Origin of the sequence: Streptomyces sp. NPDC058470, from assembly GCF_042721055.1 — a bacterium.
In the GTDB taxonomy this organism is placed as follows: Bacteria; Actinomycetota; Actinomycetes; order Streptomycetales; family Streptomycetaceae; genus Streptomyces.
In genome coordinates this window covers 1-99,781 of the sequence record NZ_JBHXMF010000036.1, presented here as the reverse complement: position 1 = coordinate 99,781, position 99,781 = coordinate 1, and the positions used below count along the sequence as shown (strand labels likewise).

Here is a 99,781-nt window from a genome sequence, read left to right as displayed (position 1 = left end):
CAGACCCCCGCTGTCGGCCTGAACGGCCTCGTCCTCAAACGCCGGACGGGCTGAAAGCGCCGCCCCCGTGGGGTGGGTGGGGGATCGGGATGGCGTCGCCTCGTGGTCAAGTGCCGGAGAGATCTTTCAGCCCCTCCGGCGTTTGAGGAGCGGGGGTCCGGGGGCGGAGCCTCTTGGCGGGGTCCGGGGCGGAACCCCAGAGGTAAGGGTCGGGTAGGGGCGGAGGGGGCGAGGAAATTCTCTAGCGCGTCACCCGCAAACCCACCGAGGCCGCAGCCGTCGCGGCGAATGCCCCCGCGCTCAGCGCGAGACTCACCCGCAGGCCCGCCTCGAAATCACCGGCCACGAGCGACCCGAACGCCGCGACGGCCAGCCCCCCGGCCACCTGGCGGGCCGAGTTGAGGACCCCCGCCGCCAGCCCCGCCCGGTCGGAGGGCACCGCATCCATCATCACGGCCGTCAACGGCGGAACCGTCAGAGCGCAGCCGAGAGCCATGGGGACGAGAAGCACGGCGACCAGCGGGGCGGGCGTCGAGGCGTCGACGTACAGCAGGACCAACAACCCCACCGCGGCGAGGGACTGGCCGAGGAGCATCGGCAACCGGGGCCCGAAGCGCCCCGCCAGCTTGCCCGCGGTGATGTTGGTGACGGCGATGAGAGCGGTCATCGGGAGGAACATGAGCCCCGCGTACAGCGCCGAACGCCCCTGGACCTGCTGGAAGAACAGGGAGAAGAGGAACACCACGCCGTAGAAGGCCACGCTGCACGCCGCCCCGGCCGCGACGGCCACGGTCACGGTCCGACTGCGGAACAGACCCAGCGGCACGACCGGGTGCGCCTGCCGCGCCTCGACCCGGACGAAGACCACAGCGGCGACCACGGCCACCACCAGCGAGACCACCCCCGCCGTACCGCCCTCGATGACCGCGAACGTCACCGCCGTGAGCGCCACGACCGCCGCCAGCTGACCGGGCAGATCCAGCGGCGCGGGCCGCCGCTCCGAACGCGGCGCCCGTACCAGCAGCGCCAGCGCCACCGCCCCCAAGGGCACGTTGATGAAGAAGATCCCCCGCCAGTCCCACACCGTGGTCAGCGCACCGCCGGCCACCGGCCCGAGCGCCACCGCGACCGACCCGCCGGCCGCCCACAGGGCGACGGCCCGCGCCCGCTTCGCGGCATCCGCGTACGCCTGCCGCACCAGCGCGAGCGAGGCCGGCAGCACCACGGCCGCCGCGGCCCCCTGGACGACGCGCGCGCCGATCAGCACCGGCAGCGTCGGCGCGAGACCGCACGCCACGGACGCCAGCGTGAACACCGTGATCCCGATCCCGTACGCCCGGCTCGCCCCGGCCCGGTCCGAGAACGCCCCGGTGGACAGCATCAGCGCCGCGAACGACAGCGTGTACGCGTCCACGACCCACTGCAGCCCCGACATCCCGGTCCCGAGCGTCGACCCGATCGACGGCAGCGCCACGTTGACGACGGACGCGTCGAGCGTGGTCAGCGCGAAGCCGAGGAGGGCGGCGGTGAGGGTGAGGGCGGGGGAGGAGGGGGCAGGGGGAGGCGCCAACAACTCCCGGCTCCCGGCGGGGGCTTGATGTGCGTCGGACAGGGGTTCGGCGGTCGAGTCGCTTGCCATGCCTCCATACTCCGGATCTGTGTCGGCGTAGAGTAGTGGCCCGAACGCCATACCTCCGGAGGTTCTGGCCATGCCCCGACCGGCTCGACCGGCTCGATCGGTCCTACCGACCCGGTCGAGTAGCCCCCGCCGCGTCGCCGTCATCGCGGCGACCCCCGTCTCGATGTTCAACCTCGCCATCCCGGAGCTCCTGCTGGAGAAGGTCGAGGTCGACGGCGGTCCTGGCTACGAGGTGGTCATCTGCGCCCCGGACCCGGGCCCGGTCCCCACCACCGGCGGCCTGGACCTGTATGTCCGGCACGGTCTCGACGTCGTGCGGGACGCGGACCTGGTCGTCGTCGCGGGCACGGGGGAGCGGAACACGCCCGATCCGCGTACGGTCGCGGCCCTCCGTACGGCCGCCGCCGCGGGCAAGCGAATCGCGTCCATCTGCAGCGGCGCCTTCGCCCTGGCCGAGGCGGGCCTGCTGGACGGCCGCCGGGCCACGACCTACTGGAACCAGGCCGAGGAACTGCGCAGGCGCTACCCGCGGATCGACCTCGCCGCCGACGTCCTCTACGTGCAGGACGGCCAGATCATGACCTCGTCCGGGTACGCCGCAGGAATCGACCTCTGCCTCCACATCATCCGCACCGACTACGGCGCCGCCGTCGCCAACGAGGTGGCCCGCACCGCGCTGGTCGCCCCCGTACGGCCCGGCGGCCAGACCCAGTTCACCCAGACCCCGCTGCCGCCCGAGCGCGGCACCGTGTGCGCCGACACCCGGGGCTGGGCGATGCGCAACCTCGACAAGCCGCTCACGCTTACCGACCTCGCCGGCCACGCGGGTGTCAGCGTGCGCACACTCACCCGCCGCTTCCACGCCGAGAGCGGGGTCAGCCCGCTCCAGTGGCTGCTCCACCAGCGCATCGAACGCGCCAAGGAACTCCTGGAGACGACCGGCCTTCCCATGGACCAGGTGGCCCGCGCCAGCGGCCTGGGCACCGCCGACTCGCTCCGCGCCCACCTGGTCCGCCGCGCCGGTCTGACGCCGAGCGCGTACCGCACGCAGTTCAGCCGCCTCGGAACCACACCGGATCCCGTCCCGTCTTCCCCTGCATGATCAGAACCCACCGCAGCGTCGGCTCCCTCGTGATCAGGACCGCGCTGCCCAGCGAGGCCGCCGCCATCGCAGAGCTGCACGGCCGGGCACGCGCGACCTACTACCCGGACGGCCTGCCGGAGGACGGCTTCGACTGGCCCGCGCGCTGGCGGACTGTTGTCGAGCGCCCGGACGCGCACGTCCTGTGTGCGGTCCGCGACGGGCGTCTCGTGGGCATCGCCTCCTTCCGCACCGCCGAGGCCGCACCCGCCGACACCGTGACCCTCTTCCAGTTCCATGTCGACCCCGGAAACTGGCGTACCGGCATCGGCGCCGACCTGCACGCGGCCTGCCTGGAACAGTGGCGGGCCGACGGCAAGCGGACCGCCATCCTCGATGTGCACGTCGACAACGAGCGGGCGCGGGCCTTCTACGCCCGCCAGGGCTGGACCCCGGACCGGGAGCCCGTGGCGGACGAGCACCATGTGACCCTCCAGCTCGTGGTGGCCGGGGAATGAGCGGGGCCGCTTGAACGTTCACGTACTGCGCGGAGGGCGCCTCCGTACCTACGACCTGGAAAGAGCCGAAGACATGCGCGTCGAGATCTGGAGCGACATCGCCTGCCCCTGGTGCTACGTGGGCAAGGCCCGCTTCGAGAAGGCGCTCGACGCCTTCCCGCACCGTGACGAGGTCGAGGTGGTGCACCGTTCCTTCGAGCTCGACCCGAACCGTGCCAAGGACGACATCCAGCCCGTCCTGAAGATGCTGACCAAGAAGTACGGCATGAGCGAGGCACAGGCGCGGGCCGGCGAGGAGAACCTCGGCACGCAGGCCGCCGCCGAGGGCCTTGCGTACCGCACCCGGGACCGCGATCACGGCAACACCTTCGACATGCACCGCCTGCTCCACTTCGCCAAGGCGCAGGGCAGGCAGGACGAGCTGATCGGCGCCCTCTACCGGGCGAACTTCGCCGAGGAGCGGTCCGTCTTCGGGGACGATGAGCGGCTCGTGGAGCTGGCCGTCGCCGCGGGGCTCGACGCGGACGCGGCCCGCAAGGTGCTCGCCGACCCGGCCGCGTACGCCGAGGACGTCCGCGCCGACGAGCGCGAGGCGGCCGAGCTGGGCGCGAACGGTGTTCCGTTCTTCGTCCTCGACCGCAAGTTCGGCGTCTCCGGCGCCCAGCCCGCCGAGGTCTTCGCGCAGGCGCTGACGCAGGCGTGGGGCGAGCGCCCGCCGCTGAAGCTGATCCAGCAGGGTCCCGCCGACTCCGAGGTCTGCGGGCCGGACGGGTGCGCCGTACCGCAGAACTGAAAAGACCAGGTCGGAGGGCATGTATAAGCGCCCCTTGGCGGATCTGAGAAGAAAATGGCAATGGACGGGGAGTTCACGGGGCCGCAGAGTAGTCCCATGGAGACCTTCGAGACTCTCGTACGAGCCGAGTTCGCCCCGAAGAACACCTACCTGAACACCGCGAGCACCGGGCTGCTCCCGGCCCGCGCGGTCGCCGCCATGCGGGCCGGCATCGAATCCGTGGCGGCAGGGCAGCCGCAGGACATGTTCGCGGACGTGGAGGCGGCCAGGGCCGGCTTCGCCCGCCTGGCCGGCGTCCCGGACCGCCGGGTCGCGGCCGGGGCCTCGGTCGCCGTCTACACCGGCCTGATCGCCGCCTCGCTCCCCGAGGGCGCCGAAGTCCTCACCGCCGAGGCCGACTTCGCCTCCGTCGTGAACCCGTTCCACATACGCCGCGACCTCAAGGTCCGCACGGTGCCGCTGGAGCGGATCGCCGAGTCGGTACGCCCGGACACCGCGCTCGTCGCGGTCAGCGCCGCGCAGTCGGCCGACGGCCGGATCGCCGACCTGCCGGCGATCCGCGCGGCCGCGCGCGAGCACGGCGCCCGTACGTACGTGGACGCGTCCCAGGCCGCGGGCTGGCTGCCGATCGAGGCGGACGCGTACGACTACGTCTCCTCCGTCGCCTTCAAGTGGCTCGTGTGCCCGCGCGGCGTGGCCTTCCTGGTCGTTCCGGAGGACCTCGGCGACCTCGTTCCGGTCTTCGCGGGCTGGGTCGCGGGCGAACATCCCTGGGACAGCTGCTACGGCCCCGTCCAGGAACTCGCCCACTCCGCACGGCGGTTCGACGAGAGCCCCAGCCTCTTCTCGTACGCGGGTGCCCGGCACTCACTGGAGCTGATCGAGGAGCTGGGCGTCGACACCGTACGCGCCCATGACCTCGGCCTGGCCGACCGCTTCCGCGCGGGCCTGCACGGACTGGGGCACGAACTCGTCCCCGCCCCCGGCTCGCCCATCGTCTCCGTGCCCGGACTCGGCCACCGGCAACCGGAGGTGAGTCGCGCCGGAGTCGAAGTCTCGGACCGCGCGGGCAACTTGAGGGCCGCCTTCCACCTGTACAACACCACCGCCGACGTCGACCGGCTGCTGGACGTCCTGTCCGGCTGAGCCCCTCTCCCACTGGCGCCGGTTCCCCGGGCACGCCAGGAAGGGCACCGCGAGGTGGTGGCGCCGGTGGAATCGACGCTCGTGGTGAGCGGCAGGCACGCACCCGGGGACCGGCTCTGCCGACCGGAAAGGACTCACTTCACCGGCGTGAAGTCCCGCGCCCCGATGAACTCCGGCCGCCGCACCGGCGCCGCGAACGGCTCGACCGCCGCGTTCTCCACGCTGTTGAAGACGATGAAGACGTTGCTGCGCGGGAACGGGGTGATGTTGTCGCCCGAGCCGTGCATGCAGTTGCAGTCGAACCAGGTCGCCGAACCGGCCTTGCCCGTGAAGAGTTTGATGCCGTGCCGGGTGGCGAAGCGGGTGAGAGCCTCGTCGGAGGGGGTGCCGGCGTCCTGCATCTGGAGGGACTTCTTGTAGTTGTCCGTCGGCGTGGCGCCCGCGCACCCGAGGAAGGTCTTGTGCGACCCCGGCATGATCATGAGGCCGCCGTTGGTGTCGTGGTTCTCGGTCAGCGCGATCGAGACGGACACGGTCCGCATGTTCGGCAGACCGTCCTCGGCGTGCCAGGTCTCGAAGTCCGAGTGCCAGTAGAAGCCGCTCGCGCCGAAGCCGGGCTTGACGTTGATCCGCGACTGGTGGACGTACACGTCGGAGCCGAGGATCTGCCGGGCCCGGCCGACGACCCGCTCGTCGCGCACGAGACGGGCGAAGACCTCGCTGATCCGGTGCACCTCGAAGACGGACCGGATCTCCCGCGACTTCGGTTCGATGATGGACCGCTCGTCGGCGCGGATCGCTGGATCGGTGACGATCCGCTCCAACTCCTGCCGGTAGACGGCGACTTCGTCATCGCCGATGAGCTCCCCGACAGGAAGGAAGCCGTCGCGCTCGTACGCCTGGAGTTCGGACACCGCGATCGGTCCCGGTGTGCCGGGGGCACCCCAGACGACCGGGTCCCGGCGGGGCGCCGACACCTCGGTGGCGGCGCGGCTCGGATAGAGATCGGTGAGCGTGGTCATGGGATTCAGACCTCCTCGGGTTCGGTCAGCAGGGGGTAGACGCCGTTCTCGTCGTGGTCCTCCCGTCCGGTGACGGGCGGGTTGAAGACGCAGACGCACCGGAAGTCGGTCCTGGGACGCATCGTGTGGCGCTCGTGGCCGTTCAGGAGATACATCGTCCCGGGCTCGATCCAGTGGATCTCGCCGGTCTCGTCGTTGGTCAGTTCGGCCTCGCCCTCGACGCAGAGCACGGCCTCGATGTGGTTCGCGTACCACATCGACGTCTCGGTACCCGCGTACAGCGTCGTCTCGTGAAGGGAGAAGCCGACCTTCTCCTTGGCGAGCACGATGCGCTTGCTCTCCCAGGTACCGGATGCCGCCTTCACATGCCGGTCGGTGCCTTCGACGTCCTTGAACGAACGGACTATCACGGTGGTGCGCTCCCTTTCTCTCGTGCTCTCTCGTGCTGTGTTGCTTGTTTCTCTCGTGTCTCTCAGACGGTTTCCCGTACGGCGCGGGCGAGGGTGCGCAGTCCCTCGTCCAGCTCGTCCGGCGTGATTGTCAGTGCCGGAAGCAGCTTGACGACCTCGCTCTCGGGGCCCGAGGTCTCGATCAGCAGCCCGAGTTCGAAGGCGCGCTGCGCGATGCGCCCGGCGCGCTTCTTGTCCTTGAACTCGATGCCCCAGACGAGGCCACGCCCCCGGTACTCCTTGATGTCGGCGAGGTTCTCCTCGGTGATGGAGATCAGCGCCTGTTCGACCTGCTCGCCGCGGGCGCGCGTCTGCTTCTCCATGGCGGAGCCGTCGGTCCAGTACGTCTCCAGGGCGGCGGTGGCCGTGACGAACGCCGGGTTGTTGCCGCGGAAGGTGCCGTTGTGCTCGCCCGGCTCCCAGATGTCCAGCTCGGGCTTGAACAGGCAGAGCGACATGGGCAGTCCGTAGCCGGAGATGGACTTGGACACGGTGACGATGTCGGGCACGATCCCCGCCTCCTCGAAGGAGAAGAACGCCCCCGTACGGCCGCAGCCCATCTGGATGTCGTCGACGATCAGCAGCATGTCCTGCCGCTCGCACAGCTCGGCCAGCGCCCGCAGCCACTCCGGGCGCGCGGCGTTGATGCCGCCCTCGCCCTGCACGGTCTCGACGATCACGGCGGCGGGCTTGTTGAGCCCGGAGCCCTGGTCCTCCAGGAGCCGCTCGAACCACAGGAAGTCCGGGACCTGGCCCTCGAAGTAGTTGTCGAACGGCATCGGGGTGCTGTGCACCAGCGGGATGCCGGCGCCGGCCCGCTTGAACGCGTTTCCGGTCACGGCGAGCGAGCCCAGTGACATCCCGTGGAAGGCGTTGGTGAAGGAAACGATGGCCTCGCGCCCCTTCACCTTCCGGGCCAGCTTCAGCGCGGACTCGACGGCGTTGGTGCCCGTCGGGCCCGGGAACATGACCTTGTACGGCAGATCGCGCGGCCTCAGCACCACCTTCTGGAAGGACTCCAGGAACGCGCGTTTGGCAGTCGTCGACATGTCGAGGCCGTGGGTGACACCGTCCCGCTCCAGGTAGTCGATCAACGCCCGTTTGAGTACGGGGTTGTTGTGCCCGTAGTTGAGTGACCCGGCGCCGGCGAAGAAGTCCAGGTACGCATGGCCGTCCTCGTCGTACATACGGCTGCCCTGCGCACGGTCGAAGACGGTGGGCCAGCTGCGGCAGTAGCTCCGCACCTCCGACTCCAGGGTCTCGAACACGCTCAGGTCGGGCTGGGTGATGGTCACAGTGAATCTCCTCCTGGAGACGAAGTCGTGGGCGGTCGAAGACGCCGTGTAGTCGGTTCGGATAGACGGGGGGGAGCCGTGCGGTTCGTAGGGACAGGCGAAGCCGTGGGGTTCAGAACGCCAGGGGCCCGATGCGGTACAGCACCTCGGGGTCGTGCGAGCCGTCCGGGAACTGCCCTGCCTGGAACAGCACTTCACGTTCGACGTCCGCGCCGTGGCGACGCGCGTACGAGGTGAACAGCCGCTCGGAGGCGGTGTTGCCCGGCGTGATGGTGGTCTCGACGGTCGTCATCGGCTGTTCCTGGGCGACGCGTGCGGTCAGCCCGTCGAGCAGCGCCGCGGCGAGACCGCGCCCGCGGTGGTCGCCGTCGACGGCCACCTGCCAGACGAGCAGCGTGTCCGGGCGGGCGGGCCGGACGTACCCGGTGACGAAACCGACGGGCACGCCCTGTGCGTCCCGTGCCACCGCCGACGTACCGGCGAAGTCACGGCACCACAGCAGATAGCTGTACGAGGAGTTCAGGTCGAGGGTTCCGGAGTCCTTGGCGATACGCCAGAGAGCGGCCCCGTCGGCCACCTCCGGGCGGTCGATCCGAAGGCTCTCCGGCATTTCCAGGAATTCCTCTTGCGGGTCTGCGTGTGCGGCGGTCATGCGGAGTGAATTTACCCAGGGAAATTCTAAATTGCATGGCCGGGTGGGGTTACATGCGTGGCGCTCACGTGTTATCACGCAGGCGCGGACGGCACACGGATGGGTAATATTTAGTACCTTTTGCCCGGAAAATAGTCCAGAAAACGGACACTTTGTGGAGTGCGTCACAGTCGCGTAATCACCACGAGATGTGCCCGAATTGTGAGATCGCCGTTCGCCAAATCTTGGCGTTTACGTACGAAAAAAGCGGGCAGGAGAATATGGGAAGCTGCGCCGAATTAATATCGGAATGCGCCTCCGAATAAGCCCCGCAAATCAGGCCTCGGTGACCCGTCGACGGCCTCGGTGACCCGTCGACAGGTCGTGTGCGATGCCGGACGGGCACCCGGAGCGGGCCGGCATCCAGGCCTGCCATCCCCGGCCTGGGTGTCCGCGACTGATCGAGTTCACCTTCTCGTTGCCGGGCGTGCGTTTACTCTCTCTGTGGTCCTAGTTGCCTGATGACGAACTGCCCCAGTGCGATGTGGAGTTCATGTTCACACTTGCGGCGGCCGGACAACCCTTCCGAAGGGGTGCGCATCTAGGACGGCGAATCGAGGAGCCGGGGAGCACTCCCCGGCCCAGGGGCCTTGCGCCCCACAATTCTCTGGGGGCTTGTTGAGGATGGTTTGTTCGGTCGTGCGCACGGACGGGCTTCTCCGTGGTGGGGGCATCGCTCGCGGGACCGCGGCGCGTCGATCGGTCGGGGCCAGGGTGTGAAGCACATAACCCGTCCCGAGCCGCTGACCGGAACCGTCCACCGTGCCGACCGGTCGCCCGCTCCCGCGCCGCGCCCGCCGGCCCGGTCACTGTCCGGCCGGGGCCATGGCCGGTGGACGTGGCTCCGGCTGCCGGGCTCGACCGGACCGAGGCCGACCGCCGCCCTGCTCGCGGCCGTCATCACCGTCAGCGTGTTCTGCGCCGGTGACGTCGTCGCCGGCAGCTACCCGTTCGGCTCCCGGACCCGGAGCGTCAACGACCTCGGAAACCAGTACGTGCCGTTCCACGCCCACCTGTGGGACCTGCTGCACGGCAGGACCGACGGCGGGTTGCTCATCAACTGGCAGTCCGGCTTCGGCTCCAGTTTCCTTCCCGACCTCGGTACGTACCTCAGCAGCCCGTTCGCCCTGCTCGTGGTGGTTTTCCCACGGGACGAGATCGACCTCGCGGTGTATGTGATCACGCTGCTGAAGATGGCGTCGGCCGGGGCCGCCATGGCCTGGCTGCTGCTCAGGATGCGCCCCGGCCGCTGGTGGGCGGCGGGACTGCTGGGCGCGTCCTACGCCCTGTGCGGCTGGACGCTGACGAGCGCCGCGTACAACCCGATGTGGCTCGACGGCCTCGTCGCCCTGCCGCTGCTGTGCCTGGTCGGCGAGTGGATGCTGAACGAGCGGCGCCCGGTCCTCGGTGTGCTGATCGTGGCGCTCGCCTGGATCGCCAACTTCTACACCGCGTACATGGCCACGCTGGCCGCCGGTCTTGTGCTCCTGCTCCGGCTGTGGCTCGCAGACCTCCCGCGCCGGCGGAGCCTCGCGGTGGCGGGCCGGGCAGCTCTGACGGTCGGGCTCGGCATGGGCCTGGCCGCACCGCTGGTGACGGTGGTGTACTTCGGCACCACGCACGCCTACCCGGGCGCGGCCGGACAGTTCGAGCCGGCAACGACGCAGGACCTGCTGGCCCGCCTGCTGCCGACGACGCACAGCGTCGGTTCGCCGGCCGTGTACGTGGGCACCACGGCGCTGCTGCTCGCCCTCGCCCTGCCCTTCCACCGGGCGGTACCCCGACGGGTGCGCACGGGGTGGACCCTGCTGGTGGTCGTGGTGGCCCTGTCGTTGCAGTGGGGCCCGACCCATCTGCTTTGGCACGCCTTCACCACCCCCCAGGGAAGTCCCTACCGGCAAGCCTTCGTGCTCTGCGCGCTGCTGGTGATCGCCGCCTGGCACGCGCTCTCCTACGGCGTGCCCGACCGGCGTGCGCTGTGCGCGGCGGGTGTTCTGCTCGCCCTCATCACCGCCGTCGCGAGCGCAAGCGGGGCGACGGATCCGCCCTATGTACTGCCGCTGGTGGCACTTGCCGCCGTGGGCGCGCTGGGCGGACTGGCCCTGCTGGCGATCCAGGACCGCGGCTCTGGCTCCGGCCTCAGCTCCCGCCCTGGCCCTGGGCCTGGCTCCGGCGCTGGCTCCGACTCCGGTTCCGGACTCGGCCCTGGCTCCGGCCTCAGCTCCGGCCCTGGCTCCGGCTTCGGATCCGGCCTCAGCTCCGGTGCAGGCGGTCGGCGCCGCGCCGTACTGACCGGGCTGGCCGTGACGCTCCTCATCGGTACACAGCTCGGCGAGGCCACCGCCACCTCCGCCGTGGCCACCCGACTGCGGTTCGGACACCTGGACGACTACGCGCCCTGGGGAGCACGACAGGAGCAGCAGGCGGAGCAGATCGCCGAGGCCGACGGCTGGCCCCGGTACCGCACCGACCCGGGCCGTGAGCAGACCGTCGGCAACGACCCGCTGCTGGTGGGCGGGCAGGGTGCCCAGTACTACAGCAGCCTCACCGCGGACGTCCTCAGCCGCACGCTCATCGCTCTGGGAGACGGCTGGACCTCGCGGGGCCGCAGCGTGCAGAGTCTGGACAACGCCGTCACGGACGTGATTTTCTCGGTCGGCGCGCGGGTGCACTCTCCGCCGGACCCGCATCAGAAGTGGTTCCCGGATGACGGCGGCCGGGTGAGCGTGACCCGCCAGGACGTACCACCGCTGGTCACTGTTCGGCCCGCCGGTTCCGACCAGCAGGCCGCCACAAGCCCCGCCGCCTTCGGAGTGTCGCCGTACCGGAATCAGGAACTGCTGCTGGGCACCCGCGTCTACACCGTGCCTCCCTTCGCGGTGCGGGACAGCGCCGGGAAGACACCGAAGCGCAGTGACGACGACCGGCCCGGTCTGCTCATCGGCGTTCCTCGCGGGACCGCCGCCCGGAATGCGACGATCACGGCCAACTGCCGGGCCGGCAGCGAGGTGTATCTGTGGGCGCCGCACTTCTCGGGCATCGCACAGCTCACCGGCGCGAGCGCGCAGGGCCTGACCGGCCGCTTCAGGTCCGACCATCCCGTCACCAAGGTCGCCTCGATGCAGCGGCTCGGCACGGTTCCGGCGTCGGGACAGGTCCGGATCGAGCTGTCCCCCGACACGACGGGCGTCATCCCCGACGGCGCGGTCGGCTGCCTGGACACCGCCCGGCTGAACACCGCGGTCGAACACCTCAAGGCCACCGGCGCCACCGAGGTGACCGTGTCCGACGGCACCGTCCGGGCCCAACTCCCGGCGGGCAGCACGGGAATCGCCGTCCTCGCGGCCCCTCGCATCGCCGGGTGGCGCTGTGCGCCGGGTGACGGTCCCGCCGTACCCGCGGGGGAGTACTACGGGCTGATCGCCGTACCCCTCGACGGTTCAGCGACCAGCGTCACCTGCACGTTCCACCCGCCCGGCCTGCGACTGGGCACGGCTGCCGGGGCAACCTCGCTGCTGGGCGTGGTGCTGCTCGGTGCCCTCACAACCGTCCGCCGACGGCGTGCCGCGGGCCGCCTCGCAGCGTCAACGCCCGCACACCGACACGACGGTACGCCCGCATGACCGGCGCTCGCCAAGTCCCAGGGAGAGAACCATGCTGATCTCGATCGTCGCACCCTGTTATGACGAAGAAGACGTCATAGGACGATTCCACGACCAGGTCATGAGAGTCGCGGAGGAACTCCTGCCGCTCGGGCACGACATGGAGTTCGTGTACGTCGACGACGGCAGCGGCGACGGGACCCTCGCCACCCTGGAGAAACTGGCCGAACTCGATCCGCGCGTGCGCTACGTCTCCTTCAGCCGCAACTTCGGCAAGGAGGCGGCGCTGCTGGCCGGCCTGCGGCACGCCTCGGGAGACTCCGTGATCGTCATGGACGCGGACCTCCAACACCCGCCCGAACTGATAAAGCGCATGGTGGACGTGCGCGGACAGGGCTACGACCAGGTCATCGCCAGGCGTACCAGGAGCGGCGACAGGATCAGCCGCACCGTCACCGCCCGCCTGTACTACCGGCTCGTCAACCGGCTCGTCGACGTGGAACTCGTGGACGGTGTGGGCGACTTCCGGCTGCTGTCCCGGCGCGTGGTGGACGCGGTCCTGGACCTCACCGAGTACAACCGGTTCTCCAAGGGCCTGTTCGCGTGGGTCGGTTTCCCCAGCACCACCGTCGAGTACGAGAACGCCCTGCGTGCACAGGGCAGTAGCTCGTGGACCTTCCGAAGCCTGCTCAACTACGGGCTCGACGGACTGCTCTCCTTCAACAACAGGCCGCTGCGCGCCGCTCTCTACCTCGGTATGGGGCTGCTGCTGTGTACCGGGCTGTACACGGCGTGGATCGTGGTCGCCGCACTCGTCCGCGGGGTGGAGACTCCCGGCTATGTCACGATCATCACCGCCGTCACCGCTGCCGCCGCGATGCAAATGATCATGCTCGGAATCATGGGGGAGTACACCGGCCGGATCTACTACGAGGTCAAGGGCCGCCCGCACTTCCTGGTGAAGGCGACCAACGTCGAACGAATACCGGACCGACCGAAGGATCGACTACAGGAACGAACGCCGGACAGAACGCAGGAACGAACTCAAGACCGAGCGCCGGACGGAATGCAGGACCGAACGCAGGACCGAACGCAGGAACGAACTCAAGACCGAACGCAGGAACGAACGCAGGAACGAACCCAGGACCGAGCGCCGGACGGAACGCAGGACCGCGCACCGAGCCCCGCGACCAAGGACCTCATTCCCTGATGCGCACCGGACCCGCTCGCCCGATATCGCGACAGATCATCGCCTTCGCGCTGGTCGGCGTCGTCAACACGCTGACGTACTACGGCTTTTACCTGCTGTTCCTGACCCGGCTGCCGTATCTCGCCGCACATGTTCTCGCGTCCGTCCTCAGCATGATCGGGTCCTTCTTCCTCAACGCGCGGTTCACCTACCGGACGCGGCCGACACTGCGGAAGTTCCTGCTGTTCCCGCTGACGAACGCGACCAACTTCCTGGTCACGACGGCGGGTGTGTACGTGGTCGTCGGCGTCTTCCATGTCGGGGACCGGTTCGCTCCGTTGCTCGCCTCCGTGGTGGCGATTCCGGTGACCTTCGTGGTCTCCCGCATGATCATGCTCCCGCAGGGCGCACCCGTTACCGCCACGCCTCCGTCACCGCACGCCGAGCCCCCTCCGTGTCCACCGGCACTCCCTGCTCCGCCAGTGCAGCCCCCAGCGCGGTGAGGCAGGAGCGGACCACCCGCTCACTCGCGTCCGCCCCGTAGTGGTTGACCCGGATCATCTCCTTCGCGAGCGCACCCCCGCCCGCGGCCAGCGGCAGCGCCGGATCCGCGGCCAGCGCCCTGGCGACCAGCGCGGACGCGTCGAGCCCCGGCGGTGTCCGCAGTGTCGTGGCGACGGGCGCCGCGTCGGCGGCCTCGTGCACATACGGCTCAAGCCCCCCGCCCAGGGCGAGGATCCCCGCCCGGGTGGCCGTCGCGGCCGCCGCGTGCCGTGCCATCACCACGTCGAGCCCCTCACCCTCGATCCGCTCGACACACGCATCGAGCGCCAGCATCTCCAGCTGTGCGGGGGCGTGCAGCAGCGCCTTGCGGCCCCCGTCGATCCACCGCTCCTTCCAGTCGAGGAGCGAGAGATACGACCGGCGCGGCGCCCGCGGGTTCGCGGCCATCCGTGCCCACGCCCGCTCGCTCACCGACACCGCCGACACCCCGGCGGGCCCGCCCATCGCCTTCTGCGCCCCGATCACGCACAGGTCGACGCCCCACGCGTCCGGCAGCACCGGCTCGGCGCCGATCGAGGCGACGGCGTCGAGAGAGAAGAGGGCGCCGTGTTCCCGTACGACCTCGCCGATCTCCGCGACGGGGTTCGTGTTCCCGGTCGCGGCCTCCGCGTGCACCAGCGACACGAAGTCGATCGAGGGATGCCCGGCGAACGCCTCCCGCACCTGCGCGGCGGTGACCGCCGTGTGGAACGGCACCGCCAGGTCGATCACCGTCGCCCCGCAGTCGCGCAGCCAGTCACCGAAGGTCTGCCCGTACGGGCCGGTGATCACGTTGAGGGCGGTCGTGCCGGGCGCCGCCGTGCCGCGGATGGCCCCCTCCAGGGGAAGCAGCGCCTCGCCCTGCATGATCACGACATCCTGCTCGGTGGAGAGCAGGCGCGCCACACGGTCCTCGATCGCCGCGAAGTGCGCCGCGCCGAGCGGGGCCAGGTCCAGGAAGGGGTGGGTCACGACGGTGCTCTCTTCGCTCACAGGTTCTGACGAGGCCCACGAGGGGCAATGAATCGGATGGGTCAGAGCGTAACCGGCGCTGTTGTTCAGCCCCGGACCGGCGACTTCTGAGGCCGGACGGCCCAGTGACCATCGGATCGGTTTGAGCCCCCCAAACCTTTCCTTATAATCAGAACCCATTGTTCCCCCACAGGAGGTTCCCTTGAACTCGGTCCGCGGACGCCGATCCCGCTTTCTGGCCGCCACCACCGCGACGGCCGGGCTGCTGCTCGTGGCCGGCTGCTCCTCGGACGGCGGAGGCTCGACCACCGTCAAGGGCGTCAAGCTCGTCAAGGCGGGACAGATCACCACCTGCACCCACCTCCCCTACCCGCCCTTCCAGTCGGAGATCGACGGCAAGGTGCAGGGCTTCGACGTCTCGCTGATCGACCTGGTCGCCAAGGACCTGGGTGTGAAGCAGGAGTTCATCGACACGCCCTTCGAGAACTTCAAGACCGGCGCGTTCCTCAACTCCGGCGAGTGCGACCTCGCCGCGGCCGGCATGACGATCACCGACGAGCGCAAGAAGAACGTCGACTTCTCGGACCCGTACTTCGACGCGACGCAGGCCGTCCTCGTCGACAAGAAGAGCGGCATCACCTCCTTCGCCGACCTCAAGGGCAAGAAGGTCGGCACCCAGGCCCAGACGACCGGCGAGGACTACGCCACGAGCCACGGCATCGACCCCGTCTCCTTCGAGTCCTCCGATGCCGTCCTCAACGGCCTGCGCACCGGCCAGGTCCAGGCCGTCATCATCGACTACCCGGTTGTCCAGGGCTGGTTGAAGGACAAGGCCAACGCGGACGCCTTCCAGGTCGCCGACAACATCAACACCGGTGAGCAGTACGGCTTCTCGGTGAAGAAGGGCAACACCGCGCTCCTCGACGCCATCAACAAGGCGCTCACGGACGCGAAGGCGGACGGCACGTACAAGACGCTGTACGAGAAGTGGATCGGCCCGTACGACGAGGCCGCGTCCTCCGCGTCCCCGTCGGCCTCGGCGTCCCCCTCGCCGTCCGACCCGGCTGCCTCCACCCCGTCCGACTCCACCACCCCGACAGACGCCGTCTCGGCCTCCGTCTCCGCCTCATGAGTGGTACCGACGCACAACTCCAGCCCCGCAAAAGCGGGCTGACCCGGCGTCAGAAGCGCACACTGTCACGCGGCGCTCAGTACGTCGTGTTCGTCGCGGCCGTGATCGCCTTCGCGCTCACGGCCGACTGGGCGCAGTTGAAGAACCAGTTCGCGCAGTGGGACCTGGTCACGCAGATGTTCCCGGACGTCATCACGATGGCGCTGAAGAACACCGTGCTCTACACGATGTCCGGCTTCGTCTTCGGCCTCGTGCTCGGCATGGTCGTCGCCCTGATGCGGCTGTCCCCGGTGGGCCCCTACCGCTGGGTCGCCGGCATCTACATCGAGATCTTCCGCGGCCTGCCCGCTCTGCTGATCTTCGTGTTCGTGGGCGTCGCCGTGCCGCTCGCGTTCCCGGGCACGGAGATCCCCGGCGGCACCTACGGCAAGGTGGCGCTGGCCCTCGGCCTGGTCTCGGCCGCGTACATGGCCGAGACGATCCGCGCGGGCATCCAGGCGGTGCCCAAGGGGCAGATGGAGGCGGCCCGTTCGCTGGGCTTCTCGCACACCCGGGCCATGGTCTCGATCATCATCCCGCAGGCGTTCCGCATCGTGATCCCGCCGCTCACCAACGAACTCGTCCTCCTCTTCAAGGACTCCTCGCTGGTGCTGTTCCTCGGTGTCACGCTGGAGGAGCGCGAACTCACCAAGTTCGGGCGCGACCTGGCGAGCCAGACCGCCAACTCCACGCCGATCCTGGTCGCGGGCCTGTGCTATCTGCTGGTCACGATCCCGCTCGGCTTCGTCGTGCGCCGCCTCGAGACGAAGGCCGGGGAGGCCACCAAGTGAGCAGCACTCCAGAAATCCAAGTAAAGGGCCTGCACAAGTCCTTCGGCGACAACGAGGTGCTGCGCGGCATCGACCTGGAGATCGGCTCGGGCGAAGTCGTCTGCGTCATCGGCCCGTCCGGTTCAGGCAAGTCCACCCTGCTGCGCTGCGTGAACCTCCTTGAGGAGCCCACCAAGGGCGAGGTCTTCGTCGGCGGTACGGAGGTCACGCACCCCGACGTCGACATCGACGCCGTACGCCGCCGTATCGGCATGGTCTTCCAGCAGTTCAACCTCTTTCCGCACCTGTCGGTCACCGACAACCTCACGCTGCCGCAGCGCCGGGTGCTGAAGCGGGACAAGGCCGAGGCCGCCCGGATCGCCGCGGAGAACCTGCGGCGCGTGGGCCTGTCCGAGAAGGCCGACGCCTACCCGGCCTCCCTCTCCGGCGGCCAGCAGCAGCGCGTCGCGATCGCCCGCGCGCTGGCCATGGGCCCCGAGGTGATGCTCTTCGACGAGCCGACCTCGGCCCTCGACCCCGAACTCGTCGGCGACGTACTCGCGGTCATGCGGATGCTCGCCAACGAGGGCATGACGATGATGGTCGTCACCCACGAGATGACCTTCGCCCGCGAGGTCGCCGACCGCGTCGTCTTCATGGACGGCGGCGTGATCGTCGAGGAGGGCGCCCCCGCCCAGGTCATCGGCAACCCGCGCCATGAGCGCACCCGCCACTTCCTGTCCCGTCTTCTCGACCCCGCGATGGCGGACGTGGAGGAAGAGGTCCCGGACCAGGTGGGCAAGGGAGAGCAGGGCCCCAATTAGGGTGCAGTCCATGAGCGATCGCACCGTGCTGCACGTGAGGGGACGGGTCCTCGTCGGGCCCGAGGACGTCCGGGACGAACTCTGGGTCGTCGGCGGCCGGATCTCGTACGAGCGCCCCGTCGGCGCCCGTGACATCCGCACCGTCGACGGCTGGGCCCTGCCCGGCCTCGTCGACGCGCACTGCCACGTCGGGCTCGGACTGCACGGCCCCGTCCCCGCCGACGTGGCCGAGAAGCAGGCGCTGACCGACCGCGAGGCCGGCACCCTGCTCCTCCGGGACGCGGGTTCGCCCTCCGACACCCGCTGGACCGACGACCGCGAAGACCTCCCGAAGATCATCCGCGCGGGCCGCCACATCGCGCGCACCCGCCGCTACATCCGCAACTTCGCCCACGAGATCGAGCCGGAGGATCTCGTCGCGTACGTCGCCCAGGAGGCCCGGCGCGGTGACGGCTGGGTCAAGCTGGTGGGCGACTGGATCGACCGCGGCACCGGCGACCTGAGCGCCTGCTGGCCCCGGGACACGGTCGAGGCCGCGATCGCCGAGGCCCACCGCCTCGGTGCCCGCGTCACCGCGCACTGCTTCGCCGAGGACTCCCTGCGGGACCTGGTCGAGGCCGGCATCGACTGCGTCGAGCACGCGACGGGCCTGACCGAGGACACCATCCCGCTCTTCGCCGAGCACGGAGTGGCGATCGTCCCGACCCTCGTCAACATCGCGACCTTCCCGCAGCTCGCCGACGGCGGCGAGGCGAGGTTCCCCCAATGGTCCACGCACATGCGCCAGTTGCACGACCGCCGCTACGACACCGTGCGCGCCGCCTACGACGCCGGGATCCCCGTGTACGTCGGCACCGACGCGGGCGGTGCGCTGGCGCACGGGCTGGTGGCGGACGAGGTCGCCGAGCTGACGAAGGCGGGCCTCCCGCCGGTCGAGGCGCTGTCGGCCACGACGTGGGGTGCACGGCGGTGGCTGGGGCGGCCGGGGCTGGACGAGGGGGCACCCGCGGACCTCGTGGTGTACGAGGGGGATCCGCGGGCCGACGTACGGGTGCTGGCCGATCCTCGTCGGGTGGTGCTGAACGGGCGGGTTGTGGGTTAGGTCCAGGGGCAGAGGTCGTGGGTGGGGCAGGGGCCGTGGCTCGGGCCTTGGGGCAGGGGTCGTGGCTCGGGCCTGGGGGCAGAGGGGCTCACTCGCCTTCAATGAGGGAGCGCGCGCGGGGATGATCGATTCGGCAAGCGTCGACGGGGCCGAATTCATCGAGCGCCGGTAGGGAGGGCATCGCCCGGCGTCTCATCCTCCATTCTGGTCGTCGAGCAGGACGCGCATGTTGTCGACGGCCCGTACCGCCTGTTCCGATGTACGGCGGCCCAGGCCGCAGGCGGTGGCGATGTCCGCACGGCGGCCGAGTGCTCCATCCACCAGGGCCCGGACCGCCACCTGGTCACCCACCGACTGCTCCTCGTGCGCGATCCCGGCCACCACCGGGACGTCTGCCGGAACCCGCAGCCGACGGAGCGGGTCGTAGTAGGCGGCGGAGGTGACGGGGGGTTGATCGCCGCCGGACAACGGGAGGTGGACGAACTCCAGCGGCCGATCCCGGGGCCAGCGGCGTACCAGAGCGTTGGCCAGGAGCACCTGGGGGGCTGCCGACGACGGTATTTTCAAGGCCCGGTGACCGAGATCTCCGAGGCACAGGTGGACACCGAAGCGGCTGCCCCGTGGCGCCTTCGCGACCTGGCTGGTGACCAGGCGCGCCATCAGCCGGGCGAGCAGCGGACGCAGCGGGCGGGGCGCCGACACCACGGCGATGAGGGCGGCGGGCACTTCCAGCTGGAAGACCACGGCGTCGCCGGCCGCGCGGTGGACGTCCGCGATCTGCTCGGCCGTCGCGTCGCGGAACGCACGGGCGTGGCGGAAGACACCGACCGGTCCGAAGATGAACAGGGCCATGTCGAGGTAGCCCGGTACGCCGACCTGTAGGGGCAGGTCGGCGGATGCCGGCGTGCCGAGGGCGTCCAACGCGACCAGTTCCTCCCGCGCGTACTCGCCCAGCCGCATCGGGATGTCGCCGGGCGTGAGGCGGCTGCCGCGCTGGACCTTCAGCCGGTCCGTGTCGTCGTAGCCGGTCCACTCACCGTCCTGCACGGTACGGATGTGCGCCAGCCCCTTGAGGGCCTTGACCAGCGGCACGAACCACTGCAGTCGCGGCCCGGTCTCCCCGCCGGACAGGCGCCGCACGCATCCCGCGAGCTCATCCTGCTGCCAGCGGAAGGCGGACTTGGCGTCGTCGAACTGCGGCAGGCTGCCGACGAAGTGCAGACGACGGCGGTCGGTGGAAGCCACCTGGGAACGCTCCTGGTGTCGTGATGATCGTCGAACAAAGAGACAGTCGGCTCACCCTAGGACATCGTGCGGCACGCACTTCCGGTCGCCCCTCGTCCAGCGCCGCCCGTCCGCGGAGCCACAGATCGCCCAGGACGCTCTGGTTGACGGAGCGTGACGAGCAGATGCGTTGACTCGTTGTGCACTCCGTCCCGCGCGCCCGACAACAACCGGCGTGTTCGCGCAGGGTGGTCGAACGGGTGACGGTGGCGAACAGTCGTGTCGTGTGATTCGAAGAAATGTGCTGAATCTCCACGTTGGAGTGAAGTCACGCCGGATTACTGCCTGTTCACTCTCAGTGCGTAATTCTTGCCGGGTCCCGAGCTATCTCTTATGGGGGTCCCACCCTTGAACAGCAACAACTTGCCCATGTCCGCGCGCCGTTGCGCCGTCGTCGCCGCGGCCACCGTCCTCGCCGCCGGTCCTGCGGTGCTGGCCGGAGCGGTGTCCGCGCACGCGACCGACGACACGGCCGAGCAGGGTCGAGCGAGCGCCGTCGTGCTGCGCACCGGGCTCGACGTGTCCCTGCTCAACAAGACGGTGCACGTTCCGCTCGCCGTCTCCCTCAACGAGGTTCAGGCGCCGCAGAGCGCCGAGAGGACCGCGCTCACCGCCCGCCTGGACGGCGTCGACGGCGGAAAGGCGTTCACCGTGCTGGGCGCGGAGGTCGCCACCGCGCGGGCGACGGTGTCCGCGACGAAGGCCGAGGGGTACACCAACCTCGCGCACGCGAAGGTCCATGTCCCCGGGCTTCCGCTGCTCTCCCTCATCGAGGTCGAGTCGGTCACCTCGAAGGCGACCTGTGAGGCGGGCAAGAAGCCCGTGGCCACCTCGAATCTGCTGGGCGCGGTCACGGTGCTCGGCAAGAAGGTGACGCTGTCCGCCGGCGGCCCGACGGTGGTGAACGTGCCCGCCGTCGGCGAGGTCCGGCTCGACCTCTCCAAGACGCAGACCACGTCCCGTACGGCGGCTGCGTCCGCGCTCGAACTCAGGGTGTCCATCAACCCGTTGAAGCTGAACGTGGCCGAGGTTGAAGGAACGTTGACCCTGGCGGGGGCGACCTGCGAGGCGCCGGCCGTACCGGCGACCCCCGAAAAGCCGGTGGCCGACGTGAAGCCGCAGGGGGCACCCGCGGAGGCGGGGCTCGCCGAGACTGGAGGCGGGTCGATGACGCCGTACGTCGTGGGTGGGGCGGTTGTGCTGCTTGCGGTGGGTGGGGGAGCGGTGCTGGCGGGGCGGCGTAGTCGGGGGTGACGGGGGAGGGTTTTCGCTCCCTCCGCCCCTACCCGTCCCAACTTTCCGGGGCTACGCCCCGTTTCAGCCTGTCCGGCGTTTGAGGACGAGGCCGTTCAGGCCGAGGCGGGGGCCTGGGGGCGGCAGCCCCGGAGACGGGACGGGTAGGGGCGGAGGGGGCGAACAGACCCCCACCTCAACCCCCCACCACCGTCACCGCCCGATCAAGCGCCAGCAAGAACCCGTTCACCGTCACCCGGTCCCGGACCGCCACCCGTATCCACTCCTCTCCCAGCCCGGGAAAGGTGTCCCCCCGCCGCACGGCGAAACCGAGCCCCCGCAGCTGACGCCGTACGAGGGCGGCCCGTGGCAGCCGCACCAGCACGAACGGCCCCTCCGCAGGCCCCACCACCCGCACCCCGTCCGACTCGAACTCCTGGAGCCCGGCCACCAGATGGGCCCGATCCGCCGAGACCCGCCGCGCCGCGCGGGCGGCCTCCGCGAGCGCCCCGGAGGACACGCACGCCGACGCCGCGGCGAGCGCGGGCGTGGACACCGGCCACAGCGGCTGGGCACGCTCCAGTTCCACGATCGTCTCGGGGGCGGCGAGGACGTAGCCGATACGAAGTCCGGCCAGCCCCCACGTCTTCGTGAGGCTCCGCAGTACCACGAGACCGGGCACGTCCGTCCGTCCCGCGAGCGCTTCCCGCTCGTCCGGCACGGCGTCCATGAACGCCTCGTCGACGACCAACGTCCGCCAGGGCCGGGCGAGTCCGGCGATCAGGGCGGCCGGATGCAGCACGGAGGTCGGATTGGTCGGGTTCCCGATCACGACGAGATCCGCGTCCTCGGGAACGGCCGCGGGGTCGAGCCGGAAGCCGTCCTCCTCGCGGAGCAGTACCCGGTCGACGGAGTGCCCGGCGTCCCGCAGTGCCGCCTCCGGCTCGGTGAACTGCGGGTGCACGACCACCGGCCGGCGCACCTTCAGGGCGCGCGCGAGCAGCACGAAGGCCTCGGCGGCACCCGCCGTGAGCAGCACCCGTTCGACGGGCAGCCCGTGTCGTTCCGCCACCGCGGCCCGCGCGTCCCGTCCGTCGGGGTAGGCGGCAAGCCCGGTCAGCGAGGCGGCGATCCGCTCGCGCAGCCACTCCGGAGGCGTGCCCGCGCGGACGTTCACCGCCAGATCGGTGAGCGCCGAACCGTCGTCGCGCACCTCGGCGTCCCCGTGATGGCGCAGATCGTGCCCGTCGCCCACGCCCGCCGAGGGCGCCCCCTCAGTGGGCGTGGGCATGGCCGTCATGGTGGTGCCCGTGGTGTCCGTGGTGGTGGTCACCGTCGTCGTCCGGGTGGAAGTGCGGCTGCTGGGGCAGACCGACCTTGTCCTCGAAGCCGGGCAGGGCGACGCGGTACACGCAGGAGTCGCAGTTCATCCGCAGGTCCCCCCGCACCGCCTCGCGGTAGCGCTCCATGACGAGGTCGAGCAACTCCGGCTCGGGGCCGATGACATCGGCGGAGCGCACCTCGACGTCCGGGTGCGCGGCCGCCCAGCCCTCGGTCTGCCGGCGTACCCGGTCCGGCAGGATGCCGGTGAAGAGGAAGTAGGGGAGGACGACGATCCGGCGCGCCCCCAGCTTCACGCAGCGGTCGAGACCGGACGGCACGTCCGGCGCGGCCAGCGACACGAACGCCGTCTCGACGCCCGCGTACCCCCGGCCCTCCCACAGCAGTCGCGCCGCCTTGAGCACCTCGGCGTTGGCGTCCGGGTCGGTGGAGCCGCGGCCCACCAGCAGCACGGTCACATCAGCCCGGTCCTGGGGACTGCGGGAGGCGGAGCCCAGGACCTCGTCGAGCCGCCGCTCAAGGACGCTGAGGAGCGCCGGGTGCGGACCCAGCGGACGCCCGTAGGTGTACGAGATCCCGGGGTGCCGCTCCTTCTCACGGGTCAGCGCCGCCGGGATGTCCCCCTTGGCGTGCCCGGCGGAGACCAGCATCAGCGGTACGGCGGCGAAACGTCGTACCCCCTGCTCGACCAGCTCGGTCACGGCGTCACCCAGCGGCGGTGGCGACAGCTCGATGAAGCCGCCCGCGACGGGCAGTTCGGGATTGCGGCGCCCCAACTCCCGTACGAAGGCGCGGAAGGCATCGGCACCGGCCTCGTCCCGGGTGCCGTGTCCAGCGATGAGCAGGGCGGGGGGCGGGGTGGTCACGACTTCTCCTCAGGTACAGAAACAGAAACAGAAACAGGTACAGAGACAGAAACAGGTTGGTACAGCAGGGCGTTGAGCGCCGCCGCGGCGACCGCGGAGCCGCCCTTCTCGGACACGTTGCTGACGGCGGGCAGCCCGCTCGCGCGCAACGCGGCCTTGGACTCGGCAGCGCCGACGAAACCGACGGGCAGACCGATGACGAGCGCGGGATCGGCGTCCAGGGTGAGCAGTTCCTCCAGGGCGGTCGGCGCGCAGCCGATCACCCAGAGCGCGCCGGGCCCGACCTCCTCGTACGCGAGCCGGATCGCGTGCGCCGAACGGGTCAGCCCAGGTCCGGACTTGGCGTCCTTGAGGCGACAGACCGTGTCGCGGCGGGTGATGCCCGCCGCGACCATCTCGACGTCGACGACGACGGGCGCCCCGGCGTGCAGTGCGATATGCCCGCGCTCCAGGGCACGTTCGTCGATGACGAGATCGTCCGCGTACTCCAGGTCGGCCGCGGAGTGGATGACCCGCTCCACGACCGCCCGCGTCAGCGGCGGGAAGTGTGAGGTGTCCAGGCGCGTGCGCAGCCGCCGGAAGGACTCCTGCTCGATGGGGTGCACCACACGGGGCACCCCGGTCGTAGCGCTCACTTGGTCTCCTCCTGCCAGCGGTAGCCGCGCGGTGTCACCATGCGGCCGGCGATCTCACGGGTCGCCGTGTTGCCCACGGTCACCACGGTCATCATGTCCACCGTCGCCGGGTCGAGTCCCGAGAGGGTGGTGAGGCGGCTGGACTCGTCGGGGCGGGAGGCGTTCCGTACGACACCCACCGGCGTCGTCGGTTCCCGGTGCTCGGCGAGGACCGCCAGCGCCTTCGGAAGCTGCCAGTCACGGCCCCGGCTGCGCGGGTTGTAGAACGTCACGACGATGTCGGCCTCGGCCGCCGCCCGTACCCGCCGTTCGATGACCTCCCACGGCGTGTGCAGATCGGAGAGGCTGATCGACACATGGTCGTGCCCGAGCGGCGCGCCCAGGATCGCCCCCGCGGCCAGCGCGGCGGTCACCCCGGGCACCCCGACCACGTCGATGTCGTCGGACGCCTCGGCCAGCGCGGGCGACGCCATCGCGTACACCCCCGCGTCCCCGCTGCCGATCAGTGCGACGGCCTGCCCGCGCCGGGCCTCCTCGACCGCCGTACGCGCCCGCTCCTCCTCGGCGCCGAGGCCCGACTCCAGGACGCGGGTCCCCGGCCGCAGCAGATCGCGGATCTGGTCGACGTACTGGTCGAGCCCGACGAGTACGGACGCCCGCCGCAGCTCCGCCTTCGCGCGCGGCGTCAGCAGGTCGCGGGCGCCGGGGCCGAGCCCGACCACCGCGAGCCGGCCGCGCGTGGCCCGGCGTACGACCGCACAGGTCGCCATCGCCGGGCGCCCGTCCGCGCGTACCGACTTCTGCTTGGGGACGAGGAGTTCACCGCCGCCCGCGAGCGCCGCGGCCTCCGCGACCGAGGGGGTGCCGACCGCGGCGAGCGGCGCGTCGGAGGGGTTCGGCACGTCGACCTTCGCCAACTCCTCGGCGCTGTACGTCACCACGGGCACCCCGAGCCGCTCGGCGGCCCCGACGATGCCGGGCTCCTGCGCCTTGGCCTCGACGGTCGCGAACCCGGCGACCGACTTCACCGACAACCCGGCGTCGAGCAGTGCGCCTTGGACGAGATCGAGGACTTCGTCGACGGGCGCACCTTTGGAGGCGCCGACACCGACGACGAGGGAGGGCGGACGCAGCACCACGTTCTGGTCGGCGGACGGAACCAGACGGTCGGTGACCCGGATCGCGTGCACACCTCCCGACGCGACCGGCAGCGGCGGGAGAGGCCACGCCAACTCGGCGTGCAGAGCGACGGGTTCACCGTCGAGCAGAGCCCGGGTGACCCCGGCGACATCCCCCTCCACGGGGAAACCGAGCGTGTCGAGCCCCGACATCCCCACCGAATCGGTCGCCGTGGTCACCACCGGCTCCGCCCCGAGCAACTCACCCACCTCGCGGGCGAGTTCATTGGCACCCCCGGCATGCCCTCCGACCAGCGACACGGCGAACCGCGCCGCCTCGTCGACGCACACGACCCCCGGGTCCGACACCTTGTCGCCCAACAGCGGTGCGATCAACCGCACCACCGCCCCGGTGGCGAGGAAGCACACCACCTGCTCGCACTCGGCGAACGCCCGCCGCACGGCGTCCCCGACGGACCCGTCGTACACCTGCGCACGCGTGGGCCAGGCCGCGGCCAGCCGGTCACGGCCGGCCGCACCAGCCGCCGTGGCGGAAATCAGGCCGATCACTGGGGGACTCCTTCGGTACGCGCCGGAGGCCGGACGCCCCACAGCAGGAACACGGGATTGGTGGCCGAGAGCCGGTCGACGCCACCGGGTAGCGGCGCGAGCCGGGACGACTGCAACAGCACGCCCTCGCAGTCGAACCCGGCACCGGTGAGCGCGTCCCGTGCCGCGGGCACCCGGTCGAGGGCGGCCATCGCGACCACGACGGCCCGCCGGGCCCGCCGCGCGCAGGCCGTGACGATGGCGGGCAGTTCGCGCCCCCCGCCGCCGATGAAGACGGCATCCGGGTCGTCCAGATCGGACAGCACCGTCGGCGCGGCCCCGTGCACGACGTGTATGTCCACGCCGTGCGCCTCGGCGTTGGCGCGGACGCGCTCGCAGCCGTCCCGCGTCTTCTCGACGGCGGTGACGGCGGCGCCGAAGCGCGCGCACTCGACGGCGATGGAGCCGGAGCCCGCGCCGATGTCCCAGATCAGCTCGCCGAGCCGCGGACCTATCCGGGCCAGTGCGAGCGCCCGTACCTCGAACTTGCTGATCATCGAGTCGCGGTGAGTGAACTCCCGCTCGTCCAGGGCCCATTGGGCGGGCCCGGCGGACGGTCCTGCGACGGTCCGCACGGGGGCGAGGGCGCGCGACTCGTCCAGGCACAGGACGACGCTCACCGCCGTACCCCAGTCACGGGCGGCGGCCTCGGCGGGCGTGACCCGCTCCACGCGCTCGTGCTCGGGGTCGCCCAGGGCGCTCGCGACGACGAGGACGCGTTCGCGGGAGTGGTAGGCGAGCGCGGCGCCCAGTTCGGCGGGCCCGGAGCCGGGACCGGTCAGCACGGCCACCTTCGGCCGCGACCGGCAGACGTTGACGGCCGTACGCAGCTCGCGACCGTGAGCGCTGACCACCACGGCGTCGTCCCAGGGCAGCCCGATCCGGGCGAAGGCGGTGGCGACGGACGAGACACCGGGCCGGACGTCCAGCCGCTCCGCGCCGAAGCGGTCGGCCAGTGCCCGCACGATCCCGAAGAACCCGGGGTCACCGGAGGCGAGCACGACGACCCGGCCCTGCTTGTCCACATACCGTTCGATCACGTCGAGCGCGGGCACGAGCGGACCGAGCACGAGCTGCTCCGCCCCCTCCGGCAGCCGTGCCGCCGCCAGATGCCGCCGGGCCCCGACGACGAGCCCGGCCTCGGCGAGGGCGGACTCCGCTTCGGGAGGCAACGGCGCCCCCGTACCCGTACCGACGACGGTGATCGCGGCTGCACCTTCGACGGCCGTCACGACGGACTGTCCTGCCGCGCCGCACGCCGCTCCGCGCGCAGTTCCGCCCGCGCCCGAGGGTCGGCCTTGCGGAACTCGTGGAAGTGACCGGGGTGGTAGAGGTGCGAGCGCGTGCCGCTCGCGTCCAGGGCCGGGCCGACCAGGAAGAGGGTGTGCTTCCAGAGCTTGTGCTCCTTGACGGTCTCCTCCAGCGTCTCGATCGTGCACCGTACGAGGAGTTCCTCCGGCCAGGTCACCTGGTAGGCCACCACGACCGGCGTGGACGTCGGGTAGCCGCCCTCAAGGAGCTCGCGCACCAGCTGGCCGCTGCGCGCCGCCGACAGGAACAGCGCCATGGTCGTCCCGTGCCGGGCGAACTTCCGTACTTCCTCACCCGGCGGCATCGGTGTCTTGCCGCCGCCGAGCCGGGTGAGGATCACCGACTGCGCGACCTCGGGAATCGTCAGCTCGCGTTGCGCGAGCGCGGCCACGGCGGAGAAGGAGGAGACGCCCGGGATGATCTCGGTCTCGACCCCGATGTCCGCACACCGGTCGAGCTGCTCCTGCGTACCGCCCCACAGCGCGGGATCGCCGGAGTGAATGCGGGCCACCTTCAGCCCCTGCTCGGCGGCGCGCTCGTACACGGCCACCACGTCCTCCAGTGACATCGTCGCCGAATCCAGGATCTCCGCGCCCGCGCGCGCGTGATCCAGGACCTCCGCCTGCACCAGGCTGGCCGCCCAGATCACGACGTCGGCCTCGGCGATGGCGCGCGCGGCGCGGAACGTCAGCAGGTCGGCGGCGCCGGGCCCTGCCCCGACGATGGTCACCTTGCCGGTGGGGGCGTCGGCCATGGGATGGGGTCCTCTCCTACAGAGCATGCGAATCACGTGGAACATGCGAATCACGTGGAACGTGTGGAACATCAGTGCGCTCGTACGGTGTGTGCGTTGCGAAACTTCGGGGCGTACCCGCGGACACGGGCCCGCGGAGGTGCGTGAACGGCGGTTGATCGGATAGCAAGGGCTTATGGCGGTCCTCGTCGCGCTCGGCGCGTTCCTGATGACGCTGGCCGGCGGCTGGACGGCACAGCGGGTGACCGACCGCCGTCATCTGGTCCTGGGCCTGGCCGGCGGCCTGATGCTCGGCGTGGTCGGCCTCGATCTGCTGCCGGAGGCGCTGCGTGCGGCGGGCGAGGAGGTCTTCGGCGTACCGGCCGCGCTGCTGCTCTTCGTGGCCGGGTTCCTCCTCGCCCATCTGGTGGAACGTCTGCTGGCGGCACGCCAGGCGGCGCACGGCGGCGAGGAGAAGGAGGGCCGGGCGCCCGAGGTGGGCCTGACGGCGGCTGCCGCGATGGTCGGCCACAGCGTGATGGACGGTGTGGCGATCGGTGCGGCCTTTCAGGTCGGCGGCGGAATGGGCCTGGCCGTGGCCCTCGCGGTGATCGCCCACGACTTCGCGGACGGCTTCAACACGTACACGATCACGAGCCTGTACGGGAACGACCGCCGCAAGGCGATCATGATGCTCGTCGCCGACGCGCTGGCCCCCGTGGTCGGCGCCGCCTCGACGCTCTTCGTCACCATCCCGGAGCAACTGCTCGGCTGCTATCTCGGCCTCTTCGGCGGCGTACTCCTCTATCTCGCGGCCGCCGAGATCCTCCCCGAGGCACACCACGAACACCCCGCCCGCTCGACCCTGCTCTGCACGGTCGCGGGCGCGGGCTTCATCTGGCTGGTGGTGGGCCTCGCGGGCTGAGGAACCGCTTGTCATAGTTTCCCGCCGCGTCCGCTCTCGCGCCGCGCGGGCGCGATGAGCGTGGAGAGGTAGGGCAGCGGTCCGTCGTCGAGTTCGGCCGCGGGCCGGATCGACTCGTTCTCCAGGCCGAGCGCGGACCCCCATACGGCGTCGTCGAGCCGCCCGGTCTCGCGCAGCGCCTCGGCCACCTCCGCGGCCTGCCGCCCGAACTTGTACGCGACGACGGTGCCCGGCCCGTTGAGGGCGTCCTTGAGGACAGCGGCCCCGGCCGTCACCGGTACGAGGGTGAGCGGTTCGGTCCCCTCGGTGAGTACGGCCCCCGACCGCGCGGCGAGATCCTGCATGGCGGTGATACCGGGCACGGTCTCGACGACGGTCCCCGGCACCAGCTCCGCGATGGTCTGCGCGAGATAGGTGAAGGTGGAGTACACGTTGGGATCGCCGATGGTGGCGAAGGCGACGACGGCGTGCGCGCCCAGCAGTCCGGCCACCCGCTCCCCGGCCGCATCCCAGGCGGCCTCCCGCCGCCCCCGGTCGGTCCGCTCGTTCAGCGCGAACACGACCCGTACGACCTTCTCCTCGGGCACGTAGTGCAGGACGGTGGCCTCGGCCCGCCCCCGCTCGCCCCCATCTTTTCCATCAGACGCAGCCATCACGGGTACGACGACGACCTCGGCGGCGCGCAGGGCGTTGACGCCCTTGACGGTCACCAGCTCCGGGTCACCGGGCCCGACCCCGACTCCGATCAGCTTGCTGCTCATGACGGCAGGCACCTCTCCACGAACCGACGGGCGACACCGGGCTCGGACGCCCAGTGCGTGTGCAGATAACTCGCGTGCACACCGTGTTGTACGAAACCTTCGACCCGCTTCCGAGGCGCTCGCACACCCCAGGCGGGAGCCGCCCCGGCGCCGGGCTCGACGACGGTCCGATGGAACTCGTGCCCCCGCATCCGTGTCCCGGCCACGGCCAGCACACTGTCCGAGACGGCGACGGCGTCCCGGTATCCCAGGGTCAGCCGCTCGTCCATACGGGCCTTCGCGTCGATGACCCCGCACATCGGCTGCCCGTCGAGCTCACGCGACAGATACAGCAGCCCGGCACACTCGGCGGCGACCGGCGCCCCACTCTCAGCGAGCGCCGCAACAGCCGTCCGCAAGGTCTCATTGGCGGACAACTCGGGCGCGAACACCTCGGGAAACCCACCCCCGATGACCAACCCGCCCGTCCCTTCGGGCAGTCGCTCATCGCGGAGAGGGTCAAAGGTGACAACTTCGGCTCCGGCGGCGCTGAGCAACTCGGTGTGTTCGGCGTAAGAGAAGGTGAAGGCAGGTCCCCCGGCCAGGGCAACGATTTTCAGCCCGTCCGGCGTTTGAGGACGAGGCCGTTCAGGCCGATACGGGGGTCTGGGAGCAGAGCCCCCAGTGACGGGAACGGGCAGGGGCGGAGGGGGCGAAACACCCACAACCTCAGCCGCATCCCAAGCCGCACCCGACAACGCAGGCGCACTACGCGCCAACGCAAGCAGCGCCCCGAGATCACAGCCTTCGCGCACCTGCGAAGCCATGGCGGCGACAGCCTCAACCGCTTCCACCCGCCGCTCGGCAACAGGCACCAGCCCAAGATGCCGAGAAGGCGTCTCCACCTGAGGAGCCCGCCGCAGAACCCCGAGCACAGGCACCCCCGACTCGTCGAGAGCCTCCCTCAGCATGCCCTCGTGCCGAACGGACCCCACCTTGTTGAGAATCACCCCGGCCACCCGCACCTCGGGATCCCACGAAGCGAACCCGTGCACAAGCGCCGCCACGGACCGGGACTGCGACGAAGCGTCGACAACCAGCACCACTGGCGCCCGAAGCAACTTCGCCACATGAGCCGTGGAGGCCAACTCCCCTTCTCCCGCGGCCCCGTCGTACAGCCCCATCACACCCTCGACAACAGCGAGATCGCACCCCCGGGCCCCGTGCCCGAACAACGGCGCGACCAACTCCGCCCCACACAGGTACGCGTCGAGATTCCGCCCCACACGCCCGGTGGCGAGCGCGTGATACCCGGGATCGATGTAGTCGGGCCCCACCTTGTGCGGGGACACGGCAAGGCCCCGCGAGGCGAACGCGGCCATCAGCCCCGTGGCAACGGTGGTCTTACCGCTGCCCGAGGAAGGCGCGGCAATGACCAGCCGAGGAACGGAAATCACCACTCGATGCCCCTCTGGCCCTTCTGGCCGACGTCCATCGGATGCTTGACCTTGGACATGTCGGTCACCAGATCGGCGAGTTCCACCAGCTTCTCGGGAGCGTTGCGCCCGGTGATCACCACATGCTGGGTCCCGGGCCGGTCCCGCAGCACACCCACCACCTCGTCGACATCGATCCAGCCCCAGTGCATGGGGTAGGCGAACTCATCGAGCACGTACAGCTGGTACGTCTCGGCGGCCAGGTCCCTCTTGACCTGCTCCCACCCCTCGCGGGCCTTCTCCTCGTTGTCCATCTGGGAGTCGCGCTGCACCCAGGACCAGCCCTCGCCCATCTTGTGCCAGTCGACGGTCCCGCCCTCACCGCTGGCGCCGAGCACCCGCAGCGCGTTCTCCTCGCCGACCTTCCACTTCGCCGACTTGACGAACTGGAACACGCCGATGGGCCAGCCCTGATTCCAGGCGCGCAGCGCAAGCCCGAACGCGGCTGTGGACTTGCCCTTCCCCACGCCCGTGTGCACCACGACAAGCGGCCGGTTCCGCCGCTGCCGTGTCGTCAGCCCGTCCTCCGGTACGACACTCGGCTGCCCCTGCGGCACTACGCGGCCCTCCTGTTGTTGCCCTGCACGTCCCTGACCAGACCGGCGATGGAGTCGGCCCGCAACTCGTCCAGGGTCACCGCGGTACCCGCCAGCTCCACGGCGAGCTGCCCGGCGAGACCCAGCCGAACGGCCCCCGCCTCGCAGTCCACGACCACGGAGGCGACCGAGTCGGCCGCGAACAGCCGCGCCGCACGCCCGGCGAGCGCCACCGGCTCCGGACCTCCGGTGGCCCGCCCGTCCGTCACCAGGACGACCAACGGCCGCCGCGCGGCATCCCGCAGCCGCTCGACCCGCAGCACGTCATGCGCCTTGAGCAAGCCCGCCGCGAGCGGCGTCCGGCCACCCGTCGGCAGGGACTCCAGCCGTGCCGCCGCCGCGTCCACCGAGGAGGTGGGCGGCAACGCGAGCTCGGCCGCGGACCCGCGGAAGGTCACGAGCCCGACCTTGTCCCGCCGCTGATAAGCGTCGAGCAGCAGTGACAGCACCGCACCCTTCACGGCACTCATCCGCTGCCGCGCCGCCATCGACCCGGAGGCGTCCACCACGAAGAGCACGAGGTTCCCCTCACGCCCCTCCCGGGTGGCCTGCCGCAGATCGTCCCGCCGTACGACCAGGCCGCGCCCCGACCGCCCGCGCGCCAGCTGATGCGGCGCCGCCGCCTGCACGGTCGCCGCCAGGTGCAGCTTGGTGAGTGCCCCTCGGGGCCGCCGGGATCCGGTCGTCCGCCCATGCTCGGTCCGCGCCCGCGAGCGCCGCCCGGCGGCACCTTCCCCGAGCCCCGGCACACTCAGCACCTTGGTTCGAAAGGGCTCGGCGGCCCGTACGGGGGACTGCTCGCCGCCGCCCTGAGGCTGTCCACCCTCACCGGGCTCGGCCTGGGCAGGAGCGTCACCCGGCGCGGAACCGTCCTCGGGCCCGTCCTGCGGAGGCGGTCCGCCGCCACCGGGCCCGTCCGGATCCGGGTCGGGGTCGTCGTCGGATCCCCCGAACTCCTCCAGCGTCTCGTCGAGCTTGTCCTCGTCAAGTCCCGGCGCGTCGAAGGGATTCCGCCGCCGCCGGTGCGGCAGCGCGAGCAGCGCCGCCTGCCGTACGTCCTCCGGGAGCACCTCGGTGCGCCCGGCCCACGCGGCCAGCGCGGTCGCCGTCCGCGCCATCACGATGTCGGCGCGCATACCGTCCACCTCGAAGGCCGCGCAGGTCGCCGCGATCTGCCGCAGCGCCCCGTCCCCGAGACGCACGGACGGCAACAGCTCACGCGCCGCCACGATCCGCGCCCGTACGGCGGACTCCTCGTCCGCCCACCGCGCCGCGAAGCCGTCCGGATCGTCGTCGTACGCGAGCCTCCTGCGCACCACCTCGACCCGCTGGTCGGGCTCCCGCGAGGCGGCCACCTCGACGGTCAGCCCGAAGCGGTCGAGCAACTGCGGCCGCAGTTCCCCCTCTTCGGGGTTCATGGTGCCGACGAGCAGAAAACGGGCGGCATGCCGTACGGAGACGCCCTCGCGCTCGACGTAGGAGGCACCCATCGCGGCCGCGTCGAGCAGCAGGTCGACCAGATGGTCGTGGAGCAGGTTGACCTCGTCGACGTAGAGAATCCCGCGGTGCGCGTCGGCCAGCAGCCCCGGCTCGAAGGCCTTCACGCCCTCCGCGAGGGCCCGTTCGATGTCGAGGGCGCCCACGAGCCGGTCCTCGGAGGCGCCGACGGGCAGTTCGACCATCCGGGCCGGACGCTTCGTACCGGGACCGACCTCGTGCGGCCCGTCAGGGCAGGCGGGATCGGGAGAGGCCGGCGCGCACGAGAACCGGCACCCGGCGACGACGTCCACCTCGGGGATGAGCACCGAAAGGGCGCGTACCGCAGTGGACTTGGCGGTGCCCTTCTCGCCGCGTACGAGCACACCGCCCACCGCGGGCGACACGGCGTTCAGCAGCAGCGCGAGCCGCAGGTCGTCCTGGCCGACAACGGCCGTGAACGGAAAGGGAGTACTCACTTGTCGTCGCCCTCCAAGTCGCCTTCGAGCTCCAGATAGGTGGCGCGCAGCCGCTCCAGCGTCTCCGCGTCGGGTTCGGCCCACAGCCCGCGGTCCGCCGCCTCCAGCAACCGCTCGGTGATCCCGCGCAGCGCCCAGGGATTGGACTTCTTCATGAAGTCCCGGTTCTCGGGGTCGAAGACGTACTCCGCGCTGAGCTTCTCGTACATCCAGTCGTCCACGACCCCGGCCGTCGCGTCGTACCCGAAGAGGTAGTCGACGGTCGCCGCCATCTCGAAGGCACCCTTGTAGCCGTGCCGCCGCATCGCCGCCATCCAGCGGGGGTTGACCACCCGGGCGCGGAACACCCGGTGCGTCTCCTCGCCCAGCGTGCGGGTCTTCACCTGGTCGGGCGTGGCGGAGTCGCCGACGTAGGCCTCGGGGCTGGTGCCCGTCAGATGGCGGACCATGGCGACCATGCCGCCGTGGTACTGGAAGTAGTCGTCCGCGTCGACGAGGTCGTGCTCGCGGGTGTCGACGTTCTTGGCGGCGACAGCGATGCGCTTGAACGCGGTCTCCATGTCGCCGCGCGCGGCCCGCCCGTCGAGCCCGCGCCCGTAGGCGTAGCCGCCCCACACCGCGTACACCTCGGCGAGGTCGGCGTCCGAGCGCCAGTTCCGCGCGTCGATGAGCGGCAGCAGCCCGGCCCCGTACGCGCCCGGCTTCGAGCCGAAGATACGAGCCGTCGCACGCCGCCGGTCGCCGTGCTCGGCGGTGTCCTCGTCGGCGTGCTTGCGCACGTAGTTGCCCTCGGCGGGCTCGTCCAGCTCGGCCACCGCGCGCACCGCGTCGTCGATGAGACCGACCACGTGCGGGAACGCGTCCCGGAAGAACCCGGAGATTCGGACGGTGACGTCGATGCGCGGCCGGCCCAGCTCCTCCAGGCCCACGATCTCGAAGCCGGTCACGCGGCGCGAGGCGTCGTCCCACACCGGGCGGCAGCCGAGCAGCGCGAGGATCTCCGCGATGTCGTCGCCCTGGGTGCGCATGGCGGAGGTGCCCCAGACGGTCAGGCCGACGGACGTCGGGTATGCGCCGGTGTCGCTCAGGTACCGCTGGATCAGTGAGTCCGCCAGCGCCTGGCCGACCTCCCAACTCAGCCTGGACGGGATCGCCTTGGGGTCGACGGAGTAGAAGTTGCGGCCGGTCGGAAGGACGTTGACGAGTCCGCGGGTCGGGGACCCGGAGGGGCCCGCCGGGACGAATCCGCCGTCAAGTGCCTTGAGGATGTGGTCGATCTCGTCCGTCGTCTTGGCGAGCCGGGGGACGACCTCGTCGCAGGCGAACGTCAACACCGCGACGGCGTCCGGCAGTTCGACGCCCACGACCTCGCGCACGAGAGCGGGGACGGCCGCCGCATCCCAGCCGCGCTCCTCCATGCCCTCCGCGAACCGGCGGCACAGCTGCTCAAGAAGGTCGATGGCGTCGGCGCCGGTCCGGGCGGGCCCGTCGACGAGATCCGTCAGCTCCACCGACACCTTCACCGGTGCACCGGGCTCGCCGAGCAACTCCTTCTCCACCAGGCCGAAATGCTCGGCGAGGCAGGCCCGCAGACCGGGAAGTGCGTTCGCCTTGCCGCCCCACACCTGCGAGGCACGCAGCACGGCCAGTACGAGGTTCACCCGCGGTTCGGCCTCCGGGCCGCCGCCGAGGATGTGCAGGCCGTCCCTGATCTGCACGTCCTTGATCTCGCACAGATAGCCGTCGATGTGCATGACGAACGAGTCGAAGGCGTCGTCGTCCGGCTGGTCGTCGACATGCAGGTCGTGGTGCAGCTCGGCCGCCTTGACCAGCGTCCAGATCTGCGCGCGCACGGCCGGGGCCTTCGTCGGGTCCAGGTCGGACACGAGCGCGTACTCGTCGAGGAGCTGCTCCAGCTTCGCCAGATCGCCGTACGTGTCGGCGCGCGCCATCGGCGGTACGAGGTGGTCGACGACCGTGGCGTGCCCGCGCCGCTTGGCCTGGGTGCCCTCGCCGGGGTCGTTGACGATGAAGGGGTAGATGAGAGGGAGTTCACCGAGCACGGCGTCGGGCGCGCAGCCGCCGCTGAGGCCAAGTCCCTTGCCGGGCAGCCATTCCATCGTGCCGTGCTTGCCCATGTGGACGACCGCGTCGGCGCCGAACGAGTTCTCCAGCCACCGGTACGCCGCCATGTAGTGGTGCGAGGGCGGCATGTCCGGGTCGTGGTAGATCGCGATCGGGTTCTCGCCGAAGCCACGCGGCGGCTGGATCATCACGACGACGTTCCCGAACTGGAGGGAGGCCAGCACGATGTCGTCGCCGTCGATGTACAGGTTGCCCGGCGGCTCGCCCCAGGCCTCCAGCATGCCGTTGCGCAGCTCGGGGTCGAGCTTGTCGAACCATGCCTGGTAGTCGGCGAGCGGCACGCGTGCGGGGGCCGAGGCGAGCTGTTCCTCGGTCAGCCACTCGACGTCGTGGCCGCCCGCCGCGATGAGGCGGTGGATCAACTCGTCGCCGTTGTCCGGGTATTCGGTCAGGGCGTAACCGGCGCCGCGCAGCGCGTCCAGCACCCGCACCGCCGAGGCGGGCGTGTCGAGCCCCACCGCGTTGCCGACCCGGGAGTGCTTGGTCGGGTAGGCGGTGAAGACGAGCGCGAGCTTCTTGTCCTTGTTCGGCTTGTGCTTCAACCGGGCGTGGCGCACGGCGATTCCGGCGACGCGCGCGGCCCGCTCAGGGTTGGCGACGTACACCGGGACGTCGTCAGGGCCCTGCTCCTTGAAGGAGAACGGCACGGTGATGAGCCGCCCGTCGAACTCCGGGATCGCGACCTGCATCGCCGCGTCCATGGGGGAGAGGGCGGCGTCCGAGGCCTCCCAGGCGGCATGCGAGGAGGTGAGGCAGAGTCCTTGCAGCACAGGGATGTCGAGGTCGGCGAGCGCCCCGATGTCCCAGGCCTCCTCATCACCGCCCGCGGAGGCCTGCGAGGCGTGGGTGCCGCCGGCCGCGAGCACGGTGGCGACCAGCGTGTCGGCCCTGGCGAGGATCTCGTACAGTCCCGCGTCGGCGTCACGCAGCGAACCGCAGTACACGGGAAGGGCGTTGGCCCCCCGCGCCTCGATCGCGTCGCACAGCGTGTCGACGAAGGCGGTGTTGCCGGACAGCTCGTGCGCCCGGTAGAAGAGCACGCCGATCGTCGGCCGGCCCTCGACGAACGTACGCTCGCCGCTCACGCCGAACTCGGCCATCTTGCGCGGCTCTTCGAATCCCTCGCCGGTGAGCAGCACGGTGTCGGAGAGGAAGCGGGCCAGCTCGGTCAGGTTCTCCGGGCCGCCCTCGACGAGATAGCGCAGCGCCTCGGCGACCACACCGGCGGGCACGGACGACTCGGCCATCAACTCCGCGTCGGGGACGGCCTCCCCGCCGAGCAGCACGGTCGGAATGCCGGACGACTTGAGGAAGGCGAGCCCGTCCTCCCAGGCCCGCTTCCCGCCAAGGAGCCGTACGACGGCGACGTCCGCGCCCCTGACCAGCTCGGGGAGTTCGGTGGTGACGTCCACCCGGGTCGGATTGCCGATCCGGTACGCGGCGCCGGAGGCCCGGGCCGCCAGCAGATCCGTGTCGGCGGTCGACAACAACAACACTGTGCTCATGCGGGCGCTCCCGGTGGAATGAAAGGCAGTCCTGACGGCGCGCCCGACTCGATGAGCCGCCACAGCGCGTCCGTATCCGCGTGTTCCTCGATCAGATCGCCGAGCAGGTCCAACTGTTTCTCGCGCAGCGCCGCGAACGACGTGTCGGCGGCCGGTACGAAGCGGCGCCCCGCGGCGGCCGCCACCTCGCGTAGAAAGGCACGCCGGAACCCGTCCGACTCCAGCGAGCCGTGCCAGTGCGTGCCCCAGACCTCACCGACCCGGCACCCGTCCAAGAAGGCTTCCCCGCCGGTGACTTGGGCAACGCCGTGATGAATCTCGTACCCCTCGACATGCTCGCCGAGCGCCTCGCCCACGGGCCGCGTGAGCGTCTTCTCCCGCGCGAACCGCACCCGTACAGGTAGCAGCCCGAGCCCGTCGACATGACCGGCTCGCGACTCGACCTCGTCCTCGATGTGCTCGCCGAGGAGCTGGAAGCCGCCGCAGATACCGAGCACGGGCCGTCCCTCGGCCGCGCGTCGCGCGATCGCGTCGGCGAGCCCGCGCTCCCGCAGCCACTCCAGTGCCTTCACCGTCCCCCGGGTGCCGGGTACGACGACGAGGTCCGCGTCGGCCAGTTCCTCGGCCCGGTCCACGAAGCGCACGACGACACCCGGCTCGGCCGCCAGCGCGTCCACGTCCGTGAAGTTGGACATCAGGGGGACCGCGCAGACGGCGACGCGCAGCACGTCCTCGCCGACGGGCGCGACGACCACGGACTCCCGCACTGCCCCCCTCAGCGAGACCGCCATCCCGTCCTCCTCGTCGATCCCGAGGCCGTGCCGGAAGGGCAGCACGCCGTAACTGCGCCGCCCGGTGAGCCCGTGGAGCATGTCGAGCCCCGGCTCCAGCAGGGAGACATCCCCGCGGAACTTGTTCACCAGGAACCCGGCGACGAGCTCCTGGTCCTCGCGCGACAGCAGCGCGACGGTCCCGAAGAAGGACGCGAAGACGCCCCCACGATCGATGTCGCCCACGACCAGCACGGGCAGTCGCGCGTTCCGCGCGATCCCCATGTTCACGATGTCCGTCCGCCGCAGATTGATCTCGGCAGGACTCCCCGCCCCCTCGCAGATCACCGCGTCATACGTGCCCCGCAACTCGGCGAGGCACTCCAGCACGGTCCCTAGCAGCGCCTCCTGCCGCCCGCCGTGGTAGCCGCGCGCACTCATCTCACCCACGGGCTTCCCCATGAGCACGACCTGACTGCTCCGGTCACTCCCCGGCTTCAGCAGTACGGGATTCATGAGCGCGGTCGGCTCCACGCGCGCGGCCTGCGCCTGCATCGCCTGGGCCCGCCCGATCTCGGCGCCCTCCCGCGTCACGAACGAGTTCAGCGACATGTTCTGTGCCTTGAAGGGCGCCACCTTGACGCCCTGCCGCACCAGCCACCGGCAGATCCCGGCGGTCACGACACTCTTGCCCGCGTCGGAGGTGGTCCCGGCGACCAGCAGCCCGCCGCTCACGAGGCACGCCCCTTCATGAGGAGCCGTCCGGCAGCACACACACCCAGCGCGAGCCAGCTCACGCGCCGCGACAGCCGTACGGCCCGCTCGATGTCACCGACCGCGACGGCGCGCCCCCCGCCGTTCAGAACGGGCCGGTGCTCGACCCGTCCGCCGTACGCGAGGGTCCCGCCCAGCCGTACCCCGAGCGCCCCCGCGAACGAGGCCTCCACCGGCCCGGCGTTCGGGCTCGGATGCTTGCAGGCGTCCACCCGCCACGCGCGTACGGCGCCCCGCGGATCGCCTCCGGCAGCGCCGGCGAGGGCAGCGGTGAGCCGCGCCCCCGGCCAGCCCGCGACATCGTCGAGCCGCGCGGAGGCCCAGCCGTAGCGCCGGTACTTGGCTGACTTGTGCCCGACCATGGCGTCGAGCGTGTTCACGGCCCGAAACCCGACAAGCCCGGGCACACCACCAACGGCCCCCCACACGAGGGCCCCCACCACGGCGTCGGAGGTGTTCTCGGCGACGGACTCGACGACGGCCCGCGCGATCCCGTCCGCGTCGAGCGCCTGCGGATCCCGCCCGCACAGATGCGGCAGCCGCTCCCGGGCCAGCTCGACATCGCCGGCTTCCAGCGCGCTGCCGATCGCCCGGGCCTCTCGGCCGAGCGAGGTCCCCCCGACGACGGCCCAAGTGGCGGCGGCGGTCAGCGCGAGGGAGGCGGTACGTGATCCCCGTACGGAATGACTCGCGAGCGCCGCGAGCACGGTGGCACCGCCCGCACACACGGCCGTGTGCAGCGCGCCCCACCCGCGGTCGTCCCGCCACAGCACCTGCTCCACGGCTCCCGCGGCCCGCCCGAACGCGGCGACCGGATGCCCGTGGCGGGGATCGCCGAGCAGTAGATCACCGAGGAGGCCGGCGGCGGCGCCGTACGCGAAGACGCGATCGGCACGCACCGGTTCAGCCGACCGTCAGGTCGGGCACAACCGTCGTTCGCAAGGCACCTGGGCAGCCGCGCATGGCGATATGTCCTCACTCAGGGTGTCCACGCCCTGGTTCGAAGAGACCGACGGTGGGAGTTCCTGGCTTCCGGGGACTACCTTCCCCGGTGACAGTGGCGGGACCGCGCCGGATTCGCACCGGCTTCCTCTCGTGCCGTCGTACTTGGCTCCGGCAGTCCACCACGGCGTTGGAAGACCCGTCAACTTGCTGTTGACCTGCGGAGGGAGAGTGTGCGAAGGCCCACATACGGGTGGGGCGTGGGACGTTGACACATCCCACGCCCCACCCGAGGCGATGCCTTGCTTGTGCGGTTCGGTCCCGGAATGGCCGTCAGGCGACGATCAGATAGATCCCGTACGCCACCGCCGCCGCGCAGGCGGCGAAGCAGGCGTACGCGCCGGTGACCGCGAGAGCGGCGGAGCCGCCCTGTGCCGAGGCCGACTCGCGCCTGGAGAGGCCGACGATGCCCAGGGTGAAGAGGCCGACGAGGGCCACGGTGGTCACGAGGCTGACTCCGAAGACGGAGCCGAGGGCTGCCCAGTCGATGTGCATGCTGTTCGTTCCTTACACCGTGGCCGGAGAGGTGGGCTCCGCGTCCGGGGACGGGATGGTGGCCTTCAGTTCGCCGGTCAGCTCGCCGGTGAGCGGACCCGCGGGCGGCGGGGTGACCGCGGCGATCGCCACGGTGACGACGCCCGAGGGCTCGGCGGTGACCTCGTTGACGTTGTCGATGGTCACCGGCTGGCGGCGTGACAGCTTCCAGATGGTGCCCGCGCCGGCCACCAGGAGTGCGCCCGTCAGGACGATGCCCCAGGTGCCCTGCTTGGTGAGGAACTCCGCGCCCGCGCCGACCAGGCCGGCCGCCGGGAGCGTGAGGCCCCAGGCGATGAACATGCGGCGCGCGGTCGACCAGCGGACGACACCGCCCTTGCGGCCGAGACCGGAGCCCATCACGGCGCCGGAGCAGGACTGCGTGGTGGAGAGCGAGAAGCCCAGGTGGGAGGAGGCCAGGATGACCGTGGCCGCGCTGGTCTGGGCGGCGAAGCCCTGCGGCGGCGCGAGGTCGGTGAGGCCCTTGCCCATCGTGCGGATGATGCGCCAGCCGCCCAGGTAGGTGCCGAGCGCGATGGCCATACCGGCCGAGACGATGACCCAGGTGGGTGGGTTCGAGTCCGGCGCGATCACACCGCCGGTGACCAGCGCGAGGGTGATGATGCCCATCGTCTTCTGCGCGTCGTTCGTGCCGTGGGCCAGCGAGACGAGGCCCGCCGAGGCGATCTGCCCGGCGCGGTAGCCCTTGGCCGTCGCCTTCTCGTCGGCGCGGCTGCCGATCCTGTACGTCAGCCGGGTGGCCAGCATCGCGGCGAGTCCGGCCACGACGGGCGCGGCGATCGCGGGAAGCAGCACCTTGGTGACGACGGTCGAGCCGTTCACCGACGACCAGCCGGCCGACATGACCGCGGCGCCGATGAGGCCGCCGAAGAGTGCGTGGGAGGAACTGGAGGGCAGACCCAGAAGCCAGGTCAGCAGATTCCAGAGGATGGCGCCGACGAGCGCCGCGAAGATCACTTCGGTGCGGATGCCCTCTTCGTTGATGATCCCGCCGGAGATCGTCTTGGCGACCTCCACGGAGAGGAACGCACCGACGAGATTCAGCACGGCGGACATGGCCACCGCCGTCTTGGGTCTGAGAGCACCGGTCGAAATGGTCGTAGCCATCGCATTGGCGGTGTCGTGGAAACCGTTCGTGAAATCGAACACGAGAGCGGTAACGATCACGATTCCGAGGAGGAGCGTGATGTGTTCCATTTACCCAGGCTTCTCTTTGACGTCAGTGGCACGAGGACCGTAGGCAACCTGGGTGAACGGAAGATGAACTTGGGCGGGCTTTCGAGTGTCTCTACGGCGAGCGCTCCTCCAATTGTGCTGGAGGGGCGGCTCTGGCCCGGTCCGATGTCTCGAACACAGGCGGAATGCTGGGTTCCGATAGTTCCACTAGGTCCTGTCGGCCTAGCCCTTCGCGAGCTTCTTGAGCTGGGTCGTGGATCCGTTGAAGAGATTCTGGTCGCCCGGCAGGCTGCCGCTGTTGTCGTACTGCCAGAAGGTCCAGAAGGACCAGCCGGCCGGCAGGGTGCCCGCGGTCGCCGAGTCGTAGCGCGCGAGCCACAAGGAGTGGTTCGCGCCGAAGGCGCTGCTGCTGCCGGTGCAGGTGTTCCACCAGTGCGTGGTCGTGTAGATCACCGGACGGCGTCCGGTCTGCCGCTTGACCTCGTCACTGAAGGCCTTGATCCAGCTCACCATCCTGGCTTTGGTCAGGCCGTAGCACTTGTTCGTGCCGTACGGGTTGTACTCGATGTCGAGCGCGGGCGGCAGCGTCCAGCCGTCCGCCCGCCACGCACCGCCGTTGCGCACGAAATGTGCGGCCTGGGCGGTGCCGGACGACTTGTTCGGCAGGGCGAAGTGGTAGGCGCCGCGGATGATGCCCGCGTTGCGTGCCCCGTTGTACTGCTGGCTGAAGTACGGGTTGCGGTAGGTGTGGGACTCGGTCGCCTTGACGTAGACGAACTGTGCGCTCTTCGCCTTGGCGCTCTGCCAGTCGACGTTCTTCTGGTGCGAGGAGACGTCGTGCCCCTTGGGCTTGCCGGCCGCGGAGGCCGGAACCTCGGCGAGAGCGGTCCCCCCGACGGTGAGTGCTGTGACGGTGGCCGCGACGACGCGGGCGCGATGGCGGGACGGTCTGTTACCACGGGCCATATTTCCCCCGGAATGGCGACGTGCGTGACAAAACCCCCAGAGGCTACTGGAAGATCATCGAAAACTCGTCGATCTCCGGCCAATTGCCCTCAGGGGGCGATGTATGCCCCTATGCGATCTTACGGACGAAGGGATTCCGCCCTAAAGTGCCCTCGCCGCCGCCGTGTTGACTCCGGGGCCTGGCAGGATCGCGGCATGGCTGAGCAGCGGCGGGACGCACGGGGCGATCGGGGCGGACGGGAGGGCGCGCAGGTGGCGCGTGAGCGGCACGCTCCGGACGCCCGGGGCGCGGAGGAGCGGGCGTGGGACGAGCTCGTCGCCACGGCGCGGCGCACGGTGGCCGAGGGGCTGGTCGTCGGTACCTCGGGCAACGTCTCGGTACGCGTCGGGGACACCGTCCTGGTCACACCGACGGGGGTGCCCTACGACAGGCTGACGCCCGGCGACGCCGTGGGGGTCGACCTCGACGGGCGGCAGGTGCGCGGTTCGCTCCTTCCGACTAGTGAACTGCCCATGCACCTCGCCGTCTACCGCACCACCGACGCACGCGCCGTCGTCCACACCCACGCCCCGCACGCGACGGCCGTCTCGACGCTCGTCCCCGAACTCCCCCTGATCCACTACATGGCGGGCGACCTGGGCGGCCCGGTCCGTGTTGCCCCCTATGCGACCTACGGCACCCCAGAGTTGGCCGAGAACATGCGCCAGGCCCTCACCCACCGCACGGCCTGCCTCCTCCAGAACCACGGCACGATCGCCTACGGCACGTCCCTCGGCCAGGCCTACGACCGCACCGCCCAGCTGGAATGGATGTGCCAGGTCTGGCTGACCGCCTCCTCCGTACCCGGCCTGTCACCCACGCTCCTGACACGAGAGCAGGTGGAGGAGGCGGGGGACCGGCTGAGGGGGTACGGGCAACGGGAGTAGGGGGTGGGGGCTGCGCTCCTGGGGTGCGGAGTTCCTTGTCGGGCGGCCGGTGGGCTGCGCCCGGGGGCGGGCGGGCGAGGCGGTCGGCGACGCGGGTCCGCGGGCCCGCGGGTCGGCGGGTGCGCGGGCTGGCGGGCGGGTCGGCAGGGCAGCGGGTCGGCGGGCGGGTCGGCAGGGCAGCGGGTCGGCGCGGCGGGTCGACAGGTCGGCGGGCCAGTAGGTGGGCAGGCCAGCGGGCCTGTAGGTCGCTGGGCCTGTAGGCCTGTAGGCCAGCGGGCCAGCGGGCCAGCGGGTCGGCTGGGGTTCGCTCCCCGTGCGGGGGCGGGGGCTGCTGCTGCCTCTGGCTGCCTCCGCCGAGCGGCGCTCTGCTTCGTCCCGCCGGTGGCAGTTCCTCCCGCCGCAGCGGTGCTCGGCCCAGACGCACCGATCCGGCGGTGCCGAACCATCCGGTGGCCCGGGGCCTGCCCGCCCCACGCGGGCGACGGTGTGCACCCTGCCCGGGTGTCCTGGTGGGAGGTCGGCTCTGGCGGCTTGGTGTCGGTGAGTCATGTGCGGCGGGTCTACAGGTCTGGTCGCCCTGCGTGGGCGACGGTGTGTGGCTTGTGCGGGTGTTCTGTTGGGAAGGTCGGTTCCGGCGGCTTGGTGTCGGTGAGTCAGGTGTGGCGGGTCGGTGGGTCTGCCCGTCACGCGGGCAGGCGGTGCCGGAGCCTGCCGCGGGTGCCGGAGCCTGCCGCGGGTGCCGCGGCGGTGCGTCGGCAGGGCGTCGGCGAAGCATCAACTCCGGCGGACCGGCGTCGGTGAATGATGCGCCCCGGGTCTGCCCGCCACGCATGGGCGACGGCAGGCTGCCGACGCCGGACGGCCCCGGTGTACAGCCGACCTCTCCGCCCGCCGCCGAATCACACGCGCCGCCGGAAACAGCAGCCCCATACCCGCCGGGGAGACGTCATCCCAAGCCCCGCCCCCGCTGGCCGATAACGAGCTCCCCCGGGAGACTGGACGCGTGCGCACTGTCAAAGCGACGGCCGCAGCCGTCACCGTAGCCATCGCCGCGGGCGCAGCCTCCGTCGTGGCGGGCCGGTTCGCCAGCGACGCCGCGCTGAAGGCGCCGCCCGGCAGGCCGTTGCCCACCGAGCCCCGGCTCACCGTGCACGCCACGGCAGCGGGCGGGATCACGCTCACCCGTGACCTGGCCTCGCTGCGCCCGGGCAGGTACGGTCTCGCCGGCGACGGCTCCCACGCGGTCGTCGGCCCGGTCATGGAGAGCGTGCCGCACTCCGCCGACACCGTCGTACGCCGCCTGGAACGCGTCACCCACGGCACCCTGGAGCCCGGCGACAAGGTGTGGTTCACCCCGAACGTGCACCTCGGCAACCCGAGCGCCGCCCTCGGCCTCGACCACGCCGACGTCGACGTCCCCGGCGAACTCGGCGCCCTGCCCGCCTGGTTCGTGCCCGGCTTCCGCGACACCTGGGTGATCACCGTGCACGGCCTGGGCGCCACCCGCGAACACCCCATGAACGTGCTGAAGTTCCTGAACCGCCACCAGTTCCCGGTACTCGACCTCGCCTACCGCGGCGACCTCGGCGCACCCCGCTCCCCGGACGGCCTGAACCACCTCGGCGAGACCGAGTGGCGCGACGTCGACGCGGCGATCCGCTACGCCGTGCGCTACGGCGCCGACCAGGTCGTCCTTTTCGGCTGGTCCACCGGCGCCACCATGGCCCTGCGCGCCGCCGCGCACTCCGCGCTGCGGGAGCGGATCTCCGGCCTCGTGCTGGACTCGCCCGTCCTCAACTGGGAGACCACGCTGCGCGCCCTCGCCACCGCCCGCCACACCCCCAGTGCTCTGCTGCCGCTCGCGGTGCGTGCCGCCCAGGGCCGAACGGGAGTGCGCGGCGACCGTATCGAGAACGCCGCGCATCCCGACCACCTCAAGGTGCCGACCCTGCTGATGCACGGCCCGGACGACACCATCGCCCCGTGGGGCCCCTCCCGCCGCCTCGCCGAGCGCCGCCCGGAGCTGGTCACCCTGCACACGGTCCCGGACGCCCCGCACGGAGCCATGTGGAACGCCGACCCGGCAGGCTACGAAGAGATCCTGCGCCGCTTCCTCACTCCGCTGATGTAGCAGCGGCCCAGGGGCTGTTTTCAGCCTGTCCGCCGTGCGTGGACCGGCCCGTTCCGGGCGAGCGGGGGCATACGGGCAGGGCCCGCGGAAGCGCCAGGGCTCATTCCGTTTGGGTTTTCGGACGGTCAACCGGAAGACTGCACCCGTGACGTCCCGTAACCCGCGCGACTCCAGGCTCCGACTCGTCCGCCCGCGGTCCCTGGCCGCCGCCCCCCGGGCGGCTACCCAGCGCCGCTCGCAACGCCCGGCACCGCGCCCGCCCGAGGGCACTCCGCCGCCCGCGGAACTGGCCCGCATGGCACGCACCGGCCTCTCCGACGCGGCCCGCGTGGCCCGCTGGGCCGACGCCGCACTCGGCCCGGGCCGCGACGGCGCGATGCCCGACGACAAGGGCACCCTCTCCGACGCGTCCGCCGAACGGGCCGCCGCCGAAATGGGTCTGACCCCGGCTCAGGTCCGCGCGGACTGGGACACCGCACGCCTGGCGGGCCTCATCGAGGTGCACGGCGGCAGCGCCCGCCCCGGCTGGCGGCTGCGCGCCTGGAACCGCGACGACAGCGCCGTACTGCGCGGCTGGGTCGCCCTCTTCGACGCCTGGTCGCTCGCGTACCCGGAGCCCGCCGACCGGGAACCGTCCGCCGTCGCCGAGGTCGTCTCCGCGATGCCCCAGGTGCTCTCCTTCCTTCAGCTCTCCGCCGGACCCGTCCCCGTGGAGCAGCTCCTCGACCTCCTCGAACAGCGCGTCACGGAACTCCGCACCGAGCGCTGCGAAATCCCCTACGGCCCCCAGCCGGAACCGGTCGCCCAGGCAGCCGCCGAGGACACCCCCCTCGCCCCCCTCCTCGACTGGGCCCTGCACGCCCTGGCCTCCGTGGGCGCGCTCACCTGCGCCGACGGACAGGCCACCCTCACCCCGCTCGGCAGCTGGGCGGTCTGGGTCAAGCTGGAGCAGATCTGCGTCGCCGCGCAGAGCCCCGCCGGGAACATCGAGGCCTCCGCCGAGGACATGCTCCGCGGCTGCGCCCAGCTGCGCCCGAACGCGGCCCGCGCCGAGTACCGCGCCTGGCTCGCCGCCCGCCCCGTCGGCAGCGCCATCACCGAACTCCTCGACGCAGCCCGTGGCGAGGACGCCCTCAGCCGCGGCCTCGCCTTCGAGGCGCTGCGCGTGGTCGGCGCCCCCGCCGAACCCGACGTACGCGCGGTGGCCGAAGAGACCTCGCTGCGGCCCTACGCGCTGCTGTGGCTCGCCGTGCACGACGGCCACGACCCCGAGGACGCCCACGAGGTGCTCACCCGCGCGGAAGCCACCTGGCTGTGGGTCGACACCGCCGCCGCCGTCGCCGACCACGGGGAAGCACCGCTCCTGGTACGCCACTTGGAGTCGGCCGTGCAGCCCACCGTGCCCATGCTCCTCGACGAGGTCCGCGCCGTCGGGCACCCGCGCACCGTGCAGGTCCTGGTCGCGCTGGCCGCCGCCCACCCGGACCCCGCACTGGCCAAGGCCGTACGCCGGGCCGCCTTCCAGGTGCACACCGGGGGGAGCTGACCGGAACCCCGGTGAAGTGCCCGCACAGGCGCGGGCTCCTGCCCGGGGGCCCTACGCCCTACGCCGCTATCTCGGGGGCGTACGTCCCGAAGCTCCAGATGTTGCCCTCGATGTCCCGGGCCATGTAGTCCCGCGAGCCGTAGTCCTGGTCCGTCGGAGGCATCAGGATCTCCGCGCCGTGGTCCACGGCCTGCTGGTGGTGGGTGTCGACGTCGGCCACGACGACGTACACCCCCACCGGGCCCGCGCCCTTCATCGCGCTGTCGAAGACGCCGCCGCGGCCCTTGGAACCGAGCATCACCGCGCCGTTCCCCTGCGTCAGTTCGGCGTGCATCACCGCGCCGTCCTCGCCCTCGTACACCGAAAGCTCGGTGAAGCCGAAAGCCTCCGTGAGCTGCCTGATCGCCGCCTTGGCATCCGCGTACAACAGTGTCGGATAGATGCTCGGGCGCCCGCTGTCGATGCCTGTCATGCCGGTCACTCCCTCTCGTCCCGCCGCCGGAATCCGATCCGCTGTCCAGTCTGGCACCGGGCACTGACAACGCCCTGCCGAGCGGCCACGACAGGTCAGCGGAAGGTGTTGCAGCGGGCCATGTCGCCGGTGCTGTAACCCTGGTGGAACCACTGCTGTCGCTGCCCGGCCGAGCCGTGCGTCCAGGTCTCCGGCGTCACCTGGCCCTGGAACCTCTCCTGGATCCGGTCGTCGCCCACGGCCGCCGCCGCGTCCATGCCGTCGCGGATGTCGGCGTCGGTGAGGCTGGTCAGCAGCGGCCTGCCCGTCGACGGGTTCTTCGTGGTCGTCGCGTGGTGCGCCCACACCCCGGCGTAGCAGTCGGCCTGCAGTTCGACCTTCACCGAGTCGCTGTTCGCGCCGGTCACACCGTCCTGCGCTCTGCCCAGCGTCCCCATCAGGTCCTGCACATGGTGCCCGTACTCGTGCGCCACCACGTACGCCTGCGCGAACGGGCCGCCACTGGAGCCGAACTTGGTGCGCAGCTCGTCGAAGAAGCCCAGGTCCAGATAGACCTTGCGGTCGCCCGGGCAGTAGAAGGGCCCCACGGCGGACGTCGCGGTCCCGCACGCGGTGCCGACGCGGCTGCTGAAGAACACCGTGGGCGAGCGCGTGTAGGTGCCGCTGCGGCGCGTGAACTCCTGCGTCCAGTACGTCTGCACGCTGTTGACGACCGCCACGACGCGGCAGTCGTCCTTGGCGTTGGCGTCCTGTCCCGTACGACAGGTCTGCTGCACCTGCGCGAGGGAGGAGGCGGTCGCCGCGGGCTCGTCGTTGCCGGAGGAGAGTCCGAGCTGGTCGGGTCCCACTCCGAAGAACAGGCCGAGGAGGAGGGCGATGAGCCCGGCGACGCCGCCGCCCACGGTCGCCCTGCCGCCGGGGATCCGGCTGCCGCGCACATCCTGCACCTCGGAGGTGTCCAGGTCGGCGTCGTCGTCGAACTGCACGGACACACCACCCTCTGCCGTACGGCCGTCACTCTGTGGCGCCATCCTGATATGCCCCAAGGACCCCGGCCCCGAGCGGAGGTCCGAACGGGGGACGCACCCTCACCCATCCGCCGTGTCCCGAGCACCACCCCGCCGACCCGCGCCTACGCTCTGCGCCTGATCCGTGGACCGAGTGGGCGAAGAGGGGAAAACGTGGCTGTTGCACCGGTCGAGGTGACGGCTCCGTACCCACAGGACGTCTTCCGGGCCGTCACCGCGCCTGCCGCGGTGGCACCGGCACCGGGCCGCCCGGCGCCCCGGCACTCAGCGACGGCGCGGCACCACTTCCTCTTCCTCCGCCGCTTCCTTCCCTCAGCCCTCCTTATCCCCCCCGGCGCCCCCCCCCCCGCCGCCCCCCACCAGCCGGGCCCCCCCCCCGTCGCGACCCCTCTCCCCGACCACGCGCGCGTGGACGGCGATGCGCGGCCCTCGCTACGTACGGCGAAGGACGCCGTCGAGGCGTACGACGAGGCGACCGGGCGCCCTCGCTGGAGCTACGCACGGGAGGGGCACCGTCCGCTGGCCGTGGTCCCCGCGCGCGGGGACGCGATCGCGCTCTGGGACGACGGGCTGGTCACCGACACCGCGCCCGGCGGCAACGCGGTGCGCTGGCACCGGGCCCTCCCCGGCGCCGCCCCCTGGCTCGGAACCCAAGGCGGCAGCGGCGTACTGCGGCCGCTCGGCGCCCGTATGCTCGCCGTCGTCACCCCGCAGCGCATCACCGCCTACCGCATCGCGGACGGCGATCTGCGCTGGGTGCTGCCCGCCCGTCGCGGATGTGAGTTCGTCCCCACGCGCGCGGTGCGCCACGGCAGGGCGCTCCTGATCGCACAGCCCTGCCCCGATGACGGCGGCACCGACGACTGGACCGCCGAGATCATCGCGGTGGACGACCTCGGCCGGATCACCCCGGACCGCACGCCGCTGGGCAATGAGCGTCACAGTGCCGAACGCCCCAAGGCAGAAAAAACGGTTGCACGGCCCCGTTAGACTTGGCCCATGGCCATTCTCCTCGCGCATTAGACGGCGGGAACGTCCTCAGCCGTCCACCCCGCCAACCACCCTGCCCTGGAGTCTGTCCGTGATCTCCGCCTCCGGTATCGAGCTGCGCGCCGGCGCCCGCCTACTCATCGAGTCCGCCACCTTCCGTATCGCCAGGGGCGACCGCATCGGTCTGGTCGGCCGCAATGGCGCGGGCAAGACGACGCTCACCAAGGTCCTCGCAGGCGAGGGCACCCCCGCCGCGGGCAATGTCACCCGCTCCGGCGAGGTCGGCTACCTCCCGCAGGACCCGCGCACCGGCGACCTCGACATGCTCGCCGGCGACCGTGTCCTCTCCGCCCGCGGTCTGGACACCCTGATCCGCAAGATGCGCGAGAACGAACAGCGCATCGCCAACGGCTCGGGCGCCACCCGCGAGAAGGCCATGCGGCAGTACGAGCGCCAGGAGACCGAGTTCCTCACCAAGGGCGGGTACTCCGCCGAGGCCGAGGCCGCCACCATCGCCGCCGCGCTCAACCTGCCCGACCGGGTGCTCGGCCAGCCCCTGCACACACTCTCCGGCGGTCAGCGCCGCCGTATCGAGCTGGCCCGCATCCTCTTCTCGGACGCCGACACCCTCCTCCTCGACGAGCCGACGAACCACCTCGACGCCGACTCGATCGTCTGGCTGCGCGACTACCTGAAGACCTACCGCGGTGGCTTCATCGTGATCTCCCACGACGTCGACCTCGTGGAGACGGTCGTCAACAAGGTCTTCTATCTGGACGCCAACCGCGCCCAGATCGACGTCTACAACATGGGCTGGAAGCTCTACCAGCAGCAGCGCGAGGCCGACGAGAAGCGCCGCAAGCGCGAGCGGCAGAACGCCGAGAAGAAGGCCGCCGTACTGCACTCGCAGGCCGACAAGATGCGCGCCAAGGCCACCAAGACGGTCGCCGCGCAGAACATGGCCAAGCGGGCCGACCGGCTGCTCGCCGGACTCGACGCCATCCGGGTCTCCGACAAGGTCGCCAAGCTGCGCTTCCCGGAGCCGGCGTCCTGCGGCAAGACCCCGCTGATGGCCGAGGGCCTGTCGAAGTCGTACGGCTCCCTGGAGATCTTCACCGACGTCGACCTGGCCATCGACAAGGGTTCGCGCGTCGTGATCCTGGGCCTGAACGGCGCCGGCAAGACGACCCTGCTCCGGCTGCTCGGCGGGGTCGAGACCCCCGACACCGGCTCGGTCGTCGAGGGCCACGGCCTCAAGCTCGGCTACTACGCGCAGGAGCACGAGACCCTCGACCCGGAGCGCACGGTCCTGGAGAACATGCGCTCCGCGGCCCCCGACCTGGACCTCGTCGAGGTCCGCAAGACGCTCGGCTCGTTCCTGTTCTCCGGGGACGACGTCGACAAGCCGGCCGGTGTTCTCTCCGGCGGCGAGAAGACCCGTCTCGCGCTCGCGACCCTCGTGGTCTCCTCCGCGAACGTCCTCCTCCTCGACGAGCCGACCAACAACCTCGACCCCGCCAGCCGCGAGGAGATCCTCGGCGCGCTGCACACCTACAAGGGCGCCGTCGTCCTCGTCACCCACGACGAGGGCGCGGTCCAGGCGCTCGAACCGGAGCGCATCATCCTGCTGCCCGACGGCGTCGAGGACCTGTGGGGCTCGGACTACGCGGACCTGGTGGCCCTCGCCTGAGCCCCGGGACGCCGTCGGCCGAGCTCCTGGCGGCCGGTCAGCGCCGCTTGATCGAATGACTGATCCACTGCGTATGGATCATTCGGCCGATCCGTGATCCATCAATGGTGTGAGATCTCCTCGTACCGAGGTGTGTCCTACACCGATTTTCCGGCCGAGCTCTTTGATCCCAGGGGCTCGGCCGTTCTGCGTCTCTGACCTGGCACTTCACGGATGAACCCGTTCAGCGGTATGAACGCGACACGTCGGAATCACAGGTTCCACTTGTGGGGACGGGCTCCTGTCGTCAAAACCTTGTCTTACGGACCTTGCCGAATGGGTGGCCATGAAGCCCGGGAGGGGTGATCATGAGAGTCCAGAGCGCACTTCCGCTGAGGAGGCACGGGTGGCCGAGACTCTGAAGAAGGGCAGCCGGGTAACCGGCGCCGCGCGCGACAAGCTCGCGGCAGACCTGAAGAAGAAGTACGACTCCGGTGCGAGCATTCGAGCGCTGGCCGAAGAAACCGGCCGTTCGTATGGCTTTGTACACCGGATGCTCAGCGAATCGGGCGTCACCCTTCGTGGGCGTGGCGGAGCGACGCGGGGCAAGAAGGCCGCCTCGGCCTGAGGCCGGGCGTCCCCATCGGCTTCGGTGGTGACCACCCGGTCGGTCCTGTGATCGGCCGGGTGGTTACTGTGCAGTCACTTAAGGATGCCGTCCCACGGCATCCACCGTGACCGCACGCATCGGAGGCGTCCATGGTTTCGCTCGAACCGGTTCTCGACAAGGACGGCGTACGGCTCACCGTCGACGAGTCCGTCGCCACGGTGACGCTGACCAATGCGGCCAAGCGCAACGCCCAAAGTCCCGCGCTGTGGCGGGCGTTGACGCAGGCCGGTCGGTCACTGCCGGGCACCGTCCGGATTGTTGTGCTGCGCGCCGAGGGCAAGTCCTTCTCCGCGGGGCTCGACCGGCAGGCGTTCACGCCCGAGGGCTTCGACGGCGAGCCGTCGTTCGTCGATCTCGCGCGCGGTTCAGAAGCCGACCTCGACGCGACCATCGCCGAGTACCAGGAGGCGTTCACCTGGTGGCGGCGCAGCGACATCGTGTCCATCGCCGCCGTGCAGGGACACGCCATCGGCGCGGGGTTCCAGCTCGCCCTCGCCTGTGACCTGCGCGTCGTCGCGGACGACGTGCAGTTCGCCATGCGCGAGACGAGCCTGGGCCTGGTGCCCGACCTCACCGGTACACATCCGCTGGTCAGCCTGGTGGGCTATGCCCGTGCGCTGGAAATCTGCGCGACGGGGCGCTTTGTGACGGCTGAGGAGGCCGAGCGCACCGGGCTTGCCAACCTCGCGGTGCCCGGCGGGCAGCTTGATGACGCGGTACGGGATCTGGTGGCCGCGCTGGTGGCCGCGCCGCGCGATGCCGTCATCGAGACCAAGGCGTTGTTGCGCGGGGTGCAGGGGCGGTCGTACGAGGAACAGCGCGTCGCCGAGCGTGCCGCTCAGGGGCGTCGGCTGCGGGACCTCGCCGGGGTGGGGGACTAGCTAAGGCTGTAAGGGGGGCTCCTTCAGTGCGCGGCGGTCACCAGCACCGCCACCGACGGGCTGTCCGGCAGAGCGTTCGTGACCGCCGTTCTGACCGCCCGCGCCACATCGACGGCTCGCCCGGAGACCGCCACCTCAACGCGGACATGGCGGCGCGGCAGGGCACCCTCCCCGCCCCGGCCGTCCTCGATACGCACCGGGCGGTCCAAGACTTCCGTCAGGTGGAGCACCCCCGGCACGGACAGCGCGGCCGTGGCCACCAGTGCCTCCTCGGCAGCGGTGGGCTCGGCGGCCGGCCGTACGTCATCAGGGCGTACGACGGCTGGTTCCCGATCCCCCTCCAGAAACCCCGCCACCCGCAGATCCACCTCAGTGACCTTCAGGCCGAGCCGTTCCGTCGCCGCCGTGGCCAGGGCCCGGCGCAGACGGGCCGCCGTCGTCGGGAGCGGTTCGGCGCCGGGGGCCGTGGGGTCCGCCGAAGCAGTGAAATCGGCGCTGACACGGAGCGGGCCGGGCGGCAGTGCGCTGGGCGGCGCGAGCACGGCGGGGTCATACGACTGTTCGGGGTCCGCGAGCGCGATCCGGAGCGTGCCGAGCCGGACTCCGCGGACGGGAGCCGCCGCGCGCCGCAGCAGGGAGTCGGCGGCCTCCTCCGTGATCCACGCGCCGTCTCGCGGGCCGCCGAGGGGCAGCAGCCTGCCGAGCCCGAGCTGATGTCGTACAACCTGCGCCCACCCGTCCGCCGTCATTGCTCCAGCCTGCCGTATCCCCGGCGCGCGAGCGCGCGACCCCACTTACTGTGGGTGAAGGACGACGACCGAAAGGAATGTACGGCGATGACCGACATGACGGAGCGGAAGCGGCCGGAGACCCCCGAGGGCGAGAAGGAGCCGCTGGGGACGCGCAGGACCACCAAGCGTGGCGGTGGCGACCCCGCGACCCGGGGACGGACCACCATCGCGGACGGAGTCGTGGAGAAGATCGCCGGACTCGCCGCCCGCGACGTACTCGGCGTGCACGCGATGGGGAGCGGGCTGAGCCGGACCTTCGGGGCGGTGCGGGACCGGGTGCCCGGCGGTACGAAGTCCGTCTCGCGGGGTGTCAAGGCCGAGGTCGGGGAGCTGCAGACCGCGCTCGACCTGGAGATCGTCGTCGATTACGGCGTGTCGATCGCGGACGTCGCCCGCGCGGTGCGGGAGAACGTCATCGCGGCCGTCGAGCGCATGACCGGACTCGAGGTCGTCGAGGTCAACATCGCTGTCAGTGACGTAAAGCTGCCGGACGAAGAGGACGAGGAGCCGGAGACGCGGCTCCAGTGACACCTCGGTCTCCGTACCGCTCAATCCGGCCACCGAACTGCTGAGGAGCGCATCATGAGCTTGGCCGTGATCGGCATGATCGCCGGAATGGCGCTGGGCTTCGCCGGGTACTTCGGGGGTTTCGGGGCCTTCCTCCTGGTGGCCGCCCTCGGCGCGATCGGCTTTGTCGTCGGGCGGTTCCTCGAAGGGGACCTGGACCTCGGCGACTTCTTCCGCCCCCGCAACGACCGGCGGCGGTGACGCGTGCCCGCACAGCCCGGCCGGCTCGGTGAGACACGTCGGCCCGTGACGAACGTCGCGCCGGCCGAGCGAGGAGCGACCCGGATCGCCGACCGGGTGGTGGCGAAGATCGCCGGGCAGGCGGCGCGCGAGGCACTGGAGGCGCTGCCCCCGGACGCCATGGCCCCGCACGCCACCGTCGTCGTCCACCACGAGACCGCCCGCGTCCGCGTCAGCCTCGAACTCGACTACCCCTGCGACATCGGCGGGCAGTGCGGTGCGGTGCGTCGACATGTCGCCGAGCGGGTAGGTGCGTTGGCGGGGATGGAAGTACCGGAGGTGGCCGTCCAGGTGGAGCGGCTGCATCTGGCACAGGCACCCGGCGCCGCACACGGGAGGACGCAGTGAGCGAGTCCCAGGGATCCGAGGGCAGCACCCAACGGCTGCCCGTGCTGGAGAAGGCCGCCGAGAGCGAACTCGGCCAGTCCGCCTCCGCGGCGGCATACGAACCGCTGCCCACTCTTGACGAGGAGGGCGGCGGAGAGGGCCGCTTCTGGTCGGCTCGCCGCGTCCCCGCGGGGATTCTCGCCCTGCTGGTCCTCGTCGGCGCGGGAGGCTTCCTGTACGACGTCGCCGCCGTGCGGGCCCGCCGGCCCGCCATGCACTGGCGCAGGTCGCTGGCCCGACAGCTCACCGAACGTCCTCTCGACGACACCTGGGTGCTGCTCGGCGCCGGAGTGGCCGCCGTCGTCGGGCTCTGGCTGATCGTCCTGGCGGCGACGCCGGGGCTGCGTGACGTACTGCCGATGCGCCGCCTCCACGCCGACGTTCGGGCCGGGCTGCACCGGGGCGCCGCCGCGACCGCGCTGCGCGACCGGGCCATGGAGGTCGCCGGTGTGCAGTCGGTCCGGGTCCGTATGCGACGGACGAGGGCCGACGTCCGGGCGGTCTCGCACTTCCGTGAACTCGACGACGTACGGGCCGACTTGGACGCCACGCTCGCCGACGGCATCAGCGGGCTCGGCCTCGCCCGGCCGCCCGCCCTGTCGGTGCACGTCGGACGCCCGGGCCGGAAGGGGTGAGGCGGATGTTCCGGATCGTCAACCGCGTGCTGCTGGGCGTGATCGGCCTGGCGCTGGTCGTCATCGGCGGCTCCGTGCTCGCCGTGGGGCTGGGGGCCGGTCCGCCTTCGTGGTGGATCCACGACGGGCGGCACGACGTGCTGCTCAGCGACGCGGACCGCGCACGGTGGCGGGACGAGGGCTGGTGGTGGCCGGTGGTCATCGCCGTCCTCGCGGTGCTTGTGCTGCTCGCCCTGTGGTGGCTGACGGCCGTGCTGCGGCGCCGCCGGCTCGCCGAGGTGCTCGTCGACACCGGCGACGGCGAGGGCGCGCTGCTGCGCGGGCGGGCCCTGGAGGGCGTACTCGCCGACGAGGCAGGGCAGTTGGACGGCGTCCAGCGGGCGCAGATCCTGCTGACCGGACGGCGCAGCGGCCCCGAGGCACGCGTGCAGCTCGTGCTGGAGCCGCATGTGGACCCCGGGCACGCGCTGCACTCCCTGACCACGGAGGCGCTCACGCACGCGCGCGACTCGGCGGGCCTTGCCGCGCTCCCCGCGGAGGTACGTCTCCGCGGGGTCAAACACCGTGCCGAGCGCGTGAGTTGAGCCTCTGAACGGAGTCTCCCGGAAGCTCTGGAACCGGAAAGGCCCGAGGTCCTGTCGTCACATTCCCGTCGTCGCCCGGAGGGCGTGCATGGCGTCGCGAGGCAGACGGGAATGTGACGACAGGACCTAGAACCCGCTCCGCACGCCGCCGTCCACCGGCAGCATGATGCCCGTCAGGTAGGACGCCGCCGGGGAGAGCAGGAACGCGGCCGTGCGGCCGAACTCCTCCGGGGTGCCGTAGCGGCGCAGCGGAATGCGGGACTCGTTGGCGGCGCGGGTGGCCTCCGGGTCGGCCGAGAGGCCGTCCAGCTCGCGGACGCGGTCCGTGTCGATGCGGGCCGGGAGCAGTCCGAGGACGCGGATACCGCGCGGTCCCAGCTCGTCCGCGAGGGATTTGGCGAAGCCCGCGAGGCCGGGGCGCAACCCGTTGGAGATGGTCAGTCCCGGGATCGGCTCGTGCACCGAGGTCGAGAGCACGAAGCCGATGACACCTCCCTCGCCGAGCTCGGCGGCTGCCGTGCGGGCCAGCCGCACCGCGCCCAGGAAGACGGACTCGAACGCGGTCGTCCACTGCTCGTCCGTGTTGTCCGCGAGGAACCCGGGCGCCGGGCCGCCGACGCTGATCAGGATGCCGTCGAAGCGGCCGAAGTGCAGCCGCGCGGCCTTGACGAGCTGCTCGGCGACCGCAGGGTCGGCGTTGTCGGCGGCGACCCCGACCGCGCCCGGGCCGAGAGCCTTCGCCGCCTCGCCGGCGGTCTTCTCGTCGCGACCCGTGATGATCACCTTCGCTCCGTCGGCCACAAGCTGGCGCGCGGTGGCGTTGCCCAGGCCGCGGGTCGCCCCCGTGACGACGTACACACGGTCCTTCAATCCAAGATCCATGCTCCTATTTTGCCCCCTCGCCCCCGAACAGTACGAAGGCGGCGCTCACCAGGCCGATATGGCTGAACGCCTGTGGGAAGTTGCCGAGCTGGCGGCCGGCCAGCGGGTCGTACTCCTCGGCGAGCAGGCCCACGTCGTTGGCCACCGACACCAGCCGTTCGAACAGCTCGCGCGCCTCCTGGGTACGGCCCGTCAGATGCAGTGCCTCCGCCAGCCAGAACGAGCAGGCCAGGAACGTACCCTCGTCGCCCGGCAGCCCGTCGACGTCGTTCGCCTCGACGCTGTAGCGGCGCAGGAAACCGCTGTGGCCGAGCTCGTCGCGGACCGCGTCGATCGTCCCGATGACCCGGGGATCGTCGTACGGCAGAAAGCCGACGCGGGGGATGAGCAGCGCTGAGGAGTCCAGCTCCCGCGAACCGTATGACTGAGTGAACGTGTTCCGCTCGGGGTCGAAGCCGCGCTCGCACACCTCCCGGTGCACCTCGTCCCGCATCGCGCGCCAGCCGTCCAGATCACCGTCGAGGTTCGGGTAGGCCTCCAGGGCGCGTACGGCGCGGTCGGCGGCCACCCACGCCATCACCTTCGAGTACACGAAGTTCCGGCGCGGGCCGCGCACCTCCCAGATCCCCTCGTCCGGCTGCCGCCACGCCGTCCGCAGGAACTCCATCAGCGCGACCTGCACCCGCCACATGTGCGGCTTGACGGGCATGCCCGAACTCCGGGCCAGCGAGAGCGAGTCGATGACCTCGCCGTACACGTCCAGCTGCAGCTGGTTGACGGCGTCGTTGCCGACCCGCACCGGGCGGGAGCGGGCGAAGCCGGGCAGCCAGGGGATCTCGTACTCGGGAAGCCGACGCTCGCCGGAGAGCCCGTACATGATCTGCAGGTCCGCCGGGTCGCCCGCGACCGCGCGCAGCAGCCAGTCACGCCAGGCCTCGGCCTCCTCGTGGTAACCGGCCGTCAGGAGCGCGCCGAGGGTGAGTGTGGAGTCGCGCAGCCAGCAGTAGCGGTAGTCCCAGTTGCGGACGCCGCCGAGCTCTTCGGGCAGTGAGGTGGTGGGGGCGGCCACGATGCCCCCGGTCGGCGCGTACGTGAGGGCTTTGAGGGTGATCAGCGAGCGCATGATGATGTCCCGGTGCGGTCCGCCGTGATGGCAGCGCGCCGACCACGCCTGCCACTCCTCGACGCTGGTCTGCAGAGCCTCGTACGGGTCGCACAGCGGCGGGCGTGGCCGGTGCGAGGGATGCCAGGTCAGGACGAAGGCGACCTTCTCGCCCTCGGCGACCGTGAACTCCGAGTACGTACGGAAGTCCTTGCCCCAGGTGCGCACGGGCGGCTCGCTGCGCAGCCACATCGCGTCCGGACCCGCGACCGCCACATTGTGGCCGTCCGACCGGCGCATCCACGGCACCACCAGGCCGTAGTCGAAGCGCAGCCGGAGCAGGCCGCGCATCGTCACCCGGCCGCTCAGCCCTTCGATGATGCGTACGAGGTCGGGGGTTCCGTCGCGCTTCGGCATCACGTCGGTCACCCGGACCGAGCCCTCGTCGGTGTCCCACTCGGTGTCGAGCACGAGTGTGTCGGGGCGGTAGGCGCGACGGGTGCAGTCACCCGCTCCCTTGGGCGCGATCCGCCAGTGGCCGTGCTCGTCGTCGCCAAGAAGCGCGGCGAAGCAGGCCGCGGAGTCGAACCGCGGCAGGCACAGCCAGTCGATGGAGCCGTCCCGTCCCACCAAGGCGGCGGTTTGTTCGTCCCCGATGAGCGCGTAGTCCTCGATGCGTCGCTGCACGGGGGACGGGTTCCCGACCGGGAGGCCCGTCAATCGGGCCGCCAGAGTGGCGTGAGCGCGGGGCGGGGTCCCGGAGCCGGTGTTGTACGGGTGCGGGTTGGGGGTCGGGCCTGGTGTTGTGCGGGTGCGGGTGCGGGTGCGGGTGCGGGTTGGGGGTCGGGGCCTGGTGCCGGTGCCGGTGCCGGTGCCGGTGCCGGTGCGGGTCGGTTGTCCCGGTCTGGTGTTGTACGGGTGCCGGTCGGGTCCCGGGCCGGGTGTCATACGGGTGCGGGGTCGGGGTCCCGGGTCCGGTGTTGCACGGGTGCGTCTCGGGGGCCGGACCCGGTGTTACACGGGTGCCGGAGCCGCCTCCGGCGCGTTCTGCGCCGCCGCTGCCTCCGCCCGGTCACGGCGTTCGCGGCGGACCAGGATCACCCAGCCCACGGGGACTCCCGCGGAGAAGAGCCACCACTGGATCGCGTACGCCATGTGCGGACCGATGTCGCTGTGTTCGGGGTCGGGGATCAGCTCGGGCGAGTCGCCCCTGGGCTCCGGGGCGGTCTGCTCGATGTAGCCGCCGAGGACCTGCTCGTCGAGCCGCTTCGACTCCTGCCCGCTGTTGATCAGCATGACCATCCGGTCGGGCAGGCCCTGGACGTTCTTGATGCCACTGTCGGCGGTCGTCTCGTCGGCCATCAGCCTGCCGGTGACGGTGATCTCGCCCGTCGCGGGCGCCGGGATCCTCGGGAACGCACTCTGTGAGGCGTCCGCCGCGACCCAGCCCCGGTTGACCACCAGGACCCGGCCGTCGTCCAGCACGAACGGGGTCAGGACGTGGTACCCGACCTCACCGTCGGAGTTGGTACGACGGCGTACGACCTCCTCGTGCGCGGTGTCGAAGTGGCCCTTCGCGGTCACCCGGCGGAAGAGGTCGTCGTGCTTGATCTCCTGACCCGGAGCGGTGAGCGACTCGGCGGGCACCGGCGTGGCGGCCAGGGAGTCGGCGATCACCGTGTTCAGCGCGACCTTGTGCTCGTGCCGGTGCAGCTGCCAGTAGCCCAGCTTGATCATCGTGGGGATGAGCGCGAGGGCCACGAGGGTGAGAATCACCCACTGCCGGGACAACAGGAAGCGGTACACCCCACGACCGTACAACTCGGTCGTGGGGTGCATTGAGGGGGGTGCGAGGTCGGCGCGGACCTGGTCGCCTGTGGCGATCAGTCCTGGAGCTTCGGGCTCAGGCTGCAGCCAGGGCGAGCACGGTGTTGTGGCCGCCGAATCCGAGGGAGTGGCTGAGGGCGAGCCGGACGGGCTGGGCGCGACTGTGCCCGCTGACGATGTCGATGCCGGCGGTGGTCTCGTCGGGTGCGGTGAAGTTGGCGGTCGGCGGGATCGTTCCGCGGGCGATGGTCAGCACGGTGAGGGCCGCTTCTATGGCGCCTGCGGCGCCCATGGTGTGCCCCAGTGCTCCCTTGGCCGAGGTGACCGGCGGGCGCCGGGTGGCGAACAGGTGCCGGATCGCCGTGGCTTCCGCCTTGTCGTTGAGAGGGGTGCTCGTGCCGTGGGCGTTGATGTGGTCGACATCGCCGATGCCGGCTCCGGCGTCGGCGAGGGCCGCCTCGACCGCCGCGCGCAGACCGGCGCCCTGGGGGTGCGGTGCTGTGGCGTGGTGGGCGTCGCTGGTACTGCCGTGGCCGGCGAGAACGGCCAGCGGTGCGGCGCCACGCGCGTCGGCATGCCGTCTGCGTTCCAGGACCAGCAGGGCGCTGCCCTCACCGAGGACGAATCCGTCCCGCTCCTTGTCGAACGGGCGCGAGGCGTGGCCGGGATCGTGCTCGCGCCGGGAAAGCGCCCCCATCTTGGCGAAGGCGGCGGCGCACAGCGGCGTGATCATCGCGTCGGTGCCGCCCGCGACGGCGATGTCACAGGCCCCCGCCCGCAGCAGCAGACACGCCGTGATGAGAGCCGTGGCTCCGGAGGCGCAGGCGGTCGAGGTCTGCAACGAGGGGCCGGTGATGCCGAGTTCGAGCGCGAGGTGGCCGGCGGCCATGTTCGGCAGAAAGGCGGGCAGGGTCATGGGCGACAGCGCGGTGTGGCCGACGGTGAGCAGTTTCTGGTGCTGGGTCTCCAGTGTGTCGATGCCGCCCGCGGCGGTGCCGACGACCACGGCCACCCGTGCCGGATCCCAGTCCCTTCCGGCAAGTCCTGCCGAGGAGAGGGCCTCTTCGGCTGCGAGCAGCAGGAACCGTGTGCTTCGGTCGTAACGCCAGAGCTTTCCCGGCCTCTTCTCCTGGGGCGGTACGCGGCAGGAGATGCTCACGGGCAGGCCTTGCAGGGCGGGGTCGGTGCGCGCCGCAGACCGTCCGGTGCACACCGCCTCCCAGGTCGCCTCCGTGCCGATGCCGCCGGGGGTCACCAGGCCGATTCCGGTGACGGCGACCTGCTCGCCCGTCTCGCCGCTGTCCACTAGGCCGCTCCGCGGCCGGGCTTCGGCTCGCCGAGGAGTTCGGCCACCGCGCGGACCACATCGTCGACGGTGAGGTCGGCGGTGGCCGTGGAGTCGTCGAGGGGGACCTGCCACTCCTCCTGGAGGGTGACGTACAGCTCCACCACTGCCAGTGAGTCGAGTTCCAGGTCGTCGAGGGTGGCGTCGTGACTGATCCGGGCGGCGGGGACTTCGAACTTGTCGCTGAGTACGGTCACGAGACGGGCGTAGACGCCGGCGTGGTCGTGGTCGTGGTCCACGAGTGGCTCCTTGCGAGGTCGGCGGTGCACAGGGGTGTGGTGTCCTGGCCGGCGGGCGGTGCCTGGGTCCGGGGACTGGTGGCCGGCCAGTTGAGGGCGACGGATGCCCAGGTGAGGCCGCCGCCGAAGGCCGTGAGCAGGGTGCGTTCGCCCGATGCGACCGCCGCGTGCACGGTGCTGTCGGCCATGACGAGGGGGATGGACGCGGCCGCCGTGTTGCCGGTGTCGTGGATGGTGCCGAACCGGCGGGCCGGCGCGATTCCGAGGCGTTCCGCGACGGAGTCGAGGATGCGCTGGTTCGCCTGGTGGGCGATGAACGCCCCGAGGGAGTCGGACGGCCATCCGGCCTGCTGGAGGACGGCGCGGGAGGACTCGGTCATACGGCGCACGGCATGGGCGTAGACCGTGCGGCCCTGCATGCGGAAGTAATGCGAGTCCGCGCCGGGCGGGGGCAGTTGACGGGGGTGGCGTGAGCCGCCGGCGGGCACGGTGATGAGATCTCTGCCGCTGCCGTCTGCTCCGAGGTCGCAGGCGAGGACCGCTCCTGGGGCGTCCCGGGTGCCGGGGCGCAGCAGGACCGCGGCGGCGCCGTCGCCGAAGATCGGCGCCGTAGCCCGGTCCCCCGGATCGACGATGGTCGTGAAGGTGTCCGCCCCGATCACCAGGGGGGTCGAGCAGGTTCCGCTGCGTACCAGCGCGGTCGCGGTGGCCAGCGCGTACAGGAATCCCGAGCAGACCGCCGAGAGGTCGAACGCGGGGATCGTGCCCAGGCCCAGCCGGTGGGCGACGGCGGGGGCCGTTGCCGGGCACGGGTGGTCGGGCGTGCTGGTGGCCAGGAGGAGCAGGTCGGGCCGGTGGTCTCCGGCGGACGCGATGGCCGCGCGGCCGGCGCCGACGGCGAGGTCGCCGGTGCTCGTTCCCGGGTCGGCGTGGCGGCGGCGCGTGATGCCGGTCCGGGTCCGGATCCAGGTGTCGTCCGTGTGCAGCGCGCCGCGTGCGATGACCGTGTCGTTGTCGATGACCTGTTCCGGAAGGCAGGCACCGATACCCGTGATGACCGCGGTGGAGTCGTCGGGGTGCATGGTTCTCCTTTCGCCGAGGGGGTGGCGATGGTGGGGGAGCGGACTGTCATAGGGCGGCGAAGGGCGAGGGAGGCTTGGGGTATCCGGCAAGTCCCCCGTCGGGCACCGACAGTCCGCCGTCGACGACCAGGGCGTGGCCGGTCACGAACGACGCGGCAGGGGAAGCGAGGAAGAGCGTCGCACCGACCACCTCGTCGGCGGTGGCCCAGCGGCCGAGCGGGACATGACTCGTCAGCCAGTCGGACAGGGGTCCGGTGTCGCTGGCGAACGCGGTCATGTCGGTGCGGGTCCACCCGGGGCACAGGGCGTTGACGCGGATGCCCTGGCGCGCCCAGCCGACGGCGAGACTGCGGGTCAGGGACAACTGGGCGGCCTTGGTGGCCGCGTACGCCTCCATCATCGGGGTGCCGACGAGTCCGGCGACGGACGACATCAGGACGAGGCTGGCCACGTCCGAGCGTGCCAGGTGCGGATGGGCGGCCCGGCACAGGGCGGCCGTGGCATTGAGGTTGACCGTGACCACGGCCTCCCAGTCCTGCTGGCGGGCGTGCTGCAGAGGCACCATGAGTGGTGTCCCGTCCTCCGCCGTGGGGAGCGTACCGGCGTTGTGGACGACCACGTCGAGGCCGCCCAGGGCGGACGCGGCGCGGTCGACGAGGTCTGCGGCAGCGCCCGGTTCGGCCAGGTCCCCTTCGAGGGCGACGGCCTTGCGGCCCCGCTCCTGCACCGACCGCACGGTGCCGTCGAGGGCGGGCAGGGTGCGAGCGGTCAGCGCCAGGTCGCAGCCCGCGTCGGCCAGCCCGTCCGCGACGGCCCTGCCGATGCCCCGCGAGGCACCGGTCACCAGCGCGCGGGCGCCGTCCATACGGAACAGGTCAACAGCGTTCATCGGGGAGACCCTTCTGTCTCGGGAGGCTGGGGCGGAGATACTTCGGGGGAAACCGCGGGTGCGCTCAGCGCCGGTGCTCCGCTCCACGTGAGGAGCCCGCCGCCCCAGGTCATGCCGGCGCCGAACACGGCCAGCAGGACCCGGTCACCGGGACGCAGCCCGTGCCGCCCCGCGGCGGCGGCGAGGGCGTACGGCGTGCTGGCGGCGCCGATGTTGCCCACCTCGTCACCGACGATGACCAACCGGTCGGCGGGGATGCCGAGTTCGCCGCCGATGCGGCGGAGCGCCACGGGGTTGGGCTGGTGGGCCACGACGCAGGCGATGTCCTCGATGCCGAGGCCGGCGCGGTCGAGGGTGTCGGTGATCAAGCGTGGGAACATCTCGGTGATGAAGCGGCTGATGGTCCGGCCGTCCATGCGGATGTGGTGGTCGCCCTTCGCGATCGTGGCCGTACTGGCGGGCAGGCGGCTGCCGCCTGCCGGGATCAGGACCCGGTCGGCCAGGGTGCCGTCGGATCCGAAGCCGAAGTGCGCGAACCCGTGCGGGGCGTCCACCGGGGCGAGGATCGAGGCGGCGGCGCCGTCGGCGAACAGCACCGCCGTGCCCCGGTCGGTGCGATCGAGGAACTTCGAGTACGCCTCGACGCCCACGACCGCCGCGTACCGGATGTCCGGGGAGCCGAGCAGCCAGTCGTGCGCCACCTTCGCGGCGAAGAGCCACCCGGAGCAGGCCGCGCTGACGTCCAGGGCGACGGCCTGTGAGGCGCCCACCGTCGCCTGGATCCGGCAGGCGGTCGAGGGGCCCAGTTCGTCGGGTGTGGAGGTCGCGCAGACCAGCAGGCCGATGTCGCTGACGTCGATGCCCGCGGCGGCCGCGGCGGCCCGGACCGCGTGGGCGGCCAGGTCGGAGGCGGCCTCGTCGGGACCGGCCACATGGCGTTCGCGCACGCCCGTGCGCTCTGTGATCCACTCCGCCGTCACCCCGGCGTCGCGGGCCACGTCGGTGTTGGTGCGCACCTCCGGGGGCAGATACGTGCCCATGCCGACGACGCCGATACGGCGGCCTTCCGCGGCGCGTGTCATGCCGTACCTCCGAGTGTCCACTGCAACGTGGAGTCGACGGCCGCGTTGAAGTCCGCGGCGGCCAGCGGCGCGGCCGTGATGTCGTCGGGGTAGGCGAACGCCTGCGTCAACAGCGGCAGATGAGGCAGCACCGCGTCGCACAGCCGGTCGGCCGCGTCCGCGAGCGCGTCGATGTCCGGGGGCCGCAGCGTTCCCCGGGTGAGCAGCGATCCGGCCCAGCGGCGGGCCGTGGTGACTCCGTGCAGTGCCGCGAGGGGAGCGAGCGCCTGGGCGAGCACCGGGTCCGTTGTCCCTGTGAGGGTGTGTGCCACGTCCTCGGCCATGAGCCGTGTCGCGTGGAGTTCGCCCAGTAGGCCGGCCTCCTCCAGCAGGGGGTTCCAGAGGTCGAGGGGGTCGGACGCGTTGTCGGCGCGGAGGTCACGCCGCTGTCGCAGATGGTCGGTCAGCAGGTACTGATGCCGTTGGGCGAGCGCCGGCCACCAGTGGGGCGAGGTGGGGGGCAGACCGTCGGGCGCCTCGGGTGCGGCGGCCGGGACGTGCTGCTCCACGAGCGTACGGCCGATGTCGTAGAGGATGAGCTGGCTGTCCCCGCCGGCGGTGTCGAACGCGTGGTGGAAGCCGTGGTAGCCGGCCAGGCCGTTCACGTCCAGGTGGCCGGAGAAGCCGCAGCGGCGCTGGCAGTCGGCGACGACACGGACCGCCGTACGCACCGCGAGGGCCTTGTACCCGGCCAGCGGCGCGCTGACGGCGGCCCAGGGAGTGAACCCCATGGCTGTGTCGGCCTGTTGCGCGTCCCTCGACGGTGTCGCCTGGACCGCGAGGGATTCGGCCCACAGGGCGCTCGCCCGGTGGGCGGCGCAGGTCAGGGCGAACGCGTCGGCGAGTGCCCCCAGCACGGCACGCTGCTGGGTGCGGTAGTCGAGCAAGGGGGCCCCGGGGGCGAACCGCCCCTGGGTGCGGCGCTGTTGCGCGTAGTTGACCGCCATGACGGCGGACTGGCGGCAGGTCGCGGCGGCGACCGACGGCATGGTCGCCCACAGGCCCTGTCCCACGCGCAGCGTCCGCTGCAGCCGCGCGTCGGGCGAGGCGGCCGGATCGTGGAACCCACCGTCGCCGCCGATGCGCGCGCCGTCGCTGAGCCAGTGGGCGAACGGTACGCGGACGTCGTGGAAGCGGATGTGTACGTAGTCCAGCGGGAGTGCGCCCAGTTCGAGCTCCGAGGACATCTCGACGCCGGGACGCAGTCCGTCCGCGTCCGTGAGGTCGACCACGAACGCGAAGACCCCGCGGTCGGTGCCCCCGGCGGACAGCCTGGCGAGGACCACGCCCGTCTGCGGGACGGTCCGTGATCCGGCACTGCAGAACTTGGCGGCCCGCGCGTCGGGAGTGCGCAGCACGAAGTCGCCGCGCACCGGATCGAACTCGGCGCGGGTGGCCGTGGCCAGGTGGCTGTTGGCCTGGCCCACCTCGGTGATCAGGTACACGCCCTTGGCGCGTCCGGACTCCAGCGCCGCCATGTGCGCTTCCAGGGCAGCCGGGTCGTCGGAGAGCTGGTCGATGGATCCGAGGCAGAGGAGGTAGTGGACCAGCGCCGTCAGGCACAGCGAGGGGTCGGCCACCGCCGCCCAGGCGTGCAGCGTGGCCAGCTGGGCGGGGTCGTCGAAGAGACGGCGAGCGGGGGGCAGTTCCTCGCCGAGTACCCGCAGCCGGCGCAGCAGGCGTTCACCGTGGCCGCCGACTGTTCCGTACGCGGACGGGGAGGCGGAGGCGGAGCCGGATCCGGAGGCGGGCCAGGGGTCGACGGTCAGCGCCTTGTGCAGGGCCGAGAGGAACGAAGGGTCGCAGTGCCCGTGGACGAGCTGCCGCAAGGTGTCGTGGGTGGCCGCGGTCGGGGGTAAAGGGGACATCAGTGCACTCCAGGGCTGGAGACAGGGGCGGTCGTCAGGGGAAGGAGCCGGGTTCGGCGAGCGGAGCACGCACGGCGAGCGTGGGGAACCGGGACAGCACTCTGCGGGCGCTGGTCGCCAGGGCGCGGCCGGTACCGGCCTCGAAGACCACGTCCGGTTCGTGCCGTGTCATCTGGTGCAGCACGGTGGGCACCATGGCGGGCCGGACCAGGCAGTCGGCCAGCCGCCGGGGCAGGTCGTCGCCGACGGCGTAGGCACGGCCGGCCACGGCAGAGTAGACGGGGAAGCGCGACTCGGCCCGGTCATAGGCCCGCACCGCCTCGGCGAACACCTCCGACTCGGCAAGGAGCGCGGGATGGTGTGCGGTGAACGGCAGGCGGAGGCGTACGGCGGTCACTTCCGTCTCCGCCGCCACCTTCTCGACGCGGACGAGCTCGGGCACGGAGCCGGCGACCACCACCGACCGGTCGTCGTTGACCACGGCCAGCACCGTGCCCGGAGTGCCGGCGCGGTCGATCAGGTCCCGCGCGGCCCGCTCCGAACAGGACAGATGGGTCAACCCTCCGGAGCAGGAAGCCAGCACCCGGGCAAGGTCGTGTGCGATGCGGGCGCCGTCGCACAGGGTGAACACACCGGCGGCGGTGAGCGCTGCGATCTCCCCGAAGCTCACACCCACGACGGCCGACGGAGTCCCGTGAGATTGGCACAGTGACTGATGCGTCGTCATTGACGCACCGAACAGGGCGAGTTGTGAGGTTCCGGTGGCGGCACCGGCCAGGTCCCGCGCGCTGGGCGGTGCCGGACCCAGCAGCCAGGGCCCCAGTGCCCGCAGTCCGCGCTCCGCCGCGACGCGGTCCAGCACCTCGAAGACCTGCTCGGCAGCCGTTCTCATCATCGCGTCGGAACGGACAGCGCTCACCAGGGCGCCGACGGAGAAGTCGCCCTGTCCAGGAAACAAGTGGACTGATCGCCACCGGCCGGGCCGACGGTCAGGGATCTGCGGTGCACTCGTGTGCATCTCCATCCTTCACTCCAGGCGCGCCTCAGTGCACGAGGGGCGCACGGCCTTGGCAGATGCGCCGATCCTGCGCACTGCACACCGCCGGACAAGCGCCACAAGCTGAGCCTGCTCGCACAGGCGCGCTTCGGGCGCATGTGCGGGTGGCAAAGACGTTGAACCTCCGCGGATGTTGAACGTCCGCGTCCACCAGCCACCATGAGGGGCCAGGGAAGGGCCGTGCGATCTGCCCGTACACCGAACCAGGCCCTGCGAAGGCTCCTGGAACAGGCCGGCTGGAGTGGCGCCCGGCTCGCCCGAGAGGTCAACGCACTCGGTGCCGAGCAGGGAACCGCCCTCCACTACGACCGCACGGCGGTAGCCCACTGGCTGCTCGGCAGCAGGCCACGTCCGCCCGTACCCGCGCTCGTCGCCGAGGCACTCTCCCGGCATCTGGGCAGCCCCGTCCGCCCGCAGGACACTGGACTGACCGCACGCGGACAGGATCCGGGTGACCTGCCCGGCACCCCACCCGCCGAAGGGAGCGGAGTGGACCACCTCGATCACCTGCTGCACCTCACCGACCGGCGCGGTGTCGCCCTCCTGGGCGCCTATTCGCTCGGGGCGCTGACGGTTCCCCACTGGCCGCCGGCCTCCGCCAAGCGGACCGTCCCCCGGTCCGGGACCGGGATGGCCGTCGGCATGGCCCACGTCGGGTCGGCCCGTGAACTGCTCGCCGTCCTCGCCCGTGGCGACGCCGCCTTCGGCGCCGGACCGATACGACAGCCGCTGCGGCAGTACCTGGCCGCCACGCTGCTCCCGTGGCTCAGGGCGGACATGAAGCCCGCGGTCCGCAGGCAACTGTTCACTGTCGCCGCCCAGCTCACCTACTTGTGCGCGTTCACCTGCTTCGACTCGAACCGCCATGCCCTGGCCCAGCGCTTCTATCTCACCAGCGCCGAACTCGCCCGCGAGGCAGGCGACAGGATCGGATATGCCCTGGCCCTTCGGGGCCTGAGCGTCCAGGCCCACGCGCTCGGACACCATCCCGACGCCCACCGGCTCGCCGAGCAGGCCGTACAGGTCGGCGTCCGCCACACCCCACCGCACCAGCAGGCGTTTCTCCTCGGCCAACTGGCGGTCACCGGTGCGGCACTGGGCGACCGGGGCCACTCACGTCACCTCGCGCTGGCCGAGCGGCACCTGGAAGCGTCGTCGAACGGAACCTCACCGGTCGGTTCCTTCCATTCGGGCTCCCTCGCCCTCCAGCACGCGGCCGCGGCCCGGAGTCAGGGCCGTCACCAGGACGCCGTCGAAGCGCTCGGCCGCTCACTGCGCCACCGCCCCGCCGACGAGCGACGCTCCCGCGCCATCTGCCTCGCCGAACTGGCCCAGGCCCAGCTGACGATCGGTCACCTCGACCAGGCATGCCAGACCTGGCACGCGTTCCTGGACGTCTACCCGCACATCTCCAGTGGGCGCGCCGACGACCGACTCCGCGTCCTGACCGCCAGAGTCCGCCCGTACGCCACCAACCAGGCCGCGGCACTGCTGCTCGGGCGAGCGCGCGAGGTACGGAGGAAGTCGAGGGCGGCCGGGGTTTCGCAGGAGACTTCACGGTCCCGTACGCCCGGCACCCGACCGCCCCGGTGACCACGAACCCGCGGTAATCGCTGGCCCATTGGGGTGGCGATTCAGAACAAAGGGAGCAGATGGTCAACTGCGCCAACTTGGATGGCCGTCAGGCCATCCCGGGATGGCCGTGTCGCCCGTCCCGACCACCCCTGTCAGGAACGATGAACCGAAGCGTGCTCTCCGAAGTGTTCCGCTCCACCGCACTTCCCCTCTCACCAGGATCGCTCAGGGTGGCCACATCGTGGACGCACCCCGTGCGCGGCCTGGTCGGCTGCCCCGCCCACCGCCTTCTGACGGCACACGCCCAACAAGCCGGATACGAAGCCCACTCCCAGGCCCTGCCCCATACGGTCATGCACTCCGACAGCGTGGCGCCGACGACCGTCTTCACGGTCTCCTACGAGAATCCGGACGGTGGCCACAGGGGACTGGCCATCGCGGTCCACGGCTCGGACACCACCGCGGCCGCCTTCGCGCGCCGTCAGATCGCATCCTGGTCCGCCGTGCTCCGTACTCGCCGGGTGCTGTACGTGCTCCCCCGGAAGCCTGAGAGGCGCGCGGACACCGCACAGGGGCCCGACGCCGCGGTACCGGGACAGCAGTCGGGTCACTCCCCGGCCCCGTGGCGGCCCTGCGGATGTCCCAGTACCACGGCGTGCGGATCGGCGGAGAACGCCGCCCGCTCGTTACGCCGCTTCCTGGACCGGGAGGACGATGTGATCGTCGTGGGCGCACCGAACGCCCCCGGCTCCGCAGCATGGCGGGACGGAACCCCCCACGCGGACGGACGCGCGGTCGCGACACCGCGCCAGGCCGAGAGCCTCGCCGTCGCTGATCCGGACCGCCTGGCGTTCGTCGTCGCCCCGGGCACCGCCGTCACCGAGGCGGCACGGATCCTGAGTGTGCTGCGTCGGCGTTTCCCGCGGCTGAAGGGTCAGCATCCCCGGGAGTGGTGCTACACGATGGACGACCTGCACACCGCGGTGGGCTCGGTGCTGGCCCAGTCCGACATCCTGCTCGTCACCGGCCGGGGAGACAGCCCCGTCGTCAGGACCGCGCTCACCCAGGCGGCCGGCACGGGAGTACGCGTCCGCGACATCAGGGCTCTCGACCACCTGTGCCCCCAGGACACCGACGCCGCCACGATCGCCTTACTGGACGCGTCCGCCGACGAACGAGTCAACCGGCAAGTGGCACAAGCCCTCGACGGCCTGGGACCGGCGAGCCACGTACACCGGCAGGTGCGCTCCACCGCACTGACGCACTCCGCGACCTCCCCCGGCCCGGCGCGTCCCATGTTCGCCGAAGGCCCCGGCTGACGGCCAAGACCGGACCGGGAGCCGGCGAAGACTGATCTTTTGCGGCAAAGCGTCGTTCTCGGTGAGGGCCGGCGGGCACAGCTGCCGAGGGCCCGCTGCCCGGGGTACAGGACGTTGTTGGTTGATTCCGCTGGATTTGATCCGCGGGGTTGATTGCTGCGAAAGGTGAGACACGGCGCGGGCGAATGGTCTGCCGATCAGTGACATCGCTACGCCGACCAGGGGTAACCCCTGGTCGGCGTAGCGATGTCAGCTTGCGAGTGCCCGCCCTGCCCCCGACGATGCGGCTTATGACACGTTGTGAAGTGTGTGGGAATGACTACGAGCTGGCGTTCATTGTCGAGACTCGGGATGGGGCACGTCACGTCTTCGATTCGTTCGCTTGCGCGATTCATCGTATGGCGCCCATTTGTGAGCACTGCCGGGTGCAGATCATCGGCCAAGGCGTCGAGGTGGAGGGCCACTGGTACTGCGGCGCGCACTGCGCCCGCGCGGAGGGCAAGGTCGGAATCGTGGACAAGGTTGGCTCTGCCGGATAGCCAACCTGGTGCCGTCCAGGGCTGAGTGGTTGGCCTTTGTGCAAGCAGAGCGTTCTTGTGCGTTTCACTCGTAGAGCTCGCGACACGATCTTGTTGACGTTCTCTGGACGGCGTGACCGATGTGACGTTCGCCGGGACCGGTGGAGTGTGCCGGAGCCTCAGTCCGCGTCCTCCACGAGGAATCCGGCGACCAACTCGACGAACCGTGCGGGCTCTTCGACCCATGGCCGGTGCCCCGACCGCTCCAGCACGTGCAGTCGGGCGCCTTCATAACAGGCGGCCACCGCACGGGCCGGTGCCGTCCCGATCATGCCGTCCGAGGCTCCCGCCACCACGAGGACCGGGCTCCGCACTGCCGAGAGCCGCGCAAGGCGGTCAACCAGGGTGTCCGGGGTGGCGGAACTCGCGTAGAACGCGTCACGCAGCCAGGGGTACGGCGTCGCGTGCTCGGGGCGGTGCTCAGCCCACCGTGACTCGTCCCAGTGGTGCCAGAAGAACGGCGTGATCCGTCGTTGGAGCGCTCTGAGTTCGCTTCCCGTGTACCCGCCCGATGTGATGAGCCGGTCCGCCTCCGCGGCGTCCCCGTACCACTCGCGGTCCGCCCGTTCGGCGCGCAGCGCGGCGAGTTCCGCCGCGTCCGGTTCACGCCCGGCCCGCCCGACCGGCGCGACCAGCACCGAGCGCCGTACCCGCTCCGGATGAGCGGCCGCGTACTCCTGGGCTATCAGACAACCCGCCGAGTGCGCGAGCACATCGATCCGTTCGAGCCCGAGCCGCTCGCGGACCGCTTCGACGTCCCGTGCCTGCGCGGTGAACGACACCGTGCTTCTGTCTTCGGGCGCTGCCGACCGTCCCGCCGCGCGCTGGTCCACCAGGACCAGCCGCCGATGGTTCGCCAAGCCGCCGAGATCCGCCAGATAGCGCGCGTCCATACCCGGACCGCCCGGCAGAACCACCAACGGTTCCCCATCGCCCCGGAGTTCGTACCAGATCGCACCGTTGTCGTAAGAGATCAGCTCAGGCATGACGGCACCCTTACACAGCGCGTCCCCCTGCGGCGTCCGCGGCTTCGTCGAATGCGCCACGATCACCCGGCCCGGTGGCCTGTCGGTCTTCGAGCAGCGCACCTCACAGCCCGGCGAGCCGATCGCCGGGACGCCAGAACTACCGTGGGGCCGACCACAGTTGGGAGACCCGGCGTCACGGTTCTTCCTCGAGTGGAACCCGGTGCGGGTCACGCCGGCTTCGGAGGCCAGTGTCTTCGGGGCGCAGCCGCCGCGGGGCGGGGGATCGTCCTTGGGGATCCGGTTGACCGCGGCACGGATGGCGTCCTCGTTGTGGGCGCGGGTTGGCGGCGTTACTCCGTTACCGGTCCCCGTGGGCAGACCGCGCGAGCGCTCGCGCGTTCCGCCCACGGGAGGCGTTCGTGACGCGCTCCGCCGGCCGGGGTGCCCATGGGGCGAGGGAATACGACCGGGCGGCTCTGGTCGAACCGCCCGGTGAGGATGCGGAGTTCGAGAAGAGACTGCTCATCCGCCGCAGTCTGACCGACGGCGAGACCGGGTACACCCGCGCAGGAGAGCCGCGCCCTGTGCGTGCACCTCGAAGGTCATGCCGTAGTCATTGCTGCATACTTCACATCTCGCCATGCGCCACAGGGTGGGGCGCCGACGGGGCGCGGGCGAGTCGCCCCGCAATCACCCGTCTGACGCCCCTGTCGGTGAGGTCGGCGACGCCCCTGTCGGTGAGGTCGGTGACGCTCACGTCGGTGGGGCTTGTGACGCTCACGCTCGTGGGGCTTGTGACGCCCACGCCGTGAGGCCTGTGACGCCCACGCCCGTGGGGTCGGCTACGCCGGGTCCACATCCCGCAGCAGCTGCCCGAACGCCGCCTCGTCGATTACCGGAGTCCCGAACTGCCTGGCCTTGACCACCTTGGACGTACTGGAGTCCGGATCGTTCGTGACGAGCAGGCTGGTGAGCCGGGACAGACTCGTCGCGACATGCAGCCCGGCCTCGACGGCGCGGTCCTCCAGCAGTTCACGGTCGATGGACGTGTCCCCGGAGAACGCGACCCGCATGCCCTGCTTGAGCGGCCTGTCCGCTTCGTAGCGGCCCGGGTTGGGATGGGGGCAGGCGGGTCGCTTGCGCGAGGGCCGCCAACTCCCGGATGGGTAACCGCCGCCCGACTGCCGACCGATCGACGGGCCGGAGGACCACTCCGTGAGCGGACGGCACTCCAGGAGAGGCAGCCGGACGCCGCGGTGCGCGGCGGCCCGCAGGCTCGGCCGGAACGCCTCGGCCAACACGCGCGCATCGTCCAGCGCGTGGTGTGCCCGCTGCTGTACGACGCCGAAGTGCGCGGCCAGCGACTCCAGCTTGTGGTTGGGCAGCGGAAGCCCCAACTCCTTGGAGAGCGCGATGGTGCACAGCCGCTGCCGCACCGGCGCCTCGCGGTCCGCGCGTGCGTACTCCCGCGCGATCATCGACCAGTCGAAGACCGCGTTGTGCGCGACGAGCACGCGGTCCGCGAGCCGGTCGGCGAACTCCTCGGCGATGTCCTGGAAGAGCGGGGCGCCTTCGAGTACGTCGCTCGTCAGGCCGTGGATCCACACCGGGCCCGGATCCCGCTCCGGGTTGACCATCGTGTACCAGTGGTCCTCGACCTCACCGCGCGCGTCCAGCCGGTAGACGGCGGCCGAGATTATCCGGTCGTCCCGGGCCAGGCCTGTGGTCTCCACGTCGACGACCGCGTACCCCTGTGGATACGCGGTCGGCCAGGAGACGGGGGACGCTGCGGTCGTCAGGTCTTCGAGCATGGTCACTGAGAATACGGGGCGCGACTGACAGTCCCGTCCCCGGACTCCGCACTTGTCGGAGGGTCCGTCAGACACCCACGCCGCGGGCGGCCCTTAGGGCGAGTACGGGGAGTTGCGCGGGTTTCGCCCGAGTCCGCCCGCGCGTGGCCGGCGTGAAGCCCGCTGCGCACGGCTATGGACCTTTCGCCCGCCCGGTGCCAACGTGCTGCGCGCCCGGTGGACGACGGCCTGCGAAGGGCGGTACGAGACATGGCACGAGTGAGGTACGGCGCGCGGACCGAGGCGGAGATCGCCGCCGCGCGCACCGCGAGCTCGAAACTCCCCGGCATCTGGTCCACCGGCGTGGTGGCCCTCTGGGAGAGCGACCCGGACGCGGTCGCGGCGGTCCTGCCGCCCCCGCTCAAACCCACCGGGCGGCCCCTGGTGCGGGTCGGCATCAGCAGGGTCGACCTGGCAGGACACCCGCTGGGCGCCGGTTCGTTCGCCGTCGCCGCCACACACGACGGCGTCGAGGGCTGGTACCCGCTCGTCATGCCGATGACCCACGAACGGGCCCTCATCGGCGGGCGTGAGGTCTTCGGAGAGCCCAAGAAGCTCGGCGAGGTGACTCTCGGGCGCGACGGTCTCGTCGTACACGCCGCACTCGCCCGGCACGGCATCGCGTTCGTAGAGGTACGCGGCGCCGTCAGTGGTGACCTGCCGTTGCCCGAGCCCGTCCAGAAGACCGACTTCTCCTTCAAGTTCCTTCCCGCGGTGGATGGTTCGGGCTTCGACGCCGAGCCGGTCCTCGTGCACTGCCTGCGCAGCGAGAAGGTGCGCAAGCTGGAGCGCGTGACCGGGGACGTCGTCCTGCGCGAGTCGATGTACGACCCGGTCGCCGACCTCCCCGTACGACGGCTCGTCGAGATCACCCTCGGTGAGAAGACCACCGACCTGCGCGGCAGGATCGTCGAACGCGTCAGCGCCCAGGCCCTGTTGCCGTACATCCACCAGCGCTACGACGATCCGCGGCAGATCCTCGACGGGCCGCCGCCCGAGGGGAGCTTCTGATGGATCTGAGGGAGGGACAGGTCACAGTACGTCAGCGCGTGTGACGACGGGTCGGTGCGCGTCTGGTGACGGGTCGATACGCCGTGGGCGGCGTCCGGGGTGCGATCCTCCCCGTGTGAGCGAACCCACGCGCGACGAAACCCACGACGAACCCGACGAAGAGCCTCACGTCGAGTTTCACGACGAACCCCACGGCGGCGCCCTCGGTTCCCGGCTGAACTGGCTGCGTGCCGCCGTCCTGGGCGCCAACGACGGCATCGTCTCCACCGCGGGCATCGTGGTCGGCGTGGCCGGTGCCACCAGCGACCGCTCCGTGCTGTTCACCGCCGGGCTCGCGGGGCTGCTGGCCGGGTCCATGTCCATGGCGGCGGGCGAGTACGTCTCGGTCTCCACCCAGCTGGACTCGGAGAAGGCCGCGCTGGCGGTGGAGAAACGGGAGCTCAGGGAAGAGCCGGAGGCCGAACTCGAGGAGCTGACCCAGCTCCTGCAAGGGCGGGGCCTGACCCGGGACGTGGCTTTTGAGGCGGCCGAGCAGCTCACGCAACGGGACGCGCTCCAGGCCCACGCGCGCGTGGAGCTCGGCATCGACCCCGACGACCTCACCAACCCGTGGCACGCGGCATGGGCGAGCTTCCTGTCGTTCACCATCGGCGCGCTCCTGCCCCTGCTCGCGATCGTCCTCCCGCCGAGCGACTGGAGGGTGCCCGTCACCGTGCTCTCGGTCCTCGCCGCCCTGGTCCTCACCGGCTGGGTGAGCGCGGGTCTGGGCGCGGCGGGTGCGCGACGGGCGGTGCTGCGGAACGTGAGTGGGGGCGCGCTGGCGATGGCGGTGACCTACGCGGCAGGGGTCCTGCTGGGGGCGACAGGGGTGTGAGCGCCCTGTTCAGGGCCCCGGGCCAGGGGCGGCCATTGGCGGAGACCGCCAAGAAGCAAGCGCGTACCACCGGCAATACTTGTCAGTAACAACCCCTAGCCGGGGCCCATCAGCGGCTCTACGGTTCACCCATGCCGAACCTGCCCGATGTCGTGCTGTGGTCGATACCCGCCTTCGTGCTGCTCACCGTGATCGAAGTGGTGAGTGTCCGGATCCATCCGGCCGCCGATGGCGCTGCCGCGGGGTACGAGGCGAAGGACGCCGCGACGAGCGTCGGCATGGGCCTCGGCAGCCTCGCCTTCGACTTCCTGTGGAAGATCCCGATCGTCGCCCTCTACACGGCGATCTACGAACTGACCCCCCTCCGGGTGCCCGTCCTGTGGTGGACCGTCCCGCTGATGCTTCTCGGGCAGGACTTCTTCTACTACTGGTCGCACCGCGGACACCACGTCATCCGCATCCTCTGGGCCTGCCACGTCGTCCACCACTCCAGCCGCAGGTTCAACCTCACCACCGCCCTGCGCCAGCCCTGGACAACCTGGACCGTCTGGCCCTTCTACGTCCCGCTCATCGCCCTCGGCGTGCATCCCGCGGCGCTCGCGTTCTGCTCGTCCGCGAACCTCGTCTACCAGTTCTGGATCCACACCGAGCGCATCGACAAGCTGCCCCGGGCCTTCGAGTTCGTCTTCAACACGCCCTCCCACCACCGCGTCCACCACGCCTCCCAGGGCGGCTACCTGGACCGCAACTTCGGGGGGATCCTCATCGTCTGGGACCGGCTCTTCGGGACGTTCGTCGAGGAGACCGCGCGGCCCGTCTACGGGCTCACGAAGAACATCTCCACGTACAACCCGCTGCGCGTCGCCACCCACGAGTACGCCGCCATCGCCAGGGACCTGAGAGCGGCGGGGAGTTGGCGCGAGCGCGCGGGGCGGCTCTTCCGCGGGCCCGGCTGGCAGCCTGCGCCGAAGTCCGCTGCGAAGACACCGATCACCGAGCCCGTCGCGTGAACCCACACCTCGCGCGCATGGGCATGAACCCACACCTCGCGCGCGTGCTCCTCGTCTCCTTTGGCGCGGCGGCCGCCGCGGACCTCGTCTCGCTGACCGCCGGCTTCGACCCGGGGCACACGGTCGCCAAGCCGCTCCTGATGCCCCTGCTCGCCGCTCACGTGGCCGCGCGCGGCGGCCCCTGGCTGCTCGTCGCGGCCCTGCTCTTCGGCTGGGGCGGCGACACCCTTCTCCTGTTCGACGCGGACCCCGCCTTCCTGGCCGGGATGGCCTCCTTCGCGGCGGGGCATGTGTGTTATCTCGCGCTGTTCAAAAGTGCTCCCCGCGCGCGTGGAGCGTGGTTTCTCGGCGTGTACGGCCTCGCCCTCGTCGCCACCGTCACCCTGCTGTGGCCCGACCTCCCCGCCGAACTGCGCCTCCCCGTCGCCGGGTACAGCCTGCTGCTCACCGCGATGGCGTACGGCGCGACCCGGCTCGGACTCGTGGCAGGCCTCGGCGGCGCCCTTTTCCTGCTCTCCGACACCCTCATCGCGACCGGTGTCGCCGACTGGCCACAGCTCCCGAGGCCCGACTTCTGGATCATGCTCGCCTACGCCGCCGCCCAGTTCCTGCTGGTCAAAGGCGTGCTGGGCAGGCTCGGCGCGCAATCCGCACCGGGGGCGGCGTACGGTGAGTTGTGCTCGGCGAACCGCTGAGCACAGCCGCAGACGCCCCGCAGGAGAAGGAGCCTCGCCATGCGCGCCACCACCATCCACGCCCCTTATGACATGCGCGTGGAGGACGTGCCCGAGCCCGTGGTGCAGCTGCCCACCGACGCGGTCGTCCGGGTGCTGCGGTCCTGCATCTGCGGCAGCGACCTGTGGGCGTACCGCGGCGAGTCGCCCCGGGAGCCGGGCCAGCGGATCGGGCACGAGTTCCTCGGCATCGTCGAGGAGACCGGCTCCGAGGTGACCGGCGTCAAGCGTGGCGACCTGGTCGTGGCGCCCTTCATGTGGTCCGACGGAGTGTGCGAGTACTGCCGCGAGGGGCTCACCACGTCCTGCGAGCACGGCGGCATCTGGGGCGATGTCGGCTACGACGGCGGGCAGGGCGAGGCCGTCCGCACCCCCTACGCCGACGGCACCCTCGTACAACTGCCCAAGGAGGCGGCCTCCGACGACCACCTGCTGGCGGCCCTGCTGTCGCTGTCCGACGTGATGGGCACGGGTCACCACGCGGCCGTCGGCGCGGGGGTCCACGAGGGCGCCACCGTCGCCGTCGTCGGGGACGGTGCCGTCGGGCTGTGCGCCGTGCTGGCCGCCAAACGGCTCGGCGCCGAGCGGATCATCGCGCTCGGACGCCACCGGGTGCGTACGGACATCGCACGCCGCTTCGGTGCCACGGACATCGTCACCGAGCGCGGCGACGCGGCCGTCGAGGCCGTCCGCGAGCTGACCCGCGGCCAGGGCGCGCACTGCGTCATCGAGGCGGTCGGGACCGAGCAGTCCATGGCGACGGCCGTGAACATCTCCCGCGACGGCGGCGCCATCGGCTTCGTCGGGGTCCCGCACGGCAGCGGTACGGGCCTGGACCTGAGCGTGCTGTTCGACCGGAACATCGCCCTGCGCGGCGGGGTCGCACCGGTGCGGGCGTACATCCCGGAGCTGCTGCCCGACGTCCTCGACGGGACCATCGACCCGTCGCCGGTGTTCGACGTGACCGTCGGTCTGGAGGGCGTGCCCGACGGCTACAAGGCGATGGACGGGCGCACGGCCCTCAAGGTGCTCATCACTAGCTGAAGCCCCGCCACCATCTGGAGGCCTGTCACCAGCTGAAGCCCCGCCACCATCTGGAGTCCCGCCGTCATCTGGAGGCCTGTCACCAGCTGATGGCCTGTCACCAGCTGCAGCCCTGGGGAAAGGCTCACCACCTGATCGGCAGGGGCACCGCCGTCAGCACGCCCGACACCGCGACGACCATGCCCAGTGCCACGACCTCCGCACGCGCGGGGGAGCAGGTGCTGAGCGGGTCCGCGGCCCCGCGCAGCCTGAGCCGCGCACTCAGGGCCAGGACGGCCACGACGGCCACCAGAAGCACCTTGGCCAGCAGTGTGCGCCCGTACGCCGTCGTCGTGAGCTGGTCCAGGACCGTCCCCGGCGGCATCCGGCGCAGCGCGCTCCAGGTGCCCGTCGCGGTGAGCGCCGCGAACAGGACGACCGCCACGCGCGCGTAGAGGCCCAACAGCGCGACCCCCGCCTCCGAAGGACCCCATTTCCGCAGCATCCGCAGCACATGCAGCAGGCCTCCGGTCCACAGCGCCGCGCAGACCACATGAACGAGCGTCAGGCCGGAGCCGACCAGGGGGCTGTACTCCGTCGTGGGGTGGGCGCGCAGCGCCTCCGCGACCGCCACCGCGGCCAGCGGCCACACCTGGAGGGCGGGGCGACGGTAGAGAGTGCAGAGGCCGGCCACCACGAACGCGTTGACCTCCAGGAGCGCCAGCTTGCCCTCCCGGGTCTCGTAGAGCCCGCCGATGTCCATGTCGGAGAGCTGGTCGGGCAGCAGGTTCCCGGTGGCCACGACCGAGGCAAGACCGAGCGCGGCCACGAGCCCGGCGACGGCGGCGAAAGGCGCCCAGCTGCGGGGCGCGTCCTGCAGAGGTGCGCCCGGCACGCGGCGGGCCAGCCGGGCCGCGAACAGTTCCCCCACCGGGACGCACAGCGCCGCGAACAGCAGCGTGCGCAGCAGGGCTATGCCCCCGGCGCCGGGGGCCACGGCCTCTCCCGTGCCGTCGAGCGCCGCGCGCGGGCCGAGCAGCGGGATCACGGCCGCCGACGCCACCAGGGCGAGCAGGACGACGGCCCGTCCGGTGGCCCGGCGCCGCGCCGGCTCGTCGGCGTCGGTCACCTCGGCGTTCGGTCTCGTCAACGTCACCTCAAGATCTTCACCAGTCGTCACAGATCCGGGCAAGTGCAGGGAAACGACTGGCGGAACGGCATTCCGCCCATGGATACGTCCCCGGTCGGCCCGCGACTCAGGACCAGCGCGCCGGATCGGTTCCCCAGACCCCCGGCGGCCGTGCCCAGTCGCTCGGCCCGCCCGCGAAGGACACCGGCGACCGGGCGTACCGCAGCCGCCCCAGGCCACTGTCTGTCTCAGCGAGCCACGGCCCTGGTTCGTACGAGCCGAGCGAGGGCTCCGGGGCAGGCCCGCCAACCAGCCAGGCCGCCGTCTGCGCCAGCGCCAGCCGTACGATCCTGGTCCCGCCCTCCTCCGTCTGCTCGGTCAGCGAACGCAGCACCGCCGCAGCCAGCAGATACCCCGTGCCATGGTCGAGGGCCTGCGCGGGCAGTGCGCCCGGCCGCTCCGCCGAACCCTCCGTCTCCGCGATCCCGGTGGCGACCTGCACCAGACTGTCGAAGCCGCGCCGCCCGGCCCAGGGTCCGTATCCGCCCCAGGCGGAAAGCTGCGCCACCACCAGCCCGGGCCGCCGCTCCGCCAGCGCCCGAGGGGTGAGCCCGAACCGGTCCAGGGCGCCGGGCCGGTATCCGGTGACGACGACGTCGGCTCCGGCGAGCAGCTCCTCGAAGGCCCGCCGGTCCGTGGCGCGGTCGAGATCGAGACAGGCGGACCGCTTGCCGAAGCCCGTGTCGGCGTGCTGGTCGGGGAGTTCGGGCAGCCGCGGCGAGTCCACCCGCAGGACGTCGGCGCCCAGCAGGGCGAGGGTACGGGTCGCGACCGGGCCCGCGATGACCCGCGTGAGGTCCAGGACACGTGCGCCCGCCGCGGGCAGCAGCGGATCACCGGAGAGCGGCGCGAGCGCGCGTACGGGTGCGTCGTCGATCCGCTCCCGGCTCAGCAGCGGCCTGCGTGCCACCGCCGCCCCCTGCTCGTGCGCCGCCCATTCCTTCGTCGAACGCAGCGCGACGGCGAGGCCACCGACCGCGTACACGGTGTCCTCCACGTCCACCGCGGACCGTTCCGCGAGGTGCGCGGCGACGGCTTCCACCGCCGTGTCCTCGGGCAGTCCGAGCGCGCTCAGCAGCCGCGCGCGGTGATGCGGGTAGTTCGCGTGCGTCCGCACCCAGCCGTCCGCGGTACGCCAGAACCGGGACAGCGGCGCGAAGTTCACCGGCGCCCGTCCGTCGACCAGCAGATGCCGCTCACTCACGAACGCCGTGGCGACGGCCCCGTCGTCGACCCGCACCTCGGGCACCTCGGGGAGCCCGGCCCGTCGCGCCGCCAGCTCGGCGCCCGCGAGCGCGCAGGCCCCCACACGCGCATGCGCCAACTCCCTTACGGGCAGCCGCGCTTGAAGCACCCCACCCCGTTCGACGTGCTCGATCCGCCGGACCAGGGCGGGATCGCCGCCCAGGGCCGACCAGACGAACGTGGTGTCCTCAGCAGTCATGGGGCCACTATGCCGGGTGTACCGCATCACCGTGTCGCCCTCCGGGGCCGGACGCAGAGAGGCCGGGCGGCAATGGGCCGCCCGGCCTCGTCGAACGTCGCTTCCTGTTACTTGGTGACCGCGTCCAGCGCGTCCGCGGTGCCCCAGCCGTAGAAGCCGTTGCGGTTCTTCGTGCCCTCGCACACCGCGTCGACCTTGCCGTCGCTGTTGATGTCGTACGGGTCGGTGCACGGCGTGGCGTCGGCCTCGGCGTACAGCAGCGCCTTCACCAGGGCGGCGGAGGCGTGCGGGTGGGTCGACTTGATGAGAGCGGCGACGCCCGCGACGTGCGGGGACGCCATCGACGTACCGGCCATGTAGCCCCACTTGCCGCCGGGCAGCGGGCCCAGGATCAGACCGCTCGTGGCGGGCGGTGCGGGCGTCTGGTAGGCCGTCGAGTCGCCACCCGGCGCGGCGATGTCGATGACACCCTGGCCGTAGTTGGAGAAGGACGACTTGATGCCCTTCGCGCCGGTCGCCGCGACTGTCACGACACCCGGCAACTGGGTCGGGATGTCATAGCACTTGGACGGGTCGATCACCCGGTCCGAGGGGGTTCCGTCGTTCGGCGAGACCGGGTCGGTGATCGAGTCGGCCGCCAGGTCGTAGCTCTCGTTGCCCGCCGCGGCGACGTTGACGGTGCCCTTCTTCTCGGCGTACTGCGAGGCGCGGGTGATCGCGTCGACGAGGGCCTTCTGGTCCGGGTCGTCCTTGCAGTTGAAGTACCAGGGGTCGGTGTAATAGCTGTTGTTGGTGACGTCCACGCCGTGCTCGGCGGCCCACACGAAGCCGCAGACGACGGCCTCCGTGTAGAAGTAGCCGGCCGTGGTCGCCACCTTGATGCCGGCGACCTTCACGCCGGGCGCGACGCCGGTGATGCCGACGCCGTTCTTGGCACCGGCGATCTCGCCCGCCACGTGCGTGCCGTGCGGGCTCTCGGCCGCGCTCGGCCGCCATGCTCCGTCGGTCGTGTCCGGCTTGCCCGTCACGCAGTTGACCGACGCGGCGCGGTCGAAGTTCGGCGCGATGTCGGGGTGCGTGTCGTCGACGCCGGTGTCGATGACGGCGACCGTCACCTTGCTGCTGCCGAGCGTCACCTCGTGCGCCTTGTCCGCCTTGATGGCGGGGAGGTCCCACTGCAACGGCTCCAACGGGTCCTGCCCGGCGACCGCCTGAGTGTTCGTCACCTCCGCGACCTCTTCGGCGGTGAGCACCGTCGGGGTGCCCACGTCGGTGGTCGACTGCGCGGGCAGCGGCGCGTTGCGCGTGTTGCCGGCCGACTGCACACCCCGTACGCCACGGATCGTCTTGGCGAAGTCGGGGTTCGAGGAGTGGACGACGATTACGCCGATCTGGTCGTACGACGTCACGATCGTGCCGCCCGCCGCGGCGATCGCCTTCGTCACCGTGGCGGAAGGCGCGTGCCCGGGGCTGACGTTGACGACATAGCTGAGCGCGGTCGCGTCGGCGGCGACCTGCTGGGGTGCCTCCGCCTCGGCCGCCGACGCGCTGACGTTCGGCAGGAAGGCGAGTGCGGTGGCCGTGGCCATCCCCAGCGGGATGGCTATGGCGCGGCGGGAGCGCTTGAGAGGCGCTGTCATGGGTGTCTCCAGTTTCGTTCGCGGTACGAGCTGTACGAGCCGTGCGGAGGCTCAAGTGGCGGGTAGCCGGGTGTGATTGACGGTGTTACTTGACCGCCCGCAGTGCATTGATGATCCCGGCCCCGTAGAAGCCGTTCAGGCCCTTGCCGCCCACGCAGGTGGCGTCCACGACGCCGTCGCCGTCACCGTCGTACGCGGTCGGGCAACTCTGGCTGTCCGCCTGGGCCTTGAGGAGCGCCTGGAGCTGGGCCGGAGTCGCCTTGGGGTACGTGGACTTCAGCAGCGCGGCGACAGCGGCGGCGTGCGGCGAGGCCATCGACGTGCCCTGCAGGAAGGCGTACTGGTTGTTCGGCATCGTGGAGAGGATGCGGCCGTTCTGCGACGGCGTGTCCGGGATCTGGTACTTGTCGCCACCAGGCGCCGCGACGTCGATGACGCCCTTGCCGTAGGTGGAGAAGTACGACTTGGTGCTGTTGACGCCGGTCGAACTCACCGTGACGACACCCGGCAGCTGGGTCGGGATGTCGAAGCACTCGTGCGGGTCGACCGTGCGGGGCACCGGGGTCGAGTCGTCGGGGCTGGAGTCGTCGACTATGGCGTCCGAGTCGAGGTCGTCGTTGGCGTTGCCCGCCGCGGCGACACTGAGGGTGCCCTTCTTCTGCGCGTACAGCTGGGCCCGGTTCACCGCGTCGACGATCGCCTTCTGGTCGGGGTCGTCCAGACAGTTGTAGAGCCAAGGGTCCACGTAGTAGCTGTTGTTGGTTATTTCGACGCCGTGGTCGGCGGCGAACACGAAGGCGCAGACGACACTCTCCGGGAAGAAGAGCTGCCCGGCGTCCGGCTCGGCCACCGTGATGCCCGCGACCTTCACACCCGGCGCGACACCCGCCACACCGATGTCGTTGCGGGCGGCGGCGATCTCACCGGCGACATGCGTGCCGTGGTAGTGGTCGGCGTCCACCGGACGCCAGGCGCCGTACGTCGTGTCCGCCTTGCCGCCCACACAGCTCGCGGACTGCGAGGCGGAGAAGTTCGGGGCGAGGTCAGGGTGCGTGTCGTCGACGCCGGTATCGATCACGGCGACCGTGACGTTCCTGCTGCCCGGGTTGATCTTCGCGGCCTTGTCGGCGCCGATCGCGCGCAGGTCCCACTGGTCGGCCTCCAGGGGCTCCTGGCCTGCCGCGGCGCTCTGCGAGAGCTCGGCGGCGTCCGCCGCCGACAGCATCTGCGCCGCGCCCTCTTCCGTGGTGCCCGCGGCGGTCACCGGCGCGGTGTGCGTCGCGCCCGCCGACTGCACTCCACGCGCCGCGCGGATCTGCTCGCCGAAAGCGGGGTTGGCCGAGTGGACGACGATGACACCGATCTTCTCGTACGCGATGACGACGGTGCCGCCGGCCTTGGCGATGGCCTTCTTCACCGACTCGACCGTGCGGTGGTCGGCCTTGGTGTTGACGACGTAGGGCACGACCGGGCCGTCCGCACTCGTCGCGGCCGTCGCCGTGAGCGGGGCCGCCGACGCGGCACCCGGCAGGAAGCCGAGCGAGGCGGTGAGCGACAGAACGACCGGCACCGCGAGGGCGAGCCGGCGTCTGGAACGCAGATGAGCCATGGGATCTCCATAACATCCGGAAAGCGAGCTGCCCGAACACGGGTTTGGTGCTCGGGCAGGTACATGACGGAATGGTTCAGGCCGAAGCTATCTCCCCTCCGACCTGGGCAGCAATGACTTCCGGCAGTGACTTCTGAAAGAAGTGCCGCGAGTTGAACCTGCCCACGCGTGGCGCCGTGACGTTGGACAGGGAGCCCGAGCACGATCGAGCCCCTGCTGGATCACGCCCGTGGCCACCTGACAGTGCCGTCCGGTCCACGTGATCCACGTCATCGTGAGGTCAGAAACAGCCATGTCCCTACCCAGACCGTCCCCGTCCGCGAGCCCCGGCTCGCCCCCGTCCACCGTCGCTACCGCACCCGCAACGCGAGGAGACTCCGTGGCCACCGACGCACCGCCCCCCTCGAAGACAGATCCTGAGCTCCCCTCGACCGAGAAGTTCGTCGAGATGCAGGAGAGCGCGGAGTTCGGTGAACTGCGCCGTTCCTACCGCTCCTTCGCCTTCCCGCTGACCATCGGCTTCATCACCTGGTACCTGCTGTACGTCCTGCTCTCGAGCTACGCGGGCGACTTCATGGGCACCAAGCTGATCGGCAACATCAACGTCGCCATGGTCCTCGGCTTCGCCCAGTTCCTCACCACGTTCCTCATCGCCTGGTGGTACTCGCGGTTCGCCACCGCGAACCTCGACCCCAAGGGCGCAGCCATCAAGTCCCGGATGGAGGGCGGCGAATGAGCCCCCAGTTCGTCATCGCCGCCGGTGAAGCCAGCGAGCACCGGCCGCTGATCGTCTCCCTGTTCGCCGTCTTCGTACTGGCGACCCTCGTCATCACCGTCTGGGCGGGCCGCCAGACCAAGGACGCGGCCGACTTCTACGCGGGCGGGCGCCAGTTCAGTGCCTTCCAGAACGGCCTCGCCGTCTCCGGCGACTACATGTCCGCCGCGTCCTTCCTCGGCATCGCGGGCGCGATCGCCCTCTTCGGGTACGACGGCTTCCTGTACTCCATCGGCTTCCTGGTCGCCTGGCTGGTGGCGCTGCTCCTGGTCGCCGAACCGCTGCGGAACTCCGGCAAGTACACGATGGGCGACGTCCTCGCGTACCGCATGCGCCAGCGCCCGGTCCGTACGGCGGCAGGCACCTCCACGATCGTCGTCTCGATCTTCTATCTGCTGGCCCAGATGGCGGGCGCCGGTGTCCTGGTCTCCCTGCTGCTCGGCATCACCAGCGACGCGGGCAAGGTCGGCATCGTCGCGCTCGTCGGCCTGCTGATGATCGTGTACGTGACGATCGGCGGCATGAAGGGCACTACCTGGGTCCAGATGGTCAAGGCCGTCCTGCTCATCGCGGGCACCCTGCTCATCACCTTCCTGGTGCTGCTCAAGTTCAACTTCAACATCTCCGACCTGCTCGGCTCGGCCGCCGAGAACAGCGGCAAGGGCTCGGCCTTCCTGGAACCGGGCCTCAAGTACGGCCTCACCACCACCTCGAAGATCGACTTCATCTCGCTGGGCATCGCGCTGGTCCTTGGCACCGCCGGTCTGCCGCACATCCTGATCCGCTTCTACACGGTCCCCAACGCCAAGGCCGCGCGGAAGTCCGTGATCTGGGCGATCGGCATCATCGGCGGCTTCTACCTGATGACCATCGCGCTCGGCTTCGGCGCCGCCGCGCTCATCAAGCCGGACGAGATCATCGCCTCCAACAAGGCGGGCAACACGGCCGCGCCACTGCTCGCGCTCCATCTCGGCGGCGTCGACTCGGCATGGGGCGCGATCCTGCTCGCCACCATCTCGGCGGTCGCCTTCGCCACGATCCTCGCGGTCGTCGCCGGCCTGACCCTCGCCTCGTCCTCCTCGTTCGCGCACGACATCTACGCGAACGTCATCAAGAAGGGCACGGCCACCGAAAAGGAAGAGGTCAGGGCCGCCCGCTACGCCACGGTCGCCATCGGTGTCGTCTCCATCGGCCTCGGCGCCCTCGCACGCGACCTGAACGTCGCCGGCCTGGTCGCCCTCGCCTTCGCGGTCGCCGCCTCGGCCAACCTGCCGACGCTCCTCTACAGCCTCTTCTGGAAGAGGTTCACGACGCAGGGCGCACTCTGGTCGATCTACGGCGGTCTCGTCACCGCGGTCGGCCTGGTGCTGTTCTCGCCGGTGGTCTCGGGCAAGCCCACGTCGATGTTCCCGGACGTCGACTTCCACTGGTTCCCGCTGGAGAACCCCGGCATCATCTCGATCCCCGTCGGCTTCCTGCTGGGCTGGATCGGCACGCTCCTCTCCAAGGAGGAGCCCGACACCGGCAAGTACGCCGAACTGGAGGTCCGGTCCCTCACCGGTACCGGAGCGCACTGAGCACCTCCCCGTGACGGCCGCGTCGTAGATCCCTACGACGCGGCCGCGCCGTGTCTGGTGGGATCGGGCCTCCGCCGATGTCAGTCCCGTCACGTAGGCTCGCTGGTGTCAGGAGAAAAAGATCCGCATCGAGGGAGGGGGCCCACGTGCTCATCGACACCTACGGCCGAGTGGCCACCGACCTACGCGTCTCGTTGACCGACAAGTGCAATCTGAGGTGCACGTACTGCATGCCCGAAGAGGGCCTGCAGTGGCTGGCCAAGCCCGACCTGCTCACGGACGACGAGATCGTCCGCCTGATCGGCATCGCGGTCACCGCCCTCGGCATCACCGAGGTCCGCTTCACCGGCGGCGAGCCTCTGCTGCGCCCCGGCATCGTCGGCATCGTCGAGCGGGTCGCCGCCCTGGAGCCCCGCCCCCAGATGTCCCTCACCACGAACGGCATCGGCCTCAAGCGCACCGCCGCGGCCCTCAAGGCGGCGGGCCTGGACCGGGTGAACGTATCGCTGGACACCCTGCGCCCCGACGTCTTCAAGACCCTCACCCGCCGGGACCGCCACAAGGACGTCATCGAGGGCCTGGCAGCCGCCCATGACGCCGGCCTGACCCCCGTCAAGGTCAACACGGTCCTGATGCCGGGCCTGAACGAGACCGAGGCCCCGGATCTGCTGGCCTGGGCCGTACAGCACGAATACGAACTGCGGTTCATCGAGCAGATGCCGCTGGACGCCCAGCACGGCTGGAAGCGCGAGGGCATGGTCACCGCCGGTGACATCCTCACCTCACTGCGCACCCGCTTCCAGCTCACCGAGGAGGCTGCCACCGTGCGCGGCTCCGCCCCCGCGGAGCGCTGGCTCGTCGACGGCGGTCCGCACCGCGTCGGCGTGATCGCCTCGGTCACCCGCCCGTTCTGCTCGGCCTGCGACCGTACGCGGCTCACGGCCGACGGCCAGGTCCGCACCTGCCTCTTCGCCTCCGAGGAGACCGACCTGCGGGCCGCCCTGCGCTCGGACGCCCCCGACGAGGAGATCGCCCGCATCTGGCGGCTCGCGATGTGGGGCAAGAAGGCGGGGTCCGGCCTGGACGACCCGTCGTTCCTCCAGCCGGATCGGCCGATGTCGGCGATCGGCGGCTGACCCGCCGCTATCGGACCTCGTCCTGTTCCCACTCCGCCAAGGGCACCACGTCCTTCAGGAACCCGCGTACACCAAGGAACTTGGAGAGATGCTCGCGATGGTCCTCACACGCGAGCCACGTCTTGCGGCGCTCCGGAGTGTGCAGCTTCGGGTTGTTCCACGCGAGCACCCACTCCGCGTCGGCGCGACAGGCCTTGGCCGAGCACTGAGGAGTGGAGGGGGCGGTATCGGGGAAGAGCGGGAAGGTCACGCACCCAGCCTAGACGGCTCCGAGAACGGCCCTGGAAACAGCCCCGAAAAGGCGACGCCGAGCAGCCACGGGGGGAGCTGCCCGGCGTCGGTCCGTCGCTCCGACGGGGGATGCGGAGCGCGTACGAAGTATGCCATGGGGGACCCGGTGCCTGGCACCGGAACAACATGATTGATCTGAGCTTTTCTTGAGCTTAACGCACCTTTGGGTTCCACTTTCGGCCCATCCTCCGTGGTCAGCTCCAGGGTGGTGCCGGCGGCCGGTGGGTCAGCTCGGGTCGTGCGGCTCGGCCCGCGGCCGTGCCCCTGAGTCGGCCGCGAGGTCTTCCGGCGCGGGCTCCGCGAAGCCGTTCTGCCGCGGCGGCGCGATCATCGGACGGGTGGGGGCGGCGATGAACGTCGAAGGCAACGACGGGACGTTCTCCCGGCCCGCGTTGGCGATCACCACGGAGACATAGGGGAGAAGTACGCCCAGTACCAGGGCGACCACGGCGACATGACGCTCGACGTTCCAGAGGACGGCGGTGAGGATCACGGCGACCGTGCGGACGGACATCGAGATGACATAGCGGCGCTGTCTGCCGCGTACGTCCTCGTCGAGCCCCTGCCTGGCTCCGGTGATCCGGAAGACCTGGCCGTTGCTCTGCTTCCGCAGCACGTTCCACCACCCGCCCGTGTCGGACTCTCCCCGGCCCGTACCCAGTCCGACCCTGGTCAGGGAGGCAGGCCCGAACAGCCTTCAGGTTACGCCGAGGCTGCGTCGTCTTCGAGACCGGGGCCAGTTCCCACGGGCCGGAACCGATGCGTCGTACCGCGTATGGCTCCGCCCGACATGCGCCGTATGGCGGACAGTCCGACACTGAGCCTAATGCTCGCGTAGAGCCGTACTAGGAGGCAGCCATGGGCTGGTTGTGGGCGATCATCGTCGGGTTTGTGCTGGGCCTGCTGGCCAAGGCCATCCTTCCGGGCAAGCAGCACAGCCCACTCTGGCTGACCACCATCTTCGGCATCATCGGCGCCATCGTTGGCAACGCGATCGCCCGGAGCATCGGCATCGACGAGACGAGCGGCATCGACTGGGGCCGTCACGCGCTGCAACTCGGCGCCGCCATCGTCATCGTCTTCCTGGGCGACATGGCGTACGTGGCCCTACGGGGCAACAAGCAGCGAGCCTGAGCATCCGTACGTACGGCGAAGGGGCGGACGCCGTCACGGGTGTCCGCCCCTTCGCCGTGCCTACGAGGGCTCAGGCCCCCGTGACCTCCACGGCCGCCAGGTTCTTCTTGCCCCGGCGCAGCACCAGCCAGCGCCCGTGCAGCAGGTCCTCCTTGGCGGGGACCGCGTCCTCGGCGGGGACCTTCGCGTTGTTCACGTACGCGCCGCCCTCCTTGACCGTGCGGCGCGCGGCCGACTTGCTGGCCACCAGGCCGACCTCCGCGAAGAGGTCCACCGTGGGCGCCAGCTCGGCGACCTGGATGTGCGGCACCTCGGAGAGGGCCGCGGTCAGCGTCCTCTCGTCGAGCTCGGCCAGCTCGCCCTGCCCGAAGAGGGCCCTGGACGCGGCGACCACGGCGGCCGTCTGGTCGGCGCCGTGCACCAGCGTCGTCAGCTCCTCGGCGAGCGCCCGCTGGGCCGCGCGGGCCTGCGGGCGCTCCTCGGTCTGCTTCTCCAGCTCCTCGATCTCCTCGTGGGACCTGAAGCTGAAGATGCGCAGGAACTTGGAGACGTCCCGGTCGTCCGCGTTCAGCCAGAACTGGTAGAACGCGTACGGCGTGGTCATCTCGGCGTCCAGCCAGATCGTGCCGGACTCCGTCTTGCCGAACTTGGTGCCGTCCGCCTTGGTGATCAGCGGGGTGCCCAGCGCGTGCACCACGGCCTCCGGCTCGACCCGGTGGATCAGGTCGGTGCCCGAGGTGAGGTTGCCCCACTGGTCGCTGCCGCCGGTCTGCAGCGTGCAGCCGTGCCTGCGGTACAGCTCCAGGAAGTCCATGCCCTGGAGGATCTGGTAGCTGAACTCCGTGTAGCTGATGCCCGCGTCGGAGTTGAGCCGCCGGGAGACGGCCTCCTTCGCGATCATCTTGTTGACCCGGAAGTGCTTGCCGATGTCCCGGAGGAACTCGATGGCCGACAGGCCCTCGGTCCAGTCCAGGTTGTTGACCATCACCGCGGCGTGCGGACCCTCGAAGTCCAGCAGCGGTGCGATCTGCGCGCGCAGCCGCCCCACCCACTCGGCGACGACCTCGGGCGAGTTCAGCGTGCGCTCGGAGTTCGGCTTCGGGTCGCCGATCAGGCCGGTGGCGCCGCCGACCAGGCCCAGCGGGCGGTTGCCCGCCTGCTGGATCCGGCGCATCGTCAGGATCTGCACGAGGTTTCCGAGATGCAGGCTCGGCGCGGTGGGGTCGAAACCGCAGTAGAACGTGACGGGACCGTCCGCGAACGCCTTGCGCAATGCGTCCTCGTCAGTGGAGAGGGCGATCAGCCCCCGCCACTGCAGTTCGTCGACGATGTCCGTCACGGTTCTCGTATCTCCTTGGAAGGTCCGGTCGAGCTCGTACGAGGTTATACGCCCTGGCTGACAGAGCTCATATTGAAGTCCGGGATGCGCAGCGCGGGCATCGCGGCCCGAGTGAACCAATCGCTCCACTCGCGCGGCAAGGTCTTTTCGGTCCGCCCCGCCTCCGTCGCCCGCCCCAGCAGGCCCACCGGCGACTCGTTGAACCGGAAGTTGTTGACCTCGCCGACGACCTCGCCGTTCTCGACGAGGTAGACGCCGTCCCGGGTCAGCCCGGTCAGCAGCAGGGTCGCCGGGTCGACCTCGCGGATATACCAGAGGCAGGTCAGCAGCAGACCGCGCTCGGTGGCGGCAACCATCTCCTCCAGGGAGCGGTCGTCGCCGCCGTCCAGGATCAGGTTGCCGATCGACGGCGCCACCGGCAGCCCGGTCAGGCCCGCGCTGTGCCGGGTGGTGGTCAGGTGCTTGAGCTCACCGTTGCGGATCCACTCGGTCGCCTTGAGGGGCAGCCCGTTGTCGAACACGGACGCGTCGTCGCCGGAGGAGTGGGTGAGGACGAACGGCGAGGTTTCGAGCCCCGGCTCGTGCGGGTCGCTGCGCAGCGTCAGCGGCAGCTCGGTGAGCCTCTCGCCGACGCGGGTCCCGCCGGGCTTGCTGAACACCGTCCGGCCCTCGGCCGCGTCCCGGGCCGACGCCGACCACAGCTGGTAGATCAGCAGGTCCGCGACGGCGGTCGGCGGCAGCAGCGTCTCGTAGCGCCCCGCGGGCAGGTCGATACGCCGCTGTGCCCACCCGAGTCGTACGGCCAGCTCGGCGTCCAGCGCCGCCGGGTCGACGTCCTTGAAGTCCCGTGTCGACCGCCCCGCCCACGCCGAACGCGTACGGTCCGGCGACTTGGCGTTGAGCTCCAGCGTCCCCTTGGGCTGGTCGTGCCGCAGCCGCAGCCCCGTCGACGTACCGAGATAGCTGGAGACGAGCTCGTGGTTGGCGAACCCGTAGAGCTCCCGGCCGCCCCCGCGTGCGCGGGCGAACGATTCACCGAGCGCCGGCGCGAAGTCCGCGAACACGGCGGACGAGGTCTCGATGGGCGCGTCCGTGAAGTCGGGGGACTCCGGGACGCCCGAGACGAGCGGCTGGGCGTCCTCGGCCGGAGCCGCACCGCGCGCCGCCGCCTCCGCGGCCCGCACCAGGGGCTCCAGTTCATCGGCGGTCACGGCCGCGCGCGAGACCACTCCGGACGCCGTGCCCTCGCGGCCGTCGACGGTGGCGATGACGGTGAGCGTGCGCCCGCGCGTGACCCCGTTCGTGGTCAGCGCGTTGCCCGCCCAGCGCAGGTTGGCGGTCGACTCCTCGTCGGCGATCACCACGCAGCCGTCGGCGCGGGAGAGTTCGAGGGCGCGCTCGACAACCTCGTGCGGCTTGTTCGTACGAGTCGTCGTGCTCATCGACCGGCCTCCTGCTTGGTGTTGAGACTGTGCTTGCCCGGGAGATGACCCCCGGACCCCCGGCCGATCCCGGTGCTGACGCTCATCGTCCGGCCTCCTGGGTGGTGTTGAGAATGTTGACGCCCTTGAAGAGGGCCGACGGGCAGCCGTGCGAGACCGCCGCGACCTGACCCGGCTGGGCCTTGCCGCAGTTGAAGGCACCGCCCAGTACGTACGTCTGCGGTCCACCGACCGCGGCCATCGAGCCCCAGAAGTCGGTGGTCGTCGCCTGGTACGCGACATCACGCAGCTGGCCCGTGATCTGACCGTTCTCGATCCTGAAGAACCGCTGCCCGGTGAACTGGAAGTTGTAGCGCTGCATGTCGATGCTCCAGGAGCGGTCACCGACGACATAGATGCCCCGGTCGACGCTCCCGATCAGGCCCTCGGTCGAGAGCCCGGCGGGATCCGGCTGGAGCGACACGTTCGCCATGCGCTGCACGGGCACATGGCCGGGGGAGTCGGCGTACGCGCACCCGTTGGAGCGCTCGAACCCGGTCAGCTTCGCGATACGCCGGTCGAGCTGATAGCCGACGAGGGTCCCGTCCTTCACCAGGTCCCACGACTGTCCGGCGACACCCTCGTCGTCGTACCCGATGGTCGAGAGTCCGTGCTCGGCGGTCCGGTCACCGGTGACGTTCATCAGCTCGGAGCCGTACCGCAGTTTGCCCAGCTGGTCGAAGGTGGCGAAGGAGGTCCCGGCGTACGCGGCCTCGTAGCCGAGTGCCCGGTCCAGTTCGGTGGCGTGGCCGATGGACTCGTGGATGGTCAGCCAGAGGTTGGACGGGTCGACGACCAGGTCGTACACCCCCGCCTGCACACTGGGGGCGCGCATCTTTTCGGCGAGCAGTTCCGGAATCTGCTCCAGCTCGGACTCCCAGTCCCAGCCGGTGCCCGTCAGATACTCCCAGCCGCGCCCGACCGGCGGCGCGATGGTCCGCATCGAGTCGAACTCGCCGCTGGACTCGTCGACGGCGACGGCGTTCACCTGCGGGTGCAGCCGTACACGCTGCTGCGTGGTCACGGTCCCGGAGGTGTCGGCGTAGAACTTGTTCTCGTGCACGGTCAGCAGCGAGGCGTCGACATGGCTGACGCCGTCGGCCGCAAGGAGCCGCGCGCTCCACTCCGCGAGCAGCCCGGCCTTCTCCTCGGCCGGCACGGAGAAGGGATCGATTTCGTACGACGAGATCCACGTCCTGTCGGCGTGCACCGGCTCGTCCGCCAGCTCGACGCGCTCGTCGGATCCGGCCGCCTTGATCACCTGGGCCGACAGCTTCGCCATCGCCACGGCCTGCGAGGCGACCTTCGCGGCCGCGTCCATCGTCAGATCCACCCCCGACGCGAATCCCCAGGTCCCGCCGTGCACCACGCGCACCGCATACCCGAGGTCTGTCGTGTCGGAGGATCCGGCGGGCTTGGCGTCCCGCAGCCGCCATGCCGCGCTGCGTACCCGTTCGAAGCGGAAGTCGGCATGGTCGGCGCCCAGCGCCCGGGCCCGCGCGAGCGCGGCGTCGGCCAGGGCGCGCAGCGGTAGTGCCGTGAAGGCTTCGTCGATGGAATGAGGCACGGAGGTCTCCCTGCTGTCGTGGCCTGTCGGACCGATCATGTCGCGCGGGCGGGGTCGGAGGCCATGTCTTTCCGGTGCCTTGTGAACCTTTATGGACGGCCGGGTTGCCCGTCGGTGGGCGGGCCACGGGCTTTCGGTAGATGGGCCATGGGCTTTCGGCGGGCGGGCTACGGCTTTCTGTAGGGACCCGACAGCGAGTCCCCTACGCGACTGTCGGTGCCCGATTCTCCGCATGCGGGGCGGGACCGATAGGTTTTCGAGTAAGGCGCCTGTCCTGTGCAGGGGCTTCGGACCGTTATCGAAAGGGTGATCCGTTGAGCCGCTCGGTTCTCGTCACCGGAGGCAATCGGGGCATCGGCCTCGCCATCGCCCGCGCGTTCGCCGAGGGCGGCGACAAGGTCGCGATCACTTACCGTTCCGGCGAGCCACCGGCCGTGCTCACCGATCTGGGCTGCCTCGCGGTGAAGTGCGACATCACCGACTCCGAGCAGGTGGAGCAGGCCTACAAGGAGATCGAGGCCGAGCACGGTCCGGTCGAGGTTCTGATCGCCAACGCGGGTGTCACCAAGGACCAACTCCTGATGCGCATGTCGGAGGAGGACTTCACGTCCGTCCTCGACACCAACCTCACGGGCACCTTCCGCGTCGTGAAGCGGGCCAACCGAGCCATGCTGCGGGCCAAGAAGGGCCGCGTCGTACTGATTTCCTCGGTCGTGGGGCTGCTCGGCTCCGCGGGTCAGGCGAACTACGCCGCCTCCAAGGCCGGCCTGGTCGGGTTCGCACGCTCGCTCGCCCGTGAACTCGGCTCGCGCAACATCACCTTCAACGTCGTCGCGCCCGGTTTCGTCGACACCGACATGACCAAGGTGCTCACCGACGAGCAGCGCGCGGGCATCGTCAAGCAGGTGCCGCTGGGCCGCTACGCGCAGCCCGAGGAGATCGCCGCCACGGTGCGGTTCCTCGCCTCGGACGACGCCTCGTACATCACTGGAGCCGTCATTCCCGTCGACGGCGGATTGGGCATGGGTCACTGATCACCATGAGCGGAATTCTCGAGGGCAAGCGCGTCCTGATCTCCGGTGTGCTGCTGGAGTCCTCCATCGCCTTCCACGCCGCCAAGCAGGCCCAGGAGCAGGGCGCCGAGATCATCCTGACCGCGTTCCCGCGGCCCACGCTGACCGAGCGCATCGCCAAGAAGCTCCCCAAGCCCACCAAGGTCATCGAGCTCGACGTGACCAACGACGAGCACCTCGCGCGTCTTGCCGACATCGTCGGCGAGGAGCTGGGCGGCCTGGACGGCGTCGTGCACTCCATCGGCTTCGCGCCGCCGGACGCGCTCGGCGGCAACTTCCTCAACACGCCGTTCGAGTCGGTCGCCACCGCCATGCACGTCTCGGCGTTCTCCCTGAAGTCGCTGACCATGGCGTGCCTGCCGCTGATGCAGAGCGGCGGTTCGGTCGTCGGCCTCACCTTCGACGCGTCCTTCGCCTGGCCGCAGTACGACTGGATGGGCCCGGCCAAGGCCGCCCTGGAGGCGACCAGCCGCTACCTCGCCCGCGACCTGGGCAAGCAGAACATCCGCTGCAACCTGATCTCCGCGGGCCCGCTCGGCTCGATGGCCGCCAAGTCCATCCCGGGCTTCGACGAGCTGGCCTCCGTGTGGGACAACCGCTCCCCGCTGGAGTGGGACCTCAAGGACCCGGAGCCGGCCGGCAAGGGCATCGTCGCGCTGCTGAGCGACTGGTTCCCGAAGACGACCGGCGAGATCATCCACGTGGACGGCGGTCTGCACGCTATCGGGGCGTGATTTCCTGTACGTCGCCGACGCCCCGTCTCCCGCAGTGTGCGGGGAGCGGGGCGTCACCCGTTAGGCCTATTTGACGGGCATCCGGGACGGCGCACCGCGCACGCTGGGATGACGCACCGCCCCGCAGCCGTACGGCCGAGGAGGTCCGCTTGTGCGCCTGTCCCGCCGTTTCGCCCCGGTGTTCGCCGCTGTCGCTCTAGTGACGGTTCTGCCGTACGACGCCGTGCCCCACGCGCGCGTGGGCTCCGAGAATCCGCCCGTGCTACAGCCGTTCGGTGCCGAGTGCCGCACCACGGTCACCGGCTCGCATGCCGTCGCCTACTGCCACAACCCCTACGTGGATACCGATCGCGTACGCCTGCACGTCGAGTGCGACCGCTGGTGGGACATCGACAGCGACGGCGCCCTCGTCGGCGCGGGGCCGGCGGAGACCGTACGGCTGACCGGCCGGTGCTGGAAGGAGATCCGGTCGGTCTGGGTCAGCCACCAGAAGTGACGACGGGTCCTACTGGTTGAGCCGTCCCGGGCGGCACAGGAACGGATAGCCCGCGGCCTCCGTGGCAGCCGCCTCCGCCTCGCCCGCGCGGATCGCGTCCACGAGCCGGGTGTGGTCCATGTACGTCTCCGGCGTCAGCTCCTTGCCGACGTCCTCGCGCAGCCAGTCGCGCAGTACCTCGCCCAGGTCCGCGTACATCGCCGTCATGACGTCGTTGTGGGAGGCGGCCACCACCGCCAGATGGAAGGTCGCGTCGGCGGTCACGAAGGCCTCCGCGTCGCCCGACTCCCAGGCCTCCTCACGGCGTACGAGCAGGCCGTCCAGCTGTTTGAGATCGCGCTCGGTGCGCCGCTCGGCGGCGAGTTTCGCGGCGCTCGACTCCAGCGTGGAGCGCAGCTCGGCGATGTGCCGCGGATCGGCGTCCGCGAAGCGGCGGTGCATCACACCCGCCAGCTCGCTGGTCGCCGCCACGTAGGTGCCCGAACCCTGCCGGATGTCGAGCAGGCCGTTGTGCGCGAGCGCGCGGACGGCCTCGCGGACCGTGTTGCGGGCGACGCCCAGCTGCTCGACGAGCTCCGGCTCGGTCGGGATGCGGGAGCCCACCGGCCACTCGCCCGAGGTGATCTGGTTCCGCAGCTCGGCGATGACCTGCTCGGACAGTGCCGAACGGCGAGGGTGGCTCAGCGGCATGACGGTCCTTCGTACGGGGCCGGAGGCTCCGGAGACTAACGCAAGGGGATTGGACAGCCAATCATCCCATGATTCTATGATGGGCGACATGGCAAGCGAGGAGACCCGGACGATGCCGTCCGCACCCATACGCAGTTCCGCAGGCACCGAGACGGAGACCGAGCGCGAAACGTCATCCACGCGCGCGCGGATGACGCGTCTGGTGGTCGTCGCGATCGTCCTCACGGCCCTCAATCTGCGGCCTGCGATCACGAGCCTCGGCGCCCTCCTGGAAGAGGTACGCGACGGACTCGGCATGAGCGGCAGCGTCGCCGGGCTGCTCACCTCCGTGCCGCCGCTCTGTTTCGCGGTCTTCGGGGTGATGGCGCCGCGGCTCGCCCGCCGTTTCGGGCCCGGTGCCGTCGTCTGCGCGGGCATGGTCGCCATCGCGACGGGCCTGGCGATCCGCCCGTACGCCGGGAACACCGCAGGCTTCCTGGCCGCCACCGCACTCGCGCTCATGGGCATCGCCGTCAGCAACGTGCTGATGCCGGTGATCGTCAAGAGCTGGTTCCCGGAGCGGGTCGGTTCGATGACCGGCCTGTACTCCATGGCCCTCGCACTCGGCACCGCGGCCGCTGCGGCGGTGACCGTTCCCATGACCGACGCCCTGGGTGGCAGTTGGCGGTCCGGGCTCGTGGTGTGGGCGGGGCTGGCGGTGGTGGCCGTACTGCCGTGGATACCGCTCACGCGCGCGCGGGGGGCCGGCGCGAGCGGCCGGCAGGGGACCTTCGTGCCCGGTGCGCAGGGGGCTTCCGTGCCTGGTGCGCGGGGGGATTCGCGGTCCGGTGTTTCCGGCTCGGTCCCGCGCGTGCCCGACGGGCTGCGGATCACCCGGAGCCGTACCGCATGGGCGCTCGCCGTGTTCTTCGGGCTTCAGGCCACCGCGGCGTACATCACGATGGGTTGGATGGCGCAGATCTTCCGCGACGCGGGAGTCTCGGCCGGCACCGCGGGTCTGCTTCTCGCCGTCACGATGGTGATGGGCGTGCCGCTGGCCTTCGTCATCCCGCGCCTCGCCACGCGCCTGCCCCACCAGGGGCCGATCGTGGTCGCGCTCGGCGTCTGCGGTCTCGCCGGATACGCGGGCCTCTACGTCGCCCCCGCGGGCGGCGCCTGGGCCTGGGCCCTGCTGCTCGGCGTCTCCAACTGCGCCTTCCCGCTGGCCCTCACGATGGTCGGCATGCGGGCCAGGACCGGTGCGGGCGTGGCCAAGCTGTCGGCCTTCGCGCAGAGTGCCGGTTATCTGATCTCCATTCCCGGGCCGCTCCTCGTGGGCGTGCTCTACCAGCACAGCGGCGGCTGGGGGCTGCCCCTCGCTCTCATGGCCGGGCTGATGATCCCGCAGATCGCGGTGGGCATCCTCGCCGGGCGCGACCGCACGGTGGAGGATGAGGCCGCCCGCCGAATGTGAGGCTGAGTGCTGGATGTGAGGCCGAGCGCCGGATGCGTTGATGAGGGGTCCGAGCGGGCCCAGGAGCGATCCGAGGGTGCACCCGGGGGATCCAATCCCGTTGGTGAGGTGGTGACCCCACCGTGATGGGGCGGGCGAAGGGTGCGAGACTGGGCGTATGCCAGTGCTCGATCCGAACCCCCAGAACGGCCAGAAGAAGATGCTGCTCATCTTCGGCACGTTCCTCGCCATCACCGTGATCATCGGCATCATCGCGACGATCGCCTCACCCTGACTGCCGCGCAGTCCCCTTGAGCGCCGCGTGCTGTCGCTTTGACCGCCGCGTACCGTCCCCCTGGCCGCCATGCAGGCACCGTGTCCGGCGGGGTCTTCGCGGGGCACGCCCGGCGTCCGTGGTGGTGCTGGCCCCCCATCCCCTAGGGGGTGAGTGTCAGGGTCAAGTGGGTGGATCACCGGATGGGTTGAGGGCTCCGCATTCCGTAACTTCGAATTGTGGCCGCGAGGACGCGGCCACGGACCACTCGAAGACCACGGAGGCGGCATGTCGGCCCCTACGCACCCCCGGCTCCACCCGGCGACCAAGGGCCGCATCGACATCCGGCTGCCCTGGTGGGCCCTCGCGCTGCCGATGCTCGCCTTCGTCACCCTGCTGCTCCTGATACTCAATCCGGTGGACGCGCACGCGGCCGGCGGCACCCCCGCGATCACGGATGTCTTCGAGCGCGTCCAGCAGACGGTGCTGAACCAAGCCCCCTGATCTGCAGGCCACCAGGAGCCCGGATTCGCCCCGCCACCAGGCGCCGTGACCTCCCGGCCCCAGGTGTCGTCAACCGCCCCGCACCGTCGCCCCGAGAGCCCCTGTCACCCCTCCCGGTGCAGCGAGTCAACTCCCTGCGCCCCATGGCGTGTTTCATGCGAAGCTGGGACACATGAGCGTCGCAGAACCCCGCAGGATTGTCCTCTTCCGGCATGCGAAAGCCGACTGGCCACAGGTGCCCGACCACGAGCGGCCGCTCGCCGACCGGGGCCGCAAGGACGCAGCCGTCGCCGGACGCAAGCTGGCCGACACCGGCATCCCCTTCGATCTGGCCCTCTGCTCCACCGCGGCCCGGACGCGTGAGACCTGGAAACTCGCCGTCCATGAGCTCCAGCACCGGCCGAAGACGGTCTACGAGGAGCGGCTGTACGAAGCCTCGCCGGGCGAGCTGATCGCCGTACTGAACGAAACCCCCGAAGACGCGCAGGACGTGGTCCTGATCGGCCACAACCCAGGAGTGCAGGGCCTCGCCGACATCCTGGCCGGACAGGCCGAAGGCGACACCCGCACCCGGATGAACGACAGAGGATTCCCCGCAGCCGCCTTCGCGGTGCTTTCCCTGGACGGCTCCTGGAAGTCCCTGGAGCCCGGAGCGGCCACGCTGATCGACTACTGGGCGCCGAGCGACTGACGACCCGGCCAAGAGATAGCGAGGGGCCCGGCACCGTGACGGGACGCTGTTGGTTAATCCGGATCCCTGCGTGACGTCGGCCTTCAAGACCTGGTTGTGGTCTTGAAGGCCGACGTTGTCGTACGGGGAGGGTGTCGATGTCGATGCAGCCGCAGGAGCCGGGGGAGATTCCGGTGGAGACGGTGCGGGTGGCGCGGGCTGCCTTCCCCAAGGGAAGTCTGGCGATTCGGATCCGGGACGAGCTGGGTGTTCTGTTCGCTGACGAGCAGTTCGCGAGCTTGTTCCCGGTGA

General features: G+C 70.9%; 92 protein-coding genes, 1 pseudogene and 1 riboswitch. Of the genes and pseudogenes, 44 read left to right on the top strand and 49 right to left on the bottom strand.

Features of this window, described 5'->3' with window-relative positions:
• Nucleotides 1-241: 241 nt before the first annotated feature.
• A complete protein-coding gene (locus ACFWP7_RS25665; protein ID WP_384385244.1) occupies nucleotides 242-1,639 on the bottom strand; it encodes an MFS transporter in 1,398 nt (465 codons plus the stop codon).
• A 70-nt stretch (nucleotides 1,640-1,709) separates the two neighbouring features.
• Between ACFWP7_RS25665 and ACFWP7_RS25660 the strand changes: the two genes are divergently transcribed.
• The 4 genes from ACFWP7_RS25660 (at nucleotide 1,710) to ACFWP7_RS25645 (ending at nucleotide 5,177) form a co-directional block, all read left to right on the top strand.
• Entirely contained in the window at nucleotides 1,710-2,741 is a 1,032-nt protein-coding gene (locus ACFWP7_RS25660; RefSeq protein ID WP_384385241.1) for a GlxA family transcriptional regulator, read from the top strand.
• The gene (locus ACFWP7_RS25655) at nucleotides 2,738-3,238 is read left to right on the top strand and encodes a GNAT family N-acetyltransferase (protein WP_384385238.1); all 501 of its coding nucleotides are present in this window, start codon (nucleotides 2,738-2,740) and stop codon (nucleotides 3,236-3,238) included. Before ACFWP7_RS25660 ends, ACFWP7_RS25655 begins: the two co-directional genes overlap by 4 nt.
• A 73-nt stretch (nucleotides 3,239-3,311) precedes the next feature.
• Nucleotides 3,312-4,031 carry a DsbA family oxidoreductase gene (locus ACFWP7_RS25650; RefSeq protein ID WP_384385267.1) on the top strand — a complete coding sequence of 240 codons (720 nt, stop codon included), beginning with the start codon at nucleotides 3,312-3,314 and terminating at the stop codon, nucleotides 4,029-4,031.
• A gap of 96 nt (nucleotides 4,032-4,127) precedes the next feature.
• On the top strand, nucleotides 4,128-5,177 hold the full coding sequence (locus ACFWP7_RS25645; protein WP_384385235.1) for an aminotransferase class V-fold PLP-dependent enzyme: 1,050 nt from the start codon (nucleotides 4,128-4,130) through the stop codon (nucleotides 5,175-5,177).
• A 134-nt stretch (nucleotides 5,178-5,311) separates the two neighbouring features.
• Here the strand turns inward: ACFWP7_RS25645 and thpD are convergent, their stop codons facing one another.
• The 4 genes from thpD to ectA form a co-directional block, all read right to left on the bottom strand.
• A complete protein-coding gene (thpD, locus tag ACFWP7_RS25640) occupies nucleotides 5,312-6,199 on the bottom strand; it encodes an ectoine hydroxylase (protein WP_384385232.1) in 888 nt (295 codons plus the stop codon).
• A 5-nt stretch (nucleotides 6,200-6,204) separates the two neighbouring features.
• Complete coding sequence (locus tag ACFWP7_RS25635) at nucleotides 6,205-6,609, bottom strand: ectoine synthase (protein WP_384385229.1); 405 nt, start codon at nucleotides 6,607-6,609, stop codon at nucleotides 6,205-6,207.
• A gap of 62 nt (nucleotides 6,610-6,671) precedes the next feature.
• On the bottom strand, nucleotides 6,672-7,943 hold the full coding sequence (gene ectB, locus ACFWP7_RS25630) for a diaminobutyrate--2-oxoglutarate transaminase (protein WP_384385227.1): 1,272 nt from the start codon (nucleotides 7,941-7,943) through the stop codon (nucleotides 6,672-6,674).
• Nucleotides 7,944-8,055: 112 nt separating this feature from the next.
• Nucleotides 8,056-8,595 carry a diaminobutyrate acetyltransferase gene (gene ectA / locus ACFWP7_RS25625; protein ID WP_384385225.1) on the bottom strand — a complete coding sequence of 180 codons (540 nt, stop codon included), beginning with the start codon at nucleotides 8,593-8,595 and terminating at the stop codon, nucleotides 8,056-8,058.
• A 755-nt stretch (nucleotides 8,596-9,350) separates the two neighbouring features.
• Between ectA and ACFWP7_RS25620 the strand changes: the two genes are divergently transcribed.
• The 3 genes and pseudogenes from ACFWP7_RS25620 (at nucleotide 9,351) to ACFWP7_RS25610 (ending at nucleotide 13,928) form a co-directional block, all read left to right on the top strand.
• Nucleotides 9,351-12,257 (top strand): YfhO family protein, encoded by a 2,907-nt coding sequence (locus ACFWP7_RS25620; protein WP_384385222.1) that lies wholly within the window; start codon nucleotides 9,351-9,353, stop codon nucleotides 12,255-12,257.
• A 31-nt stretch (nucleotides 12,258-12,288) separates the two neighbouring features.
• A pseudogene (locus tag ACFWP7_RS25615) lies at nucleotides 12,289-13,227 on the top strand (glycosyltransferase family 2 protein); the annotation flags it as partial.
• Between the two features lie 218 nt (nucleotides 13,228-13,445).
• On the top strand, nucleotides 13,446-13,928 hold the full coding sequence (locus tag ACFWP7_RS25610; protein WP_384385220.1) for a GtrA family protein: 483 nt from the start codon (nucleotides 13,446-13,448) through the stop codon (nucleotides 13,926-13,928).
• Here ACFWP7_RS25610 and ACFWP7_RS25605 read toward each other — a convergent pair.
• Nucleotides 13,840-14,940: a pyridoxal-phosphate-dependent aminotransferase family protein gene (locus ACFWP7_RS25605; protein ID WP_384385264.1), complete on the bottom strand. Its 1,101-nt coding sequence runs from the start codon at nucleotides 14,938-14,940 to the stop codon at nucleotides 13,840-13,842. The genes ACFWP7_RS25610 and ACFWP7_RS25605 overlap by 89 nt on opposite strands.
• A 202-nt stretch (nucleotides 14,941-15,142) precedes the next feature.
• Here ACFWP7_RS25605 and ACFWP7_RS25600 point away from each other — a divergent pair, with 202 nt between their 5' ends.
• From ACFWP7_RS25600 to ACFWP7_RS25585, 4 genes are read left to right on the top strand one after another with little or no spacing between them, the layout of a single operon-like run.
• Complete coding sequence (locus tag ACFWP7_RS25600; protein ID WP_384385217.1) at nucleotides 15,143-16,072, top strand: basic amino acid ABC transporter substrate-binding protein; 930 nt, start codon at nucleotides 15,143-15,145, stop codon at nucleotides 16,070-16,072.
• On the top strand, nucleotides 16,069-16,902 hold the full coding sequence (locus ACFWP7_RS25595; protein WP_384385214.1) for an amino acid ABC transporter permease: 834 nt from the start codon (nucleotides 16,069-16,071) through the stop codon (nucleotides 16,900-16,902). The genes ACFWP7_RS25600 and ACFWP7_RS25595 overlap by 4 nt, the downstream gene beginning before the upstream one ends.
• Nucleotides 16,899-17,705: an amino acid ABC transporter ATP-binding protein gene (locus ACFWP7_RS25590; RefSeq protein ID WP_384385212.1), complete on the top strand. Its 807-nt coding sequence runs from the start codon at nucleotides 16,899-16,901 to the stop codon at nucleotides 17,703-17,705. Before ACFWP7_RS25595 ends, ACFWP7_RS25590 begins: the two co-directional genes overlap by 4 nt.
• A 10-nt stretch (nucleotides 17,706-17,715) precedes the next feature.
• Nucleotides 17,716-18,807, top strand: a complete 1,092-nt coding sequence (locus ACFWP7_RS25585; RefSeq protein WP_384385209.1) for an amidohydrolase family protein — start codon at nucleotides 17,716-17,718, stop codon at nucleotides 18,805-18,807.
• 192 nt (nucleotides 18,808-18,999) lie between these two features.
• Here ACFWP7_RS25585 and ACFWP7_RS25580 read toward each other — a convergent pair whose 3' ends face one another.
• The gene (locus ACFWP7_RS25580; RefSeq protein ID WP_384385206.1) at nucleotides 19,000-20,052 is read right to left on the bottom strand and encodes a hypothetical protein; all 1,053 of its coding nucleotides are present in this window, start codon (nucleotides 20,050-20,052) and stop codon (nucleotides 19,000-19,002) included.
• Between the two features lie 387 nt (nucleotides 20,053-20,439).
• Between ACFWP7_RS25580 and ACFWP7_RS25575 the strand changes: the two genes are divergently transcribed.
• Nucleotides 20,440-21,345 carry an SCO1860 family LAETG-anchored protein gene (locus ACFWP7_RS25575; RefSeq protein ID WP_384385203.1) on the top strand — a complete coding sequence of 302 codons (906 nt, stop codon included), beginning with the start codon at nucleotides 20,440-20,442 and terminating at the stop codon, nucleotides 21,343-21,345.
• 175 nt (nucleotides 21,346-21,520) lie between these two features.
• Here ACFWP7_RS25575 and cobC read toward each other — a convergent pair whose 3' ends face one another.
• The 6 genes from cobC to cobM are packed head-to-tail and all read right to left on the bottom strand — an operon-like array spanning nucleotide 21,521 to nucleotide 27,958.
• Nucleotides 21,521-22,624 (bottom strand): Rv2231c family pyridoxal phosphate-dependent protein CobC, encoded by a 1,104-nt coding sequence (gene cobC / locus ACFWP7_RS25570; RefSeq protein ID WP_384385261.1) that lies wholly within the window; start codon nucleotides 22,622-22,624, stop codon nucleotides 21,521-21,523.
• The gene (locus ACFWP7_RS25565) at nucleotides 22,599-23,531 is read right to left on the bottom strand and encodes a sirohydrochlorin chelatase (RefSeq protein WP_384385201.1); all 933 of its coding nucleotides are present in this window, start codon (nucleotides 23,529-23,531) and stop codon (nucleotides 22,599-22,601) included. The genes cobC and ACFWP7_RS25565 overlap by 26 nt, the downstream gene beginning before the upstream one ends.
• A complete protein-coding gene (locus ACFWP7_RS25560; RefSeq protein WP_384385258.1) occupies nucleotides 23,528-24,148 on the bottom strand; it encodes a precorrin-8X methylmutase in 621 nt (206 codons plus the stop codon). Before ACFWP7_RS25560 ends, ACFWP7_RS25565 begins: the two co-directional genes overlap by 4 nt.
• 14 nt (nucleotides 24,149-24,162) lie before the next feature.
• A complete protein-coding gene (gene cobJ / locus ACFWP7_RS25555) occupies nucleotides 24,163-25,854 on the bottom strand; it encodes a precorrin-3B C(17)-methyltransferase (protein ID WP_384385198.1) in 1,692 nt (563 codons plus the stop codon).
• Nucleotides 25,851-27,125, bottom strand: a complete 1,275-nt coding sequence (gene cbiE, locus ACFWP7_RS25550; protein ID WP_384385195.1) for a precorrin-6y C5,15-methyltransferase (decarboxylating) subunit CbiE — start codon at nucleotides 27,123-27,125, stop codon at nucleotides 25,851-25,853. Before cbiE ends, cobJ begins: the two co-directional genes overlap by 4 nt.
• A complete protein-coding gene (cobM, locus tag ACFWP7_RS25545; protein ID WP_384385192.1) occupies nucleotides 27,122-27,958 on the bottom strand; it encodes a precorrin-4 C(11)-methyltransferase in 837 nt (278 codons plus the stop codon). The genes cbiE and cobM overlap by 4 nt, the downstream gene beginning before the upstream one ends.
• A gap of 175 nt (nucleotides 27,959-28,133) precedes the next feature.
• On the opposite strand from cobM, the gene ACFWP7_RS25540 reads away from it, so the two are divergent.
• The gene (locus tag ACFWP7_RS25540) at nucleotides 28,134-28,862 is read left to right on the top strand and encodes a ZIP family metal transporter (RefSeq protein WP_384385189.1); all 729 of its coding nucleotides are present in this window, start codon (nucleotides 28,134-28,136) and stop codon (nucleotides 28,860-28,862) included.
• A gap of 11 nt (nucleotides 28,863-28,873) precedes the next feature.
• On the opposite strand, the gene cobI is transcribed toward ACFWP7_RS25540, so the two are convergent.
• The 10 genes from cobI to ACFWP7_RS25490 all read right to left on the bottom strand — a co-directional run bounded on the left by cobI (nucleotide 28,874) and on the right by ACFWP7_RS25490 (nucleotide 42,542).
• Nucleotides 28,874-29,623, bottom strand: a complete 750-nt coding sequence (cobI, locus tag ACFWP7_RS25535) for a precorrin-2 C(20)-methyltransferase (RefSeq protein WP_384385186.1) — start codon at nucleotides 29,621-29,623, stop codon at nucleotides 28,874-28,876.
• Entirely contained in the window at nucleotides 29,620-31,062 is a 1,443-nt protein-coding gene (locus tag ACFWP7_RS25530; protein WP_384385183.1) for a cobyrinate a,c-diamide synthase, read from the bottom strand. The genes cobI and ACFWP7_RS25530 overlap by 4 nt, the downstream gene beginning before the upstream one ends.
• Complete coding sequence (gene cobO, locus ACFWP7_RS25525; protein ID WP_384385181.1) at nucleotides 31,056-31,655, bottom strand: cob(I)yrinic acid a,c-diamide adenosyltransferase; 600 nt, start codon at nucleotides 31,653-31,655, stop codon at nucleotides 31,056-31,058. Before cobO ends, ACFWP7_RS25530 begins: the two co-directional genes overlap by 7 nt.
• Nucleotides 31,655-33,649, bottom strand: a complete 1,995-nt coding sequence (locus ACFWP7_RS25520) for a putative cobaltochelatase (protein WP_384385178.1) — start codon at nucleotides 33,647-33,649, stop codon at nucleotides 31,655-31,657. The genes cobO and ACFWP7_RS25520 overlap by 1 nt, the downstream gene beginning before the upstream one ends.
• Nucleotides 33,646-37,299 (bottom strand): cobaltochelatase subunit CobN, encoded by a 3,654-nt coding sequence (gene cobN / locus ACFWP7_RS25515; protein WP_384385176.1) that lies wholly within the window; start codon nucleotides 37,297-37,299, stop codon nucleotides 33,646-33,648. Before cobN ends, ACFWP7_RS25520 begins: the two co-directional genes overlap by 4 nt.
• Nucleotides 37,296-38,804 carry a cobyric acid synthase gene (locus ACFWP7_RS25510; RefSeq protein WP_384385173.1) on the bottom strand — a complete coding sequence of 503 codons (1,509 nt, stop codon included), beginning with the start codon at nucleotides 38,802-38,804 and terminating at the stop codon, nucleotides 37,296-37,298. The genes cobN and ACFWP7_RS25510 overlap by 4 nt, the downstream gene beginning before the upstream one ends.
• Nucleotides 38,801-39,742, bottom strand: coding sequence for a cobalamin biosynthesis protein (locus ACFWP7_RS25505; protein WP_384385170.1), 942 nt, complete (start codon nucleotides 39,740-39,742; stop codon nucleotides 38,801-38,803). The genes ACFWP7_RS25510 and ACFWP7_RS25505 overlap by 4 nt, the downstream gene beginning before the upstream one ends.
• A 100-nt stretch (nucleotides 39,743-39,842) precedes the next feature.
• Nucleotides 39,843-39,984: riboswitch (cobalamin riboswitch) on the bottom strand.
• A 134-nt stretch (nucleotides 39,985-40,118) separates the two neighbouring features.
• Nucleotides 40,119-40,340 (bottom strand): hypothetical protein, encoded by a 222-nt coding sequence (locus tag ACFWP7_RS25500; protein ID WP_365428332.1) that lies wholly within the window; start codon nucleotides 40,338-40,340, stop codon nucleotides 40,119-40,121.
• 12 nt (nucleotides 40,341-40,352) lie between these two features.
• Nucleotides 40,353-41,597 (bottom strand): anion permease, encoded by a 1,245-nt coding sequence (locus ACFWP7_RS25495; protein WP_384385167.1) that lies wholly within the window; start codon nucleotides 41,595-41,597, stop codon nucleotides 40,353-40,355.
• Between the two features lie 201 nt (nucleotides 41,598-41,798).
• On the bottom strand, nucleotides 41,799-42,542 hold the full coding sequence (locus ACFWP7_RS25490; protein WP_384385164.1) for a lysozyme: 744 nt from the start codon (nucleotides 42,540-42,542) through the stop codon (nucleotides 41,799-41,801).
• A gap of 195 nt (nucleotides 42,543-42,737) precedes the next feature.
• On the opposite strand from ACFWP7_RS25490, the gene ACFWP7_RS25485 reads away from it, so the two are divergent.
• The 3 genes from ACFWP7_RS25485 to ACFWP7_RS25475 all read left to right on the top strand — a co-directional run bounded on the left by ACFWP7_RS25485 (nucleotide 42,738) and on the right by ACFWP7_RS25475 (nucleotide 47,146).
• Nucleotides 42,738-43,469: a class II aldolase/adducin family protein gene (locus ACFWP7_RS25485; protein ID WP_384385162.1), complete on the top strand. Its 732-nt coding sequence runs from the start codon at nucleotides 42,738-42,740 to the stop codon at nucleotides 43,467-43,469.
• 1,003 nt (nucleotides 43,470-44,472) lie between these two features.
• Nucleotides 44,473-45,600, top strand: coding sequence for an alpha/beta hydrolase family protein (locus ACFWP7_RS25480; protein ID WP_384385159.1), 1,128 nt, complete (start codon nucleotides 44,473-44,475; stop codon nucleotides 45,598-45,600).
• 145 nt (nucleotides 45,601-45,745) lie between these two features.
• The gene (locus tag ACFWP7_RS25475; RefSeq protein ID WP_384385156.1) at nucleotides 45,746-47,146 is read left to right on the top strand and encodes a hypothetical protein; all 1,401 of its coding nucleotides are present in this window, start codon (nucleotides 45,746-45,748) and stop codon (nucleotides 47,144-47,146) included.
• Nucleotides 47,147-47,204: 58 nt separating this feature from the next.
• Here ACFWP7_RS25475 and ACFWP7_RS25470 read toward each other — a convergent pair whose 3' ends face one another.
• Nucleotides 47,205-47,618, bottom strand: coding sequence for a VOC family protein (locus ACFWP7_RS25470; protein WP_384385154.1), 414 nt, complete (start codon nucleotides 47,616-47,618; stop codon nucleotides 47,205-47,207).
• 95 nt (nucleotides 47,619-47,713) lie between these two features.
• Nucleotides 47,714-48,604: a neutral zinc metallopeptidase gene (locus ACFWP7_RS25465; protein WP_384385255.1), complete on the bottom strand. Its 891-nt coding sequence runs from the start codon at nucleotides 48,602-48,604 to the stop codon at nucleotides 47,714-47,716.
• Between the two features lie 450 nt (nucleotides 48,605-49,054).
• Between ACFWP7_RS25465 and ACFWP7_RS25460 the strand changes: the two genes are divergently transcribed.
• The 4 genes from ACFWP7_RS25460 (at nucleotide 49,055) to ACFWP7_RS25445 (ending at nucleotide 52,856) form a co-directional block, all read left to right on the top strand.
• Nucleotides 49,055-49,636 (top strand): hypothetical protein, encoded by a 582-nt coding sequence (locus ACFWP7_RS25460; RefSeq protein ID WP_384385151.1) that lies wholly within the window; start codon nucleotides 49,055-49,057, stop codon nucleotides 49,634-49,636.
• Between the two features lie 91 nt (nucleotides 49,637-49,727).
• Nucleotides 49,728-51,326, top strand: coding sequence for an ABC-F family ATP-binding cassette domain-containing protein (locus ACFWP7_RS25455; RefSeq protein WP_384385148.1), 1,599 nt, complete (start codon nucleotides 49,728-49,730; stop codon nucleotides 51,324-51,326).
• A gap of 385 nt (nucleotides 51,327-51,711) precedes the next feature.
• On the top strand, nucleotides 51,712-51,933 hold the full coding sequence (locus tag ACFWP7_RS25450; protein ID WP_006123601.1) for a helix-turn-helix domain-containing protein: 222 nt from the start codon (nucleotides 51,712-51,714) through the stop codon (nucleotides 51,931-51,933).
• A 131-nt stretch (nucleotides 51,934-52,064) separates the two neighbouring features.
• Nucleotides 52,065-52,856: an enoyl-CoA hydratase/isomerase family protein gene (locus ACFWP7_RS25445; RefSeq protein ID WP_384385145.1), complete on the top strand. Its 792-nt coding sequence runs from the start codon at nucleotides 52,065-52,067 to the stop codon at nucleotides 52,854-52,856.
• 23 nt (nucleotides 52,857-52,879) lie between these two features.
• Here ACFWP7_RS25445 and ACFWP7_RS25440 read toward each other — a convergent pair whose 3' ends face one another.
• Complete coding sequence (locus tag ACFWP7_RS25440) at nucleotides 52,880-53,605, bottom strand: nucleopolyhedrovirus P10 family protein (RefSeq protein ID WP_384385143.1); 726 nt, start codon at nucleotides 53,603-53,605, stop codon at nucleotides 52,880-52,882.
• An 87-nt stretch (nucleotides 53,606-53,692) separates the two neighbouring features.
• On the opposite strand from ACFWP7_RS25440, the gene ACFWP7_RS25435 reads away from it, so the two are divergent.
• From ACFWP7_RS25435 to amaP, 5 genes are read left to right on the top strand one after another with little or no spacing between them, the layout of a single operon-like run.
• Nucleotides 53,693-54,175, top strand: coding sequence for an Asp23/Gls24 family envelope stress response protein (locus ACFWP7_RS25435; RefSeq protein ID WP_384385141.1), 483 nt, complete (start codon nucleotides 53,693-53,695; stop codon nucleotides 54,173-54,175).
• A 54-nt stretch (nucleotides 54,176-54,229) separates the two neighbouring features.
• Entirely contained in the window at nucleotides 54,230-54,415 is a 186-nt protein-coding gene (locus ACFWP7_RS25430) for a hypothetical protein (RefSeq protein ID WP_384385138.1), read from the top strand.
• Between the two features lie 45 nt (nucleotides 54,416-54,460).
• On the top strand, nucleotides 54,461-54,802 hold the full coding sequence (locus ACFWP7_RS25425; protein ID WP_384385136.1) for an Asp23/Gls24 family envelope stress response protein: 342 nt from the start codon (nucleotides 54,461-54,463) through the stop codon (nucleotides 54,800-54,802).
• The gene (locus ACFWP7_RS25420) at nucleotides 54,799-55,476 is read left to right on the top strand and encodes a DUF6286 domain-containing protein (RefSeq protein ID WP_384385134.1); all 678 of its coding nucleotides are present in this window, start codon (nucleotides 54,799-54,801) and stop codon (nucleotides 55,474-55,476) included. Before ACFWP7_RS25425 ends, ACFWP7_RS25420 begins: the two co-directional genes overlap by 4 nt.
• A 5-nt stretch (nucleotides 55,477-55,481) precedes the next feature.
• Nucleotides 55,482-56,060, top strand: coding sequence for an alkaline shock response membrane anchor protein AmaP (amaP, locus tag ACFWP7_RS25415; protein WP_384385131.1), 579 nt, complete (start codon nucleotides 55,482-55,484; stop codon nucleotides 56,058-56,060).
• 126 nt (nucleotides 56,061-56,186) lie between these two features.
• On the opposite strand, the gene ACFWP7_RS25410 is transcribed toward amaP, so the two are convergent.
• From ACFWP7_RS25410 to ACFWP7_RS25365, 10 genes are all read right to left on the bottom strand, one after another.
• Nucleotides 56,187-56,942 (bottom strand): SDR family oxidoreductase, encoded by a 756-nt coding sequence (locus ACFWP7_RS25410; protein ID WP_384385128.1) that lies wholly within the window; start codon nucleotides 56,940-56,942, stop codon nucleotides 56,187-56,189.
• A 4-nt stretch (nucleotides 56,943-56,946) separates the two neighbouring features.
• Nucleotides 56,947-58,731, bottom strand: a complete 1,785-nt coding sequence (locus ACFWP7_RS25405; protein ID WP_384385125.1) for a glycoside hydrolase family 15 protein — start codon at nucleotides 58,729-58,731, stop codon at nucleotides 56,947-56,949.
• A 327-nt stretch (nucleotides 58,732-59,058) separates the two neighbouring features.
• Nucleotides 59,059-59,850, bottom strand: coding sequence for an SURF1 family protein (locus tag ACFWP7_RS25400; RefSeq protein ID WP_384385123.1), 792 nt, complete (start codon nucleotides 59,848-59,850; stop codon nucleotides 59,059-59,061).
• Nucleotides 59,851-59,947: 97 nt separating this feature from the next.
• Nucleotides 59,948-61,177: a beta-ketoacyl-[acyl-carrier-protein] synthase family protein gene (locus tag ACFWP7_RS25395; protein ID WP_384385120.1), complete on the bottom strand. Its 1,230-nt coding sequence runs from the start codon at nucleotides 61,175-61,177 to the stop codon at nucleotides 59,948-59,950.
• Entirely contained in the window at nucleotides 61,177-61,455 is a 279-nt protein-coding gene (locus ACFWP7_RS25390) for an acyl carrier protein (protein WP_384385117.1), read from the bottom strand. The genes ACFWP7_RS25395 and ACFWP7_RS25390 overlap by 1 nt, the downstream gene beginning before the upstream one ends.
• Nucleotides 61,410-62,537 (bottom strand): beta-ketoacyl-ACP synthase 3, encoded by a 1,128-nt coding sequence (locus ACFWP7_RS25385; RefSeq protein WP_384385114.1) that lies wholly within the window; start codon nucleotides 62,535-62,537, stop codon nucleotides 61,410-61,412. Before ACFWP7_RS25385 ends, ACFWP7_RS25390 begins: the two co-directional genes overlap by 46 nt.
• Before the next feature lie 46 nt (nucleotides 62,538-62,583).
• Nucleotides 62,584-63,426 carry an SDR family NAD(P)-dependent oxidoreductase gene (locus ACFWP7_RS25380; RefSeq protein ID WP_384385111.1) on the bottom strand — a complete coding sequence of 281 codons (843 nt, stop codon included), beginning with the start codon at nucleotides 63,424-63,426 and terminating at the stop codon, nucleotides 62,584-62,586.
• Nucleotides 63,423-64,508, bottom strand: coding sequence for a 3-oxoacyl-ACP synthase III family protein (locus tag ACFWP7_RS25375; protein ID WP_384385108.1), 1,086 nt, complete (start codon nucleotides 64,506-64,508; stop codon nucleotides 63,423-63,425). The genes ACFWP7_RS25380 and ACFWP7_RS25375 overlap by 4 nt, the downstream gene beginning before the upstream one ends.
• A complete protein-coding gene (locus ACFWP7_RS25370) occupies nucleotides 64,505-66,415 on the bottom strand; it encodes an acyl-CoA dehydrogenase (protein WP_384385106.1) in 1,911 nt (636 codons plus the stop codon). The genes ACFWP7_RS25375 and ACFWP7_RS25370 overlap by 4 nt, the downstream gene beginning before the upstream one ends.
• 34 nt (nucleotides 66,416-66,449) lie before the next feature.
• On the bottom strand, nucleotides 66,450-67,334 hold the full coding sequence (locus tag ACFWP7_RS25365; RefSeq protein ID WP_384385104.1) for an acyltransferase domain-containing protein: 885 nt from the start codon (nucleotides 67,332-67,334) through the stop codon (nucleotides 66,450-66,452).
• Nucleotides 67,335-67,652: 318 nt separating this feature from the next.
• Between ACFWP7_RS25365 and ACFWP7_RS25360 the strand changes: the two genes are divergently transcribed.
• The 3 genes from ACFWP7_RS25360 (at nucleotide 67,653) to ACFWP7_RS25350 (ending at nucleotide 70,905) form a co-directional block, all read left to right on the top strand.
• A complete protein-coding gene (locus ACFWP7_RS25360; protein WP_384385100.1) occupies nucleotides 67,653-69,065 on the top strand; it encodes a hypothetical protein in 1,413 nt (470 codons plus the stop codon).
• Nucleotides 69,066-69,277: 212 nt separating this feature from the next.
• A complete protein-coding gene (locus ACFWP7_RS25355) occupies nucleotides 69,278-70,366 on the top strand; it encodes a 4-hydroxy-3-methylbut-2-enyl diphosphate reductase (protein ID WP_384385098.1) in 1,089 nt (362 codons plus the stop codon).
• 290 nt (nucleotides 70,367-70,656) lie between these two features.
• A complete protein-coding gene (locus tag ACFWP7_RS25350) occupies nucleotides 70,657-70,905 on the top strand; it encodes a hypothetical protein (protein ID WP_384385095.1) in 249 nt (82 codons plus the stop codon).
• 158 nt (nucleotides 70,906-71,063) lie between these two features.
• On the opposite strand, the gene ACFWP7_RS25345 is transcribed toward ACFWP7_RS25350, so the two are convergent.
• From ACFWP7_RS25345 to ACFWP7_RS25335, 3 genes are all read right to left on the bottom strand, one after another.
• Nucleotides 71,064-71,930: an alpha/beta fold hydrolase gene (locus ACFWP7_RS25345; protein WP_384385092.1), complete on the bottom strand. Its 867-nt coding sequence runs from the start codon at nucleotides 71,928-71,930 to the stop codon at nucleotides 71,064-71,066.
• 610 nt (nucleotides 71,931-72,540) lie between these two features.
• On the bottom strand, nucleotides 72,541-72,693 hold the full coding sequence (locus ACFWP7_RS25340) for a hypothetical protein (protein WP_384385270.1): 153 nt from the start codon (nucleotides 72,691-72,693) through the stop codon (nucleotides 72,541-72,543).
• A gap of 61 nt (nucleotides 72,694-72,754) precedes the next feature.
• The gene (locus tag ACFWP7_RS25335; protein ID WP_384385089.1) at nucleotides 72,755-73,723 is read right to left on the bottom strand and encodes a DEDDh family exonuclease; all 969 of its coding nucleotides are present in this window, start codon (nucleotides 73,721-73,723) and stop codon (nucleotides 72,755-72,757) included.
• 249 nt (nucleotides 73,724-73,972) lie between these two features.
• Between ACFWP7_RS25335 and ACFWP7_RS25330 the strand changes: the two genes are divergently transcribed.
• From ACFWP7_RS25330 to ACFWP7_RS25310, 5 genes are all read left to right on the top strand, one after another.
• A complete protein-coding gene (locus tag ACFWP7_RS25330) occupies nucleotides 73,973-74,773 on the top strand; it encodes an acetoacetate decarboxylase family protein (RefSeq protein ID WP_384385087.1) in 801 nt (266 codons plus the stop codon).
• 214 nt (nucleotides 74,774-74,987) lie between these two features.
• Nucleotides 74,988-75,647, top strand: a complete 660-nt coding sequence (locus ACFWP7_RS25325; protein ID WP_384385252.1) for a VIT family protein — start codon at nucleotides 74,988-74,990, stop codon at nucleotides 75,645-75,647.
• 131 nt (nucleotides 75,648-75,778) lie between these two features.
• A complete protein-coding gene (locus ACFWP7_RS25320) occupies nucleotides 75,779-76,657 on the top strand; it encodes a sterol desaturase family protein (protein ID WP_384385085.1) in 879 nt (292 codons plus the stop codon).
• A gap of 23 nt (nucleotides 76,658-76,680) precedes the next feature.
• Nucleotides 76,681-77,352, top strand: a complete 672-nt coding sequence (locus ACFWP7_RS25315; RefSeq protein WP_384385250.1) for a lysoplasmalogenase — start codon at nucleotides 76,681-76,683, stop codon at nucleotides 77,350-77,352.
• Nucleotides 77,353-77,391: 39 nt separating this feature from the next.
• A complete protein-coding gene (locus ACFWP7_RS25310; protein WP_384385083.1) occupies nucleotides 77,392-78,435 on the top strand; it encodes a zinc-dependent alcohol dehydrogenase family protein in 1,044 nt (347 codons plus the stop codon).
• A gap of 124 nt (nucleotides 78,436-78,559) precedes the next feature.
• Here the strand turns inward: ACFWP7_RS25310 and ACFWP7_RS25305 are convergent, their stop codons facing one another.
• The 4 genes from ACFWP7_RS25305 to ACFWP7_RS25290 all read right to left on the bottom strand — a co-directional run bounded on the left by ACFWP7_RS25305 (nucleotide 78,560) and on the right by ACFWP7_RS25290 (nucleotide 84,296).
• Nucleotides 78,560-79,570 carry a CopD family protein gene (locus ACFWP7_RS25305; RefSeq protein WP_384385081.1) on the bottom strand — a complete coding sequence of 337 codons (1,011 nt, stop codon included), beginning with the start codon at nucleotides 79,568-79,570 and terminating at the stop codon, nucleotides 78,560-78,562.
• 100 nt (nucleotides 79,571-79,670) lie between these two features.
• Nucleotides 79,671-81,047 (bottom strand): CoA transferase, encoded by a 1,377-nt coding sequence (locus ACFWP7_RS25300; protein WP_384385077.1) that lies wholly within the window; start codon nucleotides 81,045-81,047, stop codon nucleotides 79,671-79,673.
• A 107-nt stretch (nucleotides 81,048-81,154) separates the two neighbouring features.
• Nucleotides 81,155-82,687 (bottom strand): S8 family serine peptidase, encoded by a 1,533-nt coding sequence (locus ACFWP7_RS25295; protein ID WP_384385074.1) that lies wholly within the window; start codon nucleotides 82,685-82,687, stop codon nucleotides 81,155-81,157.
• Nucleotides 82,688-82,772: 85 nt separating this feature from the next.
• Complete coding sequence (locus ACFWP7_RS25290; protein ID WP_384385071.1) at nucleotides 82,773-84,296, bottom strand: S8 family serine peptidase; 1,524 nt, start codon at nucleotides 84,294-84,296, stop codon at nucleotides 82,773-82,775.
• Between the two features lie 379 nt (nucleotides 84,297-84,675).
• Between ACFWP7_RS25290 and ACFWP7_RS25285 the strand changes: the two genes are divergently transcribed.
• The 3 genes from ACFWP7_RS25285 (at nucleotide 84,676) to moaA (ending at nucleotide 87,784) form a co-directional block, all read left to right on the top strand.
• Nucleotides 84,676-85,032, top strand: coding sequence for a DUF485 domain-containing protein (locus ACFWP7_RS25285; protein ID WP_384385069.1), 357 nt, complete (start codon nucleotides 84,676-84,678; stop codon nucleotides 85,030-85,032).
• A complete protein-coding gene (locus ACFWP7_RS25280; RefSeq protein ID WP_384385067.1) occupies nucleotides 85,029-86,648 on the top strand; it encodes a cation acetate symporter in 1,620 nt (539 codons plus the stop codon). Before ACFWP7_RS25285 ends, ACFWP7_RS25280 begins: the two co-directional genes overlap by 4 nt.
• 146 nt (nucleotides 86,649-86,794) lie before the next feature.
• Nucleotides 86,795-87,784, top strand: a complete 990-nt coding sequence (moaA, locus tag ACFWP7_RS25275) for a GTP 3',8-cyclase MoaA (RefSeq protein ID WP_384385064.1) — start codon at nucleotides 86,795-86,797, stop codon at nucleotides 87,782-87,784.
• A 7-nt stretch (nucleotides 87,785-87,791) separates the two neighbouring features.
• Here the strand turns inward: moaA and ACFWP7_RS25270 are convergent, their stop codons facing one another.
• Both ACFWP7_RS25270 and ACFWP7_RS25265 read right to left on the bottom strand, forming a co-directional pair.
• A complete protein-coding gene (locus ACFWP7_RS25270) occupies nucleotides 87,792-88,034 on the bottom strand; it encodes a hypothetical protein (RefSeq protein ID WP_384385062.1) in 243 nt (80 codons plus the stop codon).
• Between the two features lie 267 nt (nucleotides 88,035-88,301).
• Complete coding sequence (locus ACFWP7_RS25265) at nucleotides 88,302-88,688, bottom strand: DUF3099 domain-containing protein (protein WP_384385247.1); 387 nt, start codon at nucleotides 88,686-88,688, stop codon at nucleotides 88,302-88,304.
• A gap of 245 nt (nucleotides 88,689-88,933) precedes the next feature.
• Between ACFWP7_RS25265 and ACFWP7_RS25260 the strand changes: the two genes are divergently transcribed.
• Nucleotides 88,934-89,209: a GlsB/YeaQ/YmgE family stress response membrane protein gene (locus ACFWP7_RS25260; protein ID WP_384385059.1), complete on the top strand. Its 276-nt coding sequence runs from the start codon at nucleotides 88,934-88,936 to the stop codon at nucleotides 89,207-89,209.
• 70 nt (nucleotides 89,210-89,279) lie between these two features.
• Here ACFWP7_RS25260 and tyrS read toward each other — a convergent pair whose 3' ends face one another.
• The 3 genes from tyrS to ACFWP7_RS25245 form a co-directional block, all read right to left on the bottom strand.
• Entirely contained in the window at nucleotides 89,280-90,548 is a 1,269-nt protein-coding gene (gene tyrS, locus ACFWP7_RS25255; protein WP_384385055.1) for a tyrosine--tRNA ligase, read from the bottom strand.
• 44 nt (nucleotides 90,549-90,592) lie between these two features.
• Nucleotides 90,593-91,990 (bottom strand): metallopeptidase TldD-related protein, encoded by a 1,398-nt coding sequence (locus ACFWP7_RS25250; protein WP_384385052.1) that lies wholly within the window; start codon nucleotides 91,988-91,990, stop codon nucleotides 90,593-90,595.
• Between the two features lie 82 nt (nucleotides 91,991-92,072).
• Entirely contained in the window at nucleotides 92,073-93,635 is a 1,563-nt protein-coding gene (locus tag ACFWP7_RS25245; protein WP_384385049.1) for a TldD/PmbA family protein, read from the bottom strand.
• A 275-nt stretch (nucleotides 93,636-93,910) separates the two neighbouring features.
• Between ACFWP7_RS25245 and fabG the strand changes: the two genes are divergently transcribed.
• The 3 genes from fabG (at nucleotide 93,911) to ACFWP7_RS25230 (ending at nucleotide 95,899) form a co-directional block, all read left to right on the top strand.
• Complete coding sequence (fabG, locus tag ACFWP7_RS25240; RefSeq protein WP_384385046.1) at nucleotides 93,911-94,630, top strand: 3-oxoacyl-[acyl-carrier-protein] reductase; 720 nt, start codon at nucleotides 93,911-93,913, stop codon at nucleotides 94,628-94,630.
• Nucleotides 94,631-94,635: 5 nt separating this feature from the next.
• Nucleotides 94,636-95,403: an enoyl-ACP reductase FabI gene (gene fabI / locus ACFWP7_RS25235; RefSeq protein WP_384385043.1), complete on the top strand. Its 768-nt coding sequence runs from the start codon at nucleotides 94,636-94,638 to the stop codon at nucleotides 95,401-95,403.
• Between the two features lie 151 nt (nucleotides 95,404-95,554).
• Complete coding sequence (locus ACFWP7_RS25230; RefSeq protein ID WP_384385040.1) at nucleotides 95,555-95,899, top strand: hypothetical protein; 345 nt, start codon at nucleotides 95,555-95,557, stop codon at nucleotides 95,897-95,899.
• 9 nt (nucleotides 95,900-95,908) lie between these two features.
• On the opposite strand, the gene ACFWP7_RS25225 is transcribed toward ACFWP7_RS25230, so the two are convergent.
• Nucleotides 95,909-96,589: a FadR/GntR family transcriptional regulator gene (locus ACFWP7_RS25225; RefSeq protein WP_384385037.1), complete on the bottom strand. Its 681-nt coding sequence runs from the start codon at nucleotides 96,587-96,589 to the stop codon at nucleotides 95,909-95,911.
• An 88-nt stretch (nucleotides 96,590-96,677) separates the two neighbouring features.
• Between ACFWP7_RS25225 and ACFWP7_RS25220 the strand changes: the two genes are divergently transcribed.
• The 4 genes from ACFWP7_RS25220 to ACFWP7_RS25205 all read left to right on the top strand — a co-directional run bounded on the left by ACFWP7_RS25220 (nucleotide 96,678) and on the right by ACFWP7_RS25205 (nucleotide 99,490).
• On the top strand, nucleotides 96,678-98,042 hold the full coding sequence (locus ACFWP7_RS25220; protein WP_384385035.1) for a CynX/NimT family MFS transporter: 1,365 nt from the start codon (nucleotides 96,678-96,680) through the stop codon (nucleotides 98,040-98,042).
• Nucleotides 98,043-98,199: 157 nt separating this feature from the next.
• Nucleotides 98,200-98,316, top strand: a complete 117-nt coding sequence (locus tag ACFWP7_RS25215; protein ID WP_384385033.1) for an SGM_5486 family transporter-associated protein — start codon at nucleotides 98,200-98,202, stop codon at nucleotides 98,314-98,316.
• Between the two features lie 267 nt (nucleotides 98,317-98,583).
• Complete coding sequence (locus ACFWP7_RS25210) at nucleotides 98,584-98,799, top strand: hypothetical protein (RefSeq protein WP_384385030.1); 216 nt, start codon at nucleotides 98,584-98,586, stop codon at nucleotides 98,797-98,799.
• A 172-nt stretch (nucleotides 98,800-98,971) separates the two neighbouring features.
• Nucleotides 98,972-99,490, top strand: a complete 519-nt coding sequence (locus tag ACFWP7_RS25205; protein ID WP_384385027.1) for a SixA phosphatase family protein — start codon at nucleotides 98,972-98,974, stop codon at nucleotides 99,488-99,490.
• The last annotated feature ends 291 nt before the right edge of the window (nucleotides 99,491-99,781 follow it).

What these genes read in the sequence shown, in the direction of transcription:
- ACFWP7_RS25225 (WP_384385037.1), bottom strand. Translation starts at nt 96,589, where the DNA reads ATGCCGCTGAGCCACCCTCGCCGTTCGGCACTGTCCGAGCAGGTCATC.
- ACFWP7_RS25310 (WP_384385083.1), top strand. Translation starts at nt 77,392, where the DNA reads ATGCGCGCCACCACCATCCACGCCCCTTATGACATGCGCGTGGAGGAC.
- ACFWP7_RS25260 (WP_384385059.1), top strand. Translation starts at nt 88,934, where the DNA reads ATGGGCTGGTTGTGGGCGATCATCGTCGGGTTTGTGCTGGGCCTGCTG.
- ACFWP7_RS25315 (WP_384385250.1), top strand. Translation starts at nt 76,681, where the DNA reads ATGAACCCACACCTCGCGCGCGTGCTCCTCGTCTCCTTTGGCGCGGCG.
- cobC (WP_384385261.1), bottom strand. Translation starts at nt 22,624, where the DNA reads ATGACGGCCATGCCCACGCCCACTGAGGGGGCGCCCTCGGCGGGCGTG.
- cobI (WP_384385186.1), bottom strand. Translation starts at nt 29,623, where the DNA reads ATGAGCAGCAAGCTGATCGGAGTCGGGGTCGGGCCCGGTGACCCGGAG.
- ACFWP7_RS25495 (WP_384385167.1), bottom strand. Translation starts at nt 41,597, where the DNA reads ATGGAACACATCACGCTCCTCCTCGGAATCGTGATCGTTACCGCTCTC.
- ACFWP7_RS25430 (WP_384385138.1), top strand. Translation starts at nt 54,230, where the DNA reads ATGAGCTTGGCCGTGATCGGCATGATCGCCGGAATGGCGCTGGGCTTC.
- ACFWP7_RS25220 (WP_384385035.1), top strand. Translation starts at nt 96,678, where the DNA reads ATGGCAAGCGAGGAGACCCGGACGATGCCGTCCGCACCCATACGCAGT.
- ACFWP7_RS25610 (WP_384385220.1), top strand. Translation starts at nt 13,446, where the DNA reads ATGCGCACCGGACCCGCTCGCCCGATATCGCGACAGATCATCGCCTTC.
- ACFWP7_RS25280 (WP_384385067.1), top strand. Translation starts at nt 85,029, where the DNA reads ATGAGCCCCCAGTTCGTCATCGCCGCCGGTGAAGCCAGCGAGCACCGG.
- ACFWP7_RS25470 (WP_384385154.1), bottom strand. Translation starts at nt 47,618, where the DNA reads ATGACAGGCATCGACAGCGGGCGCCCGAGCATCTATCCGACACTGTTG.
- cobM (WP_384385192.1), bottom strand. Translation starts at nt 27,958, where the DNA reads ATGGCCGACGCCCCCACCGGCAAGGTGACCATCGTCGGGGCAGGGCCC.
- amaP (WP_384385131.1), top strand. Translation starts at nt 55,482, where the DNA reads ATGTTCCGGATCGTCAACCGCGTGCTGCTGGGCGTGATCGGCCTGGCG.
- ACFWP7_RS25490 (WP_384385164.1), bottom strand. Translation starts at nt 42,542, where the DNA reads ATGGCCCGTGGTAACAGACCGTCCCGCCATCGCGCCCGCGTCGTCGCG.
- cobN (WP_384385176.1), bottom strand. Translation starts at nt 37,299, where the DNA reads ATGAGCACAGTGTTGTTGTTGTCGACCGCCGACACGGATCTGCTGGCG.
- ACFWP7_RS25350 (WP_384385095.1), top strand. Translation starts at nt 70,657, where the DNA reads ATGACACGTTGTGAAGTGTGTGGGAATGACTACGAGCTGGCGTTCATT.
- ACFWP7_RS25585 (WP_384385209.1), top strand. Translation starts at nt 17,716, where the DNA reads ATGAGCGATCGCACCGTGCTGCACGTGAGGGGACGGGTCCTCGTCGGG.
- ACFWP7_RS25245 (WP_384385049.1), bottom strand. Translation starts at nt 93,635, where the DNA reads ATGATCGGTCCGACAGGCCACGACAGCAGGGAGACCTCCGTGCCTCAT.
- ACFWP7_RS25345 (WP_384385092.1), bottom strand. Translation starts at nt 71,930, where the DNA reads ATGCCTGAGCTGATCTCTTACGACAACGGTGCGATCTGGTACGAACTC.
- ACFWP7_RS25320 (WP_384385085.1), top strand. Translation starts at nt 75,779, where the DNA reads ATGCCGAACCTGCCCGATGTCGTGCTGTGGTCGATACCCGCCTTCGTG.
- ACFWP7_RS25440 (WP_384385143.1), bottom strand. Translation starts at nt 53,605, where the DNA reads ATGACGGCGGACGGGTGGGCGCAGGTTGTACGACATCAGCTCGGGCTC.
- ACFWP7_RS25295 (WP_384385074.1), bottom strand. Translation starts at nt 82,687, where the DNA reads ATGACAGCGCCTCTCAAGCGCTCCCGCCGCGCCATAGCCATCCCGCTG.
- ACFWP7_RS25250 (WP_384385052.1), bottom strand. Translation starts at nt 91,990, where the DNA reads ATGAGCACGACGACTCGTACGAACAAGCCGCACGAGGTTGTCGAGCGC.
- ACFWP7_RS25665 (WP_384385244.1), bottom strand. Translation starts at nt 1,639, where the DNA reads ATGGCAAGCGACTCGACCGCCGAACCCCTGTCCGACGCACATCAAGCC.
- ACFWP7_RS25385 (WP_384385114.1), bottom strand. Translation starts at nt 62,537, where the DNA reads ATGCACCCCGACGACTCCACCGCGGTCATCACGGGTATCGGTGCCTGC.
- ACFWP7_RS25595 (WP_384385214.1), top strand. Translation starts at nt 16,069, where the DNA reads ATGAGTGGTACCGACGCACAACTCCAGCCCCGCAAAAGCGGGCTGACC.
- ACFWP7_RS25500 (WP_365428332.1), bottom strand. Translation starts at nt 40,340, where the DNA reads ATGCACATCGACTGGGCAGCCCTCGGCTCCGTCTTCGGAGTCAGCCTC.
- ectA (WP_384385225.1), bottom strand. Translation starts at nt 8,595, where the DNA reads ATGACCGCCGCACACGCAGACCCGCAAGAGGAATTCCTGGAAATGCCG.
- ACFWP7_RS25650 (WP_384385267.1), top strand. Translation starts at nt 3,312, where the DNA reads ATGCGCGTCGAGATCTGGAGCGACATCGCCTGCCCCTGGTGCTACGTG.
- ACFWP7_RS25540 (WP_384385189.1), top strand. Translation starts at nt 28,134, where the DNA reads ATGGCGGTCCTCGTCGCGCTCGGCGCGTTCCTGATGACGCTGGCCGGC.
- ACFWP7_RS25370 (WP_384385106.1), bottom strand. Translation starts at nt 66,415, where the DNA reads ATGTCCCCTTTACCCCCGACCGCGGCCACCCACGACACCTTGCGGCAG.
- ACFWP7_RS25215 (WP_384385033.1), top strand. Translation starts at nt 98,200, where the DNA reads ATGCCAGTGCTCGATCCGAACCCCCAGAACGGCCAGAAGAAGATGCTG.
- ACFWP7_RS25335 (WP_384385089.1), bottom strand. Translation starts at nt 73,723, where the DNA reads ATGCTCGAAGACCTGACGACCGCAGCGTCCCCCGTCTCCTGGCCGACC.
- ACFWP7_RS25300 (WP_384385077.1), bottom strand. Translation starts at nt 81,047, where the DNA reads ATGACTGCTGAGGACACCACGTTCGTCTGGTCGGCCCTGGGCGGCGAT.
- ACFWP7_RS25445 (WP_384385145.1), top strand. Translation starts at nt 52,065, where the DNA reads ATGGTTTCGCTCGAACCGGTTCTCGACAAGGACGGCGTACGGCTCACC.
- ACFWP7_RS25380 (WP_384385111.1), bottom strand. Translation starts at nt 63,426, where the DNA reads ATGAACGCTGTTGACCTGTTCCGTATGGACGGCGCCCGCGCGCTGGTG.
- ACFWP7_RS25485 (WP_384385162.1), top strand. Translation starts at nt 42,738, where the DNA reads ATGGCTGAGCAGCGGCGGGACGCACGGGGCGATCGGGGCGGACGGGAG.
- ACFWP7_RS25660 (WP_384385241.1), top strand. Translation starts at nt 1,710, where the DNA reads ATGCCCCGACCGGCTCGACCGGCTCGATCGGTCCTACCGACCCGGTCG.
- ACFWP7_RS25410 (WP_384385128.1), bottom strand. Translation starts at nt 56,942, where the DNA reads ATGGATCTTGGATTGAAGGACCGTGTGTACGTCGTCACGGGGGCGACC.
- ACFWP7_RS25330 (WP_384385087.1), top strand. Translation starts at nt 73,973, where the DNA reads ATGGCACGAGTGAGGTACGGCGCGCGGACCGAGGCGGAGATCGCCGCC.
- ACFWP7_RS25655 (WP_384385238.1), top strand. Translation starts at nt 2,738, where the DNA reads ATGATCAGAACCCACCGCAGCGTCGGCTCCCTCGTGATCAGGACCGCG.
- fabI (WP_384385043.1), top strand. Translation starts at nt 94,636, where the DNA reads ATGAGCGGAATTCTCGAGGGCAAGCGCGTCCTGATCTCCGGTGTGCTG.
- ACFWP7_RS25290 (WP_384385071.1), bottom strand. Translation starts at nt 84,296, where the DNA reads ATGGCTCATCTGCGTTCCAGACGCCGGCTCGCCCTCGCGGTGCCGGTC.
- ACFWP7_RS25645 (WP_384385235.1), top strand. Translation starts at nt 4,128, where the DNA reads ATGGAGACCTTCGAGACTCTCGTACGAGCCGAGTTCGCCCCGAAGAAC.
- ACFWP7_RS25210 (WP_384385030.1), top strand. Translation starts at nt 98,584, where the DNA reads ATGTCGGCCCCTACGCACCCCCGGCTCCACCCGGCGACCAAGGGCCGC.
- ACFWP7_RS25375 (WP_384385108.1), bottom strand. Translation starts at nt 64,508, where the DNA reads ATGACACGCGCCGCGGAAGGCCGCCGTATCGGCGTCGTCGGCATGGGC.
- ACFWP7_RS25435 (WP_384385141.1), top strand. Translation starts at nt 53,693, where the DNA reads ATGACCGACATGACGGAGCGGAAGCGGCCGGAGACCCCCGAGGGCGAG.
- ACFWP7_RS25205 (WP_384385027.1), top strand. Translation starts at nt 98,972, where the DNA reads ATGAGCGTCGCAGAACCCCGCAGGATTGTCCTCTTCCGGCATGCGAAA.
- thpD (WP_384385232.1), bottom strand. Translation starts at nt 6,199, where the DNA reads ATGACCACGCTCACCGATCTCTATCCGAGCCGCGCCGCCACCGAGGTG.